Genomic DNA, 115,343 nt, shown 5'->3' with positions numbered 1-115,343 from the left:
GAACTTTGGGAATCGAAGTGGTTTACACTTAATAGTTTTTGACCGAAAATGGAATCAAAATCGGCTCATCAAGGCATTTTTTGAAGAGAATAGCCAAAGCTATTGTTGCAAAAAGTAGCACAGAGGAGGCGTTTTTGAAACATTTTTTAGGAAAAAGAAAAAGTTTAATTCACTTTATCTCTAAAACCAACAACAATAGGCTACTAGTATCATTAAATTTTTTGTACTATGAAGAATTACCTTTTTTCGATCGTTATTGCCCTATGTTTTTCACAAAGTACTTGGGCACAAAGTCAATTTATATTTTTTGATGGCAGCTATGAGCACTTGCGGATGCGGGCTCAGTCTTCTCAAAAACCTTATTTCCTTTATTTCTATGCTAACTATACGACAGTAGCCAAGCGTCTGAACCAACAGACATTTACCGATCCTTCATTGATAGAATATGCAACGAACAACTATTTAGGGATGAAGTTGGATGGCGAGTCCATTATTGACGAAGGGGCCGATCTGGCGGAATCGTATCAAGTACTGTACTTTCCTGCGATTGTGATTTTTACTCCTGAAGGCAAAGAGTTGGAGCGTATTTACGGGTTTATCTCTCCACAAGAGTTAGGGGAAAAACTGGAGCAATATGCCAATGAACGAGGGGCGCCTGATGTCACTCTGGCTGAAAAAGCCGAAATGCAAACGGCAAAAGACAAAAGCCGGCATTTATTTAAACTGGATGTGAAACGCTTGAAAAAACAAGGTTTTGGCGTACAGGTAGGAGTCTTCCAAAATTATCGCAATGCCTTTTTGAAATTACTGGAATACGAGGAAGAAAAATTTCATAGAAACGTTCTGGTACATGTGGATGAGAGCAACCCTCAAGCAGTACAATACAAATTGATCTTTGGGCCTTTTTATTCATATGATCAGGCCGATAATTATAAAAAGTTGATCGGCAACAAGGAAGGGCTGAAAGGGATTGTAGTAGATTTATCAAAACTGGGTGAAGAAGAAAACTAGTTTCAAATCCATGAAACACACAAAAAACAAGGCGCCAGGGAAATTTCCTCTGGCGCTTTTTTATGAACTTCGTTTAATCCTTTGAGCTTGCCTGATAGCTATCTTGCAACTGATACAAGATTTCATGAATGGCCGGACGGATATTGAGTGAATACAATTTCTTGTTTTCGCGGGTAGGATATACCCGGTTCGACAAAAAGATAAAAACTAAATCCTTTGAAGGGTCAGCCCATATCAAGGTCCCGGTAAAGCCTGTATGCCCGAAACTTTGCATAGAAGCACTCACTGCTACCGAGCCCCTTTCTTTATGCTCTAACAATGGCTTGTCAAACCCTAAACCTCTTCGGTTGCCTTCTTCACAGTATTGGCAGCGGGTAAACTCTTTGACAGTTGCTTCCTTCAAATAGCGGGTGCCGGCATAAGTGCCGTTTTGCAACCACATTTGTAAGACTTTCGCCAAATCATTGGCATTGGAAAACAGTCCTGCATTTCCCGATATGCCTCCCATCACCGCTGCGGCCTCATCGTGGACAAACCCATGAATTTGTCCTTTGCGGAATAAGCTGTCATATTCCGTAGGCACGATGCGTTGAGCCGGCAATGTTTCATAAGGGTTGAACGTAAGGTTGCTAGCTCCTAAAGGTTGATAAAATTGTGTCTGTAAAAATTGATCGAAGTTTTGCCCGGTCAGATGCTTGATGATTTCAGGGTATAATAAGAAAGAAAGACCGGAATAGACATATTCTTTCCCTGGGTTCAAGGGCGATTGCCGGATGGCTTTATAGACTTTTTTCCGGAATTTGCGATGCATATACAAGTCTTTGCTTACTCTGGCATTGTATCGCTTGTTGGAATCGGTTTTAAATGTATGGCATTTGAACTTCCCGTTTTTACGGACGGCCTGTTGCCAATAGACAATATAAGGATGTAGGCGGGCGTAATGGGCCAACACCTCCCGGACTGTAAAATTGGCTTTCTCTTTCTTTTTAAAATCCTTCCAATAGGTGCTGAAAGGAGCGTCCAAATCAATCTTCCCCTCTTCTACCATTTTCATCAGTGCCAAGGTGGCGGCTGTGACTTTCGTCACCGAAGCCAAATCGTACACATCATCGTCCTTTACTTTATTTTGATATTGGTAAGTATGGTATCCATAGCTTTTCTGAAAAAAGACCTTTCCGTTTTTTGCCGCAAGCACCTGACAGCCCGGAAACGCCTTTTCTGTCAGGCCCAACCGGACCACCGAGTCGATCCGGTGTGATAGTAAAGCCGAGTGAATATGCAGTTCTTCCGGGAGGGTGTATTTCAAACGAAATCCGCCTTGTGTGACAAGGCCATCGTTGACTTGAAATAAATCATCAATGGCAAATTCCAATTTCCCTTTGGCTCCGATGCCTCCGAAAAGCAATTGCCCGGCTAAATCTCCGGTGGTGGGATCATCCTGATGAGCTAAAAGTAAGGCCTGAGCATTTGCTAAAAATGCATAACGTTTGAGTTCGGCAGCTGGCCGGAAGAAGGCAACAATTACAGTATGTTGCTTCATCAATTGTTTGATAAATTCTTGGGTGGAAGTTCCCAAGGCCGTACTGCTTCCCAAGGGGATAAATTGATGGATGCCAATGATTACGGTCGAAAAGGGTTGAAGCTGTGTCTCGAGTTGGGCTAACTTTGCTGGGCTGTTTTCAAAATCCAGGTTGAAATGAGGGCAAGCAGTATATCGTGTAATGCCTTGTTGAAAAGGGGTAAGGTTTTTCTCTCCTATGGAAACCGTGGCAAGAGCAGGGGTACTTACCTGCCGGATAGGAATAACTTCCCCTTCGTTTTTTAAAAGGGTCAATTGACGTTCGATGTGTTTTCTATGTTTTAATTCTTCCACTTGAGATGTGTTGTCATACGTACCCGGTTCAGTGGTGAGTTGGGGTTGAGCGAGGCTGATCAAAGGTAAGAGAATGGAATATAAACAATAAGAGATCGTGATTTTCATCTTCATAAAAAGGGTTAAACGGTCTTGATTGAATCTATAAAAATACATCATTCCGGAGAGCTTATACGGACTTTTTATGGATTTTTAGCACTTGGTTTCTTATCTCCTTTTCTGTGGTTTTACTCCTCGTTTATATGATAAATTTCCGTATCGGGGTGGAAGGCGTACCAAGCAAACCAATACAAAGTGATGCTGGGGTAAATGTCTCCCTCTGAATTCCGGATGGTAACAGTTTGGGTTTGGCGGTTAAAATGAAGTCTGAGCTTTTGGCCTTGAAACTCATCTTCAATAAGCTTCTGTTTGATTTTTTTTAATTCGGAAAAGGGATAGGCTTTATATTTATCATTCACGCGAATGCCAAGGACTTTTTCTTTGTTGGGAAAAGTCTTATTCGTGTGGGGTACCGGAAACCATAGTTGTTCACTGTCTTTGTAGTTCGTGTAAGGTGAGCTGTTGTAATCCCGTTGATATCCCGTTTGAATAGAAAGTACCAGTGTGTTAGGGTGCTGCTGCTTCCATTCCTTCCAGGTGACTTGCAAGCTGGGTAATAAGGTGAGTTGTTGGCCTGAGGAAGTTCCTGAAATAGCTTCTTCTTTGAGTTGTGACCATAGGGACTGGGTTTCTTGGTCATAAAGCAGTACATCGCTGTTGTACAATAAACCCGAAACCCCAAAGGTACGTTTCTTTTGCCGGATATCGGACGCGAAGACTGCCCCACTTCCACACAAAGGGCAAAAGGTAATGACCACCGCTTTTTCTGCAAAAAAATCATTGACGACTTCATGCCAATTCAAAATCCGGATGGGATACGCCTTGGCAATTCCTTGTATTTCCACACCGATTACATAATCCTCTTCCGTTAAAAAACGAGCCTCGGATGCCTTGACAAACGGAGGGTAGTGAAGAGCTGGGATGCCGTCTTTAGGCGGTCCTCCCCGAAGAATGGAGGTTTGAGGAATACGCAGGTTGCTTAACTCAAATCCGTTCATCTTTTTGATGGGTTTTTGAGCATTCACTGAAAATAAGAATACGAAAAACGTAAACCAGGATAGCAGCAGATACCTCATGAGTTTAGTAGTATATCATTCTCAAAAGGTTTAACATGGAATGTTGAAAGGGAAAAACCGGTGAACCTCCCGTCAAAGTTTAAGATAATTGGATTGTGTTTCACGAACCGTCCGGCTACTGACAATTCATTACTTTGAAAGCACAAAAAAGTAAATGCCCTTTGGTTTTAGGACTTATTTTTTACCTTTACAGGCATTATGAACACTTTATAATCCTTCCCACAAATTGACTGGCTGCCAAAAAGGATTTTGGTAATTCTCTTTCGTTGCAAATCTTCTATTGTTTTTGCAAGCGCTTTTGATATATGGTTTGATTTTTCTGAATCAGTCTCCTTGTATTCAATTCATTTTTTCTAAACATTATATTGTAATTTCCATGACAGGACCTGACCCATCCGTGGTGTATCCACTGGCACATCATGATAAATTGGTGTTTTTAAAAAACTTTATTAATAACCCCAGAATCATTGTGGGAGAATATACATATTATGATGATTTTGAAAACCCGGCCAATTTTGAGAAAAATGTATTGTACCATTTTGAGTTTATCGGTGACCGACTGATTATTGGGAAGTTTTGTGCGATTGCTTCCGGAGTGAAATTTATCATGAATGGAGGTAATCATGAAACCCGGCCCATTTCTACCTATCCTTTTGCAATTTTTGGACATGGTTGGGAAAAAATTCTGGAAGGGGTTGATTTAAATGAAAAATTTCCTTCCAAAGGCGATACCCGCATCGAAAATGATGTGTGGATAGGACATGAGGCGATGATCATGCCGGGAGTTACAGTAGGGAATGGGGCCATTATTGCCAGCAGGTCGGTGGTGACCAAGGATGTGCCCGACTATGCCGTGGTAGGAGGGAATCCGGCCAAAGTTCTTAAAATGCGTTTTGACCCGTCAACGGTCCAGCGTTTGCTTTCCATTGCCTGGTGGGATTGGGATAAAGAAAAAATCTCCCGGAATCTGCACTTGATTAATGCAACGAATATTGATGCTTTGGAACAAGCACTATAATTTTAAGAAATGTGGCAACTCATTCAAGCTTGCCGTGCTTTTCTTGAACAGGCAGGAATTGATGGTCGATGAGTTGAAAGCCCTGTGCGGACTTCCTGCTTGTATCAAAGAGTATGAATGTAGGAGGTACGTCCTTGCCATGGCTAGGGTCGTATCCCATTAAGGGACCGGGGTTGAGAAGAAAACGTCCTTCTTCCTTGAACATATGAAACTGGTGGTTATGTCCGTAACATACCAAGTCATATTTTCCCGAAGCAAATAGGGGTTTGGCAATATTAGGATAGTGATTGACAGCGATTTTCAGGGAATCCAATTCGATTTCAGCCAATTCACTGTGGATAAAGAGCCTGTCTTTGGCTAATTGAAAGGCATTCTGAGTGATGCGGAATTGGTCCGCATCATTATTGCCAAACACCACGTGTATATCTTTTTGAAAGCCTTTACCAAGCATGCTGATGATAAATGGAGAGCAAAGGTCACCGCAACAAAGAAGTACATCGGCTTCACCGGCCTTTTGTTGTAAGAAAGCTTGCAAATTCCATACATGGTCATGAATGTCAGAGATAATGGCGATTTTCATAAGGTTAATCCGTTTTTTTTGCTATTGAACTTTTAAAATCACTTTACCCATATTTTGGTTATTTTCCAAATAGTGATGGGCTTCAGCTACCCGTTCAATTGGCCATATTTGATCAATGACGGGGGAAAGTCGGTTGTTTTCAAAGGCCTGCATAAACTGATCGCTAAAATCTTGGATCAATTCCGCTTTATAAGCAAGGGAACGGGAGCGCAGCGTTGATCCCATGATTTGTACGCGTTTTCCCAGCAACTTTCCGAAATCAAATTCTTCGCTTTTCCGGCCTCCTAATAAAGCCAATACGACCCAACGTCCATCTACGGCTATGGCCTTGAAGTTTTGTTCGTAATAAGAACCTGCGATAAAATCGATGATCAAATTAGCTCCTTTGTGTTGGGTGTAATCCCTTACTTTCTCGGCAAAATTTTCTTGAGTATAATTGATGCCAAAGTCGGCTCCCAGTTTTTTACAAAAATCCAACTTTTGTTGTGTGCCTACAGTCACAATGGATTTACCACCCAATATTTTCACCAATTGAATAGCGGCCGTACCTACTCCGGAAGCTCCGGCATGGACCAAAGCGGTTTCCCCTTTTTGAAACTTTCCCAGCCAACAGATTGCCTGGTAGGCGGTTAAAAATACTTCGGCAATACCGGCAGCTTCCTCAAAGTGAAGTTTATTGGGAATTGGCATAACCAAGGATTCATGCACCGTCACATATTCGGCATATCCTCCCCCGGCCAACAAGGCAAATACCCGGTCGCCAGGTTTCCATTGTTGGGCATTTTCTCCGGTACTTTCAACTATCCCGGCAACTTCCAAACCCATGATCGGGCTTTCGCCCGGAGGAGGGGGGTAAAGCCCTTGTCTTTGTAAAGTATCTGCGCGGTTGACTGAAGTAGCATGTACACGGATTAACACTTGCCCGGGGCCGGGTTCGGGCATTGGGGCTTCCCCCCAATACATATTTTCTACAGGACCGGGTTGGTCAATAATGATTGCTTTCATACAGGTATATTTTGTAAGGTAGTAGGGGCTTTTAAGTAACTTATAGGAAATTGCTTCGAGAGGGGGAAGTTAATCAAAAGAAAGGGAAAGGAGAGAAAAGAAGTCTTGGAAATCCCGGAAATGAAAAAAGCCTTCGGGTTATTTAACCGAAGGCTTTTGCTGAAATTTAACTTCATTTAAGTTTACATGTTGTTGGTAATTACTGTAGTTAGCATAAATTGACTGACCATCTTTTGTGTAATTACTAAAAAATTTTGCAGCATCAGAGATTGGGGTTTTTCTTGAGCTTTTGGGCATTTTGACAATTATGGTTTTTACGGTTAACGAGTGTTTCTCCAATACAAAGGTGAAACCATTTTAGTTCATAAAAACTGATTTTTGTCAACATTCTCCGAAAACTTTATAGATTCTCTTCTTTGTATCCTAAACAGGCTTTAACCGTTAGGAAACCATGGCTGTCGGTTTTGTCGCTTGGGATTTCATTTTCCGGATTTTGATGTTCAGGTAACCGAACAAAATCGTCATAAAAGGACTGATGATATTGAAAAAACAATAGGGCAAATAAGTAATCGTGGCCACCCCTAATACGCCGGCTTGTGTGGCTCCGCAGGTATTCCAAGGGATTAATACGGAAGTGACTGTGCCCGAGTCTTCCAAAGTACGGCTGAGGTTTTCAGGTACTAAGCCCCGCTCTCCGTAGGTTTTGGAAAACATTTTTCCGGGGATGACTATGGCCAGGTATTGATCGGAAGCCGTCAGGTTAAAAAAGATACAGGTACCGGCCGTAGAAGCAATTAATGTCCCGGTAGATTTGGCCTTTTCAATAATCAGTTCGGTAATGCGGTGTAACATCCCGCTGGCTTCCATGATCCCACCGAAAACCATTGCGGAGATAATCAGCCAAATGGTGTTGAGCATTCCGGCCATCCCTCCGGTGGAGAGGAGTTGGTTGACAGCTTCATTTTCGGTAGTGATGGCAATATCCCCAAACATGGATTGCATGATCCCCATATAACAGGCTTTGGCAAAGCTTTCAGTCTCTCCGGATACTTGTACCACAATATCTACTTGAAAGATCAAGGCAAAAATACCCCCTAACAAGGTGCCCGCCAGTAAGGCCGGCAGGGCCGGTACTTTTTTGATAATCATAAACAAAACAATAGCCGGAACCGCAAACAACAAAGGGTTCAGGTTGAAATTGTTCTCTAAGGATTGCATGACATTGCCCACGTTGATCTGGCTGGCTTCACTATCATAAGAAAAACCCATGACCAAAAAGATAATGAGGGTAATTAGGATGGAAGGACCGGTGGTGTAGATCATATAGCGGATATGGGTAAACAGGTCGGTACCCGCTACGGCAGGCGCTAAGTTGGTAGTGTCTGAAAGAGGGGACATTTTATCGCCAAAGTAGGCCCCGGAAATAATGGCTCCGGCTATGACCCCTTCGCTCATGCCTAAGGCCTTGCCTATTCCCAATAAGGCTATACCAATAGTAGCTACGGTAGTCCAAGAGCTGCCGGTGGCCAGGGAGACAATTGCACAGATGGTACAGGCCGCAAATAAAAAGATGACGGGATTCAGAATTTTTAAACCGTAGTAAATCATGGCCGGTACGATCCCGCTAATCAACCAGGTGCCGGCTAAGGACCCGATCAAAAGCAGAATGAGAATAGAGGGCATAGCTGAATTAATACTGTGGACCATTCCTTTGACCATCGCATCAAAGGACATGCCCAGGCGGGAGGCAACCAGGCATGCCACTCCCGTGGATAGAATCAAAACAATCTGGTTGGAACCACTGAGCCCGTCTGAACCGTAGATATAAACATTGATGGAAAGGATGCTAATTAAAAATAGGATAGGAATAAAGGCTTGTAGTAAACTTGGTCTTCTAAGGCTTTCTTTCATGTGTTTTTTTAGTTGGGTGAGTTGTTTACTTCTCTTATTTTGTGTTCGTCCAATTGAGGTGTAAGCGTAATCGGATTTCACAACAAGCTATAAAACTATAAATTTTTCCTTATATCTATAGCATGCCAAGCTCGATTTGATAAATGAACAAAGGGAGAGAACTGAAAAAACGGAAGGGAAGGTATGAGGAGATAAAAACCATCCGGATACCGGAGTACCCGGATGGTTTGACTATTGTTTGGGAGATTTACATCATCGGTTCACCATAAAAGAAGCTAACCGGTTGCATCGATTTAAAGGCCTCACCCAGTTGCTGTACTTCTGCCTTTTTTTCTTCCAATAGGCTGTTAAGTTCTTGGGCAAAACTGTTGTAATCTTTCCGGAGCGTAAAATCGTTTTTGTCTGCAACAATGACTTCGTTGAGCAGAATATTGGCTCGTTCAAATTTGTCAAAATTTTCAGTGTTCTCAGCAAAGTCATTCAAGGCTGCAATCAGTTTTTCGGTGGCATTATCATAACGTTCCATCACCTGTACATCACTGAAGCTTACAGAGTCATATACTTGTTCTTTCAGTGTGTTTTGAGCATTTTTTACCGTCTCTAATTTTTGAGCGTCATAGGGCTTGTTCAATAACTCAATTTCTTCAACAAAAAGCTGAGTAGAGTGCAGCTTGGTCTTTTCCGAAGCCATGGCTTGAGCTTTCAAACTCTGCAAACTGTCGTATAAGACCGTAATTTGTTGTTCAAGGGGCAGGTGCGAGAGTTCATCCCGGTACTGCCATTCGCCTTCGCTCACTTCCTGCGGCTCCGTTTCGGTATTTGTTTGGTCGGTTTTCTTTTTCTCCTCACAAGAAGAAAGAAAAAAAATGCCCATTAACAAAACAAACAAGCCGTTTTTGTAAGAATTGAGTAGAATTTTCATAGTATTGTTTACTTTAGAATTTAGGATTATACAATCATCGGTTAACTGGAAATATATCAGTATAGCAATGGATGAAGCAATGATGTACACTTACACAGACGAACTCGGGACGTCTGTAGAGTTTCAAAATTATTTCAAATATATCCATTAGAGTCGGTTTGAATTTGTAAGATGAAAAATAAAATTCAAACGGCTTCTTCGCTAAATTTTAGGAGGATTTCACTCAAATATTATACTAAGAATGAGTAAAGAACTAGGTAAAATATTGATCATAGATGATAATGAGGATATACTGTTGGCCGCCAAGATGTTGCTGAAGAAACATGCGGATTTTGTGCAAGTGGAAAAAAATCCGGGGAAGATCCCGTTTCTGCTGAACAATGATACCTATGATGTGATTTTACTGGATATGAATTTCAGTAAAGATACCACAAGTGGCAAAGAAGGTTTCCATTGGTTAGACCAGATCCTGGAAATTGATCCCAATGCCGTGGTGGTATTAATTACGGCTTATGGCGATGTGGAGATGGCTGTCAGGGCCTTGAGAGCAGGCGCTACGGATTTTGTTCTGAAGCCCTGGCAAAATGAAAAACTCCTGGCCACTTTGTCTTCGGCCGTTCGCTTGAAAAAATCGTACAAAGAAGTAGAAAACTTGAAGCAAGCTAAAAACCAATTGACTTCGGAGATCAACAAACCCTTCGGAGAAGTCATTGGCAACAGTGATAGCATGCTCCGGGTGTTCAACATCATTAATAAGGTGGCCTCTACGGATGCCAATATTTTGATCTTGGGAGAGAACGGAACCGGTAAGGAAGTAATCGCCCGGGCAATCCACCAACAATCTTTGCGGAAAGACAATGTCTTTATCAATGTGGATATGGGCAGTATCACCGAAAGTCTGTTTGAAAGTGAGCTGTTCGGTCATAAAAAAGGTGCCTTTACCGATGCCAAAGAAGAGCGGGCCGGGCGCTTTGAAATTGCCAACGAAGGCTCTCTGTTTCTGGACGAAATCGGCAACCTTTCCATGTCTCTCCAATCCAAACTGCTGACCGTATTGCAAAGGAGAGAGATTACCCGGGTGGGCTCCAACAAACAAATCCCGATTGATATCCGTCTGATTTGTGCTACCAATATGCCTCTTTACGAAATGGTGGAAAGCAATGAATTCCGGCAAGATCTTTTGTACCGGATTAACACGGTCGAAATCCATTTGCCGCCTTTAAGAGACCGGGCCGAAGATATTCCGCAGTTGGTGGATCACTTTGTCAAAGTATATTGTAAAAAATATAGAAAACCCTTGTTGCGGACAGCTCCCGCAGCAATTAAAAAATTACAAAAATACCATTGGCCAGGCAATGTTCGGGAGTTGCAGCATGCCTTGGAGCGGGCCATTATCATGAGTGATAATGAGCTATTACAGCCTACGGACTTTCAGTTTCTGGTGCATAAAAACGAACAAGGGGAAGTCGATCTTTCCGAATACGACCTGGAAACCGTGGAAAAAATGATGATCCAAAAGGCGATCAGCAGGTATTCAGGTAATATTTCGAAAGCAGCCAAATCGCTGGGACTGACCCGGGCATCATTGTATAGAAGATTGGAAAAGCATGGGCTTTAAAAATTTCAGATTAAATGTATCCATCCGTGCGGTAGGTTTGGTAGTCACCATCTTTGCCATGGTCTACCTCATTGAAAGCTCCGGGTATTTTGCCACTATTGGCTTTGTGGCCGGCTTGGTGGTCTATCAGGTGATTGCTTTGATCAACCTGATGGAGAATACCAATCGCGAGTTGGTGGATTTCTTTAGCTCTATTCGTTACGGAGATTTTAGCCATACCTATAAATTAAAAGGAAGGGGAGGGGCTTTTGATGAACTCGATCAGGAGTTTAATAAAGTTTTGTACCGGTTCAAGCAAATCCGGGCAGAGAAAGAAGCCGAGTACCAATACCTGAAAAATATAATTCACCATATCGGGATCGGGATTCTTTCCTTTGAGCGCAATGGTAATGTTCAGATTATCAATACGGCCGCTAAGCGTTTGTTTAAAATTAACCGCTTGCAAAATATACAGGAGTTGGAGAGCTTCAGCCCGGAACTGATCGATACATTCAAACAACTCCGGACAGGTGCCAAGGCCTTGATCAGGGTAAGAAAAAATGGAGAGTTGGTTCAGCTAGCCGTGTATGCGATTGAATTGTACCTGAAGGGTGAAGAGTTTAAATTGGTGACCATTCAGAACATCCATTCGGAACTGGAAGAACAGGAAATGGATGCCTGGCAAAACCTGATTCGTGTACTTACCCATGAAATTATGAATTCGGTCACGCCTATTTCCTCCCTGGCAACAACGGTGGAAGGAGAGCTGTCGTACCTGATTTCCAACCAAGAACATCAACAAGAATTTCAAAAAGACGACCTGGAAGACCTGCAATTGGCCGTACAAACCATTCAAAGAAGAAGCGATGGCTTGATCCGCTTTGTCAATGAATTCCGCAACCTGACCCATGTCCCGACCCCAAAAATGGCCCATGTAAAAGTGGCGGAGATGTTTGAAAGGATTAAGTTATTGATGAACAACGAGTTTCTCAAACATGAGATTGACTTTGTGATCAAAATGGACCCGCCTTCTTTGATTATCACTGCCGATCCCGAATTGATTGAGCAAGTGTTGATCAACTTATTGAAAAATGCAATTCAGGCTTTTCATGAACATGAACAGACCAACGGACAGGTACACCGGGTGACATTAAGTGCTATGCAGGGCAAAAAGAACCGGCCTGTTATCTCGGTGAAAGACAACGGGCCGGGGATAGAAAAAGAGGCCCTGGACCGGATTTTTATCCCATTTTATACCACAAAAAAGAACGGTTCGGGAATTGGATTAAGCCTTTCCAGGCAAATCATGCGACAACATAAGGGTACGATTACGGCTTGTTCCAATGAACAGGAAGGTACCGAATTTTTGTTGAATTTTTAATAGGTCTGATGTGAGTGAATTCAGCGAGGAGTTGTTTGGCCGAGCTATCTTATAGAAGTGGTTTACACGTATAGTTTTTGACCGAAGATGGAATCAAAATCGGCTCATCAAGGCACTTGTTGAAGAGAATAGCCAAAGCTATTGTTGAAAAAAGTAACACAGAGGAGGTCTTTTTGAAACATTTTTCAGGAAAAAGAAAAAGTTTAATTCACTTCAGTATCAATAATTACTTCTTCCAGGGCGCTGATTGATTTTTGGCAAAGTTTTAATACAGCATATTGCTAAAAGTAAAAATTGCATGATGAAATATACTTTCTTGTGGTGTTTATGTCTATTCTGCCATGCTCCCCTTTTCTGTCAGTCGGGATGGGAAGCTGAAATGTATCAAACCCACAACTATCAAACGTTTTCCCAACTTCCCCAGGCTCAGAAGCCTATTGTATTGAAAGATATAGATTATCCTCTTTTAAATGCAGCCGTATTTTATGAAACCAATCGTATCAGGGCCAAACATAAACTGCCTTTGTGCCAATACAGTCCTACCTTGGAGCAAGTGGCTTGGGAGCATTCAAAGGATATGGTGAAATACAATTTTTATAGTCATAAAAGCAAAGTGAAAGGAAAGCGAACAATGACAGACCGCCTGAATGCCGCTGGGCTGGTCAATACTTTTGCCGCAGAAAATATCGCTTATACCTTTGCCATCCAACTGACTCCTAACCGGGCCGTATACGGGCCTTCGCAAAATGGGGGGTATTTTAGCTATCAATATAAAGGCGCGCCCATTCCCACCCATACGTATTTGAGCTTTGCCAAAAGTATACTGCAAGAATGGATGAACTCTCCGGGGCACAGAGCCAATATTTTGGACAGAAACTACCGGTACCTGGGCTGTGGAACATACCTGGATAAAGTCCGGAAAAAAGACCAGCCTCCCTATTTCAAAACCACTCAAAATTTTTCCAGCGATGACCCTACCGTGGCCCAGTAGTACATGGAGGAGAAAAGTATTTGAGTGAACAGGCCATTGTGTTGATAGATGTAATCATTTTTTAGTAGCTTTATTGGCAAAGGAAAGTAACCGGCAAACACCCGGACTGTTCCTTGTTTTTCATCTCTTCCGGATTTGTTTTTAATTTATTTCTACCCTTGAAAAAGCCCTGCCTTTGAAGGCATTCAAAGGTAACAAACCCTTGAAATCGGAAATTATATGGAGGACGTACATTTGAACGTTAAAGTGCCTTTGTTGGATTTGAAAGCGCAATATCAGCGCATCCGGCCGGAAATTGACCGGGCATTGGCGAAGGTATTTGAAAACGGAATGTTTACCAACGGGCCATTTGTCAGGGAGTTGGAAGCTACTTTTGCAAAATACCTGAATGCCTCCTATTGTAGGGCATGTGCCAACGGTACGGACGCTTTGGAGTTGGCCTTGGAGGCTATGGGTATACAAAGAGGTGATGAAGTGTTGGTGCCTGCTCTTACCTGGATATCTACTGCCAGTGCGGTAAGCCGTGTGGGCGCTAAACCTGTATTCGTAGATATTGATCCGGAGTATTATACCATTGACCCGGAGGATTGTAAGAATAAAATTACTCCGAAAACAAAAGCTATTATCCCCGTACATTTATATGGGAATCCTGCCCCCATGAAGGAACTTATGCAAATAGCCCGAAAGCATCATCTATGGGTAATTGAAGATGCGGCCCAAGCCCATGGTGCCACTTACCAAGGCGCTAAGGTTGGAACCATCGGCGATATTGGTACTTTTAGTTTTTACCCCACCAAAGTATTAGGGACGTATGGGGAAGGTGGTGCCATTGTGACTTCTCATGCCAGGGTTGCGAAGTCTATACGGATTATGTTGAACCAAGGGCAAATCGAGAAAAATATTCATGTGATGGAAGGCCGGAATAGCCGGATGGGAGAAATGCAGGCCGCTATGTTACAGGTAAAATTACCTTATCTGGATACTTGGATAAAGGAGAGCAATCGTGTCGCCCGGTATTATGACGAAAATATAGACAAACGCTTTTACCAGTTACCCAAAAGACAAGCGGAGACCACTCATGTGTATCATCAATATGTGATCCGTACCCGGAAAAGAGAGGCATTGATGTCGTTTTTGGAGAGTAAGGGTATTCAGACAGCCGTGCATTACCCGATTCCTTTACCTTTCCAACCGGCTTATAAACATTACGGTCATTTCCCGGAAGATTTCCCCGTGGCAACACAATTGAAAAATGAAATCCTTTCACTGCCTGTTTTTCCGGAAATGAGTGAAAAACAGGTAGAATGGGTTGTGAAACAATTGGCTACATTTGCTTCACAACATCCATAGTCCTTGTATCACTGTTGTGTTACCTTAGGCTCTTCCGGTTTTAATACCCATACATTTTCCTTCTTGAGACGGTATTTTTGAGCCAATACGGGAATGTTTTGAAATAGCTGAGGCGTAATCCCTTTTGGGTCGATGATAATTTCCGGGTAGCCTTTTTCAAAATTTTCCAAGATGGCAGAGAGTACCTGGTAGTTGTTCAAGTGTGAAAAATGCTTTTCACTTAATTTCCAGTTGAGATAAGGTGTTGCAAGAGAATTTCCCTGATAAGAAGATATTTGATCTCCTAATACCAACATAGTTTTAGGACGGTCGGTGATCAATGCATCATCTTGTTTGACAAATACTTTGGAGAAATTGGGAGAATAGGGGTTGTCTTGTTGATCCAGGTATACGGTGGCATAACTTACCGTCATCAAAGCGGCCGTAATGACCCAAAAACTTAATTCGGCGATTAAGCGGTTCCGGGTGAGCATCACAAAATGGGTGGTGAAAAAGCTTAAGCCCGGAACGAACAGAATCAGTTGATAGGTCGTAAATTGAGGACTTACGAATAAGACCAATCCGGCACTGATCATCCAAACAGCCATAAACTGCTGGCAAATGACCTGAAAGTTAATAAAACCACGCTCTGTACCCAGCTTTCCGATCGCTAATACCGTAAGCACTGCCGGAATAATGGATACCCAAATGATTTCAAACCAAGAGACATAATTGAGCCCTTTAAAAGTAAGAAGTGAGGCAAGGTAGAAATCGATGAAATTTTTCAAGCCGTCCACAAAGAAATAATAGGTGATGACCAAGCTAATAGCAAAGGCAAATCCGAATAGGACCATCATAAAATAGCGGGGTGAGGCCGAGCGAAACAGCATAAATCCGATGATAGTGGAAAGTAGAAATACGACACTGGGAGCAAAAAGCAGGGTGGCTATACCAAGGTAAATGCCGGTTTTAAAAATGTCCTCTTCCACAAACCGCTCATCCAACCGGATGATATTCCGCAGGACCAAGAGCAGAAAGGTCAATGCCAGGAGGGCCGGAGAAAGGGTGAGGAAATCAAAATTCAGGCACATAAACAGGCCGTAAAACAAAGCCGGTAAGTAGTTTTTCTCATTATATACCCCATTCTTGATCAAGAAACGGTTGAAAATAAATGCCTGGATTACCACCAGAATTAACCCGAGAATTTGAAAAACTAATTGACTTTTGCCAAAAAGCCCGACCACGCACCAATAAACTCCGGCCGCCAATGGGCCAAGGTTGTCCCATACATCGGTGTACATATGCCCCCCCTTTGCCAGGCTTTCCCCTACCAGCATCCAATTGAGTTCGGGGATCATCAAGGGAAGGCCTTTAAGGTAAAAAGGCAGCCGTAGCAAGAATACAATGAGTAGTACACCCAAGATGCGAAAGGGATCATTAAGTCGAAAAAATGTCAGCAAGGCTTGTTCAGTGGTTTTTTAAATCAAACAAAGGTACGTTGGATCGTATTTTCTGATCAAAACCCATCCTTTCAATTTGCTATAAGGATGGGTTGGTTCAGGTATAGGTTATTCTTTTTCGTCTTCAGAGGCAGCAGGGGGAATATCCAGGTCTTTAAAAAGGGTTTCCACCTCTGCGGCCACATCTTCCGTATCGTCATAAAAGAAATGTAATACGGGAATAGACCGGACTTGGTTTTTGATACGTTGAGCTAATTCTTGCCGGATGGTTTTGGTGTTGTCTTGAATATGTTCCAATAACTCTTCCTTGTCTTTGGCATTCATAAAGCTCAAATACACTTTTGCTTCCCGCAAATCAGGGGAAATTTTTGCCTGTGTAACGGTGACAAAGGCATTGTGAAACCAAGTGGCGGATTTTTGTAAAAAAATATCGCCCAGGTCTTTTTGTATTAATCTTGAAAATTTCTTTTGTCTTTTACTTTCCATCCTTTCTAAGTTTAGTTCTTACTCAAAGTCGTCTTGATCGAAATCAAAGTGCTCTTGTTCCATCGGAGGTTCAGAAAACTGATCCATCGGGATGTGATTTTCAGGGCCGGATGTAGGCGAGGGAAACTCACCAAGGCCCAGGTCCCGCACGATTCCTAAAATATAATATAATTCATCATAAAAACTTCTTACAAAACGGGCATCAAACAAGGGTTTGTTAATATCCACTTTAAAAACATCTTTGCGTAGGTCCACTGCTACATACACTTTGTGGCCTATCAAAGAGACATATACCGGGCAGTGGCTTTTCTTTTTTAACACTAACAGACTTTCCATTAATTCCTCGGTCAGTAACTCTTTGCCTTCCAATGCATTCTCAGCATACACAACAAAGTTTTTACGAAATTGAATATTCTCCGCTTGAATGTAATGCCCCCGTACTAAATTATTCATTTGTACCAACATTCCCGCATAACCCATTCGTTTATACAAGTTGTCGCTGAGTATGAAGGTCTTGCCGGAGTAGGACTGACTGGTGGTAGCTACCAAAAAGATCCCATGAAACAGTGTGTTCCAGCGAGGTTTTTTTTGCCGCATTCCTTGGGTTTCCAACATCACCTCCAGTTCCGATACTTGTATGCCGACCCCGCCAATGGTTCCGTCAATATAGTCATCCCCTATGTAATGATCGGGTTTTAATAAAAATAACTCACTTTCTTTGAATACTTCGTATTTGATGTAGTTTTCTGCTTGATAGTTCAAAGAGGGATCCACAAAGTGAATCATCTGTTTGACTACGGTCTCTTTGTAATCGTCCGGTATGGAGGTGTCCAGTACGACCCTTTGATAAATGAAATAGGCCACGGCCGGAATCGCCAACAAAGTTGGGATCATGGTGTAAGAGGGAATGATATCCAACGCTACAAAGGTCCAATGTATCAGGAGCAAAGCCCCACCAATAATGCCCAACATATGCCTCCAGTAATGCATGTTGCTTCTACGCTTTTCAATATCTTCAAGCGCTTCCTTGATGGTCATATCAAAGTACTGTTGAAATTCTTCGAAGCTTTTCATGAAAGTTTGCTAGCTTGGGCAATGAGTGTAATCTTTTTGCTCCGGCAGAGCCATCTACTGGACTTCTCTCCTCCGTAGATTAAACAGAAACTTCCGCTTTAATATGTGGATGAGGAGCGTAGTTGATTAACTCAAAATCTTCAAATTTAAAATCAAATAAAGAAGTGACCTCCGGGTTGATGCGCATTTGAGGCAATTCTTTAGGCTCCCGGCTCAATTGTAACCGCGCTTGTTCCAAATGATTCAGATACAAATGAGTGTCTCCGAAGGTGTGGACAAAATCTCCGGGCTTAAGTCCGCATACCTGGGCCATCATCATGGTCAGTAAGGCATAAGAGGCAATGTTAAAGGGTACTCCGAGAAATACGTCTGCACTCCGTTGGTACAATTGGCAGGAAAGCTTTCCCTCTGCTACATAAAATTGAAACATGGTATGACAGGGAGGCAAAGCCATTCTGTCTACATCCGCTACATTCCAGGCGCTGATAAGGAGCCTCCGGGAATTGGGGTTGACTTTGATTTGCTCGATGAGTTGACTGAGTTGGTCAACTTTTCGTCCGTCAGGCGTAGGCCAGGAGCGCCATTGGTAGCCGTACACCGGTCCCAAGTCTCCATGTTCATCAGCCCATTCGTCCCATATCCGTACTTTGTTTTCTTTTAAGTATTTGATATTGGTATCCCCACTGATAAACCACAACAACTCGTGAATGATCGAGCGCAAATGAAGTTTTTTAGTCGTTAGGCAAGGAAAGCCTTTTTCCAGGTCAAAGCGCATTTGATGACCGAATATACTGATGGTACCGGTTCCCGTACGGTCTTCTTTTTTTACGCCTTCCTCTAAAACCCGTTCCAGTAGATCTAAATATTGTTTCATTGTAATTATTGATTATGATACCCCTCTAGGCTATCCCTCTGTCAGAAAGTGAATGGATTGCTTCACATATTTTCAAAAAGATAGCCCATCTTATTATCGCGCAAAATTAAAGATTCGGGGGCTACTATTCGCAAACAAATTGAGTTTAGTTAAATTTGGAAATAGTAATTGGGAAAATAAATAACTGATAAAATTAACCAAGTACCAATCCATTGGGCGAAAAATAAGCGCTATCGCTTAATTACAACCACTAACAACATATTACAAACTCCTTTTACCTTAAAAATTAACCTTTAAAAAACACATAAACAAAATGGGAAAAATTTATCAGGCAAAGCATAAAATCCGGATTGTAACGGCCGCTTCGTTATTTGACGGTCATGATGCGGCCATTAATATCATGCGCAGGATTATGCAGAGCTCGGGGGCTGAGGTGATTCACCTGGGCCACAACCGCTCTGTCAATGAAATTGTAGACTGTGCGGTTCAGGAAGATGTGCAAGCCATTGCTATTACTTCATACCAGGGAGGGCATATCGAGTTTTTTAAATATATGTATGACTTGCTCAATGAGCGGGGTTGCGGGCATATCAAATTGTTTGGTGGAGGGGGAGGTACGATTCTGCCTACGGAAATCGAAGAATTACATCAATATGGCATTACCCGGATTTATTCTCCGGATGATGGCCGGGCTTTGGGGCTTCAAGGAATGATCAACGATATGTTGTCTCAATGTGATTTTCCTACCGGGGCCTCTCTTAACGGAGAAGTAAAAGGGCTGAAAGCCAAAAAAGCTCCGGAATTGGCCAAACTAATTTCAGCGGTGGAAAACCATCCGGAAATGGCCCAGACCATTCTTAAAGCCATTCAGGAAATGCATGTCACCCAACAAGTACCGGTCTTGGGTATTACGGGTACGGGTGGAGCCGGTAAATCCAGTTTGATTGATGAACTGGTGCGGAGGTTTTTGCTGGACTTCGAAGATAAAAAACTCGCCATTGTTTCGGTGGACCCATCTAAACGAAGGACTGGTGGGGCCTTGCTCGGTGACCGTATCCGGATGAATGCCATTGCCAATGACCGGATATATATGCGCTCTTTGGCCACCCGGCAATCCAATTTGGCTTTATCCAAATATATTCAGGATACGTTGGACATTTTAAAAGCGGCTCAGTTTGACCTTATCATCCTGGAAACTTCCGGCATCGGCCAATCGGATACGGAAATCATCGATCATTCCGATGCCTCATTATATGTAATGACTCCGGAATACGGTGCGGCCACTCAATTGGAAAAGATTGATATGCTGGACTATGCCGATATCATTGCGATCAATAAGTTTGACAAGCGTGGAGCGATGGATGCTGTGCGGGATGTACGGAAACAATACGCCAGAAATCATCAACTGTGGGACAGCGAACCGGAAAGCTTGCCGATTTATGGTACCATTGCTTCGCAGTTCAACGATCCGGGGATGAATACCTTGTACCGGGCGATCATCGATCTGTTGAATGAGCGCTTTCAATTAGCTTGGTCTTCGCATTATCATAAAGTGAATGAGGCTTCTCAAAAGCATTATATCATCCCACCTCAACGCACCCGTTACCTGGCCGAAATATCCGAGGCGATTCGCAGGTACGATCAATGGGTGGATCAACAGGCGGACATTGCCGATCATTTGTACGGGCTGCACAAGAGCATGAACTTGTTTAAAAAACCGGAAGACGAGGAACCGGCAAAACTCCTGGAAGCAAAATATGAAGAAACTTTAGAACAACTGGACGGCAGTAACAAGCGCTTGCTTAACCAATGGCCGGAAAAAGTTGAAAATTACAAAAGAGAACAGTATGTGTATACCGTTCGGGGAAAAGAGATTAAAGTTGACACGTATATTGAATCCCTTTCGCATACACAAGTGCCTAAAATTGCCCTGCCAAGATATAAAGGATGGGGGGATATTCTCCGTTGGAGCTTGCAAGAAAATGTGCCGGGAGAGTTCCCTTATTCGGCCGGAGTATTTCCTTTCAAGCGGCAGGGGGAAGACCCCACCCGGATGTTTGCCGGAGAGGGCAATCCCGAGCGGACAAACAAGCGATTTCATTATCTGTCTTTGAATCAACCGGCGGCCCGGCTTTCTACGGCCTTTGACTCAGTAACCTTGTACGGAGAAGACCCCGATTACCGGCCGGATATCTATGGAAAAATCGGAAACTCCGGGGTAAGTGTTTGTTGCCTGGACGATGCGAAAAAACTTTATTCAGGTTTTAACCTGGCCGATCCGAAGACTTCCGTTTCGATGACCATTAATGGCCCGGCGGCAGCCATTACGGCTTTTTTTATGAATGCTGCGATTGACCAGCAATGTGAGCTGTATATCAAGGAGAAGGGCCTGCAAGAAGAAGTGAGGAAGAAAATCAAGAAAATTTTCAAAGACGAAGCAAGCCAACCGAAGTATAATAAAGATCTGCCCGAAAGTCATGACGGGTTGGGATTGATGCTATTAGGAGTCACGGGAGATCAAGTGTTGCCGAAGGAGGTATATGAAAAAATCAAAGCCGACACACTTCGCAAAGTGAGGGGTACGGTACAAGCCGATATTCTGAAGGAAGATCAGGCGCAGAATACGTGCATTTTTTCCACCGAATTTTCTTTGCATTTGATGGGAGATATGCAACAATACTTTATCAATCATCAGGTAAAGAATTTTTACAGTGTATCCATTTCCGGCTATCATATTGCCGAGGCAGGGGCAAATCCGATTACACAATTGGCGCTTACCTTGAGTAATGGTTTCACTTTCGTGGAATACTACCTCAGCCGGGGAATGGACATTAACGATTTTGCGCCCAATTTCTCCTTCTTCTTTTCCAATGGTCTGGATCCCGAGTATGCAGTGATTGGCCGGGTGGCCCGGAGAATATGGGCCAAGGCGATGCGCGAAAAATACGGAGCTAATGAACGTTCGCAAAAGCTCAAATACCATATCCAAACTTCCGGACGCTCTTTACATGCCCAAGAGATTGCTTTTAATGATATTCGTACCACCTTGCAAGCGCTTTATGCCATTTATGACAATTGTAACTCCTTGCATACCAATGCCTATGATGAAGCAATCACCACCCCTACGGAGGAATCGGTGCGCAGGGCGGTAGCCATCCAAATGATCATCAATAAAGAGCTGGGTTTAGCTACCAACGAAAACCCTATTCAAGGGGCATTTATCATTGAAGAGTTAACCGATTTGGTAGAAGAGGCCGTATTGATGGAATTTGACCGGATCAATGAACGGGGAGGGGTGATCGGTGCGATGGAAACGATGTACCAAAGAACCAAAATCCAAGAGGAATCAATTTATTACGAAACCTTGAAACACAACGGGAAACTGCCTATTGTCGGAGTGAACACCTATTTGTCTTCCGAAGGATCTCCTACTGTGATTCCTCAAGAAGTAATTCGCTCTACCGTTGAAGAGAAAAAAGAGCAAATTGATACGTTAGGACATTTGCAAAAGCGAAATCACGACAAAGCCACATTGGCCTTGCAAGAGTTGAAGCAGGCCGCTCTCCGTCATGAAAATACCTTTGCTGCCTTGATGGAAGCAACCAAATATTGCTCATTGGGACAAATTACCCATGCATTATTTGAAGTAGGAGGGCAGTACCGGAGAAGTATGTAGTAGCCTTTTAAGATGATAATGAATGCGTCTTGCCGGTGAATGCCGGCAAGGCGTTTTTTCTCCATAACTTCAATAAATCAACACCCTTTCTGTAAAAGAAGCGGAAGAATGAATGATTTTCAACAAGTAAATCCCCTTGTCCAGTTTTAGGGAAGGGAGGTCTATTTGGAGGTGTGGAGTATTGTTTGGGGAGTATGTTTTTTGAAAGAGTCTCTTACCCGATGAATTAAAGATAAAGACTTGAACCTCTTCTTGGAGTACTGCTACCTCTAACCGGATATTTAAAGAGTTGCCGGATGAGAGAGGGTTCGGAAAAATTTTGGCTTTTAAGGTGGAGGTTTTGTGGTTCACCGCGATAACAGGGGAGACAGAGGTATTTCCATCAAAATCTCTTTGTCTTAACCGGTAATAGTTAATTCCTGGAAGGGGAGCCTGATCAGTAAATGAATAGTGATGCTCTTCATGGCTGGTACCCGCCCCGGCTTGTTTGTGAAGAGCCATGAAATTTAATCCGTCTGGGGAGCGCTCAAGAACAAAGGCGTTATTATTTGTTTCAGAGGCAGTAGTCCAGAAAATATGGACGGTTCCTTGTTTCCGTTTGGCATCAAAAGTTACCAATTCGATAGGCAACAGGTTGTTTAATTCCGTGCAGGTAGATAACAGGATAAATTCATCGTTGACGGTGGAAATGCTGACACTGGATAGGCCACAGTTAAAAATCCCCTGTCCCGTAACTGTTCCCGCTTCCATGGTAAAAATACCCGGGGCGTTTACGATCCCTCCATCCAGTGATAAGGTGCCGCCAAGAGAATTCATTTCCAAACTTGCTTTCAATTCTGACCCATCGTTGATGGAAATATTTCCTATATTGTTCAATGTAGTGCTGGAAACGGAGGAAGCATTATTCAGAAGAATGCTATTGTTGTTTGCCAAAGTTGGTACGGAGAGTTCACCTCCGTTTAAGATAACCTGGCCATTGTTTGTAAAAGTTGGAGGGAATAAAGAGGAAAAACTTAAAGAGCCTGGAGCATGGATGGCGAGGGTACCGGATGGCGACAAGGTAAAACTGGAAGGGTAGCTAATGGTATGATAGATAATGACCTCGCTGTTTTCATCCGGAATTCCCCCATCACAATTTGTCCAAATAGAAGGACTATTCCAGGAGCCGTTTTGTATACTGATACATTGAGCCCATAACAATAAAGGGAAATAACTTAATAAAGCTACTAGGGTAGTGATACGTATTTTCATGGTTTTGAAATCTTGAGTCGTATGAAATGTCGCGTGAAAGAGTGAGTACTTGACCGGCGGCCAAAGTGAAGTGTATTCGTTTGAGCTATTTAAAAAAGAAGGAGTTTATTAAAATAGAGGGTATTGTTTCGCTTATTTTAGGTATGTATTGTAATTCTAATATTTGAAAATACTAAAAACAGTACATATTAAGCAAGAGAGAAAGGCTTGAGAATGGCAAAATCTATTTATCTTTAACAGATATTAACCAGTACTTATCTGCTTGATTTTCAAATATTCATCAATAAACCGGTTTCTACCGGAAACAAAATAATTGCCTCTATGTTAACCAGGATTGTACGTATGTCCTTTACGGAAGAAAAAGTGCCAGCATTTATGGAGCTTTTCGAGAGTGTAAAGCATAAAATCAGGGCCTTTCCGGGCTGTGAATATTTAGAGTTGTTACAGGACATTGACCAGCCGAATGTATTAATGTCCTACAGTAAATGGTGTAATGATGATGCGCTACAACGTTATCGCCAGTCGGATTTTTTCAGAGGTACCTGGAAAGCTACGAAAGTCTTATTTTCAGATGCTCCGGTGGCATATTCGGTGAATTCATTAGAAAAAATAGACAGCACTCTTTAGCCTCCGGTTGGATTTTTTGGGGGAAAGGGTATACTTTGAATTCCTTCCTTAATGGAGAATACGGTAAATTAACTCTTTTAAAATATGACTCTCGGAGGCCAAAGAATTAACACCTTTGGATTGTAAATCAGCTTGGTGCAAATAGTTGACAATCAGTATGGTTTTGTGCAGGGAGTAGTTTTGGCTGGCAGTAATGTACTCTTGAAGAAAGTATGGATTTACATTAATTGCCTTGGCCAGGGCATGCTTGTCCAAACTGCGGTTGTGGTGCACCAACAGGACTTTTGAAAAATAAGCATACAGTAAGGAGATGATGGGAATGATCGGGTTGTTGCGAGGATTTTTTTCAAAATACTTAATGATGCGATTGGCTTTGAACACATCTTTTTTGGCGATAGCCGTTTGCAATTCGAAGATATTGTATTCTTTGCTAATACCTACGTGTTTGGCCACCATCGAATCATCGATTTCTACTTGCCCTTCGTAGTTCAACAGCATTTTATCGATCTCATTGGCCGTCCGGGCCAGATCATTGCCAATGTATTCGGTAAGCATTTTCACTGCTTTTTCAGTGATTTTATGCTTTTTATCCTTGCAGTACTGTTTGATCCAATCCGGTACTTTATTTTCATAGATTTTTTTAGAATCTACTAAAATGGCATATTTATCTAAAGTTTTGGCTAATTCGGTCCGGCCATCCAGTTTTTTGTGTTTATAGGCAAAAACCAACACGGTAGAAGGGACAGGGCTTTTGCAGTAGTTTCCCAAATTGGCTTGTACCTCTTTGCGGTTGATATCCTGAATTTCCTGAGCCTCTTTCACCAGGATCACTTGCCGTTGTGCCATCATCGGAAACCTGCGGGCACTCTCCAGAATGTTGCGCATGTTTACCTCTTTCCCATACATAACTGTCTGGTTAAACCCCCGTTCCGTATCGGTTAAAGCGTGTTGTTCAATGTACTCGGCAATCGCATCAATATAATAGGGTTCCTCCCCATGTAAGAAATACACGGGTGAGTATTGATTATTTTTGAGTGCTTCTAGTACCTTATCTGGGGTTTGCGGCATATGAAAAAATTTTCTTCTCCTTTATCCTGGCCAAATATATAGTCAAATGCTTGTGCAAATAAAAAAAAATGCTTTCAAGAAATAATACAATTATTGAAAATTTGTTTTTACTTACAAAATTCCTTGTGCATTTTTTTATAAATCAGTGCGAAGGTAACACTGTACTTTTTCTGCTCCTAAAAAATATTTTCGAATGAATCATAAATCTTTATGAAACTTTCTTTACGAACAAGTTTTTTGATCCTGGGATGTACCTTAATCAGTAGCTATTGCCAGGTTTTTGCCTCCAATTCCCTGCCCGATTCACCGCTGACCATACAGTGGTGGAATAAATTGGATAAGACTTGGAAAATCATTTTCTCGAAAGCTATCAACGTACATCCGGATAGCATTACAGAGAACCATTTAGAGAAAATCTTTGAATTGAATGCGTTGAATTGTGCCGGTGCACCTATCACTCATGTAAAGCCCCTCAGTCAACTGGATAATCTGGAAAAGCTGAATTTGCTCAAAACACCTGTGACAGACCTGTCCCCTTTGCTTTCTTTGCAGAGCCTGGAAAAGGTGAATTGTATTTATTCCAAAGTGCCTCAAGAAGAAATGGAAGAATTCAGAGCCATGCGGCCGGATGTACAGTTATACCCGGTATTGTCTAAGGAGTGGTGGAAAAGCCTGGACCCAGAGTGGAAAAATATATTCAAGAAAGCTGCCCGTATAGAAGGCGATGAGCCGGGCCTTTTGGTTTTGAATAGAATTTATGAATTGCGCAAGCTGGTATGCTATGGCCAAGACATTAATTCGTATGCATTGTCAACGTTGGAGCCGATCGCCAAGCTCAAAAATTTGGAAATGCTGTATTTGAATTATTCGCATATTTCAGACCTGGGGCCTCTTCGTGACCTGAAAAAGATCAGGGTATTGTATTGTTCGGATACAAAAATCAAGTCCTTAGAACCGGTCAAACATTTGATTCACCTGGAGGATTTGGATTGTTCACTCACTCAAGTGGAAGACCTTAACCCCCTTCAAGATCTCCGAAAACTTAAGAAGCTTACCATTTACGAAACCAAGGCAAGTGACTTGAGTCCTCTGGCCGAACATGCGGAACTCAGGGAGCTTTATTGTTCGGATACGAAGGTGGAAAGCCTGGAGCCTTTACAGGGACTTACGAAACTTAAAGTGTTGCAATGTTCGAATACCCCTGTAAAGTCTCTGGAAGCGATTGCCGCACTGAAAGAATTACGCACCCTTCGAGTGTATAATACCCAAGTGGCAGATACGAACCCTTTGGTGGGCTTAACCCAGCTCCAACATTTGAGCCTGGCCAATACACAAATAAATAATCTGACACCTTTAGAAGGTATGACAAAGTTGGTCGAGCTGATCCTGTCAAACACCCAAGTGTCGGATTTGAGTAGCTTGCATCAGCACCGTTTGTTACAAAACCTGGATATTTCCAATACACAAGTATCCTCTCTGGAACCGATTAGTAATGCTTTGAATATGAAAAAACTATGGTTGAGTAATACGGAAGTGAATACTTTGAAAGAAATAAGTCGCTTAAGAAGGTTGCAAACCATAGATTTCACAGGGAATGAAATCTCAGAGCTGGAAATAAAAGCTTTTAAAAAATTACGACCCAATTGCTTGGTCAATTAGTCAGAATGAAAAGAGAAAACAGCGAATGGTTATTCATTTTCTGTTTCCTCTTTCTTTTGGGACTTTTCTTTATCCGGAAGTTTCTTTTCTTTTTTTACCTCCAATGCTTTTTTTTCCTGGGCTATCTTTTTCTTCTTGCGTTGTTGTCTCAGTTCCTTTCTCTTCTGGCGTTTTTTGCGGTCACCCAAGAAAATTTCGTCAAAGAAGTTAAAGCTCTTGGTATGTAGAATACTGGTGCCCGCTACGGAGTTATTTTCCAATCCTGTATTAAAGGAATTGGCGTTGAGCTTATGGTACATTTTAATCCGCAAACTTCCATCGGGGTTGAGTAGGTATTCGATGGTCCAGTCTCCTACAATACTGGCGGCATTGGCTTTATTATTGGCATGCGTAAAGGCCCCGTCCCGTGTTACCCTCAGCCGGCCGTTAAATAAGGAGTAGGACAAACGCAATTGAAGCGTGTTGAGAGACTCCGCATCCAATCCGTTGAGATCCACGTCAATTTCCAAGTTTTCATCCACTTGTGACACCCAATAGCTCAACTGATTGGTGAAAAGCTCACTTACACTACTACTGGCAGATTGAGAAATACCACTAAAGGTTTTTTCCGGGGAAAGCTTTTTCAAAACAATCAAACTGAAAACCTGCCGGTTCAGCTCTTGTTCATCGGATTTGATTCTTTGTTTAAATGCCGCCACCTCACTTTCCAGGGAGATAGGGATTCCACTGGCCAGTACGGTGTTCGGATAGTTCCGTACATTGATATTGAAGGAAATATCGGGCGACATGAGTTTGCCTTGTAAGTCCAACAATACATCCACCGGGTATTTTCGCTTCACCTCCGGTGCGGTAAGGATAGTACTGTCCGTATAGTCAAGAATCGGTGCCAGGGAGGTAAATTGCGTATAGTTGGCGGTGACGTCCATCTCCGCAGCATACGGATCGCCTTGCCAGGTAATATGCGAACCGGGCAGTATTCCGAAGTTTTTGTTGATAATATTCAACATGGTGAAGTTATATTCCCCCTTTACGATTTCCACATCACCGTACATGTTAAATTCCCCCTGTGTGTCGATGTTCATGGTGAGTTTTCCATTGGCATTTCCCCGGATAATGTCTCCCGCCTGTTTGTCAAAAATAATTTCGCAATAGGCATCCGGAGTGATTTCCAGGTTGAAGTCCATTTTGATACCACTTAAGTCGACCTTTTCTTTGCTGGCCTGTAGGTGAATGGTTGAATCCGAAGCATGGTTAGGGGCAACGAACGTGATATAGTTTTGATCCTCGATGGTTTCTTCGCTTTCTAGTGGAATGTAGATTTTAGTGCCATAGTTTGTTAAAGCATTCACCGTAATCTCTATGTTTTCCAAAGGCCCGAAAAATTCTACGGAACCTGTACCTACGGCAGCACCATAAAACAATTCGTTGTGCTCCTGTTGGGTATCCAATACCTGGAACTGACGCAGTTGGGCAGAGAGCTGGATGACAAAGTTTTTTAGCCCGTTGTGATAAAGGCCCCCGTTTAAGTAGGCATAATGGTCGTTTTTGTCTACTAAGCGCAGGTTTTTAAACCCAATCTGATCTTCGTAAAAATAGATCCGGTCGTTAAAGCCGTAGGTTGTATTCAAATAATTGACCTTAAAGCTACCGTCATGTACTAGGGCATCTCCTTTTAATGTAGGTTCTTCCAAAGATCCTTTGATGGTAATATACCCGATGGCAATTCCTTTAAACTCCGAGGCTTGCTCTTTGAGGAAGGGCTCCACGATTTCCAGAGAGGCCCCGTCCAGGATTAGGTCCAGGTTGAGCTGTTCATATTCGCTTGCTTGGGGATTGTAGCCTCCCAATAATTTGACAATGTTTTTCCCATCGCGTTCCAGGTTTGCCTCAATATCCAGAGAGGAAGAAGCATTGTTCCAAGACGAATTGGCTTTGAGGTTCCCCAAATAAAAACCATCTACTTCGATGCCTTCCACCACACCATTGCTTTCCAGGCGAGTATTCCGGAAGTAATTGGTGAGCCTCCCTTCCATATTTAATTTCCCCTGTAAATCTCTACCCAGATAATTACTGAGCATATTCAAACTGAAGTTTTGAATATCGATCAAGAGAGATTGCGTACTGTCTGAGGATAAGGTACCATGGGCCGAAACTTTTTGATTGCCACTGCTGAAAGATACATCCTGAAACTGATACAATGAATCACTTATGACAATCCGGTTGAGTCCGTCACTGTCCCAATAGTGGTCTAAGAATAGAAAGTCGGATTCGGAAAACTCCAACTCCATACGGTCTTTGAAAAGGTTGATATCGCCTTGCACATGAAAAAAGTCTTCGGAATCCGAATGTTCGATCATTCCATCCAAAAAATAGGTGCTGTCGCTGCGGATGGCGGTGAATTGGAAATTTTCCGTTTTCACTTGGTCCAGCAGTTGATGAGCGGAGTTTACATATACTTCGCTGTAAAAGAGCACACTGTCTTGAGGTTTATAACCGGATATTTTGACTTGATTGCCCATCATTTCCACAGCTTGGTAAATCATGGTATCGGTCTTGAAGTCCAGTTGGAATTGAAGGGAATCCGCTACTGTCATCGCGCCACTCAGGTGGGAGTACTCAGCCAAATAAATATAATCGTTGAACAAGCGGAGTACTTTATTGGCATTGGGCATATCTACTTCAAAGGTCAGGTTATAAGGTGGAATTTCGGGCTTTTTTGCTTTTTCGGCATAATAAGCCCTTGCCACAGAATCATCCAAAGAATGGGCTATCTGAAATTCTCTGTAGAAATTTTGTGCATCCGGAATTAGTTGTGAAAATTCGAAATCGCCAGATAAGTCCACGCTGATGAGTTCAGAATTCACCTGAATGGATCGCGTATTCGGCTTGGCATCCGTAGTGATGGTCAGGCTGTCCAAAAGCAGTTGCTTTCTGCGGTAAAGGACCTCGTTGTTGTAAAGGCTTATGACTCCGTCAATATCTTCAGGATCCAGGCCTGTAAAGTTGGCATGAATCTGCGAGCGGATGAACAAAGGATCGTTTGACAAATTGATTTGATCGAGATGAACGGTATCTAATTGTGCGATGAAATTAAAAGTACTGTCCTTAAAATTCACCTCTCCGTCCATATACATCTGAAGGTTAGGGTCCTTTACACTTAACTCCCCCACAAAAACATTTTTTTGGAAATGACTGCTGTCCAGGGTGATATTTTGGTAATCATACCCCATCAAACCGAAACGCTGTAACCGGGCATTCAATACAAAATTGGCATTGTCCATACGAAAGCCGGAGCCTTGAATTTTGCCGTTCATATCCACTTTCTGGACCATATCAGACATGTCCAGCAACCGGCCCAGGTCAAAACCCCGGGTGGTTAAGGCTCCCTTGTACAAGGACTTTTCTGTTTTAATATTAATATCCGTGATCAAATGCCCCAAGCTGGTATGGAACCTTCCCTTGGTGGCAAAGTCGGTAAGGAAACCAATGAAATCCGATTGGAATTGGACTTTCCCGAATTTGGAAATAATCTGATATTCGTACTCCGGCAAATATTGCTGCAGGTCGCGGGTATCCAGCTTTCCTTGTGTAAAATCCAAATCGTAGAACGTTTCCAAGACATTGGGGAAACCGTTAAATTCCACATTGCCTACCAAATGACTTCCTTGGCCAAATTGCGCATCCAGGTTTCGGACCCTGAAATTAGAAACGCTTCCCTTGACATCTCCCGTAACAGTATAGACATCCTTGATGGGTTTGAACTTTTGATTGAAATGGGCCAGGTCTTCCATATGAATGACCGAACTATCCAAATGGGCGTGCAGGGTTACTTCCGTATTAAAGTTGTTAAGGTTGGAAGGGTGATCGTACGCAAATACCAGTGAGTCGGTGAGGGTACTTTTTCCTACCCTAGCGAACAAGTCGTCAAAGGTCATGGACTTGCGACAATAACGGTAAAAGACATCCAGCTCTTTGACTTCCAGCCCCGTTTTTACCTCCGTTCCCTGAAGGTTATCCATCCGGAATTCAATGGTGTCATAAGCGACCCGGAAACGGGAGGCTTCTCCGTAAATGCTATCGACCGTAAAGTGATTGTAATCAAAAGCTTCGGTTGGTAAATAGGGAGCCGGTGGCTTGTCATAGTGTAAAACGACATTGGCCAGATTGACTTTGTCGATATGAAAAAGGCTTAATTTCTTCTTTTTTTGAGACTTCTTCTTCTTGAAGGCTTCATTCATAGCATGTACAAACTCCAAGAGGTTGAGTTCGTCTCTTCTGACCAGATTGACCTCGGCATCTCCCAACTCTACCTTATCCAGATAAATATCCCCATTTTGAATCAACTCTTTGAAGTAGTAATCCACACTAAGGCTTTCTGCAGTGATGATGGATTCTTTGTTGGAGTTCTGAATGGTGATACCTTCCAGCCGGATCACATCAAACCAGTCGATAGCGACCGACCGGACATGGACGGGGAAACCACTGACTTCGCTTAATTTCCGGGTGGCTACCTCTGCCAGGTACGTCTGTACTCCCGGAAACTGAACGGCCATTAACAACAGCATGGTGAAAGTCAACAACCCGATAGCCAAACGGCTGAGTAGTTGCCTTGCCCGTGCCAGAAAGGCCTTCTTTCGCACGGTTTGCTGTTTATTTGTTAATTTTGTGCCCAATCTGCCCAGAGTATATTCCTTTAATTTTTAAATGTATGGGATGTAGTTTCAAAGGCAAAATAGCCCTTTAGAGGTACCCTGCTTTGAATCTTGTATCTTTGTATGGATCTCGAATACAAATTTATCTCAATCTTGTTTAGTTTAAAGCATGTTTAAAGATAGTTTGAAAAACTATTTTGGTATTTAATAGATAGGAGTGGGTGAAATGTTTTTAAAAATAGTTGTACAAGTTCTATACCTGCTTGTGTGAAAACACACAGCAAATGACAAAGAATTCAATCTTTATGGATATAAAACTTCTGGCCATCGAGTCCTCTTGTGATGAAACTTCGGCTTCGGTGATTATCAATGGTAAAATTATCAATAACATCATTGCTACCCAGGATGTTCACCGGAAATATGGTGGCGTTGTCCCGGAATTGGCCTCCCGTGCCCACCAAAAGAACATCGTACCGGTGGTAGATGAAGCCCTCCGGCAAGCAGGCATTGCTAAGAGCGAACTGTCGGCTATTGCGTTTACCCAAGGGCCGGGCCTGTTGGGAGCTTTATTGGTCGGAGCTTCTTTTGCCAAAGCCATGGCCATGGCTTTGCAAGTTCCTTTGATTGGAGTGAATCATATGCAAGCGCATATTTTGGCGCATTTTATTGAAGAGCCCAAGCCGGAATTTCCGTTTCTGTGCCTTACCGTCAGTGGAGGGCATACACAGATTGTCTTGGTGAAGAGTCCTTTGGAAATGGAAGTATTGGGAGAAACCCAGGACGATGCGGTAGGGGAAGCATTTGACAAAACTGCCAAAATTATCGGATTGCCGTATCCGGGCGGACCCCTGATAGATCAATATGCGCAAAAAGGTAATCCGCTCCGTTTTGAATTTCCGGAAACCAGTACCCCGGGCTTGAACTTTTCTTTTAGTGGCATCAAAACGGCTATTCTATATTTCCTTCAAAGAGAAGTGAAAAAAGATCCGGATTTTGTTAAAAATAACCTGGAAGATATTTGCGCAAGCGTACAACATACATTGATTAAAATGCTGATGCAAAAGCTGAAAAAAGCGGCTCGTCAACATCACATCAAACATATTGGGATTGCCGGGGGAGTATCGGCCAACTCTGGCTTGCGAAGCACTTTGCTACAAGAGGGGGAAAAACGAGGATGGACTACTTTTATCCCTCAGTTTGAATATTGCACGGACAATGCCGCCATGATTGCCATGGCAGCTCATTATAAGTTTTTGGAAAAAGAATTTGTCGGCTTGGATGCTGTGCCCAACCCCCGGATGAAATTCCATGGTACATAGAGCATGGCAAGCGTAACAAAAGAAGAGGTAGTATACCTTTAATGAAGGATACACTACCTCTTGGCTTTTATGTAGTATTGTGATTTGATTTCTAGAGTCCGGCTGGCCTGTGTGGCTAATTCAGTATGAGAAATGCTCAATTGAATGTTTCTGCCAAGTTTTATAGGCGAGAAAAAGACTTCAATGCCTATTGTATAGCTTGAAAGCAAAGCTGTCTTTAAAAAGCAGTAATTCCCGTTTAAAATCACTTTCTTTTACCAAATCATATGCGTTTAATACGGATTCCGGACTTACGGCAATACTGTTTAATTCCAACTCTTGTTGGATATAGGTAATTTGCAGATCCGGGTAAATCTCTTGTGTGTGTTCGGCAATTTCATTGATACTCAAGTTCCGTTCTACCAGGTTGTAAGTGCCGGAAGGAACGTCCATATGTGGGAGCTTGTCCAGTACGGTAGCTACTTTGTCAATATTGATAAAGGCCCGGCTTTGTACGCCACTTCCCTGTACGGTGATATGGTTGAGAAAGTGGGCTTCAAACATGAATTTGTTGATGACGGCATCAAAGCGCATACTTTTGTTGTAGCCATATACATTTCCCAAGCGCAAAACAATTGCCTTCCGTTGCTCCTCAAGCCGGCTAATCATATGCTCTCCCTGAAATTTTGAAATCCCATAGTAGGTTTTTGGCCGGGGGACGGTCGTCTCGTTGATTTCCGTATCAGAAGGGCCGTATACTGACGTACTACTGGTGTAAATTACCGTTTGTACGTCACTATCTTCGATGGCATAACTCAACTCTGCAGTGCCCCAGTGGTTGACTTGCTCGAAAGAGTGCGGGTTTTCATTGGCGAAGGGTGTGGTAACTTTTGCCGCCAGGTGGTAAACTATATCCACACCTTGTAAGACTTGTCTGAGTTTGCGGGAGTCCAGCACGTCTCCTTTTACAAACCGGATAGGTTTATAGGGGTATTTTTCGGCAAGAAAGAGGTTGTAATTTTTTCTGCTCAGGTTATCAAAAATGATAATTTCACTGATTTCGGGATTGGTGACCAATTCAAAAATCAAACTGGTACCAATGTAGCCGGCCCCACCGGTAATCAAGACGCGCATATTGAGTTTAATATTATGGAAATAAAATCTCTGATTGACAAAGATAAGGAGAAAATACTCAATTGAGCCGTGAAACGCTAATCCGGCAACAGTGAAATTAAAGAGTAATGGAGTGAAGGAGGAGCTAAATCTCCTGCAAAAAACAAGAAAAATAATTCTGAAGTGGTTTAAACTTATAGTTTTTGACCGAAAATGGAATCAACATCGGCTCATCAAGGCACTTTTTGAAAAGAATAGCCAAAGCTATTGTTGAGAACAAGTAACACAGAAGAGACGTTTTTGAAACATTTTTTAGGAAAAAGAAAAAGTTTAATTCACTTCTCTATAAAGAAAGCCTTAACTCCTTTATTTGTCAATCCTTTTTGATCAGGTTGGTATGCAAACCGCATTCGGTTTTTTGTTTTCCGGCCCAACGGCCTTCCCGGTTGTCAAAATCTACCGTTCCGCTTACTCTCCGGGTACAAGGTTGGCATCCTATACTCATATATCCCTTTTGTAACAGAGGGTGATGGGGGAGTTTGTTTTGGGCAATGTATCCATGGACCATTCGAGCATCCCATTCGAGCAAGGGGTGGTAACGAAGTACATCAAATTGAGCTTTTTCAATCTCTTGCATGGAAGCCCGTTGTTGGCTTTGTCCTTTCCGGATGCCATTAATCCAGACATCTTTTTCTTGTAAGACAGGCTCCAACGGTTGTACTTTATTCAAATGGCAACAATAATCAGGATCAGAAGTATAGAGCAAATTGCCGTATTCATCCGTTTGTTGACTTTTGGCGATCAAAGGGTGCAGGTCGATCACATTCAATTGAAACAAATCGGCCAGCTGTGTTTTATAAGCCAGTGTTTCCGGAAAATGATAGCCCGTATTCAGAAAGTACACCGGTATGTTTTTGTCAATTTGGCTGATGATATGTAGTAAGGTTGCACTTTGGGGTTGAAAAGAAGAACTGACAAAAAGTGATTTGCAATCTTGTCGGAAGGCTTCAATTTGCCGGGCGATTCTATCAATTTCCTTAGCAAAGTCAATCATGAAGAGAAATGGGTTTATTTGCGGGCTTAAATTTACAGCCCACCGGACAATTATGCAACTTGAGGCCAACAGATGTAAAATAGAAGGGAAAATGCTAAAGCGCTGTTTAAGGCTGTCGGAAAATATGGTTTTTTCCTCTCGAGTAGTGATCTTTGTAGGTATTATCAATTATTGATTACCTTAGCCAAAAGATTAGCTTTTCTAGCTTATAAGCAGATAGACATGACTGATAAAATTAAACTGGATCCTATAGAAGATGCCATTGAGGCAATCAAAAACGGTGAAATTATCATTGTAGTTGATGACGAAGGCCGTGAAAATGAAGGGGATATGATCTGTGCTGCGGAATGTATCACCCCGGAGATCATCAATTTTATGGCCAAAGAGGGAAGAGGGCTGATTTGCTGTTCTCTGACCGAAGAGCGTTGTCAGGAATTGGACTTGGAATTGATGGTAGGTAAAAATACGGCCACGCATAATACGGCATTTACCGTGACTGTGGACTTACTAGGCCATGGTTGTACTACGGGAATTTCGGCCAGTGACCGGGCGAAAACCACCCTGGCTTTGGTAGACCCGGATACAAAACCGGAAGACTTAGGTCGCCCCGGACATGTGTTTCCGCTCAAAGCCAAAGAAGGGGGGGTACTGCGCAGAACCGGACATACCGAAGCCGCCATTGACTTTGCCCGTTTGGCAGGACTGAAACCTGCGGGAGTATTGGTGGAAGTGATGAACGAAGATGGTACCATGGCGCGCTTGCCTGATTTGAAAAAGGTGGCGGATAAATTCAACCTGAAACTGGTCTCTATCGAAGATCTGATTAAATTCCGATTGCAAAAGGAGTCCTTGATTAAGCGGGAGATTGATGTTCAAATGCCCACACAGTTTGGTGAATTTGAACTGACGGCTTTCCGCCAAACCAACACCGGGGACTTGCATTTGGCCCTTACCAAAGGCACCTGGGAAGAAGGGGAACCTGTATTGGCCCGGGTACACTCTTCCTGTGTGACCGGAGATATCTTTGGCTCTTGCCGTTGTGAGTGTGGCGAACAATTGCAAATGGCCATGGAAATGGTGGAGAAAGAGGGCAAAGGAATCATTGTATACATGAATCAAGAAGGCCGGGGGATCGGTCTGATCAATAAATTGAAGGCCTATAAATTACAAGAACAAGGGCTGGATACGGTGGAAGCCAACTTGAAGTTAGGCTTTGGCATGGATGAGCGCGACTATGGCGTAGGTGCTCAGATTCTCCGGGCCATGGGAGTAACTAAAATGCGATTGATGACCAACAACCCTCAAAAACGTGTGGGTTTGGTAGGGTATGGCTTGGAAATCGTTGACCAGGTAGGCATTGAAGTAGTGCCGAATAAACACAACCAAAAATACTTGGAAACCAAACGGGATAAAATGGGGCACTTGATTCTGAAAAAGGGCCATTAATATACAGCCTGCTTGGAACAGGCTGGCATGCAAATGCTCCTGATAAAACCAAGAGTTGGAGACAGGGAGGCAGTGAGAATCCAGAAAAGCTCCCTGCCTCCTTTCTATTACTTTCTGTCTCTGATAACCGACTCTTACAAATGTCTTTACCTTTACATTCTCAAGCTCCTGATTTTGCACTCCCGGCTTCGGATGGCCGGATGATCTCTTTGGAAAAAGATTTTCAAGGCAAACCTGTTATTCTTTATTTCTACCCCAAAGACTTTACTCCGGGATGTACAAAAGAAGCCTGTAGTTTTCGCGACAACTTCCAACAATTTCATGACCTGGAGGTAGATATTCTCGGAATTAGTAAGGATTCCGTTGAACGACATCAACAATTTAAAGCAACGCATACACTTCCTTTTGAACTGCTGGCAGATGTGGACGGAGCGGTATGTGCTAAGTACAAAGCTTTGATTCCTCTGGTAAAACTTCCCAAACGCATTACCTACTTGCTGGACGCTGCGCATAAGATTGTGGGCATTTACAACAATATGTTTAATGCAGCCGAACATGTATCACAAATGCTCAGTGAAACCAAGGCCCGGTTTTCGAAATAGTCTTGTCACTTCATCATAATAAGTTGTCCTTTCAAAGAAGTACAAAAAGTTAATTGTAATAAAATATAGAGTTATGATTTTAGGCATTATCCCATCCCGGTATGCTTCTTCTCGTTTCCCGGCAAAAGCATTGGCGGATATTGATGGGAAAACCATGATACGCAGGGTATACGAACAAGCCAGTAAGGCGAAAAAGTTAGATGAAATTGTAGTGGCTACGGATCACGAAGCCATCGTAGAAGAGGTAAAAAGCTTTGGCGGTAATGTAGTGATGACCTCTGAAAACCACCAAAGTGGTACCGATCGCTGCTATGAAGCCTATCAAAATTTTGAACAAAAAGGGGCTGAGTATGTGGTGAATATCCAAGGGGACGAACCTTATCTCTATCCTGAGCAAATCGATGAGCTTGTGGACGTATTACAAGCCAAAAATGCGGAGATAGCAACGCTGATCAAAAAGATTGAGTCCAACCAAGAGTTACTGAACTTCAGTGAAGTCAAAGTGATTTACAATAATCAAAATGAGGCCATTTACTTTAGCCGTTGGCCGATTCCTTTTTACAGAGGGGTGGAAGAGTCTCAATGGTATCATCATTTGGACTATTATAAGCACATTGGGATTTATGGGTTTCGCACGGATATTTTGGCGAAAATCTGTGAATTACAACCTTCTAAACTGGAAAAGGCTGAGTCTTTGGAGCAGTTGCGTTGGATTGAGAACGGGTTTAAAGTCTCCTTAGGTTTTACAGAGTATGAGAGCTATTGTGTGGATACTCCGGAAGATTTGAAGATTACCTTGGCTAAAATGAAAGGGAAGTAAAATCCCGAATGATATATAAAGGAGGCAGGAAATGGGTTCTTTCATTAACCTGCCTCCTTTTCTTATACCCGACTGACAAACCGGGTAGTGAAGATGAATAAATGTCTTTTATTTCTTCGGTTTTTTATCAATTGCTTTTAACAGCTTCTCACAAGCTTTTTTGATTTGCTTCTCACTGATAATCAACGGAGGTGCAATGCGCATCGATTTATCATTGTACAAAAACCAATCTGTCAGAACTCCCTTCTTTACAGCCTCATCGATGATGGGTTTTAATACTTCAAAGGATTCAAACTCTACGGCCATCATCAAGCCAAGGCTTCTTATTTCCTTGATTTTCGGATGTTTTAAGTATTTTTTGAATAATTCTCCTTTGGCCTTAGCCTGTTTGTAGAGTTTTTCTTTGCGAACGATTTTTAAACAAGCCAATGAGGCTGCGCTGCTCACCGGATGCCCTCCAAAGGTGGTAATATGTCCTAAGAACGGATTTTCCTGGAATACCCTCATAATTTCATGAGAAGAGATAAATGCCCCGATCGGCATTCCGCCTCCCATGCCTTTGGCTGTCAGAAGAATATCAGGCACTACATCAAATTGCTCAAACCCCCAGAAGGTACCCGTGCGTCCAAAGCCGGTTTGTACTTCATCCAAAATCAACAGAGCGCCTACTTCTTCACAGCGTTGTTTTAAGGCTGGTAAATATCCCGGTTCCGGCACTACTACGCCTGCTTCGCCTTGCACGGTTTCGACAATGACCGCTGCCGTACGGGAAGTGATAAATTCCAGATCTTCAAACCGGTTGTAATGAATATGCCGCACATCCGGAAGCAAAGGCCGGTAATTGCGTTTAAAGTATTCCGAACCGTTAATTGACAAAGGCCCGTGAGTAGAACCGTGATAAGAATGGTAGGCTGAGATAATTTCCGAACGTCCGGTATATCGTTTGGCTAATTTGAGGGCGCCTTCCGTGGCTTCGGCACCGGAGTTGACCAGGTATATATTTTTGAGCGGTTCGGGGAGGGTTTTGGCAATTTCATTGGCCAATTGCACTTGCGGGCTGAGTACAAATTCTCCGTACACCATCAAGTGCATATACTGTTCCGCTTGTTTTTGTACTGCTTTTACTACTTTGGGGTGGCAATGCCCTACATTACTGACGCCAATGCCCGAGATCAAATCGATGACTTTCTTCCCGTCTTTCCGAATCATATAAACCCCTTCTGCCCGCTCTACCTCCACGGCCAATGGACTATCGCTGGTTTGTGCTAGATTTTGTAAAAAAAGCTGTCGTAGATTGGTCATTACTAATGTTTTGTGATTGAAAGGAAATGCCATGAGTTTTTGAATTGGAAAGGGTATCATAAATGCCCTTCCCGAAGTTCATAGCACATTCCCGATATGATTATATTTGTGAATCTCTATGAACAATGGTGGCTCCGGCTTGTGCGGTAGGAAAAACACTCATATCCCAGATATTGACATGGGGCGGACGTGTGACGGCAAAAAGAATGATGTCCGCAATATCTTCAGCTACCAAAGGCTGCATATTTTGATAAACTTGATTGGCTTTTTCCTGATCGCCCTTAAAACGTACCGATGAAAATTCGGTATCCACCAATCCGGGGTTTACCGCACCTACCCGGATGCCATGGCCGTTTAAGTCGATCAGCATGGATTTGTTCAACGCATCCACAGCAAATTTCGAAGCGCAATACACATTGCCATTGGGATAAACTTCCTTACCGGCTATGGAACCTATATTGATAATATGTCCGGACTGCCGTTCGATCATTCCCGGAACCACCGCTTTAGAAACATACAATAGCCCTTTTACATTGATGTCAATCATGGCTTCCCAATCATCGATATCTCCATCCTGAAACTTTGACAAGCCGTGTGCATTTCCTGCATTGTTGACCAAAATATCTATGGCCCGAACATTTTCCGGTAGGTTTTCTATTGCCTCTGAGGTTGCCTTGCGGTCGCGAATATCAAAACACAATGTATGTATCGCAACTTTATTTCCCAGTTCACTTTGCAATGCCTCCAATCGTTCTTTTCTGCGTCCGCAAAGAATAAGGTTGATATTATTTTTGGCAAATAAACGGGCGGTGGCTTTACCGATACCGGAAGTTGCACCAGTGATTAATGCTAGTTTATTCATATGTTTTTTGTAGTTATAATGATGGTTGAAGACTCTCTTGGTAGAGAAATACAAAGTATTACCGGCCCTGTTTTTCCGATAGTTGTTTTGCCAGCTCTTCCACCACTTTTGGAAAATATTGATGTTCTAATTGCTGTACTTTCCTGGCGACATCGTCTGGTGTATCTCCGGTTTCTACCGGGCAACTTTTTTGCAAAATGGCCTCTCCCTCATCGTACCGTTCATTGACATAATGGATGGTAATACCCGATTCCTGTTCTCCCGCAGCGACCACCGCTTCGTGTACAAAGTGTCCGTACATTCCCTTTCCTCCGAATTTAGGTAACAGTGCCGGGTGGATATTGATAATCCTACGCGTATACTTTTGTGTAAGGGCTTCCGGCACCAATTGTAAAAAGCCCGCCAACACAATCAGCTGAGCGTTTTTCTCCTCCAAAAATTCCAATACATCCTTTGCCTCTTTAAATGCCTTCCGGCTTACGATCTTAAAAGGGACTTCCAACTGCTTGGCCCGTTCGATGACATAAGCTTGTGCATTATTGGTTAAAATGGAAAACTCCGCTTGCAGACCTTTCTCACGGAAGTACTCAATGATCCGTTGGGCATTAGAACCTGACCCTGAAGCAAATATGGATATATGCATGATGGTATTCTGTGATTTTAATTTAAAGTTATAAAAAAAAGCACTCCGAACCTTTCGGAGAAGGAGCGCTTATGTAAATTGCCGTCTATTTCGAATTGGTTTGCTTTTGAAAAACTGACTTGGCAAAAGATCGGGTTTCATGAATATATGACAATTTTTTGCCGGTATATTCCGAAGGAAACAGGAGGTGGCTATGTTTTTACCTGCTGCTATTATTTACAATAAAGTAATAATCCCGATCCCACTGATCATTACCAGGTTGCAAAAATAGCGTAGCCGTTGGTATTCTTTGCGGGTATCGGCCCAATAAAGTTTAAAAATAAAATAAGCCGTGGGCAAAAGCATACACAAAAAGTAGATGTCAAGAGTAGGGTTGCCAATGAGTAGTAGCAAAGGGACTGTAGTGATGATAAAAGCCAACAGAATTGTATACAGTACGGTTTTGGTTTTGCGTATCCCCCAAACCACCGGAAGCGTTTTCAGACCGAAGTGCATATCGCCCCGGAGTGTTTCCATGTCTTTGATAATTTCTCTGATCAAAGAGATATAAAAAGCAAAAAAACCGAAAATATAAACCAAGTAGTTAGTGCTTTTGAAATAAATCCCTACCACAAATACGACCAGTGCTGTCAGGCTGGCTACGGTAAAGTTGCCGACAAAAGGCATGCGTTTGAGTTGGTTGGAATAAAGCCATAGCCAAAAAATTGCAAACAGGTTGATCGCAGCCAATTTCCAATTGAGCAACAGGGAAATAAAAAAGCCACTCAAGGTAAATAACAGGTGTGCTGCCAACGCTTTTCGTCTGCGTAAACGTTGCCCGATAACTACTTTTTGAGGATCGTTTACAGTGTCAATTTTAATATCATAATAGTCATTGATGATATACCCTCCTGCTACCACACAAGAAACGGAAACCAGATAAGTGAAAAAACGGAGGTCAGTCAAGTGGGAAAGCCATTGTGCGGAAGGGCCTACTAAAAAAATCCGGACCAGGTATTGTGTAAAAAATATAATCAGCAAGTTAGGCCAGCGAACCAGGCGCTGTAACCCAACGATATCTCGAGTCGTTTGATGCATCTGAAAAAATGATGTTTCTGCGGAAACCATAAAAATGGGTTATTTGGTGAAATAGTGTGTGGAAAGCTCCCCGTTACGAATGCTTTCCGGTATCCTTGCTTTTCAAAGGACGACTTTTATGCCAAATGGAAAGGTTTACTTGAATGATATAAATCCTTTCCGTGTTTTTTAGTAGGGGATAAAACCTATTAATTTTCTTTTCAAAAAATGCCTGAAACAAAATTTTAACCGTGATAGTCATCCAATTGTGCCAAAAGGCAAAAACGCAATTGACGGTATCGGCTTTATGGATGTAAAACTACATATTTCCTATTGGGATTAAAATCAATTTTTCGGGCATTTTAGAGAAATTTATTCCCGGGAGTTTTTATGATAGCCGCCCAAGGTATTGCCCTGTGGAAAAGGAAAAATAGACGAGGAATATTTTTCTTGACAATAGACCGGAAGTACTCTCGGATTTGTAATTTTTCACTGTAAACTTTTCTTTTACAAAAAGAAAGTGAGAAATTCGATCTTTGGCCCAGGCTGTCGGATGAGTTGTAAAACTTGTTTTGCATGCGCTGTATTTGATCATAAACAACCCTGAAAGGATGTCTGCGACTTTCGTAATGGATAATTATTCAAGTCCTGTATTGGAAAAAGCGGAGGAGTATATCACTTCTCTATTCAATAATGAACTGCCCAAAGTATATAGTTATCATAATTTGGAGCATACACAAGAAGTAGTAAAAGCTGCTTTGGAAATAGGCGCACACAGCCACTTGGATCCCGGACAATTAGAGGTTTTACTACTTGCCGCTTGGTTTCACGATACCGGTTATCGCTTCCAGGCCGAAGAACATGAAGGCAAAAGTGCGGAAATTGCACAACAGTTTTTGGAAAACCAAGGCTATGCTGCGGAAAAGATCGAGCAAGTCAAAGAAGCGATACTGGCTACTCGGATGCCTCAAAAGCCGAAAAGCCAAGTGGAAAAAATACTATGTGATTCGGATTTGTACCATTTGTCTTCCGGGGAGTTTTTTGACAGATCCAGTTTACTCCGGAAAGAATGGGCCGATGCCTGTGATCGCTCTTATAATGAAGAAGATTGGTATGCTTACAATCTGGATTTTCTGTTGAAACACCAGTATTTTACGGAGTATGCCCAATCCACCATGACTCCTAAAAAGGAAGATAACATTAAAAAACTTCGCAAAAAGCAAAAGAAACTCAGTAAAAAGAAGGACTTATTGCTCATGCAAGAGTTGGGCATCAGTGAGGAAGAACTGAAGCAGCTGAAGAAAAAACTGGAAAAAGTGAAAGGCCGGCCGGAAAGAGGTATTGAAACCATGTTCCGGACTACTTCCCGAAACCATTTGGAGTTGAGTGCTATGGCCGACAGTAAAGCCAATATCATGATTTCTGTCAACTCGATCATCATCACGATTATTTTTAGTGTGCTGATGCGCAAGTTGGACAATAACCCACACTTAATAGTTCCTACTTTTCTTTTGTTGTTTGTCTGTCTGGGCTCAGTAGTGTTTGCTATTTTGGCTACCAGGCCCAATGTTACTCAAGGAACATCTACCAAAGAAGATATTAAAAAGAAACAAGCGAATTTGCTGTTCTTTGGGAATTTTCATAATATGAAATTGAAAGATTTTGAGTGGGGGATGAACCAAATGCTCAACGACAGTAACTTTTTGTACGGCAGCATGATCAAGGATATTTATTATTTGGGAGCCGTGTTGGGTCGGAAATATAGGTTTTTGCGTATCTCTTATACCATTTTCATGTTTGGGTTGATTTTGGCCTCTTTGGCATTTGTCATTGCAAATTTACCTCAATTTATGAAAGAGCCCGCATTTGACCCGGACCCTATTTTTTAAAAAAGGCTTCTTCACAAACCTTATACTTAACTTGTTCCATAGTACTTTTAATGAATCCGCAAAAAGATAACATGGGTATGCAACAATTACACTCTACCGAATTTATATTGACTTCATTGCATCATCAACGACCTATGTTGGTAGATGCATGTTGGCAAGTAGACGCGCCTGCTCCGGTGGTTATTTTTGTACATGGGTTCAAAGGGTTTAAAGATTGGGGGGCTTGGCAATTGGTAGCAGAGCAGTGTGCCGCTCAGGAAGTCAACTTTGTGAAAGTTAACCTTTCTCATAACGGAACGACTCCCGAACAACCGTTGGATTTTGCCGATTTGGAAGCCTTTGGAAATAATAATTTTTGTATAGAACTGGATGACATCCAAGTGCTAATTGATTATCTGTTCGACCACGCGGAACAGTTTCCTACCTTTGATTTGGATAAAATTTATTTGATTGGCCACAGCCGTGGAGGAGGGCTAGTATTGTTAAAAGCCCGTGAGGATTCCCGTATCCGGAAAGTGGCGACCTGGGCATCGATCAGCACGGTAGAGCATATTATTAAAACGGACGAGCTGGCCGGGTGGAAGGAAAAGGGTGTATATTACATTTATAACGGCCGTACAAAACAAAATATGCCGCTGTATTACCAGTTAGCTGAAAATTTCCTGGCTAACCGGGAGCGCCTGTCAATTGAAAATGCCGTACGAGCATTAGAGATTCCTTATTTGATTGTACATGGAACGGCAGACGAATCGGTGCGCATTGATTCGGCAAGACAACTCAAAGATTGGGCTTCCGGTGCTCGGCTATTGGAAGTAACCGGAGCCGGCCACACCTTTGGGGCATACCATCCTTATGATCAGCCACAATTGCCGGCTCATTTACAAGTGGTGGTGGACAAAACTCTCTCGTTTTTTAAAACTTGATTTGCCCTTGCGCAACGCAGTTTGACTTTTTCAACTGATTTTTTTCACAATGAAGAAACATAAGAAAAAACAAAAAAGCTCTATATCTTCTACTCCTAACACTCCCCTTTATTTTTATTTGGACCTTCCTGCCAAACATAACCAATCGAACGCCTCTGAAAAGATTGATGAATGGGCGGAATTATTACAGTATTTGGTGAATAGTCCGGAGCATGTCCGGGCTGTTCTACCCTCTCAATCCTCTAATCTGATTAAGGAACAGTTTCCTGTTGTAATAGAACACCCTGCGAAATTTATAGAATTAGATGATTCGAATGCCTTGGAGGAGCAACTATCCGCTTCAGGTTTTGCAGTAGTATTTCATCAAAATACTTTGAATGGAGTAAAGGCACTGGAGCAATGGTATATGCAACAGGTATCCCTTTCTCAAGATACGGTGTATATAGGCGTTGACGCTGTCAATACCCGGAAGCAGCGTTTGAAAAAGTTGTGTGAGTCCGTTTGGACGCCCAATACCTTGAAGGGAATTGGCAATGGCTTGAACTTGGTTCCTGTTAAATTTTTGGAAAACTACTTGGCTGAAGAATTGCACCGGGAAAGTCCTTGTTTGGCAAGCCAAAGGTTACAAAAAACGGGCTGGAAATGGGAAGAAATGCCTGTATCACTTGATGAAGATACTTCCTTTTTTCGCTTTCAATGGGCAGTATGGAGTTCGCTTTGTAAAAATTTTGTAAAGCAGAACTTCACTAATCCCTGGACAGAAATGCGCAAATCTACAGATGTGTGGAAAGACCTGCAAAATGGAAATTTTGGGCTTTATCGCTTAAGTTTTGTCTTTCTTATCCTCTTTCTACTGTTTTTTATGCCATTTCTCAGTTTTGACTTTGGAAATACCTGGGATGAATGGACTCATGTGGATTATGCTCGTGATATTTTGGATTTTTACCTTTCGTGGGGGGAGAATCAAGCCGTATTTGATTTGAGCAAACATACCCGTTACGCGCATTTACATTATGGTGCTTCTTTTGATACTTTAGCTGAATTTGTATACCGCTACCTTTCTCCTTTTGGCATTTATGAGACAAGGCATTTGTTAAATGCGCTTTTTGGCGTATTGATTATTTGGTTTACCGGAAGGATTGCCAAAGCATATGGTTCCTGGAGAGCTGCCTTGCTTGCCGCTATTTTACTTTTATGTTCTCCCCGGTTTTTGGGTCACTCTATGAATAACCCTAAGGATATTCCTTTTGCATTGGGATATGCCATCGGTTTGTTTTATTTGTTGCGTTTCCTCAAGCAATTACCCCGGCCTACCATCGGCACTGTGTTTTGGCTGAGCTTTGGCATAGCCTTTACCATTAGTAGTAAAATAGGGGGATTGATTTTAGTAGGGTATTTGGGCCTGTTTACAGGAATTGTATGGCTCTATCATACCTATGCTCAGGGGCTGAAAGTAGGAATTTCCCAAGTGCCTCGTTATGGATTTTTAATGCTGGTTGTGATTGCCGTAGGCTACTTTGGAGGCTTGTTATTGTGGCCGCAAGGCTTAAAAGATCCCATTCATAATCCACTACAGTCCTTGCAGGAGTTTACCAATTTCCGTTTTTTGATTGCCTATGAGTTGTTTGAAGGAAAGCGGATTTTGATGGAAAACCCTCCAGGGCATTATACATTTAAGTGGATTTGGATCAGTGTGCCCTTGTTTGTGCATATTGGTTTTTTATTGGGAATTTTACCGGTTCCGCAACGGCTCAAACAGTACAAAGGAGCAATTCTGTTATTTCTTCTGTTTACCTTCCTCTTTCCCATTGGATACACAATTGTTAAAAACTCAACTCTGTATAGTGGGTGGCGGCATATGTTGTTTACGTTCATTCCGATGATTGTGATTGTGGCGGCAGGTTGGGAGTATCTGTTTACCTTGAGTAAAAAGAAAATGATCAACTTCAGCTTGGCGGGTCTACTGCTCGTATTGACGGGTTTACCCGTTTATTGGATGGTAAAAAACCATCCTAATGAGTATGTATATTTTAATGAACTTACAGGAGGAATCAACGGTGCATATACCCATTATGAAACCGAATATTGGAGTCAGTCTTTGCGTCAGGCAGTGGAATGGTTGGTAGAAAACGAACCGGTAAAAGATAAGAAAATCGTCATTGCGACCAATTTTGAAGTGCATTGCGGACAATATTATGCCGAAAAATATTCGGATAAAATCCAAATTGTATGGACGCGGGAAAATGAAAAATACAGACGGCCTTGGGATTATGCCTTTTTCGGCTCCCGGACCATGTCTAAAGAACAAATAGAAAATACCTTTCCTCCCAAAAATACCATTCATACCATCAAGGCGGATACTGTACCCTTGGTGGCCATTGTGAAGCGGCAGAATAATTATTTGCCCAAAGCGTTTGAGGCTCGCTCACAAGGAAAAGCGGCAGAAGCGTTGGAATATGCCCGGAAAGCCATGGAAGCCGACCCTGCCAATGTGGAGGCCTTGCGTATGAATGGAATCCTGTTGATCGGGATGAGGCGGTATGAGGAAGCCTTGCAAATTTTGGAAAATTGCTTGAGGCTAAGCCCGGAGGATTATGTATGTTTGACCTTGATCGGAACCGCTTTGTACAGCCAGGAAGAGTACAATCAAGCTGTGCCGTTTTTGAAACAAGCCATAGAGTGTAAAATTAATAATGTGAGTGCTTATCATAATTTGGGAAGAATTTATATTGCGCAAAAAAACTATCCTGCTGCGCTCAAATATCTTCAGGAGGGCATGAAGTACGACACCAATAAAAACTATGCTCTTTACTTTGATGCGGGGGTAGCTTTGATTCAACAGGGTTTGCGAAATCCGAAAATAAAAATTAATTGTTTCCGGATGGCTATTCAATCTTTGGAAAAATCTCTAAAAATCAATCCGAATTATTCCAGGGCCTACCGCAATTTGGCATATATCTATTCCAACTTGGGAAATCAACAAAAAGCCCAACATTACTTGCAGATGATGAACCAACGGTTGCAAAGGAACTAAAGGTAAAAACGGGAAAAGAAAAAGTTTAAGTCACTTCTTTGTAAAATACTAAGTGACGCATAGGTAAACGAAGAATTCTTTTGAGGAAACAGGAGTGATGAGGAGAGAGTAAAAGCCTTATGTATTTTTCTGAAAATTCCTTAAAAACCTTTTCTATAACCTACTTCGACCCGTCATTCTTAATAATTGTATTATAATGATAAAAGATTCATATTTAACGATAAAATCCCCTTCGGAAGGTTTGTATAAGGAAAAAGGCAGTAAGTTTTTGGCTTATGCATATCCGGTAACCGATGAAGAAAAAATCAAAGAAATTCTCCAATCCCTCAAAAAAGAATATTATGATGCCCGCCACCATTGCTATGCCTTCATGCTGGGCAAAGACAAAAACCGCTACCGGGCCAATGATGACGGAGAACCGGGTAATTCGGCCGGAGTACCTATTTTGAACCAAATCCGCTCTAAAGAAGTGACGGATGTGCTGGTGGTAGTGGTACGTTATTTTGGAGGGACCAAATTGGGGGTAAGCGGGTTGATCAATGCCTACAAAACGGCTGCTGCCGAAGCGTTGGATCAGGCAGAAATCGTTGAAGCTTTCGTAACACAACACTTGACCATTCGATTTGAATATATGGATATGAATGATGTGATGCGGGTAGCGAAAGAATATGACCTGGATTTAAGCCAACAGACTTTTGATGAGAAGTGTAATATCAATTTTGAGATCCGGGAGGGGATTCTGGATGAAGTAAAAGGGAAGTTGGAGAAAGTGCCTTCACTGGAGTTTGCGGAAGAATAAAGTGAAGTAGTATACAGGTTGTGGACAAAGAAGATTTGCAAAAATGAAAAACTACATTCAAAAGCAAGCCATTAGCTTTTCTCATGCCTTCCGGGGCCTGATTTATATGATTAAAGACTATAATTCCCTCATTCACTTACCTGCTGCCATAATTGTTGTTATATTTGCTTTTGTAGTGGGGGTGGAACGAGAAGAATGGTATTGGTTGATTGCTGCGATTGCAGTGGTGTGGATTGCGGAAACTTTCAATACAGCCATTGAGAAACTGGTAGACCTGGCTTGTCCGAAGTACCATCCATTGGCCGGAAAGGTAAAGGATATTTCTGCAGCCGCAGTGTTGTTGGCGAGTATTTTTGCAGTAGTCATCGGCTTGCTAGTTTTTCTTCCTTATTTCTCAGACTGGGTTTACCCTTTATAAGGTAATCCTCTGAGAAGCGAATTTCAGAAAATCAATTTTTCAATTATAATTTATATCACGAATGCAAGCAAAAGATGGCGACAAAGTAAAAGTTCATTATGTGGGGACTTTAAATGACGGTGAAGTATTCGATTCTTCTGTAGCAAGAAATCAGCCGATAGAATTTACATTAGGAGCTGGTCAGATGATCAAGGGCTTTGAAAAAGCGGTGTTGGGTATGCAAGTGAGCGAAAAGAAAACGGTAACCATACCTTGTGATGAAGCTTATGGCCCTTCTAGTGAGGAAAATGTAGTGAATTTTCCAAAAGAAAATTTGCCTGCTGACATGAACCCTAAAGTAGGAGATCAATTGACCATGAATAGCCCGGAAGGACAACAAATCCCGGTAGTAGTAAAAGAGGTTACCGAAGATTTGATCGTGTTAGATGCAAACCACGTATTAGCAGGAAAAGATCTGACTTTTGAAATCGAATTAGTAGAGATTGAAGGCTAATTGTATATTCAATTACAAAGTTAAAACGCCCGGTAGGTTACTACCGGGCGTTTTTCTATACTTCTCTCAACAGATGAATTCAAAATCTCTTCTCATCCGCTGGATTTGAGTTTTTTATTCTTAGAGCCTATTTAAAATTCGTTTTTGACCCAAAGAATGAAATTTAGCCATGCTCTTATTTACTTTCGCCTCTAGGGTATATTTACAGCTCTTTTTGGGGTGTTCAGTTCGATGAATAAGAGTCGAACATATTCACTTTAAACCATTTAACCAATTATATTCTGATGAAACAAAAATCACTTTTTAGTTTAATTGCTTTTGTGTTGGCGGTAGTTGTCTACTATTACGTTGAAAAAAATCCCCAACAAACGACCGGAAAGTCCAACGAAACAATTGAAACCCCCGTTGCAAATCCCACAAAGAACAGTTCCCATCCGGCTCCTGTTCAAAAAGATGCGGAAGTGGATCTTACCGACCTGGAGATTCCTGCCCTCATAAAAGACCATCAAATCATCCGTTATTCCGGGTTTACTGTTTCCTATAATGAAAAACATGAACAAGCCGACTGGGTTGCATATGAACTAACGAGTGAGGAAACCCGGGGAAGTGCCAAACGCACCGATCGTTTTGTGTCTGATCCACAAGTACAAACCGGCTCTGCAACCAAAGACGATTACAAAGGAAGTGGCTATGATCGAGGTCACTTGGCTCCTGCCGGAGATATGAAATGGTCGAAGAAAGCGATGCAAGAATCTTTCTTTTTTACCAATATGAGCCCTCAAAAGCCTGCCTTTAACCGGGGAATTTGGCGGTTGCTTGAAGAGCAAGTGCGGGATTGGGCAAAAGAAAATGAGGCGATTTATGTTATCACGGGTAGCAAATTGGAAGATGGACTCCCTACCATTGGCGAAAATAAAGTGTCAGTCCCAAAATATTATTATAAGGTGATCTTGGACTACAATGGACCGGAAGTGAAAGGGATTGGCTTTATTTTTCCCAACGAAGGTTCCAAAAAGCCTCTTTCAACATTTGCGGTGAGCATCGATAGCGTAGAAGAATTTGTGGGGATGGATTTTTTCCACAAATTACCTGACGCTACCGAAGAAGCACTGGAAAGCCAATTGGACCTTTCTCAATGGGAGTTGTAGTGATAGTTAAAAGGAAGGTTTAAATGCTTAGTATTTTGTTGATGGAAAAAGATTCGCTCTAGATTTCAGAACGAATCTTTTTTACTTTTTGATTGGAGCTAACTCTTTCAAACTTACTTTTTTACGGGTTCTGACCACTAAACTCACTGGCTTGACCCTTTATCCTTAAAATTTGCCATTGCTTTAATAAAATTGGTAAAATACCTTATGGGGTGTAGTTTTGCCCGGCTTTTAAGAAAGTACATTTTTAACCAAAAGTTTTATAGCTATGAAAAAGAACTTATTAGTATTAGCAGGATTGTTATTTTTTGCAATACAAGCTTCTGCACAAATCGGCCCAGGTAAAATATTGTTAGGAGGTAGCCTTGGGTTTAGTTCTAAAGATACTGAAAATGATAATGATTGGATTAATAGCAGAAATGGCACTGAAACAACTTTTGAATTGATGCCAAGAATCGGTTTTGGCCTTTCGGAAAACTGGGTAATTGGTGCTGGAATTGGTTATCAGAGTACTAAATTCGATAGAGATGGAAGTGATTATGAAGAGAAAACCAATATGTTTGTTTTTAGCCCTTATGCTCGTTACTATAAAATGGTAAGTGAGAAGGTAGGCTTTTTTGGAGAAGGGACCTTCGCTTTTGGCACAGGAAAATATAAACCAGAACCAACTGGAAATAAAAAAGATTTATCGTCTTTTGCAGTTGGAGTAACCCCAGGTATTACTTATTTTATTACAGAAAAAATTGCTTTCGAAGCTACAATGGGCTTTTTAGGGTATAGCCAAATAAAAGCAGAAGTAGATGGGACAGATGATCCTGAATCAGAAAAAAGTGAATTCGGTTTAAATGTAGACTTAACCACACTTAATTTCGGAGTTCAGTTTGTGTTGTAATTCCACCGGGATATAACATAACCGTTATACAGAAAATACTTTACCCTTCTTGCAAGTGCTATGGCCTTGCAGGAAGGGTGTTTTTTTATATTAAATTCAAGCTTTGTCGTTGAGCTTACTTTGTATTCGAAGTAAAAAACTTTAATTTGTCCGGAAGTATATCATAGCAATCCGCTTCCTCCAAAAGCGATTATACTCAACATGAATTTACGAAAGCGACTCTCTTTACTGTGGACAAAGTGGCTGCATTATGAATATTGGCCCTTTTGGTTTTTTTATGCACCGATGCTTCCCTATGGGCTGTATTTGGCCTTAAAAGCAAGATCCTTGAGTTATTTTACTACGGTAAATCCCGGGGTGGAATATGGTGGTTTGGTGGAAGCTTCAAAGGTTGATCTTCTGCAACAAATCGCTCCTGAGTATTTACCCAAAATGCTTTTTGTCAGTCAAAATCATTCTTTATCACAAATTATACATCAACTTTCTCATGCCAAATTGTCTTTTCCACTGATTGCAAAACCTAATATGGGTGAACGGGGCTTGGGGGTAGAACTGTTGAAAGATACATCAGCGTTAGGCGCTTATTTAAAACAATCCCCCCGTGACTTTCTATTACAGGAATATATCAGTTTTGAGATTGAATTGGGAGTATTGTATTACCGGTATCCGGAGTCGGGTGAAAGTGGAATTACTTCTGTCGTTCTCAAAGAGTTTTTGAAGGTAGTGGGAGACGGAACCTCTACAGTAAAAGAACTTATGGAGAAAAATCTGCGGGCTACTTTTCGTCAGGAGTATTTGGAAGAAAAATTTGCAGAGCAGTTACATACTGTTTTAGCCAAAGGAGTTTCCTTACAACTGGAACCGATTGGCAATCACTGCCGGGGAACGAAATTTTTGAATGGAAATCACCTGATTAATCCCCACTTGGTTAAAGTGTTTGATTCGATTGCAGCACCTGTCAAAGGCTATTATTACGGGAGGTTTGATTTGAAAGTGAAAAGTATGGAAGAGCTGTACCTAGGAAGGAATCTTAAAATCATGGAGTTGAACGGGGTACAATCGGAACCGGCCCATATCTATGACCCGCATTATTCTTTATTCCAAGCTTACCGTGATGTAGCCAGGCATATGCGCCTCATTTATCAGATCAGCCAGGAAAGTTACCGGAAGGGGGCAAAACGGGATTCCCTGGGTGCTATTCTGGGCGCCATCCGGAAACACTATAAAGAAAGCAAAGCTCCCCATGTACTGTCCCGGCAACAGCGGGTTTCTCCCCCCTTCTCTCTCGGTACCAATCTGTAGGTTGAAATTACAACCTTTGCATCAAAACAGGTAAAATACGATCTTTCCACTGTACAAAATCACCTGCTAAAATATGTTCTCTGGCTTGTTGTACCAGCCATAAGTAAAAGCTAAGGTTTTGTAAGGTGGCAATTTGGGCACCCAATATCTCTTTACTCACTACCAAATGCCGTAAATAAGCTTTGCTATAGTGGGTACTTGCATAACCACCCAACTCTGCATCAATCGGGGTGAAATCGGCTTGCCATTTGGCATTGCGCATATTCAAAATCCCTTGGGTTGTAAAAATCATGCCGTTGCGGGCATTGCGGGTGGGCATCACACAATCAAACATATCAATTCCCAAAGCAATGCATTCCAGAATATTAGCCGGAGTGCCTACACCCATCAAATAACGAGGTTTATCTTTGGGCAAGATATCACAAACCAAGTCTGTTGTGGCATACATTTCCTCTGCCGGCTCCCCTACGGACAGCCCTCCAATCGCATTTCCTTCCCTTTCGAAACTGGCAATGGTTTCGGCTGACTTCTTCCGTAAATCTTTGTAAACACTTCCTTGTACGATAGGAAAGAGGGTTTGGGAGTAGCCGTATTTACCCTCGGTTTGGTCAAAACGATCACAACAACGCTTTAACCAACGGTGGGTCATCTCCATGGAGTTTTTGGCATATTTGTATTCACAAGGGTAGGGGGCGCATTCGTCAAAAGCCATCATGATATCCGCACCGATGGTTCGTTGGATATCCATCACGTTTTCCGGTGTAAACAGATGCTTGGAACCATCAATATGTGACACAAACTGAACGCCTTCTTCTGTGATTTTTCGATTGCCGGACAAGGAATATACCTGATAGCCTCCGCTATCGGTGAGGATGGGCTTGTCCCAACCGTTGAATTTATGTAAACCTCCGGCTTGCTCTATAATGTCCAGTCCGGGACGAAGATAAAGGTGGTAGGTATTGCCCAGGATGATTTCGGCTTGAATATCCTGATGCAGTTCTCGTTGGTGTATCGCTTTTACCGTACCGGCGGTCCCTACCGGCATAAAAATAGGAGTCGCGATGGTGCCATGATCGGTGGTTATTTCACCTACTCTTGCCTTGCTCTGAGGGTCTGTATGTTTTAATGAAAATTTCAATGTTGTATCGGGTTTGTGAAAGGCAAAAGTACAAAATATTGAGAAATAGAAAGGACTTGTATCCTTTGGTAAAGGGCATGGAAAGGGTTGAAGGTAGAAGAAATAGTTTTAAAATTAGGCGATTGATAGGTTTGTTTTGAACAAAAAAGGAGCCCGGTGTATCAACAATGGGCTCCTTTGGAATGCATGACTTGTAAAAAGAAAGAAAGGCTACATTCTTGTATCTTGTATTCCTTTAATCCTTTCTCTCTCCGGATAAGATTTGCACCCATCCTTTGAGGCGTTTTACGGTGCCTTCCGGATTCAGGCTGTAAAACCTCACCTTGGCCTCATAATAATACACGCCGGCACTTAACTGTTGGTCATTTTTATTACGACCGTCCCAGTTGAGGTAAATATCGTCATCGCTTTCGTACACCAATTCTCCCCAGCGGTTAAATACTTTGAATTCAACTTTCTCAACAAATCTGGGGCAAGGGAAAGGAGTGAACGTATCATTGATTCCGTCACCGTTAGGCGTAAAAACATTGGGAAGTTCGTAATAAGGGCAATTGTCATTGCATTCAATATTACTCAGGATACTTTCATTGTCTTTCTTGTCCAAGGCGGTGACGGCATAACAACCTGCGACCGAAATCAAATCTTCGTGAACGAAAAACGTATCCGGTGTATTGACCAATAACTGCCAGGTGCTGGTATCGCTGCTTGGGGTATAATAAAGGTTGTAAGACCTGGGCTTCTCACTGCATTCGGGAGTCTGAGGCATCGTCCAAGTCAGCCGGTTTTCATAAAGGTCTGTTTGGCAATTTTGGATGTTGCCTGGTGACGGATCTGTAAATTGTTCACAATCCAGCGGTTCCAGGGTGAGGATAGGAGCACATGGTGGAACCGTATCCAACAAACTTTCGCAAAGTATTTGGGAGTAATTGAGTAAAGGCTCTACGATTTCGGCCCTTTCGTAGGTCCCTTGGGTCTCGATCCGGTAGCAATAGAGCAAGTCAGAATCTAAGGGTTCATTGTTGTACGTACCTTTGTCCGAATAACGCATCCCCGATTGAGCAACATCCACTTCATCAATCAAGACAAAATCAGCTACAGGTTCATCCTCCAGTTTCCGGTAGACCTTATGTTTATAATTGGGAGATAAATTATTCCAAGGCACCATAGCCGACCAGTCCAGATCAATGGATACGGCAGTTGGAGTAGCCTGTAGGCGCACCGAAGAAGCAGAAGGTGAAGTATCCACTTCGTTTCCTTGGGAGTACAATATGACGCGGTAGTTGTACACTAACTCTTCAGTATTCAATCCGGTATCGGTAAACGTCCGGTCACTTGTAGGGGATGCCGGTAAAACTGCTTCGTTTTGGTTGCCTTCATATCCTTCGGACCGGATTAACTGATAAGTATAAGGGCCTGGAAACTGAACGGGATCTACGTCTATCGGTTCTGTCCATTCCACCTGGATTTCTCCTTCTGTTTGCGAGGTCTTTTCCACACTGACTTTGGTGATATAAGGGGCGAAAGTAGGGATAAACACACATGCTTCATCCGATGCGAGGCTTTCTCCTCCCTTTGGTCCGGCAAAGTCTACGAAGATCCGGTAACAATAATTCTGTCCTCCTTTCAGGCCTGAGTCGATATAAGACGTTTCAGCCACAGGAACTTCGGCAATTTTTTCATAACCGGAAGAGGCCGGTAAACCTGTTTCGCAGTTGTCCGGCACAAAACCGGAACTTCCCACTTTTCTCCAAATGGTCATTTTGGCACCTGGTAAAGCACATTCATAAGTATCCCAGGTCAGTTGAACTTCTTTGGGATTAGCCGTTGCTTGTGCCTGTAAGTTTTGGGGGGGAGGGCCTACCACTTTAATGCGCAATACCTGTATATCGGCCAGTGGGCGACAGAAAGATGGTAAATCATTTGCCTTAAAGATCGCCTGATAAGGTTGCTCCCGGATGTCGTTACAATGGGGCTCCCATTTGAAAGTGCCTTCTGCTCTACCCGGTAAGTTCACGGTGTTTGTAAACGTAGCGCTTTTACTGGGGGAGGGCAAATCAAAGATACCTCCGTTCCCCCCCATATCCGGGTTGGATTTAGGGTCGTTGGAAGCAAATAATTTGATGTCATCACCGTCTTGGTCAGTCGCAATGATGGTTTCTTCCAGGGTTTCCCCCGCAATCACACAAAGCTCTTCCGGTACCTTGACTTTTGGCCGCCGGTTATCGCAATCTTCCACAATGATTTGCATGTCCCGGTTAACTTGAGAGATCAGAACACCATTGCGGTATTCATTGATATAAAAGGCTACATTGTATTCACCTGGCACTCCCGGAGCATCCCATATCAAATCCCCGGTGATGGGGTTTAGGGAGAGGATGGGTGGCGTTTGTCCTTCCTCAGTTGCTGAGCTCCAGTTTGAGTGATTTGGGAAAGTGTAACGGTCCACATAACGAGGTTCACCATTAATTGCCGGTCCTCTTTTACAAATGGTTATTTCATACGCAATGCTATCCCCCTCGGCATCAAAGGCTCCGGGGTTATGGATATATCGTTGGCCGATAGTAGCCTTTTCGATAGGAGGCATTAGCAATGTGGGAGACGCGTTATATCCCAGGGTAGGGCTGATAAGAAAGGAGGACTCTATATAAAAAGGTGTGCTACCAGAGTTGCTCATATTATTGACCCCCTGGTTCCGGTCTCGTTGGTAAAAACTTACCTTATACATACCTGCCGAAGGGAAACTATGCCGGACTTCGTACCGCAATACTTCCGTTTGCCCGTTGTCAATCAAACCTAATGATACAAAATCTACAATAGCCATCTCACTTCCATCACCAAAGCGAATTTCTCCGGGAGAAGGTTCTACTCCTTCGGTATCTCTATAGAGCATCACAGTGAAGATATAGGTTAAGTTATCGCCATCCGGTGCTCTTCGGGCAGTGAGGTCGCCTGCTCGGATATGGCTGGCTTGTAACAGGGTAGGGGTACTGAGTATAAGGAGTATACTTGAAATAAAGAATAATAATTTAAAATTTTTCATAACGGAAAAATTGTAGACAGTAGTGTACTTGTTACGGACACGGCTCATTTACCGAAAGTTGTAAATAGAAAAGATTTACAATTGTCCGGAAAGTTACTGCAAATAAATGAATTGCAAAGGAGGGATTAAAATAATGATGGGAGATGTTGTAAAGGAATAGAACAATATTGAACGGAAGACCTCTTATTTTTGCAAAAAAAAGTGAGAAGATTCCATCGGGTTCCAACCTTTTTTTTAAAGCAGGGGTCAACCAAAAAAGAACCCCGAAAATAATTAAGTATTTAGTACGGCGATTTTTCCTAAAAACATAGAATGCTGAACGAAGACGAACTTGTAAAAGGCTGCATAAAGGGGGAGCGCAAAGCCCAAAAGCAATTGTACGACACATTTTCCAAGAAAATGATGGGGATATGTATGCGCTATTCTAAAAAGAGCGAAGATGCCGAAGACATCCTGCAGGAAGCCTTTATTAAAGTATTCAAGAACATCAAAAAATTCAGAGGGGAGTCTTCTTTATTTTACTGGATTAAACGAATTGTCATAAACACAGCTATCAACTATCACCGGAGCAAGTTATACCTCTATCCGATGGTGGATGTACAGGAATTGCACAGTTTGGCAGACAAGGAATTTACCCTGTCTAACTTCCAGTATAAGGACTTGTTGATCTTCTTGAAAAAATTACCCACGGGCTGTCAAGTAATTTTTAACTTGTATGCCATTGAGGGGTACCAACACAAAGAAATAGCAGAGCAATTGGGCATTAGCGAAGGAACGTCCAAGTCGCAATATGCCCGGGCAAAAAGTTTATTAAGAGACATGATTTCTGAAGCAGAGAGTAATCAATATGAAAAGCTCAGACAAAAAGCATAAAACCAATTTTGAGAATGCCTGGCAAGACGCTTTGGAGGGAGGGGAGTACACCCCTAGTTCCGAAGTGTGGGGGAACATTGAGTCGGCACTAGACGAGCAAAAAGGCTTTGTCGTTTGGAAAAGACCTTTGGCTGCCGCGGCCGCAGCTGTAGCTCTTTTGGTAGTGGGGTATTTGGGGTACCGGACTATAGACCAAGGCGCAGGTCCCAATGAACTGGCCTATGAGTCCATTACCACCATAGGCGATTCGGCCACCAAGCTTTCCCAGGAGATGAGTGCAGAGCAACAACCTTCTCTACATACCAACCCATCCGGTAAAACGATGATGAAAAACCAAAACCCTTCGTTGGCTCGGGAAAATCAAATTGTGGATGCCGAAGAAGCAGGGGGGAGAGCCGTAGCAACTACTCCTACGGTGGAGCCGGTAAGAACAGCACCTGAGCCTGGTTTGGCACAAGTATCCGGGGATGTGGTAAATCCAAAGCCCACAACCTCGGAAAACACAACTATTAACAACGTTCAAAATCACCCCCATGAAGAAAAATCTACGATAAATACTCTTAATACCATCGCAGCAAATATACCCTCAGCTGTAACAGCTCCCTCTACTACGGATACGGAAAATAAAAACATTGCCAATGGTGAGAAAGAGGTATTTGTCAGTTCTGGGAACAATGCTTTGGCTAACACTTCAAAAAAAGAGGAGGAAGTCACCAATACAAGAAGTATCAAGCCCGGTGCGGAAGGATTGGGTTCTGACCCGGTGTATGCCGCATATGATAATTCTTCTGTTGAAAATGAAGTGTTGGATTTATTGGAAAAACCTGAGGGGGTACCTATGGAGGTTGCATTCAACGAACCGGGTTTGATCAACCCTGCGAATGATTGGTATAAAAACCTGCCTGTTGCGAAGAAGAGAAAAGAAGCTTTTGAACCGGAAGTTTTTGCGCAAATTAATTTAGGTGGCGATCGCTTCGATCCTAATTACCATGCTAACGGAAACGTCCAAAATTCATATAGCAAATCGTATGCACCTGGGATCGTAGGTGCAGAACGTTTGCCCGAAGATGCGGCAAATCAGGTGATGAATGAAGTGAACGAACCGGCAGTTTCCCTGACCTATGGAGTCAATGTAGGAATGCGAGTAGCCAAACGTTGGGTGGTGGAAAGCGGGGTGACGTACGGAAATTACAATACCAAAACACAAACTTCCGTATCCGTATCGGATGCACCGCATAATGAAATCATTCCTGTCACGATGTCTTCCAATGCGGCTACCTTAAAATCCAGCAAGTTTGTGAGCGTATCATCTACTTATAAAGTCAATAATTCGTACGAATTTGCCTCTATCCCTTTACGGGCAGGCTATATGATTCTCAATAAAAAAATCAATTGGATCGTAAAAGCCGGTGTGACTTCGGATTTCTTTTTAGGCAATGAAATCAAAAACGAAGGAGAGGGAACGAACATTAAAAGTTACCGGATCAATTCGGGAGACGAGGATTCCCCTTTCCGCTCAATGTTCTTTAACGGTACTGTAGGCAATGAAGTGAGCCTTCGTTTGAATTCCAGTTATAGCCTCTCATTGGAGGCAAACTATAAATTTGCATTGAATTCTTTCACCAAAGATGGGCAACCGTTTACCAGTAATCCTAACTCTTTGGGAGTGGGAATGGTTTTCCGCTATTTCTTTAAATAATCCTTAAAAGGATCTCAACCAATTACGCAATTGGCGTGTCCTTAATAATGAACAATCAAAAAGAGGATGAAGAAGCTAGTGAAGTTTTTGTGGGTTCCCTTGTTGCTATTGGGCGGATGTACGGATCTGTCCGATGGGGTTGGTCCCACAACCAATTACGACTATTTTTCTGTCATATCTTTTAGTGCTGAAGATGAGTTAAATGTGGGGTTTTCGGATTACCGGGTAGATAGTGCAAGCTTTTTTGAGTTGGATTATTCGTATGTACACCTGCCTAGTCGCCACTCCATAGAAGACGATGCCTTAGAAGTACAATACAATAATAAAAACGGAAGGCTTTTTCATTACTTTCTCGCGGAAGTGGAAGGCTTAAATCCGGGCAAGTCGTACAATGTGTTCTTTGATTTGGATATGAAACATCAAATTGAGCAAGATTATACGCAGGAAGATTTGCGGGACAAATCGGTGTATTTTCGCTTTGGAGTTTACAACTATAAACCTTGGGTGGAAAAAATCAACTTAACCGATAGTTTGGGAAATGCCTATGAAGAGTTCAGCCTGCATTTGGATAAAGGGGATAAAGAGGAAGACGGGGAGGATATGCTTTATGTAAACAAGGTAGCATTGGCTTCCAATTACGTATTGAATAAGAGGATATTCCGGATCAATAATCGGCAACATGTATACTATGATGTACAAGCTGACCAGCAGGGAAAACTTTGGGTAGTGTTCGGTGCCGATTCTGAACTCACTATGAGGCAATCTACCTCTTATATAGGGATGACTATTTTTTATGATGAAAAGTAACTACTTGTATAGCCAATAATTATTAATCAACCCAACCAGCTATGAAAAAACCAGCACTTACGTATGTGAGGCTGGTTTTCTTTTTGGGAAGGATTGTGTTTGAAAAACAGTAATTTTTTTAATGCATAGTATCTGTTTACAGTTCAATAGCGAGGGCTTAATCTGCATTTTTGGCAGCTTCCCTGATTTCCTGATAGCCTTTTTCATACAGTTTACAAGCTTTGAGGTAATAAAAAATTACCTCTTCAAACAAGAGTTTGGTGTACTTGTGTTTGTGGACTTCTGCTGCCGGCTCAAAATAGATTTCCTTTAAATATTGGCCTATCCAAAGGATATTGGTCGTCTTGGCTTTTCGCGCGTCAGCGAGTAGGGAAAGTTGGTCAATAGCTTGCTCAAACTGTTGGTTTTTGATTAACAGCTCAGTATTGGCTTTGATAAAATTGATTTCTGCCGAAGTATGTTGGCCGTCTTCAATTTGGCGAATGGCAAGTAAAATTTGATTAAGCTGATTCTTGCTATTGTTGTAAATTTCTTGGAGAATGTCCGAATCAGAATAACTCTCTAGCCCTTGTGCGGCTATTTTTTCGGAGCGAATAATGTCGCCAATGGCTAGGTAACACCGGCTCAGCAATCCAAAAATCTCCGGAGATGGATGGCTGTTTTGCAGCTCTTTTTCCAGCAGTTCAATGGCTTTATGATATTGCTCGCTCTGATAATATGTTTGTGCTTGATCTACCAAAAATTAATGAAGTTTAGTGAGTTCTTGATTGAGTAATTTCCTCAAGGGGGACTTTCCACCCATTTGAATAATAGGAAAAAGATCATACTTACCCTTTCAACAAAGAAGTGAGGCGGATTGTTTAACCCCTTTGGTAAGTGAAAGTTAAAAGGAGATTTGCTAATTGTCAATAGAATGGAATTAAAATTCCGGGATTTATTATAAATGAGGAAAAGATCTTGGACGAGATTCTATGGAGAGAAAGAAATGACTGCCCGAAAGTGGATTCCTACCTTATGTACATAAAAAACGAGGTGAGAGATCTTTCGGGCAGTGAAAAAACGCTTGAAATTATACGTTTTTAGACGATGCCTTTGCGCTATAGTATTCCCGGTTGAGCTTCGCTATATTGGTTAGTGAGATCTCTTTAGGGCACTCTGCCGAGCAAGCTCCGGTATTGGTACAGGCGCCAAAACCTTCTTCATCCATTTGGGCGACCATCGCTTCTACACGGCTGTTGCGCTCTTGTTTCCCTTGTGGTAACATTGCCAACTGTGATACTTTGGCAGACACAAACAACATTGCCGATCCGTTCTTACAAGCAGCTACACAAGCGCCACAACCGATACAAGTTGCCGAGTTGAAAGCCTCATCGGCAATTTCCTTGGCAATCGGAATTTCGTTGGCATCCCGTGCATTACCTGTGTTTACGGAAATATAACCTCCCGCTTGGATGATCCGGTCGAAAGAAGTGCGGTCTACCACCAAGTCTTTGATTACAGGGAAAGGCTTGGCTCTCCAAGGCTCCACAAAGATGGTTTCGCCATCTTTGAAGTTCCGCATATGTAACTGACAAGCAGTGGTACCTTTCAGAGGCCCGTGTGGCTGCCCGTTGATATACATGCTACATGCCCCACAAATACCTTCACGGCAGTCATGATCAAAAGCAATAGGGTCTTCGCCTTTTTCCAGAAGTTGCTCGTTCAAAACATCGAACATCTCCAGAAAAGACATATCCGGCGAAATGTCTTTCACCAGGTAAGTGACTATTTGGCCTTGATCACTGCTATTTTTTTGTCTCCATATTTTTAGCGTGAGGTTCATAATATTTTTAGTTTTTGATTGGCTAAATGAAAAATTAAACTGTATACAGCTTCTCTTTTTAACAGAAGAAGCCCGGGCGCAGGCAAGGGTGCCAGGCCCGGTAGATGGTATTATTTATAACTACGCTGGGTAAGCTTGACATTTTCGAATGTCAATTCTTCCTTGTGTAAAGCTTCCGCCATATCTTTTCCCTTGTATTCCCAAGCGGCTACATAAGCAAACTCTTCATCGTTACGAAGGGCTTCCCCTTCTTCGGTTTGGTATTCGGCTCTGAAGTGTCCTCCGCAAGACTCGGCCCGCAACAGGGCATCGTCTACCATCAGTTCGGCCAATTCCATAAAATCGGCTACACGGTAAGCTTTTTCCAAGGTGATGTTTAATTCTTCATTTGTTCCAATGGTTTTCACATTTTCCCAATACTCTTTGCGCAAGTTTTGGATCAGGGTTTTGGCCTTTTTCAAGCCTTCTTCAGTCCGAGACATACCGCAGTAGTCCCACATGATCAAACCTAATTCCTTATGAAACTGGTCCACCGTTTTGGTTCCGTTCACATTCAGCAAGGTATTGATCTGGTTGCGTACACTTTCTTCAGCTTTCTGGAACTCAGGGTGGTCCGTAGAAACTTTCTCATAAGGTTGTTGAGAAAGGTAATCCCCGATAGTGTAAGGAATGACAAAGTAACCGTCAGCAAGTCCTTGCATCAGGGCACTGGCTCCAAGGCGGTTAGCTCCGTGGTCGGAGAAGTTACATTCGCCCAATGCGTATAATCCCGGAACAGAAGTCATCAGGTTGTAATCTACCCAAAGTCCACCCATGGTGTAGTGAACGGCCGGGTAAATTTTCATCGGAACCTTGTAAGGGTTCTCTCCGGTGATCTTCTCATACATTTCAAAGAGGTTGCCGTATTTGGCACTGATCGCATCTTCCCCCAACCGTTTGATGGCATCGGCAAAATCCAAGTATACGGCTAATTTCGTTTCGCCTACGCCTCTGCCCTCATCACATACCTCTTTGGCATTACGAGAAGCCACATCTCTGGGAACCAGGTTACCAAAGGAAGGATATTTTCTCTCCAAATAATAATCCCTCTCTGATTCCGGAATATCGTTAGGGTGGCGTTTGTCTTCGGCTTGTTTAGGAACCCATACACGCCCGTCATTCCGCAATGACTCTGACATCAAAGTCAATTTGGATTGGTAAGTTCCGTGAACCGGGATACAAGTCGGGTGAATCTGGGTAAAACAAGGGTTGGCAAACAGCGCTCCTTTCTTATGGACTCTCCAAGCCGCAGAACCGTTACATCCCATTGCATTTGTGGACAGGAAGAACACATTGCCATATCCTCCGGTAGCCAGAATCACCGCATGAGCTGAATGTTTTTCGATTTTTCCGGTTACCAAGTCACGAGTGATAATGCCTTGAGCTTTGCCGTCTACCATTACCAGGTCCAGCATTTCCGTACGAGGATATAGCTTTACTTTTCCTGCTGCTACCTGGCGGCTCATCGCACTGTACGCCCCTAACAATAATTGTTGTCCGGTTTGACCACGGGCATAAAAGGTTCGGGAAACTTGTGCTCCTCCGAAAGAACGGTTGTCCAACAATCCTCCGTAATCGCGGGCAAAAGGAACTCCTTGCGCCACACACTGGTCAATGATGTTGACACTGACTTCTGCAAGGCGGTGTACATTGGCTTCTCGGGCTCTGTAGTCTCCTCCCTTTACCGTATCGTAAAACAAACGGAATATACTGTCTCCGTCATTCTGATAGTTTTTGGCGGCATTGATCCCCCCTTGCGCAGCAATACTGTGCGCCCTGCGAGGGCTGTCTTGATAGCAAAAAGCCTTTACATTATATCCTAACTCCCCTAAAGAGGCTGCGGCCGAAGCTCCGGCCAGTCCTGTACCTACTACAATGATTTCGTACTTTCGTTTGTTGGCAGGGTTGACCAGTTTGAGGTTGAATTTATGTTTGGTCCATTTTTCACTAAGCGGACCGGCAGGTATTTTCGAATCAAATTTCATAATTCCTTTGTATTAGGGTTATATGCGATGATAACCTGTTGACTGATTGTAAAATAAAATGGTTAAAGCACCTAGCTCACAAAGGGGTAGGCTACATGTTTTGGAAGTAGATGTAAATGGGTTGAATCGCGAAAAGTACAGGCACAATGATCGCGAAAGCTACTCCTAGGGTTTTGATCAAGCTGTTGTATTTAACATGATTTAAACCCAACGTTTGGAAGGCACTTTGAAAACCATGTACCAAGTGAAAGGCTAAAAAGCCCATACAAACCACATACAGGGCTGCATACCAGGTCTGAGAGAAGGCTGCGACTACTACGGTGTACATGTCTTTTACCTCTTCTCCGTTGTAAACTTTCACCGGCATCTCTCCAAAGTTCATTTCAAACCAAAAGGTTTTCAAGTGAATAACAATGAAAATCAGAGTGATAAACCCTAATATGCCCATGTTCCGGGAGGACCAGGTACTGTTTTTACTGGGCCGGTTGTATGCATACTTCACCGGACGAGCCGACCGGTTCTTTTTGGTAAGTAGGATAGAAACTACTACGTGAGTAATGATAAACAAAAAGTTGAGTTTGGAAACAGTCTGGATTAACGGGTTGGTAGACATCATCTTGGTGTAGATGTTGTAGGCTTCGCCTCCGTCTCCATTGAGTAACTGTAAGTTGCCAGCAACATGAACGACCAGAAAAAGTATCAAAAATAGTCCCGTCAGGGCCATTAACAACTTGCGCCCAATTGTGCTTGTTAATGCATTCGTAAACCAGCTCATTGATTTAATTATTTAGGTTAGTATTTGTGTTTTTTTAATGCATGCCAAAACTACTTTGCAAAGTTTAACTATACAATGAAGGGCATGAATTTTTACTTATTCTAAATTGAATAGACGGTTTTTAACAGGTATTTTTGGATGATTCCAAGAGGCTTTTGGAATGTGTGGATGGTTGGTAAAAGACCTTCGTTGTGATTAGGAAAATTCTATGATTTTGAAAGGTATCCCGATCGTTTAAAGCGGCCTCATGTCTTTCAGGTTTACAAGCAGAGACATTTTGCATTTTGCCGGATCGTTTGCTACACTGTTTTTTAGAAACATCTTCCCCACATTCTTCCACCGGTCTGCCAATAATGGGGCTTCCCCACCTTCTCCCACTTTTGTTCTTCCGGTTTTAAAATAGAAGACAAAAACATAGTGTAAATCCTGCTTTTTGGATAAAAACCGGAGAAGTGAAGATCCTCTCCCACAATCTTCCACTCTGTCCCTTTTCTTGAAGAGGGTTTTGGCGTATCCTTCTGAACGTTTGCCAAGGGGAGTAGTTGGCCGTTTGTCAAAAAGCCAAAGAGTCGTGTCTTTTTACACCACTTTCTCCCACAGGGGTGTATTAACATTTATTAGGAAATAAAATTTATCGAAATCCATAAGAAGTAAAAAAAAAGAAAGGTTCAGGTCGATTGAGGCTTATATGTTAGTTTTGGGGCTTTTAACATCCAAATACACCTGGAAAAGGAATTGGGTGCAGCATTATATTTATTTTAGCTTTCATTTTTTGGAGATTTAGGAACTCTTCCACTTTGCATTCATTTTTTGGCAAAACACTTTGAGTTAGGACTGCGTTGAAAGTACTGAGGGTGAAAGTGGGGTGAAGTGGGTGGCGGTGGTTGAAATTGTCAGAATAATTCTTAGTTTTGTATTCAATATTCATTTTCGGTTCAATGTAGCCCTGAATTAAATGCCAGCATTTTATGGAAAATATGACTGTAAAATTGATGCGAAGGGAAGGTTAACGCTACCAGCCCGGATTAAAAATGTATTGGCAGATTGTGATGGAGAAAAGTTGATGTTGGTAAAAGGATTTGAACCTTGTTTGACAGTATACACGGAAGATATTTGGGTGGATACTTATGAAAAAGTGATGAATTTGAATCCGTTCGATCCACAACAACTTCGATTTCAACGGAGTTTTTTTGCAGGTTGTATGGAAGTGGAGCCAGATAAATCTTCCCGGATTTTGATTCCGAAAGACATGTTGCAATACGCTCAAATGGAATCGGATATTCATTTGATTGGAGTGGGAAACCGCTTGGAATTGTGGAGTGCGGAAATAAGTGGTGCGTTTATCATGCCACCGGATGAAATGGCCTTGTCTTCCAAAGACTATTTGGGATCAAGAGTACAGAAAGAAGAACCGGTGGTGGTGAATATTAATAAAGGAGAAGTACAAACTATAAAAGAACAAAATAGTGGCAAGTGAGTATCATGTGCCGGTGATGTTGAAAGAATGCATTGAAGGGTTGGATATTAAACCAGACGGAGTATATGTGGATGTGACTTTTGGCGGAGGGGGGCATACCCGTGAAATGTTGAAATACTTAGAGCGGGGAAAACTGTTTGCTTTTGATCAAGACCCGGATGCGAAACGAAATACTGAAGGGTTGGGAGAGCAATTTACTTTGATAGAGGCAAATTTCAGGTTTTTGAAAAAGTACCTTCGCTTGCATGGCATTAAAAAAGTAGACGGGATTTTGGCTGATTTGGGAATTTCCTCCCACCAAATCGATGAAGGGGCAAGAGGGTTTTCAATCCGGTTTGACGGAGAGTTGGATATGCGGATGGATCAGGAAGCGGAGAAGTCGGCGAAAGTGGTGGTGAATGAATACAGTGAAGAGGAGTTGGTTCAAGTGTTCCGGCTTTATGGAGAGTTGCGGAATGCCCGGCAAATAGCACAGGAAATTGTGAAGGTGAGGGCTTCGAAAGCGATAGAAACGACTACCGAGCTGGTGGATGTGATCCGGAAATTTGCAAAGCGAAATGCAGAAAATAAATTCCTGGCATTGGTCTTTCAGGCCCTGCGTATTGAGGTGAATGATGAGTTGGAAGTCTTAAAAGACTTGTTGGAACAGTCCTCAGAAGTCTTGAACGAAAACGGGAGGTTGGTAGTAATGTCTTACCATTCTTTGGAAGACCGCTTGGTGAAGAATTATCTCAAATCAGGGAAATTTGAAGGGGAGGTGGAAAAGGATTTTTACGGAAATTTAATCCGGCCTTTTAAACCTCTAAAATCAAAACCACTGGTGGCTTCGATGGATGAAATAGCGCTGAACAATCGCGCCCGGAGTGCCAAGTTAAGAATCGGGATTAAACTATCAACCCAATGAATACTTATAAAAAAACAGAAACGGAAGAAAAAAAACCGCTCCTGGGAGGACTTTCCGGAGCAAAGTTGAATCTGTCTGTAAAAGATGATTTGGCCATAAAAGTGATTCCTTATTTTCTGTTTGTGACGGTGTTGGGAGTGGTTTACATTTCAAATACATTTTATGCAGACCGGAAAGTGAACCGGAAAACCGAATTGTCTAACGAAGTGAAATTGCTCCGGGTGGATTACGGGACATTGAAATTTGATTATATACAGGCGAGTAAACATCAGGAAATGAAGCGGAGAGTAAAACAGTTGGGAATGATAGAGAATGATGAGCCCGTTACAGTAATTAAAATAAAAGATTAACTAAAACAAACGCTTAACGATTAAGCCATTGGGGATCAGGCGTTCCATATTAACAAGAGTCCGCATAGCTTTTGCTTGCGTGGTGATTTATGCCATTATCATTTTTGTCAAAGTCTTTGATATTCAATTTGTCAATGGTGAAAAATGGAGAAGAATTGCCCGTGAGAATGGCTTGCAGTACAGGGAGGTAGAAGCCACCCGGGGAAACATACTCAGTGACAACGGGAGTTTGCTGGCTACCTCTCTTCCTTTCTATGAAGTCGCATTTGATCCAACGGTAGCCCAGGATGAGGTTTTCGACAAAGGAATTGATTCTCTTTCTGTGCTGTTAGCCGGTTTTTTTAAAGAGAAGACTGCAGACGAATATTCCAGAGAACTTCGGGAAGCACGTAATAATAATCGCAAATACAAGGTGCTGAGTGTAGAGCCTGTGAGTTATCAGGAAAAGAAAATCCTCAGTCAATGGCCTATTTTTAAAGAAGGCCGCTCGAAAGGTGGGGTGATTTTTGACTCGAGAGAAAGGCGTTTTATGCCTTTTGATGCTTTGGCGCGCAGAACAATCGGGTTTACCTGGAAAGATACCGCCGGGACAACCAAAGGACGGGGTTTGGAATTTAGCTTTAACAAGGATTTGGCAGGAGTCAACGGTCAAGCTTTATATCAGCGGCTTAGTGGGGGGCGTTGGTCTCCCTTAATCGACCAAGACCATACAAGTTCGGAAAATGGTTATGATATTCAAACGACCTTAGATGTTGAGTTACAGGAGTTCTGTACGAATACCTTAAAGAATTCCTTGTACAGGCATTGGGCTAATTACGGCTCTGTGATTGTGATGGAAGTAGAGACGGGAGAAATCAAAGCAATGGTTAATTTGGGGAAAAACGCGCAGGCAGAGTATGTAGAGAATTATAACTATGCAGTGGGAAGCCAAGGGGTGGCAGAGCCTGGGTCAACCTTTAAGTTGGCTTCCATGATGGCTTTGTTGGAAGAGACAAAAATTTCGGTAAACGATACGGTCGATACCGGAGAAGGTACATATGAATTTTATGAAGACTGTCAAATGAGAGATGCGGCCTTGTATGGATACGGGCGTATTTCCGTACAGTCTGTCTTTGAAAAGTCTTCCAATATTGGGATTTCAAAATTAGTCTTCCAGCATTTTAACGATAAACCTGAAAAATTTCTCCGTTACTTAGAATCCTTTGGGCTTACGGAGTCATTAAACTTTCAGATGAAAGGAGAGGGCCTGCCCTTTATTAGCAAGCCTGGGGGAGAAACCTGGAGTGGTTGCTCTTTGCCTTGGATGTCAATAGGCTATGAGCTGAAAATGTCTCCCTTACAGATTCTTACATTTTTCAATGCGGTGGCTAATCAAGGGATTTTATTGAAACCACGCCTGGTGAAAAAAGTGATTGATGGGAATAAGACCGTAAGGTCTTATGATCGGGAAGTGTTAAATAAAAAAGTATGCTCAGACCGGACCTTGTCTATTTTGCAAAAAATGTTAATAGGGGTGGTAGAAAGAGGAACGGCTAAGGGAATCAAATCTGAGGAATATAAAATTGCAGGGAAAACCGGAACAACACAAAAGTTGAGAAACGGACAGTACACCCAAAGTTATTATACTTCTTTTGCCGGGTATTTTCCCGCTGACAAGCCCAAATACAGTTGTATTGTGGTGATTGACAACCCTACCAATGCAGGGAAATACGGAGGAGAAGTAGCCGCTCCGATTTTTCGACAGATTTCGGATATGCTATATGTGAAGAGGGTGTATAAGGAAATGGAGCATCAACCTGTATTGGCCACGGAAGAACCGGCATTGCCGGTGATTCGCTCCGGGAATTTTTATGACTTGAAAGTTTTGGCAGATAAATTAGGGCTGAAGCATATGCCGATGAATACCAATGCCTGGGTGCATACACAGTTGAAAAACGACACGATTCAATGGGTGGACAACCGGCTCGAAGAGGGTAGCGTGCCGGATGTGAGAGGAATGACCTTGAGAGATGCTATGTACCTTCTTGAAAACAGGGGCTTAAAAGTGAAGGTCTTTGGCAATGGACGGGTCGTGAGGCAATCGCTCAACCCCGGTACCCGGATTAAAAAAGGATATCAAATTTATATCAGCCTGGAAAGCTGACAATTTAAACACAACTTAAACTGATTAACAATACAACTATCAAAACACTCAACACCATAGTAAACAACTGTAAGATAAAACAAGTCATCGGAGCACCCGAAAAGGTGGAGGTGAAACACTTGTTTTTAGATTCGCGGCGGGTGACCCCGGGCAGTCTGTTTTTTGCCGTGCCCGGTGTACTTACGGATGGTCACCAATATATTGAAACAGCCATTGAAAAAGGGGCTGTGGCAATTGTTTGTGAACAATTACCTTCGACAATTCTCCAACATATTACATACATTCAAGTAGAGCACTCTGCCAGTCAGGTGGGGGTGATGGCAGCTAATTTTTACGATCAACCCTCTGAAAAGTTAAAGGTGGTGGCCATTACCGGAACCAACGGTAAGACAACTTGTGCAACGTTACTGTATGAGCTCTTTCGGAGCTTAGGCTATAAAGTAGGCCTGTTGTCAACCATTGAAAACCGTATCGATACACAAATATTGGATGCTCAACTGACAACCCCGGATGCATTGAGTTTACAAAAGCTGATGGCCCAAATGGTGGAACAGGGATGTACTCACTGTTTTATGGAGGCGAGCTCACATGCTATTGTGCAAGAACGGTTGGCCGGCATAGCGCTGAAAGGTGCCGTGTTTACCAATATTACACACGATCATCTGGACTATCACCAAACTTTTAAAAACTATATCTACGCGAAAAAACAGCTCTTTGATAAATTAGGTAAAGAAGCATTTGCCCTGGTCAATTTTGATGACAAACGGGGGCAAGTGATGCAGCAAAATACCAAGGCCAGAAAATTGGGTTTCTCTCTAAAGTCGATGGCTGATTTTAAAGGAAAACTGAAAGCCAATTCATTTGAAGGTTTACAAATGGAGATCAATGGCCGAGAGAGCTGGTTTCGTTTGATTGGCGATTTTAATGCATATAACCTCTTGGCTGTGTATGCCAGTGCCGTGTTACTGGGAGAGAAGGAAGAGCAAGTGCTTACTGCTTTGTCCGGACTTACTCCCGCCAGAGGCCGGTTTGATCAAATCGTTTCCAAAGACAATAGACGCTTTATCATTGATTATGCCCATACACCCGATGCCTTGGAAAATGTTTTGAAAACCATACAAAGTATTCGCCAAAGTAAAGAAGAGCGTATCATTACCTTGGTAGGATGCGGGGGGAACCGGGACAAAGAAAAGCGTCCTAAAATGGCAAAAATTGCTGCCGAATACAGTGACCTGGTGGTATTGACTTCGGACAATCCAAGAGATGAGGAACCCGAAACCATTCTTGAAGACATGAAAAAAGGGTTGCAAAGTGAAGAGTTAACCAAGTCCGTTAGTATTTCGGACCGAAAGGATGCCATTCGGTATGCCATGGAGCAAGCTCAAGGCGGAGATATCGTATTGGTGGCTGGCAAGGGGCACGAAACGTATCAGGAAATTAAAGGAACCAAATATACTTTTGATGACAAACAGGTCATCCGTGATTTACTCGCTTAACAATTAGACCAAACATAACAGGAGGTAATAGGGTGACCGGCCCTATTCCTACCTGTTTTGATGGACATTATTCCGGAAAAGTAAACTCAACAATAGGAAATGCTTTATTACTTATTTAACTATTTAGACCGCGAGTATGATTTTGTAGGGGCAGGGCTTTTTCAGTACATCTCTTTTAGAGCACTGATGACCGCTGCTGTATCACTGTTGATTGGGGCTATTTTCGGAAAACGCTTGATTAACTTTCTGAGAAAACAACAAGTGGGAGAATCTATTCGCGATTTGGGTTTGCAAGGGCAGTTGGAAAAGAAGGGAACCCCCACTATGGGCGGCTTGATTATCATCGGGTCTATTTTGGTGCCGGTGTTGTTGTTTACTCAACTTGACAATATTTATATTATTCTGTTGGTAGTTTCTACAATTTGGATGGGCCTTATTGGCTTTGTAGATGATTATATTAAAGTATTCAGAAAAAATAAAGAAGGACTCAAAGGGACTTTCAAAATTATCGGACAGGTAGGGTTGGGATTGATCGTAGGGCTGACCCTTTATTTTCACCCTTCGGTACGGGTACGGGAGTTTCCGGCCGATGTGAATTCCAGTAATTTGGAAGTCTATATTCAAGAAAAACATTATGAAGATGTGAAATCCACCCGGACAACCATACCGTTTGTCAAAGCCAATGAGTTGGATTATTCCAACTTGGTTCCCGAATCTTTTGAGAAGGTATTGACGCCTATTTTGTATGTGGCCTTGGTGATTTTGATCATTACGGCCGTGTCTAACGGGGCCAACCTCACGGATGGGATTGACGGACTGGCCGCAGGTACCTCTGCGATTATCGGAGTGGCTTTAGCCGTATTGGCCTATGTCTCCGGCAACTTTATTTTCGCAGACTATTTGAATATCATGTACATTCCCAATACCGGGGAAATCGTGATTTTTTGTACGGCCTTTGTCGGAGCTTGTATTGGCTTTTTGTGGTACAATTCCTTTCCCGCCCAGGTTTTTATGGGCGATACGGGAAGTCTTTCTTTGGGGGCATTGATTGCCGTCTTGGCCTTGGTGATCCGGAAAGAATTATTGCTCCCCCTGTTGTGTGGCGTATTTCTGATTGAAAGTTTGTCTGTAATTCTGCAAGTGAGCTATTTTAAATATACCAAGCGGAAGTACGGAGAAGGGAAGCGGATTTTTTTGATGTCACCCTTACATCACCATTATCAAAAGAAAGAAATTCCGGAGGCCAAAATTGTTACCCGGTTCTGGATAGTGGGGGTGTTGATCGCTATCCTGTCGATAGCTACTTTGAAAGTTCGATAGCAAAAAGGAACTTTAAACTTAAATTGCGAATGCAATGAAAAACAGAATAGTCATATTAGGCGCGGGTGAAAGCGGAGTCGGAGCGGCCTTGCTTGCTCAGGCAAAAGGCTATGATGTTTTTGTGTCGGATTTTGGGAAAATTTCTCAAAAGTATAAAAATGAGTTGAACAAACAGGTCATTGCTTTTGAGGAAGAGCAACATACCGAATCGCTGATTCTTAATGCGGATGCCGTCATTAAGAGTCCGGGAATTTCACCCAAAGTGCCAATTGTACAAAAGATAACAGAGGCGGGAATTCCGGTCAGTTCGGAAATCGAATTTGCTTCGCGCTATACCGAAGCCCGGATTATTGCCATTACCGGCACTAACGGAAAGACGACCACTACCTTGTTGACTTATCATTTATTGAAAAAAGCCGGGTGTAAGGTGGAGGTCGCAGGGAATATCGGAGAGAGTTTTGCTCGTAAAGTATTACATGAAGAAGTGGAATACTTTGTGCTGGAAGTGAGTAGTTTCCAGTTGGAAGATATACAAGAGTTTAAACCCAGTGTAGGGGTTTTGCTGAATATAACTCCGGATCATTTGGACCGCTATGAAAACAGCCTGGACAAATATGCGGAAGCAAAATTCAGAATGGTAGAGAATATGAATGGGGGTGGGATGTTTATCTACAATGCCGATGATGAAAATATCGCCAAAGTGATGAACCGGATCAATATTCAGACTTCTACAGAGCCATTTTCCGCTTCTTTTTATGAAGAAGGAAGGCTGACGGTTCCGGCATTGAATTACCCTGGGGTATTCGGAGAGGATTATGTGGAGCAACCGAAATTGGTTTTTGAGGACTTGCCCTTACGGGGAAAGCATAATGCCATGAATATGAGTGCCGCTATCTTAGCGGTTTTGCGGGTAGGCTTAACTTATGAGCAAGTCAAAAAAGGACTTAAGTCTTTTAAAAATGCACCGCATCGCCTGGAGCCGGTGGCCACGGTCAATGGAGTTACCTTTATTAATGATTCCAAGGCCACCAATGTAGATGCAGTAAAATTTGCCCTGGATAGCTTTGAGACTCCGATTATTTGGATGGTAGGAGGGGTGGACAAAGGAAATGATTACAGCGAGTTGGACGAACTGGTGAAGAAAAATGTAAAAGCAATTATTTGCCTGGGCAAAGACAACCGGAAACTGTTGAAGCATTACAATGAAATGGTGAGCTATATTTATGAAACTCAGGATGTTGTAGATGCCGTGATAAGGGCTTATCATTTGGGAGAGAATAGAGATGTCGTATTACTGTCGCCGGCTTGTGCAAGTTTTGATTTATTTAAAAATTATGAAGACCGGGGTTCGCAGTTTAAAAAAGCAGTGAAAAATCATATCCAGAAACTGGATACCAGAACAATAGACTTAAATACATCACACTAAATGACGCAAACGTACTCCATATCGAAGTATCTGAAGGGAGACAAATTTATTTGGGGAGTCGCCATAGTCCTGTCACTCATCAGTATTCTGGTAGTGTATAGTGCTACGGGAACCTTGGCCTACCGGAAAGCCGATGGAAATACGGAATACTATTTATTTAAGCATTCATTTTTGGTGTTTCTGGCATTTATCGCCATGTACTTTTGCCATAAAGTGGATTATAAATATTACTCCCGGATCTCGCGAATGGCTTTGTTGGTGTCGGTGCCTCTGTTACTGATTGCCTGGTATTTTGGAGCTACGCTGAACGAAGCGTCCCGGTGGATTACCATCCCATTTACCAAATATACTTTTCAGCCTTCGGATCTTGCCAAACTGGCATTGATCACCAATATGGCAAGTATGTTATCAAAGCGACAAATGAGCATTCAGCGCTTTCAAAAGGCTTTAACACCTCTGTTGCTCTGGTGTGGGATTATCTGTGGTTTAATCGGATTGAGTGACTGGTCCTCAGCAACACTGTTGTTTATGACCTGTATGCTACTGTTATTTATAGGCCGGGTGCCCGTCAAATACCTTGGAATGCTTGCTTTGATTGGCGTTATGGCCGGTACTTTTGCTTTTGCATTCGGGCAAAGAGGTGGTACGGTTTCCAGCCGTTTGGAATCTTATTTTAGTGAAAGTGCTGTTCCTTACCAAGCCGAACAATCCTATATCGCGGTCGCTACCGGTGGTTTTACAGGCAAAGGAGTAGGTAAAAGTGTACAAAGAAACTTTTTGCCTCACCCGTACTCGGATTTTATCTTTGCCATCATTATTGAAGAATACGGTACCTTGGGCGGAATGGCGATTGTCGCCTTATACTTGATCCTGCTGTACCGGGGAATGGTGATTGTGTCCAGGTCCAAACGGGCCTTTGGAGGATTGTTGGCCGCAGGGCTAGTGTTTATGTTGGTGGTGCAGGCTTTTGTAAATATGAGTGTAGTGGTGGGCTTGGTGCCGGTTACCGGTATGCCTTTGCCATTATTAAGTATGGGAGGAACATCCCTGTTATTTACCGGAATGGCCTTTGGCATTGTACTTAGTGTGAGCAGAACGGAAATCTACGGAAGTGGAAGCCCCTTGTCTGAACCTCTGGGCAACCAGCGAAGGAAAAGAATGCGGCAAATGATGAATTATGTATACAATAAGTAGGGTAGGGGAGAAGCTGAAGACAATGGGAAAAGGTAAGTGAAAGAGAAGAAAAAAAGAGATTTTTTGTTATAAGTTGTTGAAATTGAATTAATAAAACTTGTTTGGCTAAAGTATTGCTTAAAAAAAATAACCATATCAGGATCATCATCAGTGGAGGTGGCACCGGAGGACACGTATATCCGGCTATTGCCATAGCCGATGCACTCAAATCCATCGATGAGTCGATAGAAATCCTCTTTGTAGGGGCTGAAGGAAAAATGGAGATGGAAAAAGTTCCTCAGGCGGGTTACCGGATTATCGGTCTGTGGGTGAGTGGCTTGCAAAGAAAACTGACAGTTAAAAACCTGATGTTTCCATTTAAGCTATTGCATAGCCTTTGGAAAGCCAGGCGTATTGTCAAAGAGTTCAAACCTCAGGCGGTCGTAGGTGTAGGAGGCTATGCCAGTGGGCCGGTGTTGAAAGCTGCTAATGCCAAACAGATTCCCACGGTTTTGCAAGAGCAAAACGGGTATGCAGGCTTAACGAATAAGCTATTGGCACAGAAGGCTCAAAGAGTATGTGTGGCTTATCCCAATATGGAAAAGTACTTTCCTGAGAATAAAATACGGTTTACAGGAAATCCGGTGCGCAATGATATCATGCAATTGGAAGGGTTGCGAGAGAAAGCCTTTGAGTACTTTCGGTTAGACCCTCAAAAAAAGACCTTATTGGTGTTTGGAGGGAGCCTGGGAGCCAAAACTATTAATGATAGCCTGCTTCAGGCAATAGAAGTTTTATTGAAGAAGGGATATCAGATCGTTTGGCAAACCGGTAAATTTTATTATAATCAGCTTCAAGTAGCACTTGAAGGGAAGAAAGGTAATGGCTTGTGGTTAGGGGCTTTTATAGATCGAATGGATTATGCTTATGCAGTAGCCGATTTGGTCGTTTGCAGGGCGGGAGCCTTGTCCATTTCCGAATTATGTTTGGCCGCAAAAGCCACCGTGTTGATTCCTTCGCCCAATGTGGCAGAAGATCATCAAACAAAAAATGCAATGGCTTTGGTCAATGAAAAAGCGGCCATAATGGTCAAGGACAGTGAAGCACGTGAGCAGTTTACGGAAGTAGTGCTTGACTTATTACATGATGATGAAAAGCGGGAGGACTTGAGTAAGAATATTTGCAAACTGGGGAAACCCAATGCAGCGAAAGATATTGCGGAGGAAGTATTAAATCTGGTAAAACAGAAAGTATAAAAAGATTCAAGTAGAATAAGAATAGTTGATGCATACATGAAGGTACGGTTAGACCAAATTGAATATGTATACCTGATCGGAATAGGAGGGATAGGTATGAGCGCCTTGGCTCGCTGGTTTCATCAGCACGGCCGCCAGGTAGCCGGCTATGACCGTACATGCACCGAGTTGACCAAGGCCTTGGAACAGGAAGGGATGCAGGTGCATTATCAGGACGATTGGAGGTTGGTTCCGGAGGAGTTTAAAAGTGATAAGTCTAATGTATTAATCATTTATACCCCGGCAGTTCCGTCCGGACATTCCGAGTTGAAGGCGTTTAAGGCACAAAAGGCCTTGTTGATGAAGAGATCGGAAGTATTGGGATTGCTTTCTGCAAATTATTTCACCATCGGAATTGCAGGTACACACGGAAAAACGACAACTACCACTTTGGTGGCTCATGTACTTCAATGTGCAGCGCTGGACTTTACAGCTTTTTTAGGAGGGATTTCAGCAAATTACAATTCCAATTTACTGATTAACAAGCCAGGCAAAGCAGACCAATATATGGTGGTGGAAGCCGATGAGTTTGACCGCTCTTTTTTGCGGCTTTCTCCTTCCGTTGAAGTCATCACTTCGGTAGAGGCCGATCATTTGGATATTTATGGTGATGAGCAGGCTGTAGTAGATGCTTTCAATGCTTATATTGCCAAGTTGAAAGAGAAGGATGGCAAATTGTTTTTGCAGGAAAAAGTCCGCTTGGAGGCAGCCCGCCAATTAGAGAAAAGTGCTCGGGTAGCCACGTATGGCCTGGAGCAAGGAGATTGTCATGCAGCAAATGTCCGTGTTGAAAACGGAAAGTTCGTTTTTGAAATCTATGTCAAAAATGAACAAGGAAAAGACGAAGTATGGCTGGAAGGAGTGGAGATGCTCGTTCCGGGCTTTCACAATATTGAAAATGCACTGGCAGCCGTATCCGTAGCAAAGGCATTGGGTATTCCGTCCGAAACAGTAAAGTATGCCTTGGAAACATTCAAAGGCGTAAAAAGACGGTTCGAATATATTGTAAAGAACGAGAAGCATATTTATATTGACGACTATGCGCATCATCCAACGGAATTGAAAGTGGTGTTGGAGTCCGTAAAAGCCTTGTATGCTAACAAAAAACTGACGGTGGTTTTTCAACCCCATTTGTTTTCGCGCACCAGGGACTTTGCTAAAGAATTTGCGCAAAGCTTATCAATAGCCGACCAAGTCGTATTGCTACCGGTATACCCGGCCAGAGAACTTCCTATTGAAGGAGTGAATGCAGAGATGGTCTTGGAGCAGGTAAATGCTCCGGACAAGCAACTGTTGCAGGATGAGCAATTGCCCGCTTGGGTTGAACACAATCAACCGGAATTATTGCTAACCGTAGGAGCAGGAAGTATTGATCGCCTGGTCCAGCCCATTAAAGAAGTACTTACTGTTAAAGGCAGGTAACGTATGATGCAGAAATGGAATATAAAACCGGGATGGGTTACATTAATCGCCATTGTAGTACTAATGGCCATAGGAGCAATGGTAGGGTTTAAAGCCATGGAAGAGAACCAAACCAATTTTATTATCAACATTGATGATGAAAGCGGAAGTGAGTTTATCAATGAATGGGAAGTCAAAGAGCTGATTAATAAGCTGGTAAAAGAAGATTCCAGTATCAATCACAAAGAGGAACTGAACTTAAAACAGTTGGAACAGGCACTCAATGCGATTGACTTTGTGAAGGAAGCCCAGGTTTCTCGCGATTTAAGAGACAATGTCATTATTGATGTGTATCAGGAAACTCCTTTGGCAAGGGTAATGGCTTCTTCCGGTAAGGGAGGTTATGTAAGTGTCAACCGCAGGATATTATCTCTTTCGGATAACTATACGGCCAGAGTGATGATGATTACCGGGGCAGGAGCCGATAGTTTGTTAACGGATAATTTCTGGATTTCGGAGCAGGGAAAAGCATTGTTTGAGTTTATTGAATTTGTCAATAAAAGCGAGGAGTGGCGAGCACAAATCTCTCAGATTGACTTGAACAGTAAACTAGAGATAGTTGCCTTTCCGCAAATAGGCCGCCAACGGATTGAATTTGGCCCGTTGGAGAATTATGAGTTGAAATTCAAGAAGTTGAATGTCTTCTATAATGAAATTGTGAAGAAAGAGGGCTGGAATGCCTATGAAGTAGTGAAATTGCAGTACGATGGACAAATTGTATGCAAGTAAGCATGAAAAGAAGAGAACGATAGTGCATGGTGAAGTGCAAAAGCGAAGTACATAAAACGATTACTTGGCGCAACCGTTCGCTTAAACTAATGATTTAAAGATAACCTTATAGATTTTGAATAATAATTTTTTAACGCTCTTAAGTTATGCAAGATGACAGAATCATAGTCGGGCTTGATATTGGTACTACCAAGATCTGTGCGGTAGTTGGTCGTGTCAACGAGTATGGCAACTTAGAAGTCCTGGGATTGGGAAAAGCCGTATCCGATGGGGTGAAAGAAGGGACTGTCAGCAATATCAGTAAAACGATTGCTGCAATCGATAAAGCCATAACTGCCGCAGAAGAGGATACTAAAATTGACATCAATGTGGTCAATGTCGGTATTGCCGGAAAGCACATCCGTAGCTCCATGCATCATGGTAGCATCACACGCAAGTCAGGTGAAGAGGAAATCACCACAGAAGACATTAATCGCCTGACCAGCGACATGTACCGGATTGTGACTGAACCCGGGTCGGAAATTATTCACGTAATGCCTCAGCATTATATTGTGGATTATGAAGAAAACATTAAAGATCCGGTGGGGATGTCTGGTGTGAAACTGGAAGCCAATTTTCATATCATCACAGCTCAAACCAACACGATTCGTAATATTAAAAAGTGCGTTGAACGTTCCGGACTGGAAATTGACCATTTGATCCTGGAACCGATGGCCTCTTGTGTGTCTGTGTTGAGTGAGGAAGAGAAAGAAGCCGGGATTGCTTTGGTGGATATTGGAGGAGGAACCACTGATATTGCGGTCTTTCATGACAATATTGTCAGGCATACGGCAGTGGTTCCATTCGGAGGCAATATTATCACTTCGGATATCAAACAGGGTTGTGCCGTAATGCAAAATCAAGCCGAACTGTTGAAAGTGAAATTTGGCCGCTGCCTGGCCGCTGAGGCTTCCGAAAATGAAGTGATCTCTATTCCCGGCTTACGCAACCGGCCACCAAAAGAAATTTCAGTGAAAAACCTCGCTCATATCATCGAGGCCCGGATGGAGGAGATTATCGAACTGGTAATGGTAGAAATCGAAAAGTCCGGTTACAAAAACCGTTTGGCCGGAGGGATTGTCATTACCGGAGGAGGTTCCCAATTGAAAAATATCAAACAGCTGTTTGAATACAAAACCGGATTGGATGCCCGGATCGGACATCCGAACGAGCACTTGGGAAAATGCAAAAATGACGAAGTGAAAAATCCAAAGTATGCTACTGCGGTAGGTTTGGTGTTGGCCGGATTTAAATCCCTGGACGATCGGGAAGAACAACGACCTGATTCGGCATATACGGCCTCCAAACCAAAGGCTGAAAGCGGAAGCGGTGATTTTATCAGTAACTTCCTCCGGAAAACCAAGGAGTTATTGACAGATGATTTTGACGATCGGACAAATTACTAATCTGAATCATTGTTTCGGGTAAACTGGAAAAAATTACCAAAAATATTTTAATATTGCGCGTTTGGGCATAAGTTTACCAAGCTTTGGCATTTTTTATCCGGCAGGATTAGCAGAGAAGTAGTCCCAACGAAGTTTCGATTTTTATTCAAAAAATACTAATACCATGGAAGGTACAAATTACGAATTTACCAATTTTACCAATGAAGAGCCCCCTATCATCAAGGTGATCGGTGTTGGAGGCGGTGGGGGAAATGCGGTCAACCATATGTACAGCCAAGGCATCCAGGGAGTTGAATTTTATGTGTGTAATACTGATAAACAAGCTTTACATAGCAGCCCTGTAGAGAATGCAATCCAAATCGGAAATGACCTGACCCAAGGATTAGGTGCCGGGGCAAATCCGGAAGTGGGGAAGGCCGCAGCTTTAGAGAGTAAAGATGTTATTAAAGAAATATTGAAAGAAAGCACCAAAATGGTGTTTATCACAGCCGGTATGGGTGGAGGTACCGGTACCGGAGCCGCTCCCATCATCGCTCAAGTAGCCAAAGAACTCGATGTGTTGACGGTAGGGATTGTGACTATGCCTTTTACCTTTGAGGGGCGCCCTAAATCCCGTAGAGCCATGGAAGGTATTGAAGAACTCAAAAAACATTGTGATACCGTTCTGGTCATACTCAACGATAAGTTGAGAGAAGTGTACGGCAAAGCCTCTATGAAACAAGCCTTTGCCCAAGCAGACAATGTACTGACCAAAGGGGCGAAGTCTATTGCGGAAATCATTACGGTGTCAGGGTATATCAACGTGGACTTTGAAGACGTCCGTACAGTAATGAAAGACTCCGGTGCTGCTGTAATGGGTTCGGCTACCGCAGAAGGCGAAGGCCGTGCACTGAAAGCTGCCGAAGGAGCTATCACCTCTCCTTTGTTAAACAACACCAATATCTATGGTGCCAAATACATCTTGCTCAGCATTGTGGTGGGAGATGACGATACTTTCGAAATGGAAGAATTGGAACAAATCACTGAATATGTGCAGGAAAGAGCGGGAGATAATGCGGAAATTATCTTCGGTCAAGCTGTGGACAAAAGCTTAGGGGATGCGATTAGCGTAACCATCATTGCTACGGGCTTCGACAGTGTAGAGGATGAAACGCAAGAAGTGATTGACCTGGAAAGCAATAAGCGCTTCCGGAAGCAAGTCAATGTTCAGGCAAAACAAGACTTTTTTGACCAACAGGAAGAGGAGCAAGCAGAGGAGGAAGAGGAGAAAAAAGTAGTAGCTGAGAAAAAAGAACAGCCTAAGAAACCTCAAAAAATCGTCTTTGAATTAGAAGGAGACTATGAAATCGTAGAGGAGTCCGAAGAAGAAAAAAAAAGACGTAACTTGGAAGAGCAATACCAAATAAGACGTAAGAAGATTGAAAAAATGCGCTCAGTCTCTGAAATGAGTAATGAGGAACTGAAAGAAATCCAGGAAAACCCTGCTTATTTGCGTAAAGGGGTGAAGTTGTCTAACCTCCCCCACTCTTCGGAATCCAATATGTCTCGGTACAATTTGGATGAAGAAAACGGCTTACTTGGGAATAATAAGTTTTTACATGATAATGTAGACTAAGTGTTACATTCGTTATGTGGTGCTTAAAGTGTTTTTAGAAAGATTGTTTTGGCAGTCTGTTTAAATAAAGGTTTTGACTAACTGACAATTAAATCTAAACGCTTTAACATTAAACCAAAATTTTAACTTCATGTATTGAGAAAGTCCCGCATTTCTTTGCGATAACTCAATACGTATCTTCTAAAATTGATTGATACATCCGGGTAAAGTTTTTTCCGGGTATGTATTTCTGACATAACTTGATAGAGTTATATTATTCAAAATCTGGGTTAAGAAAAGGGTCGCCACCGCGACCCTTTTTGTTTTTCAATGCTATCTAATAAAGAAGGATGTATTTTAAAGGCTGGCAAGGGAGTTAGTTCACCGCTAAGCCTTCTTTTATAATTTGTAGCTTTCTCGCCTTTTTGGTCAAAATAATTAAGGCTTTATTCCGGGTACAAGGATATAGAAAATGAGCCTTCATGGCAGCGTAAAATGCTCTGTCAAACGACTGCTGGTTATAAGCCTTCACACCCTGGTTAAAGTATTGCAAACCGGCTAATTCTTTTAAAGTAACTTTTTTAAATGCCGTTTCCGGAAAACGGTAGGCCCCTTGTGAATACACCACCTCCCCTTCTTTCTGATACTGATTCAATCGCTTGGCAATCATATTTGGTTGATGATAGTATCCGTAAAAAGGTTGAGTAGGCTCTAACAATATTTCCCCCTCCGCAAGGTTCACCATCAAATACACATGGTAATTGGCTTCGTATAAAGAATATTGATAACCCAATTTTTGCAAGGTATAGGCCAATAAAACCGTCCCGGAAAGGCAGTTGAATTCACCGTTTTTTAGGGTATGGGCCAATGTACTGTTTTTGATATATTGGTTTAAATAATGACGGGATATTTTGGTGAATACATTTTTGATCACCTTGAAATCGCTGTTTTGGCGATTTTTATACTGGGCCATTTTTTCAATCAATAAGTCCAATTTGTGCAAACTCTTTTGACTGTCCGAAGGTTGAGCTTCTTCATCCAAAGCGAGCATTAAAAGGAACAGGTTTTCATCAGATAATGTACTCTTAATCAATTGAGCTTCCATAGTATTGACAGCTAATGGGCTTTTGGTAGGCTGTGCGATACCCATGTGCATGCTCAAAAAAAATAGGGTATATAAAAAAATGTATCTCATGATAGTATCCTTTGATTTAATATTGAGTTAACATAAAGTTAACATAAAGAAAGGGGAATATGTTATTCATGTTTAGAATAATTAATGTTTTACCCTGTAAATAGTCGAAGCAGGGTGTTTTATACATGTGTTTTCATGGTATGTTAATATTGCGTTCATATATATAACATGGCAGGGTAATTACTTTGCAGTTGGATGTAAGCGGTTTCTCCGGAAATGGGAGAGGGGCTATTGTTTTGAAACTTGTAAAAGAGATTAAAAAGTAACTTTTCTATGAAAAAATATATTGGGGTACTTTGTATAGGATTACTTGCCTTGGGTTGCACCAAACAAGACTTGGTATTGGATGTGAAAGCATTGGCAAATCAATCGAAAAGAGAAGTGCATCATCTTTTGGGGCAACCTGATAGCATTTATATCACTCCGATTTTACATAAAAAGGTATATACGGAACTGTACTTCAGTGAGAAATACCAGGTTGAATTGTTGTATTCTTCCGATACAACCGTGAATGAAATAAAAGTTAATAACCCGGTAGGCTTGCCATTTGCCCCTTCTGCATTGGCTAAGTTTGGACTGCCTTCGGATGTTAAACCCACAAAACAAGAGGAAAACCTGACTATTATTTGGAACGATTTGGAAGGATTCAAACGGGTGAATATTTTTACTCAACGGCTGGATTCAACAGGCAAACCGGAGAAATATACAATTTACTTCCGGGTACAATGATACAGGCCTAAGCACCTCCTTATTCCATTTCCTTTAGATATCTAAATATACAAAGCGCAAACTAGTGATTTTACTTTTCCCTGTTTTCTTGGAGAGCAAGCCTTCCTTTTTTCCTTGTTTTTGACCCACCTATTTTCGTTAATTTATAGTTAAAAGGCTTTTAATTTTTTATTTAATCTTCTCAAGGATAATTTTGTATCAAGAACAGGGCTTATTACAATTGGTTTGAAGATTGTGATTTAGAATCCATAGAAATCTCTTTTCTTTGCAAGAAGCTAAATCAAAGCCATCATGGGGTTGAAAGAACCACTTGTTGAAAGTCTTTGTGTATGCATAATCTATTGATACATTATCATGGCTAACCTATTAGAGGCAGAACAGAACATCAGTACAAAAGGCTATTTGGACTTACCTGTAGCGCCTGAACTGGATCTTATTGAGGAGATTCAGAAATTGAAAAAAGAAAAAAATGCAGTGCTGCTGGCGCATTATTACCAGGATCCGGCTATCCAAGACATTGCCGACCATATTGGTGATAGTTTGAAGCTTTCGCAAATTGCTGAAAAAACGGATGCGGACATGATCGTTTTTGCCGGGGTGTATTTTATGGGAGAGACCGCAAAAATTCTCAGTCCGAATAAAAAAGTAGTGATCCCCGACCTGAATGCCGGCTGTTCTCTGGTGGACTCTTGCCCGCCTGCCGAGTTCCGGAAATTTTTGGAACAATACCCCAATCATACTGTAGTCACCTATATTAACTCTACGGCAGAGATCAAAGCCATGAGTGATATAGTTTGTACTTCTTCTAATGCCAAGGCAATCATCGAAAGTATTCCCGAAGACCAGCCTATCATAGTTGCTCCGGACAAAAACCTGGGGAATTATTTGAAAAATGAAACGGGAAGGGACTTGGTCATCTGGGAAGGGGCTTGTACGGTGCACGAAGTGTTTTCGATGGAGAAAATCCAAAAATTAAAAGAAACACACCCCGAGGCAAAAGTTCTGGTTCATCCGGAATGTGAAAAAGTAGTACAAATGATGGCCGATTTTATCGGATCTACCGGCAAAATATTGGCTTATGCCCGCGAATCGGAAGCCAAGGAGTTTATCGTAGTCACAGAAGCAGGTATCCTCCATCAAATGCAAAAGGATATGCCGGAAAAGACCTTTATTCCGGGGCCTTCTTTTGCAGAAAATACATGTAGCTGTAGCGAATGTGCTTTTATGAAAATGAATACACTGGAAAAGCTGTATTTATGTATGAAATATGAAAGGCCGGAGGTGCATATCGCGCCTGAAATGCGTGAAAAAGCGCTGGCTCCTATTCAGCGTATGCTGGAAATCTCTAAAACTTTGACAAAATAAACCACATTGTCAAAGTTATTTTTCACCAGTACCTTACAAGATGTTAAGTCGTGAAGGCTTTGTTGTAAGGTACCTTGTGAGGATCCTATTAATCATGAACAGTGTTCTTACTTAGTTCGCTACAGGTAACCGGGAGTATATGTCTGTGGGAGAGGCTCAAGGCTATCTCATAGGTTTTGCTAAGGGGGCATCACAGGCTGTTAAAGTGCTTTTTTGAATGAAACAGGTAGATTTTTTGGTAATTGGTTCAGGTTTGGCAGGGCTTACCTTTGCTTTGAAAGTGGCAGAAGCCGAGCCTGATAAACAAGTAATGGTGATTACAAAAGCAGTGGAAAATGAGGCGAATTCTCATTATGCTCAAGGGGGAGTGGCTGCAGTCACCAATTTCCGCTTGGACTCTTTCGAAAAGCATATTGAAGATACCCTGATTGCCGGAAGCTACCTTTGCGATCCTCAAGTAGTGGAACTCGTTGTGAAAGAAGGAGCCCAACGTGTTCAGGACTTGATAAAATTGGGTGTCCCGTTTGACAAAACCCAAGAAGGCGAATTGGACCTGGGCCTGGAGGGAGGTCACTCAGCTCCCCGAATTCTACACTTCAAAGATACCACCGGAGCGGCTATCCTGAGTGTTTTGCTGGAAAAAGCAAAACACCAGCCGAATATTGAGATTCTCACCCACCTTTTTGCACTGGACTTATTAGTTAGTGGTGATCACGATAAAGTATGCCAGGGAGCCTATACCTTGGACACGGCTTCAAAAAGCTTATTGACGATTCAAGCCAGCGTGACGGTATTGGCTACAGGCGGAAGTTGTCAGGTATATTCCAGTACAACCAATCCCTTGGTGGCCACCGGTGATGGCGTGGCAATGGCTTACCGGGCCGGTGCGGATGTAAGGGATATGGAGTTTATTCAGTTCCACCCCACTTCGTTGTACAATCCCGGTAAAAGTCCGGCTTTTTTGATTACCGAAGCGTTAAGAGGGGCTGGTGCCGTGTTACGAAATGCTCGCTATCAAAAAGAGTTTATGTATGATTATGATGAAAGAGGTCCCCTGGCTCCCCGGGATGTAGTGGCCCGCTCAATTCATCATGAAATGAAAAAACACGGAGATGATTTTGTCTATATTGATGCCCGGCATTTGGGTGATCAAAAGCTCAAGGATCATTTTCCAAATATCGTCAGGACCTGTAAGCAATTGGGTTATGACTTGACAACGGATTTATTACCCGTAGTCCCCGCGGCTCATTATTTTTGTGGGGGAATCCATGCGGATACTCAAGGCCGCACATCCATTGCCAATTTATATGCTTGTGGGGAATGTGCCCATACGGGGTTGCATGGAGCTAACCGATTGGCCTCCAATTCCCTCTTGGAAGCTTTGGTGTTTGGTTACCGTGCTGCCGAAGATAGCTTAGAACAGTTTGATCGTATTACAAGCCAAACCGGTCGGTTGGCTGACGTTACACAAGCAGCATCCACGCCGGTCGAAGCTCAGTGGGTAGCCGATCAGACAGGTATTTTAAAAAGCATTATGGGAAAATATGCGGGCATCGTACGAAATGAGAACGAATTATTACAAGCTCAAAAACAGTTATTGGCCATAAGTAGTAAAACGGAGGCCGTATATGTCCGCTCTTATCCTACCCAAAGTTTGTGTGAACTTCGGAATTTGCTCACCGTTGCCCAATTGATTATCCGTGATGCCTTACAACGCAAAGAAAGCGTTGGGCTGCATTATATGGAGTAGTGAGTGGTGACAGGTGGAAGAACTCTAATATCCTACCCATCAAACCGCTGAAAAAATGTCGGAACAAAAACCCATTATTCGAATAGAATATTGTACCCAATGCCGTTGGCTGTTACGGGCCGCCTGGATGGCCCAAGAGCTACTGACCACATTTGTGGAAGAAGTAGGGGAGGTAGCTTTAAAACCGGGCACAGGAGGGATTTATGAAGTGCGTATCAATGGAGAGGTTCTCTTTTCCAGAAAAGAAGCCGGACGTTTTCCGGATATCAAAGAATTGAAACAATTAGTGCGAGATGCCATTGCCCCAGAGAAGGATTTGGGGCATAGTGAGAAGAAATAAAAAAGGCTGCCAACCGGCAGCCTTTCGCGTGTATAGGTAATTTATTAATTGATTTGGTATTTGATTCCCACTGAGAAGCTTCTACCCTTTGTGTATTTTTGGAAGGTGTAATCGGTACCTCCCAGCTCCATTTCCTGTAAGTAATCAGGGTTGAGCAAGTTTCTGGCACGAAGTGTTACTTTCCATTTTTTGTTCAAGGTTTTCGCAACACTGACTCCCAAATCAGGACGAGGTTTCTCATACACAAATGGAAGTTCGGTAGAAACCAAATACAAACGCTCTCCGAATACATTGTAAGTCAGGTTTACATCCCAACCTTTGTCAAAGTTATTGTATTGTAAGAATGCATTTACGATATAAGGAGATTGCATATAAAGCTGACGGGTTTTCTCTTGGTCCGGGTTAAATCTGTTTCTGATGGTATTTAACTCCGCTTCGGTAAGCTCTACTTCCGATTTTACCAAGGTTACATTGGCTCCTAATTTGAAGTTTTTCAAGCCTTCTGCAATAAAGTCCAAGTTTTTACGGGCTTCCAATTCGATACCGTATACAGTGGCTTCCCCTACATTTCTATATTGGTATTCCAGATTGGTCGCGTTTACGTTGATAGTGTTCTCAATAGGGTTGGTGAATCGCTTGTAGAAAGGACTCACGGAGAAGTACTCACCTCTTCTCGGATAATATTCCCAACGCAAGTCAAAGTTATCAATCAAGGTACGCTCCAAGTTCGGGTTACCCAACTGCACGAAGTCTCCTACGAAATCAAAAGTAGCCAAGGGAGCAAACTCTCTAAATGTAGGGCGGGCCAATGTCTTGTTATAGGCTAAACGCAGGTTCATGTCTTTGATCAACTCATAGGTAAAGCTGATAGATGGCAAGATATCCTGCGTTTCGATACTTCCTTGGATATCGTTGAACGTGATCAAGTCTATATTGGTCATTTCCAACCGGGCACCAAACGTAGTTTTCAATTTTTGATTGTTGGTCAAAGGCGTTTCCACCATCAAATATCCCGCAGTTACGGTTTGATCCGCATCATAGTTATTCGGATCTTCGGAGGCATTGTCTAAATAGATCATCCAGTTGCCTTCCGCATCTTTACCCAAATGGTCTTCAGACAAGTAATCGGAAGGGTTACCATTGTGCTCAGGCTTATTGCCTGCTCTGGCATATTCGTAACGGCTTTCGCGGAATTCCCGGTCTTTAAAAGTATAAGCGCCACCGAATTTGATTTTTGACTCTACCTCAGAAAGAATTTTTACAGGTAGGGTGAAATGAATTTTGTTGTCAAAATTGATTTCCTCCATGTTCCGGTAATACCTTGAAGGAGGGTTGAACGGAGTCACCGTTACGGCATATTTCCTAGATCCGTCATCTTGGATTTCGTACGTATCGGTAAAGAAGCGTAAATCCGGCTCATCTTGTTTGGAAAGGGTCATAGAGCTGATCCAATCTACTTTTAAATTACCCAGTCCGCTGAACAGGTGCTCCCCTATAAGTTGTCCGGTAGAAATACTGCGCTCTTTCCACCAAAGGCTTCGGGCTCTGAAGATGTTTTTGTTGTCAAAGGTAGTTCTTTCATAAGGCCCTTCTTGGTAACGGACATTTTTCGTTCCGGCCTGGTTGTGCAAAAGGTTTGCTTTGATTTTGTGGTTGTCGCTGAGCTTTAAGGTTCCGCTGAGCATTCCCCCCCAAGTCACGTCTTCAGTAGATTTATTATCTTCTAATAAGCTGGTAGGCAATAATTCCTGACTGTTGCCACTAGGCTTTTGATACCTTCCGGTAAATCCTTTGGTATATTGGTCCCAGCTACGGGCATAGTTGATCGCAGCAATCCAACCGAATTGTTTTCCAAATAAAGTCGATTGATTTCCCAGGGATAAACTTAATTTATGATCCAGGAAAGAGTTGCCGTTTTTGAAATCAAAATTCGTATTGTCAAACGCCTTCGTGAACTCGATCAACTTCTCATCATCCATATAGATATTGGGGAAGTCATCTTGTGATACGTTTAATTGGGACGGTAACTCTCTGGTACCATCGTCAAAACCCAAGCCATCCAGCTTGCCCCCATCGTAGGTTTTAAAATCTGATTTTAAGTTCGATTGTGTATTATACCCCAATGAAGCAGACACCTGCATGGTGAAAGCATCCGGAAAGTCTTTGGTTTCGATATCGATCAAACCTCCGGCAAAGTCTCCGGGTAGATCAGGAGAGAAAGTCTTATAGATAATTACATTGTCCACCAGGTTGGAAGGAATCATATCCAACTGTACGGAGTTTTTTTCAGGGTCCAATCCGGGAAGGTCCGCACCGTTCATGACGGTTTTGCTGTAGCGATCTCCCAATCCACGGACATATACATATTTTCCACCTTCTACGGATACACCGGTTACTCTCTTTACTGCAGAGGCAATGTCTCTGTCTCCATTTCTTGAAAACTGCTCGGAAGAAATGGCATCCAATACTTTCGGTGATTTTTTCTGTACGGTTAATAAAGCATCTTCACTGTCTTTTAATGCTTTGGCTTCTACGACAATTTCATCCAGTACTTCTGACTCTTCCGCTAGGCGAATATTGAGTAAGGCAACTTCTCCGGCCTTGACCTCAACATTATTAACAATTTGTGTTTGATAGGATATAAAAGAAACGGTGAGCTTATAGGTTCCTACAGGAAGGTTTTCAATTGAGAACCGGCCGTCCAAATCACAAGAGGCACCTCTTTGTGTTCCGTCTACGGCTACGGTTGCCCCGATAAGAGGTTCTCCGTTTGCATCATCTACCACCGTACCTCTGATGGTTCCGTTTTGTCCAAAGGCATATCCGCCCATCAACAGACAAAATAGTAAAATAACTGTTCTCATAGGATAATTTACTGTGAATCTACGATTAGAATAAATAGTAATTATGGATAAATTGATAAATGGTTGCGCGAAGTTAATAGCTAGCTAAGTGATTGAAAATAAGGATATTTCAAATATTTGATTCTTAACTAAAGTTTAATAGAAGGCCAGAGAGATGTAACAATAAGATAACACTGCCGTGTTATTAAGTTTAAATCTTGTTGATAAAGAAAAGAGCTCCCCTTGTGGGTGACACATCAGGAAGCTCTTTGTGATTAGGAGTTAAATTTTAGTTGTCGCTGGAAAGTACTTCGTAAGCCACAGTCCATCCTTTGATCCAAGGCTCTTGTCCCGGAGCAAAAGCACCTTTATAGTTTACATTTTCGAATGCAGCTGGTAAGTCATCACCTAAGTTTTCAACGGCAGCTCCGTCAGCAGCAGGAACTACTTTCATGGCACCGGTTCCGAATTTAGGATCGCCAATGTGGTTGATCGCTCCAAAAGCATTTTGTAATTTGTCTACGTGAGCAGGGTTCGCAGGAGTGTTGTCGCCATAGTCAGGAATAGTGAACAACAATTTAGGATCAGACAAATCTGCTCCTCCTACGTTGTAGAATAAGTTGTTATTCAAGTGTAACGGAGCATTGTTGCTTCCACCTTCTTGTCCGGCTAAGAATCTCTTATAAGAATCTTCGGCAGCATCATCTTCCAAGTCTTCCACAGCAATACCTTTTTGAAAGTTCGCAAATACACTTCGGTAGTAGCTTCCACCGGCATTGTCTCTGAACAAGATCAAGTTTCCTAAACCACCTTTTCCTTCATCGTCGATGTCGCCAATATAAGTAATGTTGGCAAAGCTAGGAGAGCTGAATGGTTGAGCATCATCCGGTTTGTTACCACCGTCATGCTCACCACCTCTTGGGTCGTTACTTTGTAAGCTGTTGTCATTGATCCATACCAAACCGAATTGCGTGGTTCCGTTAAAGCCTTCGTCATAGTCTAAGGCATCATCTCCTTGCCATGATACTACCGCATGCTTTATATTTGCAGTTCCGCCAAACCACTCGATACCGTCATCCTGGTTTGACCAGATTTCTACATAATCAATGTCAGTAGCGTTACCAACGGCACCTAAAGTTAAACCGTTAATTTCGTTGTTTGCTCCAATTTTACTACCACCGTGACGGATAGATACATATTTGATGAAACCGGCATCGTGTGCATCGTTTTTCTCAAAAGTAACTTCTTCACCACTGGTTAAGGTATTACCGTTTTCGTCAGTAGGGTTACCGAAAGCACCGAAGAATTGAGTATCTCCATGCCCCCAAGCACCTCTACCTTCACTGGTAGGAATACCTTCGATGTTGCTTCCAAAATATCCGTCTCCGTTATTTGCATTATTACTGGCATTTCCTAAGATGATCAACCCACCCCAAAGTTGGTTAGCACTGCGAGGAACAGAACCGTTCAAGTCATCGGCAATACCGGTCATGATAATGGGTTTGTCTGCGGTTCCGCTTGCCTCAATTCTACCTCCACGAGCAACAATCAAAGCACTGGCGTTGCTTCCATCTCCTGGCTTACCTTTAATTACAGTTCCTGCTTCGATTTTTAAAGTTTGTCCGTAATTGACAAATACAAAACCATCCAAAACATATTCTTTGTCGGCAGTCATGGTGTAGGTTTTGCTAGCTTCGTCAAATCCTTCAAAGCCTGCCAAACCTTTATAAGAAGATTCCATCACGATGTTGTCTTCTGAGTTGTTCCCACCATCTGGTTTCGGATCATCATCGTCCTTACATCCGTAGAATCCAATCGCTAAAAATGAAATTAAAAGCGCTGAAAGAAAAAATTGTACTCGTTTCATCTGTTACCAATATTGTTTAAAATTCAAAATTGTGCTGGCAAAGCAAGTACAATACGCTCAGAATAAGGAGTTTTGGGGTTTAAGTTATTTTTAATTCAAAAATCTCCTTTTTAATACTTATTTAATATCCAATCTTGGTAAAGTACAATAAATTTGAAGACAATGTTTAATCCTGAAATGGGTAACTACCAGGGTAGATGAAGCGATAAAAGAAGCATTTGTATAGTGGTTTAACTATAATCCATTGTTAATCAATGTGTTGTAAAGTGTGTATTTTGTTATGAGGTTTAGTATGTATTAACTTTTAACATGAATGAATCATTGAGGGAGTGTTATGCAAATGTAATCTTAATGTTAAGAAGTACCTGAATGGTAAGAGTTTGTTTAACATGTGTTCATATAAAATAAAAGGCATGGCCCGAAAGCAATGCCTTTTTGTGTGTGAATCACCAATTCTTACACGGCAACTTCTTTGGCTTTTCTTTCCAATTTGTTCAGCTTTTGGAAAATAAAGTCCATTTTTTTCTTGCGGGGAGTAAAGGTGTTGGAAATAAATTTTGACTTTTTACTTTGAAAATGTTCTTCAAATTCATTCAAAAGCTTTTCCAGACGTTTAATGGCTGTTTCTGTTACGACTATCTCCCGGGAGACATCGTGTTTTTCCAGGATAGTACTCAAGTGGTGGGCTTGAGCAAATTGTACCAAGGCTGCTGCCAATTGATCATAGTGTTTTTGCAACTTCTTATTATGGATCAATAAGTACAACATTGCAGCAGTAAATGGTATGGTTAATACTAAAAAGTATAACATGACCTAATGTTTATTTTTGACGATAATGATTTCTTTTGTTGCTACTTGATCGAAGCTATGGCAAATTTTCCCGATCATTCAAAAACCGGTAGTCTTCCGTGATTGTATTTTAAACATGCTCTTAAGTGAATGATCTTCTGTCATAGTCCTTTATTTTCAATTTTGGAAAGAAATACTTCCATATCAGGCTCTCTCCGAAATAGGCCCGTATGCTTTCATACAGCAGCATTTTACAAAAATAACCTGATAATTCTAAATTTGTTCATTTTCAGGTAATCGTCATTTCATATTTTTCCGTCATCTTAGTTATTTTTTTCATTATCAGAAAGTTACTGATACTTGTTTTTCAAAAAAACAGAAGCGAAAGCCCAGTAATACAAACTCCAAAACTCCCCCCAAGTGTATTTTGAATTTACAGTACAAATCCTTTGCTTTCGAAAAGATCTCTATTGTAATTTTTCATTATTCTTATGCCTTTCCGCATCTCTTTTGGTCTTTTTATCCAGGTTTTTATGCAAGGCTTCTGTCAGGTCGATCCCGGTTTGGTTGGCCAGGCAGATCAACACAAAAAGTACATCGGCCATTTCATCGGCCAGGTCTACCTGTTTGTCTGATTCTTTAAAGGATTGTTCTCCGTATTTACGAGCCATAATCCGGGCTACTTCCCCTACTTCTTCCATCAGAATGGCCGTATTGGTCAGCTCATTGAAATAACGGATTCCGGTGGTATTGATCCATTGGTCTACGATTTCCTGTGCTTCTTTAATAGTCATAAGTATTGGGTTTTTATCTACTGCAAAAGAATAGTATGTTTCGCATTTTTCCTTCGTCTTTAAAAAAATTACCTGTTTTGTCGGGTGTATGCTATTCGCGTAAGTATTTCCTTCAAAAGGAAAAACATGTTACAGAAACGCAGTAAATTAGGCATGCATCGGCAATGGGCTTGTGACTGATGAGGTGGTGGTGTATGAAAGAATGGATACATATTTTTATACTCAAACTGAATGAACCATCACTTTGACAAAGTACACTCACTCATTAGACCCCGGTAGCCTCAATGTAAGTTGTTGAATTGGCCATAGAAAAGAGGCTTCTTGTTTTTAAAGCTTGTAAAAATGTAAACGACTACTACTATGATACGAATATTGTTATTGTGTAATCTATTCTTATGGTTTCAGTTAACAGCCGGCTGTGCGCAAAATTCGAATAAAGAAAAGCATACTTCTACAAATGTAGAACGAAGTGATAAAGTCGAGAAATCGGATGCGGAATGGAAAAAGCTATTGACTGAAGAGGAGTATCACGTAATGCGACAGCAAGGGACAGAACGCGCATTTACAGGTAAGTATTGGGACTACAAGAAGAAGGGTGTTTACCACTGTGCTGCTTGTGATTTGGAATTGTTTGACTCTCAGACGAAATACAAATCGGGAACAGGTTGGCCGAGCTTTTGGCAACCTATCGGGAGTGAAACAGTGGAGGAAGAAGAGGATATGAGTTTGGGAATTTCCCGTACGGAAGTACATTGTGCCCGTTGTGGGGGGCACTTGGGGCATGTATTCAATGACGGGCCAAAGCCCACAGGACTGCGGTATTGTATCAATTCGGTATCCCTTCAATTCAAAGCAAAAGAATAGAGCGGTTTTCCGGGGTGTTTCGGTGAAATAGCCTCCCTTCTGTTTACCGGAAGGGAGCTTTTTTATATCTGTTGTTCCTACACCTTACCTATTTTGTAAAAATCTCTGGCTTCCGGTCCTCTTCCTCCGGATTCCTTTCGTACCTTTGTCCCTGATTTTTTTCAATGAAAAGCTAGATTGAGGTGAAGACAAAATCGCGTAAGCAAGATAAAGTAAATATCGTCACCCTGGGTTGCTCGAAAAACCTGGTGGATTCGGAAGTGATGTTGACCCAATTAAAGGGGAATGACATTGATGCTACACACGAGTCAGAAAAAGATGACTCCAATATCATCATTGTCAATACTTGTGGGTTTATTGATAATGCCAAACAAGAGTCCATCGATACGATATTGCGATATGCGGAAGCCAAACAAGAAGGGGCAATCGAAAAGTTGTATGTGACGGGATGTTTGTCTCAACGCTATAAAGATGATCTGGAAAAAGAAATTCCGGAGGTAGATGCTTTCTTTGGTACAATGGATTTGCCTCTGCTTCTGAAAAAATTCAATGCCGATTATAAGCATGAATTGATCGGAGAGCGGCTTACTACCACTGCCCAGCATTATGCGTATATGAAAATATCAGAGGGTTGCGACCGTCCCTGTTCTTTTTGTGCAATACCCTTGATGCGGGGCAAGCACGTATCCAAGCCTATTGACGAATTGGTGAAAGAAGCACAAAGCCTGGCCGGAAGAGGGGTAAAAGAACTTTTGCTGATTGCCCAGGACTCTACCTTTTACGGGCTGGATTTGTATGGCAAAAGGAACTTATCCGAGCTATTGCAACGCTTGTCGGATGTCAATGGCATTGATTGGATTCGTTTGCACTATGCTTATCCTTCCGGCTTTCCCACCGATATATTAAAGGTAATGGCCGAGCGGGAAAATATTTGTAATTATTTGGATATTCCTTTACAACATGGTTCAAGCCGGATGCTGAAAGTTATGCGGAGAGGGATTGACCGGATCAAAACGGAAAACCTGATTACGCAAATCCGGGAAACCGTGCCCGAAATTGCCCTCCGGACGACATTGATTGCCGGGCATCCCGGTGAAACGGAAGCCGACTTTGAAGAAATGGCAACCTTTGTAGAGAAGATGCGCTTTGAGCGCCTTGGTGTGTTCACTTATTCGCATGAAGAAAATACCCATGCCGGAACCATGCAAGACGATGTGCCGGAAGAAGTAAAACAAGACCGGGCTGATGCTATCATGGAAATCCAACAGCAAATTTCCTTAGAGCGAAACCAATCACTTTTGGGTAAAACTATCAAAGTGTTGTTTGACCGGAAAGAAGGAGGATACTTTGTCGGCCGTTCCGAAGCGGACTCACCGGAAGTGGACAACGAAGTGTTGGTGAGTGCAGAAGATAATTACGTTCGTTTAGGGGATTTTGCTCAGGTAAAAGTGGAAGATGTATCGGAATTTGACCTGTACGGAAGTATTGTAAAAGAATAAAAGTAGCATCCTTATAAAATCAAAAAAGCGTTGGAAACCTCGATTTCCAACGCTTTTCTTTTTTACCGTACCTATTTATTTTTTCAGAATATAAAAAATTCGCGAATACCCTGTACTGGTTTGATAAGTAACGGTGTGCATCTCTGAAAAATGGCAGACTTTGAAATACTCTTCAACCTCTTCTTCATCCGTATAATAGGCATCTATTTTCCCCCAATCCGTTACAAATTCCAAGTGCTTTCCATGGATCTTTTGTCCCACTTTATGGATTTGTTTGTAAGGTGTTTCCAAAATTAACAGGCCGTCTTTCCTGAGCAAGGCATGGAATCGCTTGATACTTTCCAATTGCTCGCTTTTAGAAAGTTCCAGTACTCCCGACCATAGCCACAAGATGGCATCCGGCTGACAGGTAAGCTGTAATTGCTTTAAGTCTTGATGGAGGATTTCGGCCTGTTGGGCAAATTTCCCATTAAGAAGTTTGAGCAGTTTTTGAGAGCGTTCCACGCCTATAAGGTGGCCCGCATAGCCTTTTTGCAAGAGAAACTTCAAGGCCCGGCCATAACCGGATCCCAACTCCACGACTGTATCCAGGTCTTTAATAAAGGGGTAAATGATATCTATATCGGCACCTTGCTCCAAGCCAATCAGCCGGGCTAAGTGCTTGAAGTTTTGAAGGTCTATCTTTTCATAGAAATCGATATTATTATCGTTCACATAGTCAATTAATTGTTGAGTAAGGGAGTTTCCTGAGACCATTGGTTATACTGATTTTGAAATTCCAGGATTATTAAAGTTACTAGTGCAATTGATTTGGCGCATAGAGCTGTCAGATAAATAAACTAACTATGCCTTTATTCAAAAAGTAGTTTAAGTGAAAGTATAGATAAAATAAATGATAGGGAAATTTTCTAAAAACGCTTGATCAAGTCTCTTCTTTCAACTGTAAATGAGCACTATTCCTTGACGCATAGAATGTTAGAAAATTCCGAGTAAGAAAAACTACCAAACAATAATTGATTGGTCCTCAAAAAGTAAATTACGTTCACTTAAACTTATAACTAAAATGTAAAAAAAAATTATGAATTCAAATGGAAATCCTTGTAAAAATATAAGTAACTCCCTGAAAAGTACTATTCAATGAGATAAGTCATCTTGTACCTTTTTGGGGAGAATCTAAAGAAAATAAAAATTCACTTTCAGACACAATATTCCGGCCTTTTCGAGTGGTTGGTCGAGCTAGATCCAGAAGGGTTTTCGCGTACGCAAAAGTTCTCCGAAGATAAAATTCTTAAATACTTTCACTAAGTGAAAGGCAAAGCGTGTCCAGCCGATGGGAGAGCTAGAAGTGATGACCCATTTGATTACTTTGGCCGTAAACAACATTGAAAACTCCATGGCCTTTACATACGATTGGCAATTTTCGACATGCTTGCGTAACAAGTGCGGAGAGCTGTGTTCCGGCACAATCAAGGTTGCATCAAAATCAAAGTCAAAATCGGTAATGACTCCTTGGTTGCCATTGGGGTGAGGGGTATACACCATCCGCTTGCCAAATAAAAAGCCCAAGCCCCGGCCAAACATACGAATGGCTTCTCGAATTTCACGGAAGAGAACCTTTACCATATTTTTGAGAATATTCAGCGTTTGTTTTACTTTTTGTGCCAGCCAGCGGAAGACGTTTTTAATCATTCTTCCCAAAGTTCTGAATAGACTTTTGGCTCCCTGGTAGATTCTTCGGATCAGGTTTTTCTTTGAAGACAACTCCTGCCGGGCTTCGTCATTTACCGCTTGCCATACCTCATTCATATTCCGTTGAATGTTATGTTTGGCCTGTACACTATGGTTTTCCATTAAGGAGTTGAACTGATGGTAGAAGTCCTCTGTGTCGAACTTTTCAAAAAATTCCGGGGAAAGGATATCCTCAAACAGATAGTGAATGTTTAACACCCAATACCCTTGAGCAAGGTGCATCATAAAATGTCCGGCTTGTAAGTCCACATTTCCGGCTTCTACTTCGGTCCGGTGAAATTCTAAAAGGGACTCGAAAGTCACATCTCCCATTTCGTTGTCAAGCAGGCCCCGGTAATGTCCCCGCATCCATTGATGAACTTGTAGAAGCCGGAGTAACAAACGGTTACTGTCTTGTTCTACTTGTTCTTGTAAAAAATCAAAATCCATTTTCTTTTCATTGCGAAAAGCAAATTTTTTGAAATCCTTAAACGTAGTGCTTTGCCGGTCAAGCTGTTGCTTCAGGCGCCTTCTGAATTCCCTTCTGAACTCGGGCGCATGTTCAAAGGAAAAAAGTTTTTGATGACGAGGGTTGTGATGGCGGAAATAAACGATTCTGTCTTTGTATTCGGGTTGGGAAAGAATATACTGTGTGAGTTTGGGTACATCGCCCAATAATTGGAATACTTGCTGTGGGTGAGTCAACTTGAGCCATTGTTTCAATTGAGAAATCGCCTTTTGTGTCTCACTGTTAAATGCCTGGCCGATGGCTTGTGTATACAGGCCCAGTACGTCCAGGCGGTAGTGTAATACCCGGGTGAAAAGTGACTGATCTCCGATGTTGTATTGGGTGGGTAGTTGGAAGCTCCCTTCCAGGTCGGTAAGCCGCAGTAAAAGCTGCAATTCAAATTCCGAAAATTGCCCGGGACCCTCTATGCGTTGGATTTCACGGATTTCGGTCCGGAAGCCGGTAGGAATTAGCCGGGCTCGCAAGTAGTCTTTTCGAAATTGTCGGATGCCATCCAACAAATCATCCGTAAAAGTTTGCTGGGAGGAATTCAGGTTCGGAGATAAATAACCGAGTTCGATCAGGGCCTGTTTGGCTTCGGATTCACGACCCTGATCGAGCACTTCCAATTGACCTTCCGGCAGGTACGCTTCCAGCCCAAAGAGCGATTGCATAGGATTAAGCCAGTTCTTTGATAAATTTAAGGAATGCCATACGGGCTTCTTGAGAGGCAGCTACCATAGAGCGGTGCGCTTCCATCAAGGTTTGTTGTTCGGGTGTGAGATTTTCTTTGACAAAGACCACGGCATCGCTGTCTACGTCCAGGTAGGTAAAACCGACTAACTTGAAATCCATATTGGCATTGGCCCCGTCACTCAATGACTCTATCAGTGCCTTGGTGTTGAAGCCGGTGATCTTATTGCCGCTTTTGGTCCGTTTCAGGATTTTATCGGCTTTCATTGTCAGGTTTCCTGTATATGTGGTGACTGAAAGGGTAGCCAAGTCTTCAATGGCCCTTGCTATATCATTTTTAAGTCTTCCGAATCCTTGGGTAATTTCTTGATCCATGTTGGTTTAAGTTTTATCTGTGTTGAAGTAAACATTGTGTATCCATCGGCATTCGCAATGCCTGCATGCAGACAAAGGCCCTGCCCATCTTTGCGCCTCAATATAAGAAGAGTGAAATTTACTGCCAAATTCCTAAGAAAAATTGCGGAATGCCGCTCGAACGACCGACAACATGAAACAGAACTTCCATGCCCTATTGTTTGGAAGGAGGCTTCCGGTAAGTACATTCAAAAACAATGTGTTAAGGTATGACTATTATTTGTTCAGGCTGTTTTTTGATCGCTATTCATCACCAAAGGTTCCGCACATTGATCAAGTTCCACAATGAAGGTGGCTCCTTGTCCCTCTTCACTTTCGCACCATACCCTGCCGTGCATAGCTTCCGTATATTTCTTCACAATAGAAAGACCTAAGCCGATGGATTGCTCGCCTGAAGTGGGCTTGGCAGATAGTTTTTGAAATTTTCCGAACAGCTTTGCCATATCTTTTTCGTTGATACCGGGACCGTGATCACAAAATTCCGCTCTGAGTTTTCCCGTATTTTCTTTCAGCCTTACTTCTATGGCAGATTCCGGTTGGGAAAACTTGATGGCATTGGACAGCAGGTTTTCGAATACTTGGTACAGGTAGTGCTCATCGGCCAAGGCATATGTCTCTTGGACTTCCCATTGGCAATACAGGCGGATCTTTTTTTCTTCCAGAGCTTCAGCAAATTGCTTACACACTTGTTGTATCAAAGAAGTCAGGTCGGTTTTGCTGAGTGTAATATTCAGCTTTTGAGATTCAATGGCCCGCACATCCAAAATTTTCGCAATCATTTCATTCATTCTGCTTAAAGAGCGCTGAATCAAGTGAATACTCTTGATTTGTTCTAATGAAAAATTTTTCGATTGGTGATGTAAAAAATTGAGCAAGCTGATCGATATCGCCAGAGGGTTTCGCAAGTCATGCGCCAGGATACTGATCAGGTGGTTTTTCTCCTGGTTCAGTTCCACCAATTCATGATGTTTTTTTTCTATGACTCTTTTTTGCTTGGCGAGCTTGATATTTGCTTTCTTCGACAGGTTATAATTGTATAGGGCCAGTATCAGAATGATCGTGATAAATAAGATGATGCCTATAAAGGCGTAGCGCTGTGTACGGGCCCTGTTCAGTTCCAATTGGTTTTTCGTGAATTCCAATTCCCTGATTTCTTTTTCTTTCTTGAGCAACTCTATGGTTCTCAAGCGCTCCTGTTTTTCCAATTGGATTTGTTTCAGAGCCAGGTCTTGGAGCTGTTTGTTTTTTTGGAGTGAGTAGAGCTCCCGTTCTCTTTTTTCAGCTTCCAAGGCTTGTTGAGCCAGGGTTAGTTGCTGTTGGGCTTTTTCCTTTTGCAGTTGTTCATTTTGTAAGGCATACTGTTGTAAGGTTTTTTCTCTTTGTAAGATGGCCAATTCTTTCTCATAGCTCTCCGATTCCAGTTGCAGTTTTTTCAGAATCAAGCCTTTCATTTCCTCATCCAAAATCATCTGCTCCCTTTTATTGCTAATGAATTGCTTCTGGTTGGTGGTAGTTTCCCTTCGCAAGGCTTCTCTTTTTTCTTCCAACTCTTTGTTTAGCAAGCTGTCTTTGAGTTGAGAGTGGAGCGTATAGTAATCCAGGGCTTTTTTAAACTCGAATTTATCCTGGTACATTTCTGCCATATGAATGTATCCGAGACTCAAAATGTCTTGGTCTCCGTATTTTTTGGCGATGTGTAAGGCATTGTTTCCGTAAATTTCTGCAGATTGGTAGTTTTTTAATTTGTAATAGATGCTGGAGATGTAATAGTAAATCTCCGCCAGTTCTTTCTTTCGTTGACCTTTTTCACAGTGCTTACTCGCCATCCCCAAAAAGGACAGTGCCCGGATAAAATAGTCGGTTTTGCGTTTGTTTTTTTCTCCCAGGTCTTTATGTAAGATCCCCACACTGACCAGTCCGTCAATCAACTTGTTGAGGTAGGGATAAGGACCTTGGGTATTTTCATAGCGGGTCACAAAGGCAAAATATTGAGAAAAGTAGGTAATGGATTTTTCTAACTCCCCATTGTCTTTGTACAGATAAGCCAAATCGAGTAAGGAATTGGTAAGCTGCAGGGTATCACTCTGTTGCATGTTGATTTCCAAAATCTGATGGTTATATCCTATGGCGGTGGGATAGTCTTCCAGCTTGGCATAGGCATCCCGGATTCTTGTCAATACTTGTTGCGCCTTTTGCCATTGTTGTTGGTTACTGTACAGGTCGTGGAGGATCAGATCGTAGTGAATCGCACTTTCGTAAATATTGACTTTCCGGCATAAGTAGGATATGGTTTGTAGAAGGGCGATGGTTTGAGGCTGTTCCTGTGTTTCCGGTCGGATTTGATAGGCCAGTACATGATAGTCCAACGCTTTTTTGAGCAGGTCCCATTCCTGATACAAATTGCCCAACTCATTGTAAGTTTGATACAGCGAGAGGGAGTCTTTTAGTAACTCGGCCTCTTTCAAGCTCCGAAGGTAAAACTTCAAGGCAGAGCCCAGCAGCTTTTTTTGTTGGTAAGCCCTGGCAGTGATTAAAAAACTTTTGGCCCGTAATTTCTGAAAAGAAAATTGATGAATGCCCTTTCTGGCTTGTTCGGAGTATTGAAGGGCCCTATCATAGTCGGCCTGCCGGAAAGCTTCTTCCGCCATATGCAAAAGCTCTGTTGCCTTTGCACTTGTCATAAGTGAATCCTGGGCTGCACTTGCTGGCTCTTGGGCATATAAAGTCAAAGTAACGAAGTGTAAGATAATACAAACCCAAAGTGCTTTGCCCCATTTATTTGTTAGCGTATTCATAACAATGTCAGGACTTTGCCAATTTTACTACCCATAAAGATAGGGAATTTTTATAGTAACCACCTACACGAAGGCGAACAGCCGGACTTCAATAGAGGGGCATTACCATAAAAAATGTAGGGAAAGAAAGCGTAGGAGTTTGCTATGAGAGCCTGTTGACAGGTGGTAAAAAAAGACCCTTTAGGAAAGCCTAAAGGGTGAAATGAAATTTATGCTTTTTTATTTCAAGTCTTAATGTGGGAGTTTACTGCGAAGTAGCCCGTACACAAAGGTGCCGGCCAAAGCACTGGCGATAATGACAAGAAAAACACCGATTCCCCGGCCTACCAGAATAAACATGGGGCCCGGACATGCTCCGGTAAGTGCCCAGCCACAGCCAAAAATTATTCCTCCGAATAGGTAACGGGCAATACTCTTGGCCTTGGGATTGAAGGTGATCTGTTGGCCTTCTATCCCTCGTAATTGTGTTTTTTTGATGATTTGTACGGCTATAATGCCTAAGATTACGGCCGAGCCGATGACGCCATACATATGAAATGACTGAAACTTGAACATTTCATAAATCCTGTACCAGGAAATTACCTCTGCTTTGCTCAATACGATTCCGAAGAGTACACCAAGCACTAAAAATTTTAAATACTTCATAATTTTATTGGAAAGAAAGGCATCTTTGAGCCTTCTTATTTTTCAAATCTAATCTTATAACAAATAGGGAAGTACCAGGTAGGTAACGGCTAAACCTCCTATAAAAAAACCGATGACTGCAATAAGCGAAGGCAATTGCAAATCGCTCAATCCACTGATGGCATGACCGGAAGTACAGCCACCTGCATACCGGGTACCAAAGCCCACCAAAAAACCTCCGACTACCATCATGATAAAACCTTTTACCGAAAAGAGATTTTCCCAATTGAATAACTCAAGAGGCAAGTAAGCGGCTCCGGGTTGGGCAATACCTAACGCTTGCAGCTCTGTTACAACTGCCGGGCTCAATTGCACGGATTGATCAGGGGTAAGGTAGTGACTGGCGATAAACCCTCCGATCACCGTGCCTAATACGAAGATGAGGTTCCAGATTTGGCTACGCCAATCGAATCTGAAAAAATCACTGAACTTACCGGCACCGGATATGCTACACATCGTCCGGAGATTAGAGGAGATCCCAAAGGTTTTGTTAAAATATAACAGTAAAAACATTACCAAGGTAATTGCAGGGCCTGCAACATACCATGGCCAAGGTTGATAAATCAATTCCATGTTGCTTTGTATTGTTTACTTGTACGATGAGTAAGTAAGGTCAGTGGCCTTTCCCACCGACCTCCAGTTCCCTATTTGCTCTTGGAAGGGCAAACGTAATCGGTTGTAGGTAAAGTAGTTTTTTTGATTGCGGCAAACCCTCCGGCTATGTCCACGACATTGTTAAATCCTCTCGATTTTAGGATAGAGGCGGCAATCATCGAACGGTACCCTCCGGCACAGTGGATATGGTATTGTGTGGCCGGATCTAATTGGCTCATGTTTTTATTGATATAATCCAACGGATAGTTTTCCACATTCTCCACATGCTCCGCAGCATACTCAGTAGGCTTTCTCACATCTATTACATGCAGGGAAGAAGATTCGTATTGTTTGGCGAACTCTTCCGCAGAGATTGAGAGAATACTGTCGATTTCTTTGCCGGCTGCTTTCCACGATTCCAAACCTCCTTTCAGGAAACCCATACAGTTGTCGTAACCCACTCGGGACAAACGGGTGACCACTTCTTCTTCCCGACCTTCTTCTACTATAAAGATGATGGCTTGTTGCAAATCAGTGATCAAAGCGCCTACCCAAGGGGCAAAGCTGCCATCCAAACCGATAAAGATAGCATTGGGAATATGCTCTTTGGCAAATTCCTGAGGTTTCCGGGTATCCAATACCAAAGCTCTTTCGTGGTTGGCCATTGCTTCAAACTCCTCCGGGCTAAGGGGTACGATACCTTGTGCCAATACCTTGTCCAGGCTTTCGTAACCGGTTTTGTTGATCATGGCATTTTTAGAGAAATATTGTGGCGGAGGCAAAATGCCGGAAGTAACTTCCTCGATGAATTCTGCTTTGCCCATGTCAGCTCTCAAGGCATAGTTGACCTCTTTTTGATGGCCTAAGGTATCGTAGGTTTCTTTACTCATGTTTTTCCCGCAAGCCGATCCTGCTCCGTGTGCCGGGTATACAATTACTTCGTCCGGCAAAGACATAATTTTATTCCGGAGGCTATCAAATAAGTGTCCGGCCAGGTCTTCCCGGCTAACCTCCGAGGATACGGCCAGGTCCGGTCTTCCTACATCGCCGATAAACAACGTATCTCCTGTAAAGATTGCTTTTTCGTTTCCTTCCTCATCCAGCAACAGATACGTGGTGGACTCCATCGTATGTCCTGGTGTGTGTAAGGCTTTGATGCGGATTTTTCCCAATGGAAATTCTTCTCCGTCAGTTGCGATATGGCTTTCAAAAGCGGTTTGGGCCGTAGGGCCATAGATAATCGTTGCTCCGGTTTTTTCTGCCAGATCTACATGCCCGGAGACAAAGTCTGCATGGAAGTGTGTCTCGAAAATATATTTGATACGGGCACCTTCTTCTTGAGCTTTGCTCAGGTAAGGGGCGGTTTCGCGAAGAGGGTCGATGATAGCCGCTTCCCCGTCAGATTCGATATAATAGGCTGCTTCCGCTAAGCACCCCGTATAAATTTGTTCTATTTTCATCTTTTGTTAAGTTTTATTCTGGATCTGATACAAAAGTAACCAGCCCAAGTGAGCAATACAGTAACTTTTGTTACAAATAACCCAATAGGCCTTAGAACAAGAAAATGACCGGTGAGCTTTTCAGGAATAGAGGGGTAAGGCAAGAGTGGCACTCTTGCCTTTGGGAGGTGTTTTTAAATCCCCGCTTTTAAAATCCGTTGAATGCCCCGGATAGGCACATATACCGAAGTTGGGTTTTTCTTGGCCATTTTGCCCAATTCATGTATGGATTTTTCTAACAAGAAAATTTTAAGCAGCAAGTTAAAATCTTCCGGATCATCGGGAAACAATGCAGCATTCTCCAAGTGCTTTTTATAAGAAAGGATAAAATAACCGGAGGCAAAATCGGCCCAGAATTGTCCGAAGTCAAATTTGCGGTCGTGACTGGCAAACTCTTTTTTAGCAACATAATGAATGGAAGAGATCATACTGGCTAAGTCGCGCAACGGTGATTTTTTCAAACGCCTTTCACTTAAGGTAAAAGAAGCATCTCCTTCAAAGTCTGTAAATACAAAGTCTCTTCCGTTAAAGAGGGTCGTTCCCAGATGGAAATTGCCATGCACCCTGATTTTGTAAGTGTTTTGTTTTTTTGCATAAATCTTTCTCAACTCCTGAAGGATAAGGTCATGCTGTTCCAGAAATTCCTGGACTTCCGTTTGCATGTTGGCCGGCATGTTAGGCATATTTTTCTTCAGGATCTGAAAGGTCGTCCGCACAGAGGATTTCCAAGAGGCAAACAAAGAGCGTTGATAATGCAGGGAAAATTCTTCTCTGCCGAAATTTGGATCTTCCGGTTTGGAGAACAACGCCCGGTGCATTTCCGCAGTCCGGATGCCCAAGAGCCGCAGGTGTTCCAAATACGCTCCGCCAAGCAAATCCTGGAATTCGTAATCCAACTCTTCAAAGCTTTGAGGCTGGGAGAGAGGCAGTGAGAACATCGGGAACTGGTAGTCCAAGGGACGGGAAGCTGCATGCTCCAGGCAGCGCTCAAATGCATCGGCAAAATGACTCCAGGCGGTTTCATATTTCGGAACAAACTCCTGAAAAATGCCTAAGGTAACCGGTGGAGCGTCTTTTTTTTGATGTACCAGTGAACCTAAGTATTTGGGTACATGGGTAAAACCGGCACTTTGTGAGAGAAAACGGCTGATTTCGACATTGCGGGTTGAGCCAAAGTCCAGATTGCGATAGACTTTGATGACAAATTTGCGGTCGTATTTGATGACAGAGCGGCTTTTATACGAATGGGAAACGGAGGTACCCAAGCTCCCGTTATCTTTGAGCAATTGTTTGTACTCCGGCAATACTTCACTGGTAATTTGTTCGGGGCCTGTCTTTCTCTTTTTTAGCGTTTCACTCGCTAAGTATTGACGGAACTTGGGGTTCTGAATGGCATCGTACAAGACGGCAGACTGTTTCCGGATTTCTACCAAAGATAAAATACTTTCCCTGAAATTTTCCTGGACATGCTTTTCAGTTTCTCCGAGCGCCAGGCTCATCGGAAGAAAGTAGTATTCAGGCAAACCTTCCGTATAACTGACTTCTACTTCCATATACACAGTATGCGTACAGCGAGGGTGCAAATCTTCTACAAAAACCGTATTCACATAGTCTATTTTCTTTTCGTTACCTCTGAACCAAGGCTGATTGCTAAGGTAATTGGGCAATACCTTTGTTTCCAGCTCATTCAAGGATTTGTTATCCATCAAGCTCTCCCAACGGCTTAACCGCAATACATGTAAGGGGACCGGATTGGCTGGTTGTAACAGGGCTTTCTTTTCTTTCTTTAAAATAAACCAATGATACCCGTAAGGCCCCATGGTAAATAAGTAAGGTTGCTTTTCGATTTTCGGAAATTCGTTATGACTAAATACCTCCAAGGGAATATAATCCAAATAGGCAGACAAATCGAGCTGTGCCGGCTGCGAAAACCGGGAAAGGTTGATGATCGTAAGGATGACTTCTTCTTCATAAGAGCGGATAAAGGCCAGGATTTTGGGATTGTCCGGGGCCAGAAAGTTTAGGTCTCCCCGGCTAAAAGCTTTGTACTGTTTCCGGGTTTTTAAAATGCGTTTCATCCACCATAGCAGGGAGTTGGGGTTGCGTTGTTGGTTTTCTACATTGATATTTTCGCATTTGTAATCGGGGTCCATGATCAAGGGTAAATAGAGCTTCTGAGGATTGGCATCCGAAAAACCCGCATTTCTTCCCGGGTCCCATTGCATAGGAGTACGTACTCCGTCCCGGTCTCCCAAGTAGTAGTTGTCGCCCATCCCGATTTCATCTCCATAATAAAGGACCGGAGTGCCGGGCAGCGAAAAGAGCAACATGTTCATCAACTCTATCTTTTGACGGTTATTTTCCAATAAAGGAGCCAGGCGTTTCCGGATGCCCAAATTAATCCGTGCTTGAGGGTCTTTGGTATATACTTTATACATATAATCCCGTTCCTCATCGGTGACCATTTCCAGGGTGAGTTCATCGTGGTTGCGCAGAAAGGTAGCCCATTGGCAGTTTTCCGGAATGCTGGGGGTTTGGTCGTAAATATCGATGATCGGGTAGCGGTCTTCCATATTCACCGCCATGAATAAACGGGGCATTAATGGGAATTGATAATTCATCTGACATTCATCCCCCTGCCCGAAATAGGCTACGGAATCCTCCGGCCACATATTTGCCTCTGCCAAGAGCAATACATTCTCGTACTTGCTGTCTACATGGGCCCGTAGTTGTTTTAAATATTGATGTGTCTCCGGTAAGTTTTCACAATTGGTTCCCTCCCGTTCAAACAAGTAGGGAATGGCATCCAAGCGGAACCCGTCCACCCCCATGTCCAGCCAGTAGTCAATGATTTTAAAAATTTCCTTTTGCACCCGGGGGTTATCGTAATTCAGGTCGGGTTGATGGTGAAAAAAACGATGCCAGAAGTAGGCTTGTGCCTCATGGTCCCAAGTCCAGTTAGAAGCTTCATAATCGGTGAAAATAATCCGGGTGTCTTTGTATTTTGACTGAGAGTCTGACCAAACATAGTAATCCCGGTAAATGGAGCCCGGTTTTGCCCTGCGTGCTCTTTGAAACCATTCGTGCTGATCGGAAGTGTGATTAATGACCAACTCCGTAAGTACTTTGAGGTTGCGTTTGTGGGCTTCTCTCAAAAAGCGTTTGAAGGTTTTGATGTCTCCGTAAGCCGGGTTGATATTGTAATAATCCGAGATGTCGTACCCATCATCTTTGGAGGGAGAAGGGTAAAAGGGAAGGAGCCAGATGCAAGTCACTCCCAAATCTTCCAGGTAGTCAAGTTTGCTTAACAGCCCTTCAAAGTCTCCGATTCCATCATTGTCTCCGTCCATAAAAGCCTTGATGTGGAGTTCATAAATGATTGCATCTTTATACCACAAAGGTTCTCGGTTCAGTACTTGTAATTTCTTTTTTTTCATAGGTTCAAGAGCGTTCGGTCGATTTCAGTTGGAACCAGGTTCCGAAAGAGTTAGATGTGCGGAAGTAAAATGTTATCTGTCCGAAATAGCGGATCAAAATTAATTTGGCCCTTTGATGGGTATGTACAGTCCTGAGTGGCGGATAATGCATGTAACGGTGTTTGTCAAAAAAAGCACATATACATGCATGATGTTTGAACTGTAAATTCATCCGCATTAGATCGCAAGCCAAACCGCTTTTGCGGTTTTACTATTGAAAATATAGATCATCTTTTGGCTATGCAAATTATTGGCAGAATAGTCGCTGAAATACTGCTTTAAAGATGGAGGAAAAAACACTTGGGGGTTGAATAATGGAAGAAGGCATGCAATTGCCTTCTTCCTGACCGGTCAAGCCGGAGGGTGGATATTCTGGTTGAAACGGAATATATTCTGCGGGTCATATTGCTTTTTGAGTTGTACCAAGCGCTTCCAGGTGCTTTCTGTATAAGCATCTTTCACGCGCTCTTCTCCTTCTTCACTCAAAAAATTCACATATACACCTTTCGCAAAAGGCTTGGTTTTTTCATAAAAATCCCGGGCCCATTGAATGCACTTTTGATCATCATGTGCGGCATCCCAGCGGGTATGTACGTTCATCAGGAAAGGTGTACTCCGGTGGGCAAAAGCGGTTGATTCACTGGGAACCGTACTGGGTTTTCCTTCCATATGCGGAATAAAGACTTCGCAGTGAGGAGTTGGGAAGTGCCGGGCAAAATGCAGGATCTGAGCAATGCATTCGTCCGAAAGGTCTTTTAAATGATGTGACTTCCAATAGTTCCGCATTCCGTGGGCATTGAGTCCGTCAAATGCCGATTGCCAGGCAGTCCAAGGGTGCATGGCCAGCATTTCCCCATGGGGAGAGCAAAAATCTCTTAAGGGTTTTAACAGATCCTCTCCTTTTTGGGCCTTACCCAAATAAGCAAAGGCAGTGACAACTACCAATTTCCCATGGATGTCAGCAGGAAGAAAAGGTAAAGGCGGGGCATTCCGGAGCACAATCCAGGCACTCATTTCATCGGGAAGCTGGCGGGCATAGTCACGATAAAAACGCAGGTAAGGCTCTGCTTGAGCAAAAGGGGTGACAAGCAATCCGGAGTATACTTCGGTGCCGATATCCACACATTGGAATTTGAAAGAAGTGACAATGCCGAAATTTCCTCCGCCACCGCGTATGCCCCAGAAAAGGTCTGTATGCTCGTCTTTACTGACATGGCGAACCTGACCATCGGCAGTGACCATGACTACGGATAATAAATTGTCAATGGAGAAGCCGTGTTTCCGGCTGATCCAGCCAAATCCTCCTCCTAAAGTAATTCCTCCTATACCGGTGTGAGAAACGATGCCGGAGGGCACAGCCAGTCCGTAAATTTGTGTCGCATGGTCCACATCGCTTAACAGGCATCCGCCATCTGCCCGGACGGTTTTGTTTTTTTTGTCAACATACACAGAACGCATTACTGATAAATCTACCATCACCCCTCCGTTACAAGCAGCATTGCCGGCTACATTATGCCCTCCGCTCTTTACGGCAACCGGCAAGTTGTTTTCCCGGGCAAAATTTACGGCTTGTACCACATCATAAGTGCCGATACAGCGCACGATCAGGGCTGGTCTCCGGTCAATCATGCCATTCCACAATTGGCGGACTTTTTCATAATTTATGTCTTCTGGCAACAGTAGTTCTCCTTGTATCTGAGAACGCAAATTCTCTAATGCCGCCTCATCAAGTGAAGTATGAGTCCCGGTCAGGGTGGTAGCTTCTAAAACTTCCATAGAATTGGTTTTGAGGTGATTAGGAAAATGTTAGTTGTGATAAATAATTATTGGAATATAACTAAAACTGGGTGAAGCCAATACATATGTTGTGAAGAAGGTTGGTTGAAGTGAGTGTCGCAATGTATAAAGGGGTTGCGGGATGGATTAGATGGAGGAGCTTATTTAAAGATAAGTAAATTTAGCGTATTTGTAAAGACAAAAATTAACAGCTGTTTTCTTGTGAAAGGCGTGCTTTCAGTTGTATTGCTTACAGAGATATGATTCACCTGTAAAGTTACCCTGGCTTCTATTTTACAGAAGAGGGTTGATACAGAAAGGCAGAGTCCGTCAATGTGTGTAAAAATGCTATCAAAGCGGTTTGTTCTGTAGAACTCAACGACAGCCCGGGCTTTTGAGGGTCTTGTAACAAAGCCGGGTCAAGTGAAGGAACCGGGAGTACTTTTTCCCGGTAGTGATTCAATACGTGTTGTAAAGTGGGATAGCGGCCATCGTGCATATAAGGCGCTGTAGCGGTTACATTGCGTAGGGTAGGGGTTCGGAATTTGCCCATGTCCGTACTATCCCTGGTAATCCGGAATCTGCCCTGAAGGATTCCTAATGCCCCTTCTTGATATACACTGTCCAAGCCAATATGGTGGTAATCATCATCTGTAAAGAAAGGGGGAGGATGGCAGCCACTGCAATTTTTTGTAAACAATTCCAAGCCTTTTAATTCTAATTCCGAAAAACCTGCGGCATCTTTTATAAAACGGTCATATTTGGAATTGCCGGAGATCAAGGTGCGTTGGTATTGGGCCAAAGCCCGGGCGATCATGGCATTGGTAATGCTATCGGAGCCGAACACGGTTTTAAAACGCAGCCGGTACTCTTTCCGTTGACGGAGTTCTTGGGGGAGTTCTTTCAGGTTTTGTGCCATTTCATCCGGATGTAATAAAGGAGCAAAAGCTACCGATTCCAAGTTTTTGACCCCTCCGTCCCAAAAGAGTTCTTTTCGCCAGGCAAGGTTGATTAAGGGCAACGTATGCCTGGAAAGCGCTTGCTGACTGCTTCCCAAGGTACTTAAGGTTTGTCCGTCTGCATAGCCTAACGGTTGAACATGACAAGTGGCACAGGAGATCGAGTTATTCCCCGATAGTGCAGGATCGTGAAATAAAAGTTTGCCTAAGGCAACCCCTTCGCGACTTATGGGGTTATGAGCCGGAGATGGCAGGCTGTCAGCCAAGGTCACAGGTACTGATACGACCGGCTCTTGAGGAGAGGGCTTTTGGCAAGCACTTAAAAAACAAAGCAGCCCTATACTATATATATATAGTGTATAGTTCGCTTTGAATTTACTCAAAAGAAAATAGAGTATGTTTATCAGGCTGGGGGTCACTCCTTCTTTTTTTACGGTTATCGGACTTCAACAGATACCACCTTCAACATCCCTTGAGTGTAATTTTCTACAACCTTCTGGCTGACTTCACCCATCATCACCACATTGTTGTCTGCGAAATTCATAACATTGGGAGCCTCGAACATTTGAGAAAGTTCTACTTCTATTCTAACCGTAGCAGAGGTACTTGCTTCCGAAAAGAGGGGGGCGTTTTGGGAAGAATGCTGCAGAGCCAGTGTCACTTCTTTATAATTTTCATCGGTACCTATATGGTAGATCAACCCCCTGGCTTCGCTGTCTGGAGGAAAAAACTTTCCTTCCAGCAGCACAAACTTATACCCGGTATTCCAGTCCCAAGCCATGTTGTTGGAGGGATCTAAATCTCCGGTATTATCCAGCGAATGGTTTTTTGTGGGATCTACTCCTATACCGAATTCCAAATGCGTATAATTTTCCTTAGGAACATTTTTCACCGTAAAGGAAAACTGGTTGCTGTCGGCTCCCCGGTTGATCAAGTGATAGCTCTCAGCCTCTTCAAATAGCGCCTCGTTAGCTTTTAGCTTTAAATTACTAAGGTAAAACTTAAACTCGTTGACTTGGAAAATATCGCCGTTGGCATTGGTGTAGTTTTTTGTGTTTAATTCCAAAGGCTCCCCATTCATTAAAAAATCAAAAATAAATTTCACCTCTCCTTTAGGAGTAACCTGAGGATCATCCTTTCCGCAGGATACAATGAGTAAGCTGATTAAAAGTAATGAAATAAAAGCCTTCATAGTTTTACTTTGTTAGCGTTTTTTATTTTGTAAAAGGGTTCGAAAAGCGTTCATCGTTGATAAACTCATGGTCCGTCAACATCTGTAAGAATGCCAGGATTGCTTTCTTTTCTTTTTCCGTTAAAAAAAGCTTGACCGGTTCCCCCGGGTGGATGGGTTCATTGCTGGCTTCCAATATCAGAGGGTCCAAGGTTTCGCTTTTTATAATATGCTCATCGTAATGCTCCAGCACGTCTTCTAATGATTGGAAACGTCCATCGTGCATATAGGGAGCCGTTAATGCAATGTTTCGAAGTGAGGGAGCTTTGAACTTACCCCGGTCATAGGTTTGTTGGGTAACGGTCATCAGCCCGGGGGCCAAGTCCGTTTCCCCGTCCAGGCCATTATTATGAAATCCCTGAAAGTCGTTGATGTCTCCACTGGTAAGCGCTCCTAAATGGCAATCTCCGCAATTTCCTCCTCTCAATCCGATTTCCGGGATGGGATGGGTAAAAAACAAGTTGATCCCCAATAGTTCTTCCTCGGTAGGTTTGTACGTACCCTTTAGGTATTGGTCGTATTTTGAATTATGCGAAATCAGTGTTCTTTCAAATTGGGCCAAGGCTTTTGCAATATTTTCGGCCGTGATGGTTTCGCTTCCGAAGGCCTCTTTAAATTTAGCGGGGTATAATTCGGTTCCTTGTAATTTATTGATGGCCCCCTCCAGGCTTTGATGCATTTCTATAGGGTCTTGAATCGGAATAAGAGCTTGTTCTTCCAAACTATTGGCCCTGCCGTTCCAAAAGAACTTGCGCTGCCAAAGTAAATTCACGATGGACATGGCATTTTTGGAGCCTTTGATTCCATCGATTCCCGTACTGAACTGCTTTCCATCGGTAAATGCCTGTTTTTGTTGGTGGCAACTGGCACAACTCATACTATTATCTCCCGAAAGCTTCTTTTCATAAAAGAGCATTCTTCCCAATTCCACCCGCGATAGGTCCGTAGGGTTGTCTTCCGGAATGAGAAAGGAATTGCCAAAGTACTCAGGGTAATCCAGCAGGGGCTTTGGGTTGGGTGTCTCTTTTTCAGAATCAGAAGAAGAGCATTGGTAGAAGCTGATGCCAACCAGGCTGGTCAATAGGGTGATGAAATATATTTTTGTTTGCATGGGCTGTATGTTCCTTTTCTTAGGACACCTCTGTTTCGAAAATCGTTGAAACCGGTTTATTCATTTATGAAATAAACAGGCTAGGAAGTCTTCTGTGATCCATTTTGTTTAAAATTACACCATCACGAAGAAAAATGCTCAAGGGTAATTGACTTTGTATTGCTTAGGCTTCTTTGGTTTCACTCCATATCTTTGTCTTGAATGGGTAAAACAACTAACGAATGAGGATGGCTCCTCTCTTAACTTTTAATTTAAGTTGACCGGGTGTCGGTTGCTAATTTTTTTGATACTTATGATTAAAATTGACCAAACACTGTTAGACGAAGTTTGCAGACAAGCTGAAGGTTCTGCCCGCAAACGCAAAAACTATAATTTCCATACCGAAGCCGAAGATACTCTTCAAAGGATGTTGAATGCTTTGCAACCGGATACATACATTACGCCACATAAGCACGCCAACCCTCCCAAAAGAGAAGCCTTTCTCGTTTTGCAAGGCAAATTGCTGATTGTGGAATTTACAGAGGAAGGGCAAATAGCCGATCATACGGTATTGTCCCAGGCAGAGGGGGGCTTTGGCGTAGAAATTCCGGAAGGAACCTATCATTCTTTAATTGTCTTGGAACCGGATACGGTTATTTATGAAGTGAAAGATGGGCCTTATGATCCTAACAGTGATAAAGGGTTTGCTCCTTGGGCTCCTACAGAGGAGGATCCGGATGCTTTGGCGTTCAATGCTAGAATTTTGAAAGAACTAGGCTTTACTGTTTAGGGCTTACTTAAACTTTGTATCCTAAAAAATTAGGATGCCTGTTCAAAGGGGCATATTCTTTTTGAATAGGGAGTTGAATAAAGTTCTTCCTGGCTCTTGAAGCAAAGGAGCAACTCTTTCTACTATAATATATGAGCGTTTGTCAATAGTCGGGGAGATAGAACCTGTTTTATATAAGAAGGCGAAAGATCAGGAAATGGATAGATGGACTGTTTTGTTTTTAAACTATACCATATATCCTAAGATCCTACCGGAGGACTCAGTCTCTTTTCACATCATACACCCATCGTTGGAATATTGAACATCGGTGGCCTAAACTAAATTTAAAAACTATAGATTAACTGTTTTATTTATCATGGAAGAACCTATTGTAAACCGCGTAGCCAAAAGTGGCCTTATTACCTTAGACTTGGCCGAGTACTATCCACAAGGCGAGCGGGTATTGTTGGATATTAAAGAGCAGCTTTTTCAGGGCCTGCTTCTCAGGGAAAAAGACTTTCGGGACTATATTAAAAACACGGACTGGAGCCAATATCAAGGGCAGTTTGTTGCGGTCATTTGTTCAAGTGATGCGATTATCCCACAGTGGGCGTATATGTTATTAAGTGTAAAGCTTACTCCTCATGCACAAAAAGTGGTGTTTGGGACTTTGGAGGAATTAGAGGACCGGTTGTTCATAGAGGCATTACAGCAAATCAAAGCGGAAGATTATCAGGACAAGATGGTTGTGATCAAAGGCTGTGGAGACATCCCGGTGCCTTCCTCTGCCTATGTGGAAATTGCCAGCAAACTCCAGCCTTTTGTCAAATCTATTATGTACGGAGAGCCTTGTAGCACTGTACCAGTGTATAAGAAACCCAGAAAATGATTTTTTTCTGAGTATTTTTTTAGAAAGCAGTTCTTTTTATCTGAGAATTTTATTAACTTGATTAGTCCATTCCCTTGCTAAATAAACCAAGCTCAAAGATCATCTCAAAAAAAGTTTTGTATATAAAGTTTTTGTATTCAGTATGTTAGGTGATGGGTTAAAAAAAAGATGGGATAGGGGTTTGGAAAGTTGGTTGGGATTGCTACTTTTGCAACCGCTTTCAGAGGGAAAGCAGCGAGAAAAACTAAGGGAAGACGGAGGATGTAAAATGAGAGGGGTTAAAAAAAAACTTAAAAAAGTTTTGGTGATTTGAAAGATGTTTTTTACCTTTGCACTCGCAATTACAGAAAATAAGAGCAAAAGAGAGGGGAAAGTGATTGAGTATGAGGGTGTTAGCTTCGAAAAAGATCGAAAAAAACTTTCAGAAAAATTTGGAGAAAAGAAAAAGATTAACGAATTTTGCTCACCCTTTCGAAACGACGACAGGGGAAATTAAAA

88 protein-coding genes are annotated in these 115,343 nt (G+C 42.5%); 46 read left to right on the top strand and 42 right to left on the bottom strand.

Going from position 1 to position 115,343, the window contains the following annotated elements; genetic code table 11:
- The first annotated feature begins 228 nt into the window (after positions 1-228).
- Complete coding sequence (locus AAG747_RS13490; RefSeq protein ID WP_346821706.1) at positions 229-1,011, top strand: thioredoxin fold domain-containing protein; 783 nt, start codon at positions 229-231, stop codon at positions 1,009-1,011.
- A gap of 73 nt (positions 1,012-1,084) precedes the next feature.
- Here the strand turns inward: AAG747_RS13490 and AAG747_RS13485 are convergent, their stop codons facing one another.
- The gene (locus AAG747_RS13485; RefSeq protein ID WP_346821705.1) at positions 1,085-2,992 is read right to left on the bottom strand and encodes a serine hydrolase domain-containing protein; all 1,908 of its coding nucleotides are present in this window, start codon (positions 2,990-2,992) and stop codon (positions 1,085-1,087) included.
- A gap of 119 nt (positions 2,993-3,111) precedes the next feature.
- The gene (locus AAG747_RS13480) at positions 3,112-4,059 is read right to left on the bottom strand and encodes a DUF3179 domain-containing protein (RefSeq protein ID WP_346821704.1); all 948 of its coding nucleotides are present in this window, start codon (positions 4,057-4,059) and stop codon (positions 3,112-3,114) included.
- A 376-nt stretch (positions 4,060-4,435) separates the two neighbouring features.
- Between AAG747_RS13480 and AAG747_RS13475 the strand changes: the two genes are divergently transcribed.
- Complete coding sequence (locus AAG747_RS13475) at positions 4,436-5,077, top strand: CatB-related O-acetyltransferase (protein WP_346821703.1); 642 nt, start codon at positions 4,436-4,438, stop codon at positions 5,075-5,077.
- A gap of 19 nt (positions 5,078-5,096) precedes the next feature.
- Here AAG747_RS13475 and AAG747_RS13470 read toward each other — a convergent pair whose 3' ends face one another.
- From AAG747_RS13470 to AAG747_RS13455, 4 genes are all read right to left on the bottom strand, one after another.
- Positions 5,097-5,657 carry a metallophosphoesterase family protein gene (locus AAG747_RS13470; protein ID WP_346821702.1) on the bottom strand — a complete coding sequence of 187 codons (561 nt, stop codon included), beginning with the start codon at positions 5,655-5,657 and terminating at the stop codon, positions 5,097-5,099.
- A gap of 21 nt (positions 5,658-5,678) precedes the next feature.
- Complete coding sequence (locus AAG747_RS13465) at positions 5,679-6,662, bottom strand: NAD(P)H-quinone oxidoreductase (RefSeq protein WP_346821701.1); 984 nt, start codon at positions 6,660-6,662, stop codon at positions 5,679-5,681.
- 441 nt (positions 6,663-7,103) lie between these two features.
- Positions 7,104-8,573 carry a Na+/H+ antiporter NhaC gene (gene nhaC, locus AAG747_RS13460; protein WP_346821700.1) on the bottom strand — a complete coding sequence of 490 codons (1,470 nt, stop codon included), beginning with the start codon at positions 8,571-8,573 and terminating at the stop codon, positions 7,104-7,106.
- Between the two features lie 247 nt (positions 8,574-8,820).
- Complete coding sequence (locus tag AAG747_RS13455; RefSeq protein WP_346821699.1) at positions 8,821-9,495, bottom strand: hypothetical protein; 675 nt, start codon at positions 9,493-9,495, stop codon at positions 8,821-8,823.
- 241 nt (positions 9,496-9,736) lie between these two features.
- Here AAG747_RS13455 and AAG747_RS13450 point away from each other — a divergent pair, with 241 nt between their 5' ends.
- The 4 genes from AAG747_RS13450 to AAG747_RS13435 all read left to right on the top strand — a co-directional run bounded on the left by AAG747_RS13450 (position 9,737) and on the right by AAG747_RS13435 (position 14,814).
- Positions 9,737-11,113 (top strand): sigma-54-dependent transcriptional regulator, encoded by a 1,377-nt coding sequence (locus tag AAG747_RS13450; protein WP_346821698.1) that lies wholly within the window; start codon positions 9,737-9,739, stop codon positions 11,111-11,113.
- Complete coding sequence (locus AAG747_RS13445) at positions 11,103-12,473, top strand: sensor histidine kinase (RefSeq protein ID WP_346821697.1); 1,371 nt, start codon at positions 11,103-11,105, stop codon at positions 12,471-12,473. Before AAG747_RS13450 ends, AAG747_RS13445 begins: the two co-directional genes overlap by 11 nt.
- Positions 12,474-12,771: 298 nt before the next feature.
- A complete protein-coding gene (locus AAG747_RS13440; RefSeq protein ID WP_346821696.1) occupies positions 12,772-13,464 on the top strand; it encodes a CAP domain-containing protein in 693 nt (230 codons plus the stop codon).
- A gap of 219 nt (positions 13,465-13,683) precedes the next feature.
- Positions 13,684-14,814, top strand: a complete 1,131-nt coding sequence (locus AAG747_RS13435; protein WP_346821695.1) for a DegT/DnrJ/EryC1/StrS family aminotransferase — start codon at positions 13,684-13,686, stop codon at positions 14,812-14,814.
- 8 nt (positions 14,815-14,822) lie between these two features.
- Here the strand turns inward: AAG747_RS13435 and AAG747_RS13430 are convergent, their stop codons facing one another.
- The 4 genes from AAG747_RS13430 to AAG747_RS13415 all read right to left on the bottom strand — a co-directional run bounded on the left by AAG747_RS13430 (position 14,823) and on the right by AAG747_RS13415 (position 18,687).
- Positions 14,823-16,253 carry a hypothetical protein gene (locus AAG747_RS13430; protein ID WP_346821694.1) on the bottom strand — a complete coding sequence of 477 codons (1,431 nt, stop codon included), beginning with the start codon at positions 16,251-16,253 and terminating at the stop codon, positions 14,823-14,825.
- A gap of 108 nt (positions 16,254-16,361) precedes the next feature.
- Positions 16,362-16,739 (bottom strand): 30S ribosome-binding factor RbfA, encoded by a 378-nt coding sequence (rbfA, locus tag AAG747_RS13425; RefSeq protein WP_346821693.1) that lies wholly within the window; start codon positions 16,737-16,739, stop codon positions 16,362-16,364.
- Positions 16,740-16,757: 18 nt separating this feature from the next.
- On the bottom strand, positions 16,758-17,813 hold the full coding sequence (locus AAG747_RS13420) for a DUF3137 domain-containing protein (RefSeq protein WP_346821692.1): 1,056 nt from the start codon (positions 17,811-17,813) through the stop codon (positions 16,758-16,760).
- 79 nt (positions 17,814-17,892) lie between these two features.
- The gene (locus AAG747_RS13415) at positions 17,893-18,687 is read right to left on the bottom strand and encodes a thymidylate synthase (RefSeq protein WP_346821691.1); all 795 of its coding nucleotides are present in this window, start codon (positions 18,685-18,687) and stop codon (positions 17,893-17,895) included.
- Positions 18,688-19,000: 313 nt separating this feature from the next.
- Here AAG747_RS13415 and AAG747_RS13410 point away from each other — a divergent pair, with 313 nt between their 5' ends.
- Positions 19,001-22,363 carry a methylmalonyl-CoA mutase family protein gene (locus tag AAG747_RS13410; RefSeq protein ID WP_346821690.1) on the top strand — a complete coding sequence of 1,121 codons (3,363 nt, stop codon included), beginning with the start codon at positions 19,001-19,003 and terminating at the stop codon, positions 22,361-22,363.
- A gap of 69 nt (positions 22,364-22,432) precedes the next feature.
- On the opposite strand, the gene AAG747_RS13405 is transcribed toward AAG747_RS13410, so the two are convergent.
- A complete protein-coding gene (locus AAG747_RS13405) occupies positions 22,433-23,614 on the bottom strand; it encodes a T9SS type A sorting domain-containing protein (RefSeq protein WP_346821689.1) in 1,182 nt (393 codons plus the stop codon).
- A 321-nt stretch (positions 23,615-23,935) separates the two neighbouring features.
- Between AAG747_RS13405 and AAG747_RS13400 the strand changes: the two genes are divergently transcribed.
- Positions 23,936-24,241 carry a putative quinol monooxygenase gene (locus AAG747_RS13400; RefSeq protein ID WP_346821688.1) on the top strand — a complete coding sequence of 102 codons (306 nt, stop codon included), beginning with the start codon at positions 23,936-23,938 and terminating at the stop codon, positions 24,239-24,241.
- 48 nt (positions 24,242-24,289) lie between these two features.
- Here AAG747_RS13400 and holA read toward each other — a convergent pair whose 3' ends face one another.
- On the bottom strand, positions 24,290-25,309 hold the full coding sequence (holA, locus tag AAG747_RS13395; protein ID WP_346821687.1) for a DNA polymerase III subunit delta: 1,020 nt from the start codon (positions 25,307-25,309) through the stop codon (positions 24,290-24,292).
- A 210-nt stretch (positions 25,310-25,519) separates the two neighbouring features.
- Between holA and AAG747_RS13390 the strand changes: the two genes are divergently transcribed.
- The gene (locus tag AAG747_RS13390) at positions 25,520-26,968 is read left to right on the top strand and encodes a leucine-rich repeat domain-containing protein (protein WP_346821686.1); all 1,449 of its coding nucleotides are present in this window, start codon (positions 25,520-25,522) and stop codon (positions 26,966-26,968) included.
- A gap of 29 nt (positions 26,969-26,997) precedes the next feature.
- Here AAG747_RS13390 and AAG747_RS13385 read toward each other — a convergent pair whose 3' ends face one another.
- Positions 26,998-31,608, bottom strand: coding sequence for a translocation/assembly module TamB domain-containing protein (locus AAG747_RS13385; protein ID WP_346821685.1), 4,611 nt, complete (start codon positions 31,606-31,608; stop codon positions 26,998-27,000).
- A 317-nt stretch (positions 31,609-31,925) separates the two neighbouring features.
- Here AAG747_RS13385 and tsaD point away from each other — a divergent pair, with 317 nt between their 5' ends.
- Positions 31,926-32,939 carry a tRNA (adenosine(37)-N6)-threonylcarbamoyltransferase complex transferase subunit TsaD gene (tsaD, locus tag AAG747_RS13380; RefSeq protein ID WP_346821955.1) on the top strand — a complete coding sequence of 338 codons (1,014 nt, stop codon included), beginning with the start codon at positions 31,926-31,928 and terminating at the stop codon, positions 32,937-32,939.
- A gap of 180 nt (positions 32,940-33,119) precedes the next feature.
- Here the strand turns inward: tsaD and AAG747_RS13375 are convergent, their stop codons facing one another.
- Entirely contained in the window at positions 33,120-34,052 is a 933-nt protein-coding gene (locus tag AAG747_RS13375; protein WP_346821684.1) for an NAD-dependent epimerase/dehydratase family protein, read from the bottom strand.
- 352 nt (positions 34,053-34,404) lie between these two features.
- Positions 34,405-35,085 (bottom strand): phosphoadenylyl-sulfate reductase, encoded by a 681-nt coding sequence (locus tag AAG747_RS13370; protein ID WP_346821683.1) that lies wholly within the window; start codon positions 35,083-35,085, stop codon positions 34,405-34,407.
- 222 nt (positions 35,086-35,307) lie between these two features.
- Here AAG747_RS13370 and AAG747_RS13365 point away from each other — a divergent pair, with 222 nt between their 5' ends.
- The 3 genes from AAG747_RS13365 to kdsB all read left to right on the top strand — a co-directional run bounded on the left by AAG747_RS13365 (position 35,308) and on the right by kdsB (position 37,953).
- On the top strand, positions 35,308-36,531 hold the full coding sequence (locus AAG747_RS13365; protein WP_346821682.1) for a bifunctional 3,4-dihydroxy-2-butanone-4-phosphate synthase/GTP cyclohydrolase II: 1,224 nt from the start codon (positions 35,308-35,310) through the stop codon (positions 36,529-36,531).
- A gap of 140 nt (positions 36,532-36,671) precedes the next feature.
- Positions 36,672-37,133 carry a peroxiredoxin gene (locus AAG747_RS13360; protein ID WP_346821681.1) on the top strand — a complete coding sequence of 154 codons (462 nt, stop codon included), beginning with the start codon at positions 36,672-36,674 and terminating at the stop codon, positions 37,131-37,133.
- 73 nt (positions 37,134-37,206) lie between these two features.
- Positions 37,207-37,953: a 3-deoxy-manno-octulosonate cytidylyltransferase gene (gene kdsB / locus AAG747_RS13355; RefSeq protein ID WP_346821680.1), complete on the top strand. Its 747-nt coding sequence runs from the start codon at positions 37,207-37,209 to the stop codon at positions 37,951-37,953.
- A gap of 108 nt (positions 37,954-38,061) precedes the next feature.
- Here kdsB and AAG747_RS13350 read toward each other — a convergent pair whose 3' ends face one another.
- From AAG747_RS13350 to AAG747_RS13335, 4 genes are all read right to left on the bottom strand, one after another.
- Complete coding sequence (locus AAG747_RS13350; RefSeq protein WP_346821679.1) at positions 38,062-39,255, bottom strand: aspartate aminotransferase family protein; 1,194 nt, start codon at positions 39,253-39,255, stop codon at positions 38,062-38,064.
- Between the two features lie 100 nt (positions 39,256-39,355).
- On the bottom strand, positions 39,356-40,117 hold the full coding sequence (locus tag AAG747_RS13345; protein ID WP_346821678.1) for an SDR family NAD(P)-dependent oxidoreductase: 762 nt from the start codon (positions 40,115-40,117) through the stop codon (positions 39,356-39,358).
- Between the two features lie 58 nt (positions 40,118-40,175).
- Positions 40,176-40,760, bottom strand: coding sequence for a phosphoribosylglycinamide formyltransferase (purN, locus tag AAG747_RS13340; RefSeq protein ID WP_346821677.1), 585 nt, complete (start codon positions 40,758-40,760; stop codon positions 40,176-40,178).
- 216 nt (positions 40,761-40,976) lie between these two features.
- Entirely contained in the window at positions 40,977-41,837 is an 861-nt protein-coding gene (locus AAG747_RS13335) for a geranylgeranylglycerol-phosphate geranylgeranyltransferase (protein ID WP_346821676.1), read from the bottom strand.
- A 590-nt stretch (positions 41,838-42,427) separates the two neighbouring features.
- On the opposite strand from AAG747_RS13335, the gene AAG747_RS13330 reads away from it, so the two are divergent.
- From AAG747_RS13330 to AAG747_RS13290, 9 genes are all read left to right on the top strand, one after another.
- The gene (locus AAG747_RS13330) at positions 42,428-43,705 is read left to right on the top strand and encodes a Pycsar system effector family protein (protein ID WP_346821675.1); all 1,278 of its coding nucleotides are present in this window, start codon (positions 42,428-42,430) and stop codon (positions 43,703-43,705) included.
- Between the two features lie 77 nt (positions 43,706-43,782).
- A complete protein-coding gene (locus tag AAG747_RS13325) occupies positions 43,783-44,628 on the top strand; it encodes an alpha/beta hydrolase family protein (RefSeq protein WP_346821674.1) in 846 nt (281 codons plus the stop codon).
- A gap of 49 nt (positions 44,629-44,677) precedes the next feature.
- Entirely contained in the window at positions 44,678-47,662 is a 2,985-nt protein-coding gene (locus AAG747_RS13320; protein WP_346821673.1) for a tetratricopeptide repeat protein, read from the top strand.
- 196 nt (positions 47,663-47,858) lie between these two features.
- Positions 47,859-48,461 (top strand): IMPACT family protein, encoded by a 603-nt coding sequence (locus AAG747_RS13315; protein WP_430300611.1) that lies wholly within the window; start codon positions 47,859-47,861, stop codon positions 48,459-48,461.
- Between the two features lie 43 nt (positions 48,462-48,504).
- Positions 48,505-48,879, top strand: coding sequence for a diacylglycerol kinase family protein (locus tag AAG747_RS13310; protein WP_346821672.1), 375 nt, complete (start codon positions 48,505-48,507; stop codon positions 48,877-48,879).
- A 61-nt stretch (positions 48,880-48,940) separates the two neighbouring features.
- On the top strand, positions 48,941-49,372 hold the full coding sequence (locus AAG747_RS13305) for an FKBP-type peptidyl-prolyl cis-trans isomerase (protein WP_346821671.1): 432 nt from the start codon (positions 48,941-48,943) through the stop codon (positions 49,370-49,372).
- 284 nt (positions 49,373-49,656) lie between these two features.
- Positions 49,657-50,520 carry a DNA/RNA non-specific endonuclease gene (locus AAG747_RS13300; protein ID WP_346821670.1) on the top strand — a complete coding sequence of 288 codons (864 nt, stop codon included), beginning with the start codon at positions 49,657-49,659 and terminating at the stop codon, positions 50,518-50,520.
- Between the two features lie 268 nt (positions 50,521-50,788).
- Entirely contained in the window at positions 50,789-51,412 is a 624-nt protein-coding gene (locus tag AAG747_RS13295; protein WP_346821669.1) for an outer membrane beta-barrel protein, read from the top strand.
- A gap of 201 nt (positions 51,413-51,613) precedes the next feature.
- Positions 51,614-52,714: an ATP-grasp domain-containing protein gene (locus AAG747_RS13290; RefSeq protein ID WP_346821668.1), complete on the top strand. Its 1,101-nt coding sequence runs from the start codon at positions 51,614-51,616 to the stop codon at positions 52,712-52,714.
- Between the two features lie 7 nt (positions 52,715-52,721).
- Here the strand turns inward: AAG747_RS13290 and tgt are convergent, their stop codons facing one another.
- Together tgt and AAG747_RS13280 are read right to left on the bottom strand one after the other, a co-directional pair.
- Positions 52,722-53,852, bottom strand: a complete 1,131-nt coding sequence (tgt, locus tag AAG747_RS13285) for a tRNA guanosine(34) transglycosylase Tgt (protein ID WP_346821667.1) — start codon at positions 53,850-53,852, stop codon at positions 52,722-52,724.
- Positions 53,853-54,087: 235 nt separating this feature from the next.
- Positions 54,088-56,892, bottom strand: a complete 2,805-nt coding sequence (locus tag AAG747_RS13280) for a T9SS type B sorting domain-containing protein (protein ID WP_346821666.1) — start codon at positions 56,890-56,892, stop codon at positions 54,088-54,090.
- Positions 56,893-57,204: 312 nt separating this feature from the next.
- On the opposite strand from AAG747_RS13280, the gene AAG747_RS13275 reads away from it, so the two are divergent.
- The 3 genes from AAG747_RS13275 to AAG747_RS13265 all read left to right on the top strand — a co-directional run bounded on the left by AAG747_RS13275 (position 57,205) and on the right by AAG747_RS13265 (position 60,271).
- Positions 57,205-57,765, top strand: coding sequence for an RNA polymerase sigma factor (locus tag AAG747_RS13275; RefSeq protein WP_346821665.1), 561 nt, complete (start codon positions 57,205-57,207; stop codon positions 57,763-57,765).
- Positions 57,740-59,464, top strand: coding sequence for an outer membrane beta-barrel protein (locus AAG747_RS13270; protein ID WP_346821664.1), 1,725 nt, complete (start codon positions 57,740-57,742; stop codon positions 59,462-59,464). Before AAG747_RS13275 ends, AAG747_RS13270 begins: the two co-directional genes overlap by 26 nt.
- Before the next feature lie 66 nt (positions 59,465-59,530).
- Complete coding sequence (locus tag AAG747_RS13265; RefSeq protein ID WP_346821663.1) at positions 59,531-60,271, top strand: hypothetical protein; 741 nt, start codon at positions 59,531-59,533, stop codon at positions 60,269-60,271.
- A 157-nt stretch (positions 60,272-60,428) separates the two neighbouring features.
- Here the strand turns inward: AAG747_RS13265 and AAG747_RS13260 are convergent, their stop codons facing one another.
- The 4 genes from AAG747_RS13260 to AAG747_RS13245 form a co-directional block, all read right to left on the bottom strand.
- Positions 60,429-61,010, bottom strand: a complete 582-nt coding sequence (locus AAG747_RS13260; protein ID WP_346821662.1) for a hypothetical protein — start codon at positions 61,008-61,010, stop codon at positions 60,429-60,431.
- A gap of 330 nt (positions 61,011-61,340) precedes the next feature.
- Positions 61,341-62,093: a succinate dehydrogenase/fumarate reductase iron-sulfur subunit gene (locus AAG747_RS13255; RefSeq protein WP_346821661.1), complete on the bottom strand. Its 753-nt coding sequence runs from the start codon at positions 62,091-62,093 to the stop codon at positions 61,341-61,343.
- A gap of 110 nt (positions 62,094-62,203) precedes the next feature.
- Positions 62,204-64,117, bottom strand: coding sequence for a fumarate reductase/succinate dehydrogenase flavoprotein subunit (locus AAG747_RS13250; RefSeq protein ID WP_346821660.1), 1,914 nt, complete (start codon positions 64,115-64,117; stop codon positions 62,204-62,206).
- A 91-nt stretch (positions 64,118-64,208) separates the two neighbouring features.
- Complete coding sequence (locus AAG747_RS13245) at positions 64,209-64,892, bottom strand: succinate dehydrogenase cytochrome b subunit (protein WP_346821659.1); 684 nt, start codon at positions 64,890-64,892, stop codon at positions 64,209-64,211.
- 955 nt (positions 64,893-65,847) lie between these two features.
- Here AAG747_RS13245 and mraZ point away from each other — a divergent pair.
- From mraZ to ftsZ, 13 genes are all read left to right on the top strand, one after another.
- Positions 65,848-66,369: a division/cell wall cluster transcriptional repressor MraZ gene (mraZ, locus tag AAG747_RS13240; RefSeq protein ID WP_346821658.1), complete on the top strand. Its 522-nt coding sequence runs from the start codon at positions 65,848-65,850 to the stop codon at positions 66,367-66,369.
- Positions 66,356-67,273: a 16S rRNA (cytosine(1402)-N(4))-methyltransferase RsmH gene (rsmH, locus tag AAG747_RS13235; protein ID WP_346821953.1), complete on the top strand. Its 918-nt coding sequence runs from the start codon at positions 66,356-66,358 to the stop codon at positions 67,271-67,273. The genes mraZ and rsmH overlap by 14 nt, the downstream gene beginning before the upstream one ends.
- The gene (locus AAG747_RS13230) at positions 67,270-67,623 is read left to right on the top strand and encodes an FtsL-like putative cell division protein (protein WP_346821657.1); all 354 of its coding nucleotides are present in this window, start codon (positions 67,270-67,272) and stop codon (positions 67,621-67,623) included. The genes rsmH and AAG747_RS13230 overlap by 4 nt, the downstream gene beginning before the upstream one ends.
- 28 nt (positions 67,624-67,651) lie before the next feature.
- Positions 67,652-69,766, top strand: coding sequence for a penicillin-binding protein (locus AAG747_RS13225; RefSeq protein WP_346821656.1), 2,115 nt, complete (start codon positions 67,652-67,654; stop codon positions 69,764-69,766).
- Positions 69,767-69,804: 38 nt separating this feature from the next.
- Positions 69,805-71,262, top strand: coding sequence for a UDP-N-acetylmuramoyl-L-alanyl-D-glutamate--2,6-diaminopimelate ligase (locus tag AAG747_RS13220; RefSeq protein WP_430300629.1), 1,458 nt, complete (start codon positions 69,805-69,807; stop codon positions 71,260-71,262).
- 99 nt (positions 71,263-71,361) lie between these two features.
- Entirely contained in the window at positions 71,362-72,582 is a 1,221-nt protein-coding gene (gene mraY / locus AAG747_RS13215) for a phospho-N-acetylmuramoyl-pentapeptide-transferase (RefSeq protein ID WP_346821655.1), read from the top strand.
- A 34-nt stretch (positions 72,583-72,616) separates the two neighbouring features.
- On the top strand, positions 72,617-74,008 hold the full coding sequence (gene murD, locus AAG747_RS13210) for a UDP-N-acetylmuramoyl-L-alanine--D-glutamate ligase (RefSeq protein WP_346821654.1): 1,392 nt from the start codon (positions 72,617-72,619) through the stop codon (positions 74,006-74,008).
- On the top strand, positions 74,009-75,202 hold the full coding sequence (locus AAG747_RS13205; RefSeq protein ID WP_346821653.1) for an FtsW/RodA/SpoVE family cell cycle protein: 1,194 nt from the start codon (positions 74,009-74,011) through the stop codon (positions 75,200-75,202).
- A gap of 101 nt (positions 75,203-75,303) precedes the next feature.
- Complete coding sequence (gene murG / locus AAG747_RS13200; protein WP_346821652.1) at positions 75,304-76,437, top strand: undecaprenyldiphospho-muramoylpentapeptide beta-N-acetylglucosaminyltransferase; 1,134 nt, start codon at positions 75,304-75,306, stop codon at positions 76,435-76,437.
- A gap of 36 nt (positions 76,438-76,473) precedes the next feature.
- Positions 76,474-77,898 carry a UDP-N-acetylmuramate--L-alanine ligase gene (gene murC / locus AAG747_RS13195; RefSeq protein ID WP_346821651.1) on the top strand — a complete coding sequence of 475 codons (1,425 nt, stop codon included), beginning with the start codon at positions 76,474-76,476 and terminating at the stop codon, positions 77,896-77,898.
- A gap of 3 nt (positions 77,899-77,901) precedes the next feature.
- On the top strand, positions 77,902-78,666 hold the full coding sequence (locus AAG747_RS13190) for a cell division protein FtsQ/DivIB (protein ID WP_346821650.1): 765 nt from the start codon (positions 77,902-77,904) through the stop codon (positions 78,664-78,666).
- A gap of 146 nt (positions 78,667-78,812) precedes the next feature.
- Complete coding sequence (gene ftsA, locus AAG747_RS13185; RefSeq protein WP_346821649.1) at positions 78,813-80,111, top strand: cell division protein FtsA; 1,299 nt, start codon at positions 78,813-78,815, stop codon at positions 80,109-80,111.
- 163 nt (positions 80,112-80,274) lie between these two features.
- Positions 80,275-81,726 carry a cell division protein FtsZ gene (gene ftsZ, locus AAG747_RS13180; RefSeq protein ID WP_346821648.1) on the top strand — a complete coding sequence of 484 codons (1,452 nt, stop codon included), beginning with the start codon at positions 80,275-80,277 and terminating at the stop codon, positions 81,724-81,726.
- Between the two features lie 355 nt (positions 81,727-82,081).
- On the opposite strand, the gene AAG747_RS13175 is transcribed toward ftsZ, so the two are convergent.
- Positions 82,082-82,900: a hypothetical protein gene (locus tag AAG747_RS13175; protein WP_346821647.1), complete on the bottom strand. Its 819-nt coding sequence runs from the start codon at positions 82,898-82,900 to the stop codon at positions 82,082-82,084.
- A gap of 273 nt (positions 82,901-83,173) precedes the next feature.
- Between AAG747_RS13175 and AAG747_RS13170 the strand changes: the two genes are divergently transcribed.
- The 4 genes from AAG747_RS13170 (at position 83,174) to AAG747_RS13155 (ending at position 87,084) form a co-directional block, all read left to right on the top strand.
- A complete protein-coding gene (locus AAG747_RS13170; RefSeq protein ID WP_346821646.1) occupies positions 83,174-83,629 on the top strand; it encodes a hypothetical protein in 456 nt (151 codons plus the stop codon).
- Between the two features lie 354 nt (positions 83,630-83,983).
- Positions 83,984-84,994 carry a quinolinate synthase NadA gene (gene nadA, locus AAG747_RS13165; protein ID WP_346821645.1) on the top strand — a complete coding sequence of 337 codons (1,011 nt, stop codon included), beginning with the start codon at positions 83,984-83,986 and terminating at the stop codon, positions 84,992-84,994.
- A 217-nt stretch (positions 84,995-85,211) separates the two neighbouring features.
- Entirely contained in the window at positions 85,212-86,744 is a 1,533-nt protein-coding gene (nadB, locus tag AAG747_RS13160; protein ID WP_346821644.1) for an L-aspartate oxidase, read from the top strand.
- Between the two features lie 55 nt (positions 86,745-86,799).
- A complete protein-coding gene (locus AAG747_RS13155) occupies positions 86,800-87,084 on the top strand; it encodes an Rdx family protein (protein ID WP_346821643.1) in 285 nt (94 codons plus the stop codon).
- A gap of 44 nt (positions 87,085-87,128) precedes the next feature.
- Here AAG747_RS13155 and AAG747_RS13150 read toward each other — a convergent pair whose 3' ends face one another.
- From AAG747_RS13150 to AAG747_RS13135, 4 genes are all read right to left on the bottom strand, one after another.
- Positions 87,129-89,948 (bottom strand): TonB-dependent receptor, encoded by a 2,820-nt coding sequence (locus tag AAG747_RS13150; protein WP_346821642.1) that lies wholly within the window; start codon positions 89,946-89,948, stop codon positions 87,129-87,131.
- Positions 89,949-90,216: 268 nt separating this feature from the next.
- Positions 90,217-91,794: a hypothetical protein gene (locus AAG747_RS13145; protein ID WP_346821641.1), complete on the bottom strand. Its 1,578-nt coding sequence runs from the start codon at positions 91,792-91,794 to the stop codon at positions 90,217-90,219.
- Between the two features lie 456 nt (positions 91,795-92,250).
- The gene (locus tag AAG747_RS13140; RefSeq protein ID WP_346821640.1) at positions 92,251-92,604 is read right to left on the bottom strand and encodes a hypothetical protein; all 354 of its coding nucleotides are present in this window, start codon (positions 92,602-92,604) and stop codon (positions 92,251-92,253) included.
- A 446-nt stretch (positions 92,605-93,050) separates the two neighbouring features.
- Positions 93,051-93,377 carry a nucleotide pyrophosphohydrolase gene (locus tag AAG747_RS13135; protein ID WP_346821639.1) on the bottom strand — a complete coding sequence of 109 codons (327 nt, stop codon included), beginning with the start codon at positions 93,375-93,377 and terminating at the stop codon, positions 93,051-93,053.
- 360 nt (positions 93,378-93,737) lie between these two features.
- Between AAG747_RS13135 and msrB the strand changes: the two genes are divergently transcribed.
- Together msrB and rimO are read left to right on the top strand one after the other, a co-directional pair.
- On the top strand, positions 93,738-94,241 hold the full coding sequence (gene msrB / locus AAG747_RS13130; protein WP_346821638.1) for a peptide-methionine (R)-S-oxide reductase MsrB: 504 nt from the start codon (positions 93,738-93,740) through the stop codon (positions 94,239-94,241).
- Between the two features lie 182 nt (positions 94,242-94,423).
- Positions 94,424-95,740 carry a 30S ribosomal protein S12 methylthiotransferase RimO gene (rimO, locus tag AAG747_RS13125; protein ID WP_346821637.1) on the top strand — a complete coding sequence of 439 codons (1,317 nt, stop codon included), beginning with the start codon at positions 94,424-94,426 and terminating at the stop codon, positions 95,738-95,740.
- A gap of 75 nt (positions 95,741-95,815) precedes the next feature.
- On the opposite strand, the gene AAG747_RS13120 is transcribed toward rimO, so the two are convergent.
- The 12 genes from AAG747_RS13120 to AAG747_RS13065 all read right to left on the bottom strand — a co-directional run bounded on the left by AAG747_RS13120 (position 95,816) and on the right by AAG747_RS13065 (position 113,208).
- Positions 95,816-96,496 (bottom strand): class I SAM-dependent methyltransferase, encoded by a 681-nt coding sequence (locus AAG747_RS13120; protein ID WP_346821636.1) that lies wholly within the window; start codon positions 96,494-96,496, stop codon positions 95,816-95,818.
- A gap of 480 nt (positions 96,497-96,976) precedes the next feature.
- Positions 96,977-98,650 (bottom strand): hypothetical protein, encoded by a 1,674-nt coding sequence (locus tag AAG747_RS13115; RefSeq protein WP_346821635.1) that lies wholly within the window; start codon positions 98,648-98,650, stop codon positions 96,977-96,979.
- Between the two features lie 4 nt (positions 98,651-98,654).
- A complete protein-coding gene (locus AAG747_RS13110) occupies positions 98,655-99,044 on the bottom strand; it encodes a hypothetical protein (protein WP_346821634.1) in 390 nt (129 codons plus the stop codon).
- 263 nt (positions 99,045-99,307) lie between these two features.
- Positions 99,308-101,878, bottom strand: coding sequence for an ATP-binding protein (locus AAG747_RS13105; RefSeq protein ID WP_346821633.1), 2,571 nt, complete (start codon positions 101,876-101,878; stop codon positions 99,308-99,310).
- 231 nt (positions 101,879-102,109) lie between these two features.
- Complete coding sequence (locus AAG747_RS13100) at positions 102,110-102,523, bottom strand: DUF6691 family protein (protein ID WP_346821632.1); 414 nt, start codon at positions 102,521-102,523, stop codon at positions 102,110-102,112.
- Positions 102,524-102,577: 54 nt separating this feature from the next.
- The gene (locus AAG747_RS13095) at positions 102,578-103,135 is read right to left on the bottom strand and encodes a YeeE/YedE family protein (RefSeq protein ID WP_346821631.1); all 558 of its coding nucleotides are present in this window, start codon (positions 103,133-103,135) and stop codon (positions 102,578-102,580) included.
- Between the two features lie 71 nt (positions 103,136-103,206).
- On the bottom strand, positions 103,207-104,616 hold the full coding sequence (locus AAG747_RS13090) for an MBL fold metallo-hydrolase (protein ID WP_346821630.1): 1,410 nt from the start codon (positions 104,614-104,616) through the stop codon (positions 103,207-103,209).
- Positions 104,617-104,789: 173 nt separating this feature from the next.
- Complete coding sequence (gene treS / locus AAG747_RS13085) at positions 104,790-108,092, bottom strand: maltose alpha-D-glucosyltransferase (protein ID WP_346821629.1); 3,303 nt, start codon at positions 108,090-108,092, stop codon at positions 104,790-104,792.
- A gap of 390 nt (positions 108,093-108,482) precedes the next feature.
- Entirely contained in the window at positions 108,483-109,907 is a 1,425-nt protein-coding gene (locus AAG747_RS13080; RefSeq protein WP_346821628.1) for an FAD-binding oxidoreductase, read from the bottom strand.
- Positions 109,908-110,196: 289 nt separating this feature from the next.
- Positions 110,197-111,249 (bottom strand): cytochrome-c peroxidase, encoded by a 1,053-nt coding sequence (locus AAG747_RS13075; protein ID WP_346821627.1) that lies wholly within the window; start codon positions 111,247-111,249, stop codon positions 110,197-110,199.
- Between the two features lie 53 nt (positions 111,250-111,302).
- Complete coding sequence (locus tag AAG747_RS13070) at positions 111,303-112,058, bottom strand: MbnP family protein (RefSeq protein WP_346821626.1); 756 nt, start codon at positions 112,056-112,058, stop codon at positions 111,303-111,305.
- Between the two features lie 22 nt (positions 112,059-112,080).
- A complete protein-coding gene (locus AAG747_RS13065; protein WP_346821625.1) occupies positions 112,081-113,208 on the bottom strand; it encodes a cytochrome-c peroxidase in 1,128 nt (375 codons plus the stop codon).
- Positions 113,209-113,500: 292 nt separating this feature from the next.
- Here AAG747_RS13065 and AAG747_RS13060 point away from each other — a divergent pair, with 292 nt between their 5' ends.
- Together AAG747_RS13060 and AAG747_RS13055 are read left to right on the top strand one after the other, a co-directional pair.
- Complete coding sequence (locus tag AAG747_RS13060; protein WP_346821624.1) at positions 113,501-113,977, top strand: WbuC family cupin fold metalloprotein; 477 nt, start codon at positions 113,501-113,503, stop codon at positions 113,975-113,977.
- A 355-nt stretch (positions 113,978-114,332) separates the two neighbouring features.
- Complete coding sequence (locus tag AAG747_RS13055) at positions 114,333-114,845, top strand: DUF2480 family protein (protein ID WP_346821623.1); 513 nt, start codon at positions 114,333-114,335, stop codon at positions 114,843-114,845.
- The last annotated feature ends 498 nt before the right edge of the window (positions 114,846-115,343 follow it).

Origin of the sequence: Rapidithrix thailandica (assembly GCF_039710355.1) — a bacterium.
In the GTDB taxonomy this organism is placed as follows: domain Bacteria; phylum Bacteroidota; class Bacteroidia; order Cytophagales; family Flammeovirgaceae; genus Rapidithrix; species Rapidithrix thailandica.
This window is presented reverse-complemented; position numbering and strand designations above follow the sequence as displayed.

What these genes read in the sequence shown, in the direction of transcription:
- AAG747_RS13490 (WP_346821706.1), top strand. Translation starts at nt 229, where the DNA reads ATGAAGAATTACCTTTTTTCGATCGTTATTGCCCTATGTTTTTCACAA.
- AAG747_RS13485 (WP_346821705.1), bottom strand. Translation starts at nt 2,992, where the DNA reads ATGAAAATCACGATCTCTTATTGTTTATATTCCATTCTCTTACCTTTG.
- AAG747_RS13480 (WP_346821704.1), bottom strand. Translation starts at nt 4,059, where the DNA reads ATGAGGTATCTGCTGCTATCCTGGTTTACGTTTTTCGTATTCTTATTT.
- AAG747_RS13475 (WP_346821703.1), top strand. Translation starts at nt 4,436, where the DNA reads ATGACAGGACCTGACCCATCCGTGGTGTATCCACTGGCACATCATGAT.
- AAG747_RS13470 (WP_346821702.1), bottom strand. Translation starts at nt 5,657, where the DNA reads ATGAAAATCGCCATTATCTCTGACATTCATGACCATGTATGGAATTTG.
- AAG747_RS13465 (WP_346821701.1), bottom strand. Translation starts at nt 6,662, where the DNA reads ATGAAAGCAATCATTATTGACCAACCCGGTCCTGTAGAAAATATGTAT.
- nhaC (WP_346821700.1), bottom strand. Translation starts at nt 8,573, where the DNA reads ATGAAAGAAAGCCTTAGAAGACCAAGTTTACTACAAGCCTTTATTCCT.
- AAG747_RS13455 (WP_346821699.1), bottom strand. Translation starts at nt 9,495, where the DNA reads ATGAAAATTCTACTCAATTCTTACAAAAACGGCTTGTTTGTTTTGTTA.
- AAG747_RS13450 (WP_346821698.1), top strand. Translation starts at nt 9,737, where the DNA reads ATGAGTAAAGAACTAGGTAAAATATTGATCATAGATGATAATGAGGAT.
- AAG747_RS13445 (WP_346821697.1), top strand. Translation starts at nt 11,103, where the DNA reads ATGGGCTTTAAAAATTTCAGATTAAATGTATCCATCCGTGCGGTAGGT.
- AAG747_RS13440 (WP_346821696.1), top strand. Translation starts at nt 12,772, where the DNA reads ATGATGAAATATACTTTCTTGTGGTGTTTATGTCTATTCTGCCATGCT.
- AAG747_RS13435 (WP_346821695.1), top strand. Translation starts at nt 13,684, where the DNA reads ATGGAGGACGTACATTTGAACGTTAAAGTGCCTTTGTTGGATTTGAAA.
- rbfA (WP_346821693.1), bottom strand. Translation starts at nt 16,739, where the DNA reads ATGGAAAGTAAAAGACAAAAGAAATTTTCAAGATTAATACAAAAAGAC.
- AAG747_RS13420 (WP_346821692.1), bottom strand. Translation starts at nt 17,813, where the DNA reads ATGAAAAGCTTCGAAGAATTTCAACAGTACTTTGATATGACCATCAAG.
- AAG747_RS13415 (WP_346821691.1), bottom strand. Translation starts at nt 18,687, where the DNA reads ATGAAACAATATTTAGATCTACTGGAACGGGTTTTAGAGGAAGGCGTA.
- AAG747_RS13410 (WP_346821690.1), top strand. Translation starts at nt 19,001, where the DNA reads ATGGGAAAAATTTATCAGGCAAAGCATAAAATCCGGATTGTAACGGCC.
- AAG747_RS13405 (WP_346821689.1), bottom strand. Translation starts at nt 23,614, where the DNA reads ATGAAAATACGTATCACTACCCTAGTAGCTTTATTAAGTTATTTCCCT.
- AAG747_RS13400 (WP_346821688.1), top strand. Translation starts at nt 23,936, where the DNA reads ATGTTAACCAGGATTGTACGTATGTCCTTTACGGAAGAAAAAGTGCCA.
- holA (WP_346821687.1), bottom strand. Translation starts at nt 25,309, where the DNA reads ATGCCGCAAACCCCAGATAAGGTACTAGAAGCACTCAAAAATAATCAA.
- AAG747_RS13390 (WP_346821686.1), top strand. Translation starts at nt 25,520, where the DNA reads ATGAAACTTTCTTTACGAACAAGTTTTTTGATCCTGGGATGTACCTTA.
- tsaD (WP_346821955.1), top strand. Translation starts at nt 31,926, where the DNA reads ATGGATATAAAACTTCTGGCCATCGAGTCCTCTTGTGATGAAACTTCG.
- AAG747_RS13375 (WP_346821684.1), bottom strand. Translation starts at nt 34,052, where the DNA reads ATGCGCGTCTTGATTACCGGTGGGGCCGGCTACATTGGTACCAGTTTG.
- AAG747_RS13370 (WP_346821683.1), bottom strand. Translation starts at nt 35,085, where the DNA reads ATGATTGACTTTGCTAAGGAAATTGATAGAATCGCCCGGCAAATTGAA.
- AAG747_RS13365 (WP_346821682.1), top strand. Translation starts at nt 35,308, where the DNA reads ATGACTGATAAAATTAAACTGGATCCTATAGAAGATGCCATTGAGGCA.
- AAG747_RS13360 (WP_346821681.1), top strand. Translation starts at nt 36,672, where the DNA reads ATGTCTTTACCTTTACATTCTCAAGCTCCTGATTTTGCACTCCCGGCT.
- kdsB (WP_346821680.1), top strand. Translation starts at nt 37,207, where the DNA reads ATGATTTTAGGCATTATCCCATCCCGGTATGCTTCTTCTCGTTTCCCG.
- AAG747_RS13350 (WP_346821679.1), bottom strand. Translation starts at nt 39,255, where the DNA reads ATGACCAATCTACGACAGCTTTTTTTACAAAATCTAGCACAAACCAGC.
- AAG747_RS13345 (WP_346821678.1), bottom strand. Translation starts at nt 40,117, where the DNA reads ATGAATAAACTAGCATTAATCACTGGTGCAACTTCCGGTATCGGTAAA.
- purN (WP_346821677.1), bottom strand. Translation starts at nt 40,760, where the DNA reads ATGCATATATCCATATTTGCTTCAGGGTCAGGTTCTAATGCCCAACGG.
- AAG747_RS13335 (WP_346821676.1), bottom strand. Translation starts at nt 41,837, where the DNA reads ATGCATCAAACGACTCGAGATATCGTTGGGTTACAGCGCCTGGTTCGC.
- AAG747_RS13330 (WP_346821675.1), top strand. Translation starts at nt 42,428, where the DNA reads ATGTCTGCGACTTTCGTAATGGATAATTATTCAAGTCCTGTATTGGAA.
- AAG747_RS13325 (WP_346821674.1), top strand. Translation starts at nt 43,783, where the DNA reads ATGCAACAATTACACTCTACCGAATTTATATTGACTTCATTGCATCAT.
- AAG747_RS13320 (WP_346821673.1), top strand. Translation starts at nt 44,678, where the DNA reads ATGAAGAAACATAAGAAAAAACAAAAAAGCTCTATATCTTCTACTCCT.
- AAG747_RS13315 (WP_430300611.1), top strand. Translation starts at nt 47,859, where the DNA reads ATGATAAAAGATTCATATTTAACGATAAAATCCCCTTCGGAAGGTTTG.
- AAG747_RS13310 (WP_346821672.1), top strand. Translation starts at nt 48,505, where the DNA reads ATGAAAAACTACATTCAAAAGCAAGCCATTAGCTTTTCTCATGCCTTC.
- AAG747_RS13305 (WP_346821671.1), top strand. Translation starts at nt 48,941, where the DNA reads ATGCAAGCAAAAGATGGCGACAAAGTAAAAGTTCATTATGTGGGGACT.
- AAG747_RS13300 (WP_346821670.1), top strand. Translation starts at nt 49,657, where the DNA reads ATGAAACAAAAATCACTTTTTAGTTTAATTGCTTTTGTGTTGGCGGTA.
- AAG747_RS13295 (WP_346821669.1), top strand. Translation starts at nt 50,789, where the DNA reads ATGAAAAAGAACTTATTAGTATTAGCAGGATTGTTATTTTTTGCAATA.
- AAG747_RS13290 (WP_346821668.1), top strand. Translation starts at nt 51,614, where the DNA reads ATGAATTTACGAAAGCGACTCTCTTTACTGTGGACAAAGTGGCTGCAT.
- AAG747_RS13280 (WP_346821666.1), bottom strand. Translation starts at nt 56,892, where the DNA reads ATGAAAAATTTTAAATTATTATTCTTTATTTCAAGTATACTCCTTATA.
- AAG747_RS13275 (WP_346821665.1), top strand. Translation starts at nt 57,205, where the DNA reads ATGCTGAACGAAGACGAACTTGTAAAAGGCTGCATAAAGGGGGAGCGC.
- AAG747_RS13270 (WP_346821664.1), top strand. Translation starts at nt 57,740, where the DNA reads ATGAAAAGCTCAGACAAAAAGCATAAAACCAATTTTGAGAATGCCTGG.
- AAG747_RS13265 (WP_346821663.1), top strand. Translation starts at nt 59,531, where the DNA reads ATGAAGAAGCTAGTGAAGTTTTTGTGGGTTCCCTTGTTGCTATTGGGC.
- AAG747_RS13255 (WP_346821661.1), bottom strand. Translation starts at nt 62,093, where the DNA reads ATGAACCTCACGCTAAAAATATGGAGACAAAAAAATAGCAGTGATCAA.
- AAG747_RS13250 (WP_346821660.1), bottom strand. Translation starts at nt 64,117, where the DNA reads ATGAAATTTGATTCGAAAATACCTGCCGGTCCGCTTAGTGAAAAATGG.
- AAG747_RS13245 (WP_346821659.1), bottom strand. Translation starts at nt 64,892, where the DNA reads ATGAGCTGGTTTACGAATGCATTAACAAGCACAATTGGGCGCAAGTTG.
- mraZ (WP_346821658.1), top strand. Translation starts at nt 65,848, where the DNA reads ATGCCAGCATTTTATGGAAAATATGACTGTAAAATTGATGCGAAGGGA.
- AAG747_RS13230 (WP_346821657.1), top strand. Translation starts at nt 67,270, where the DNA reads ATGAATACTTATAAAAAAACAGAAACGGAAGAAAAAAAACCGCTCCTG.
- mraY (WP_346821655.1), top strand. Translation starts at nt 71,362, where the DNA reads ATGCTTTATTACTTATTTAACTATTTAGACCGCGAGTATGATTTTGTA.
- murD (WP_346821654.1), top strand. Translation starts at nt 72,617, where the DNA reads ATGAAAAACAGAATAGTCATATTAGGCGCGGGTGAAAGCGGAGTCGGA.
- AAG747_RS13205 (WP_346821653.1), top strand. Translation starts at nt 74,009, where the DNA reads ATGACGCAAACGTACTCCATATCGAAGTATCTGAAGGGAGACAAATTT.
- murC (WP_346821651.1), top strand. Translation starts at nt 76,474, where the DNA reads ATGAAGGTACGGTTAGACCAAATTGAATATGTATACCTGATCGGAATA.
- AAG747_RS13190 (WP_346821650.1), top strand. Translation starts at nt 77,902, where the DNA reads ATGATGCAGAAATGGAATATAAAACCGGGATGGGTTACATTAATCGCC.
- ftsA (WP_346821649.1), top strand. Translation starts at nt 78,813, where the DNA reads ATGCAAGATGACAGAATCATAGTCGGGCTTGATATTGGTACTACCAAG.
- ftsZ (WP_346821648.1), top strand. Translation starts at nt 80,275, where the DNA reads ATGGAAGGTACAAATTACGAATTTACCAATTTTACCAATGAAGAGCCC.
- AAG747_RS13175 (WP_346821647.1), bottom strand. Translation starts at nt 82,900, where the DNA reads ATGAGATACATTTTTTTATATACCCTATTTTTTTTGAGCATGCACATG.
- AAG747_RS13170 (WP_346821646.1), top strand. Translation starts at nt 83,174, where the DNA reads ATGAAAAAATATATTGGGGTACTTTGTATAGGATTACTTGCCTTGGGT.
- nadA (WP_346821645.1), top strand. Translation starts at nt 83,984, where the DNA reads ATGGCTAACCTATTAGAGGCAGAACAGAACATCAGTACAAAAGGCTAT.
- nadB (WP_346821644.1), top strand. Translation starts at nt 85,212, where the DNA reads ATGAAACAGGTAGATTTTTTGGTAATTGGTTCAGGTTTGGCAGGGCTT.
- AAG747_RS13155 (WP_346821643.1), top strand. Translation starts at nt 86,800, where the DNA reads ATGTCGGAACAAAAACCCATTATTCGAATAGAATATTGTACCCAATGC.
- AAG747_RS13150 (WP_346821642.1), bottom strand. Translation starts at nt 89,948, where the DNA reads ATGAGAACAGTTATTTTACTATTTTGTCTGTTGATGGGCGGATATGCC.
- AAG747_RS13145 (WP_346821641.1), bottom strand. Translation starts at nt 91,794, where the DNA reads ATGAAACGAGTACAATTTTTTCTTTCAGCGCTTTTAATTTCATTTTTA.
- AAG747_RS13140 (WP_346821640.1), bottom strand. Translation starts at nt 92,604, where the DNA reads ATGTTATACTTTTTAGTATTAACCATACCATTTACTGCTGCAATGTTG.
- AAG747_RS13135 (WP_346821639.1), bottom strand. Translation starts at nt 93,377, where the DNA reads ATGACTATTAAAGAAGCACAGGAAATCGTAGACCAATGGATCAATACC.
- msrB (WP_346821638.1), top strand. Translation starts at nt 93,738, where the DNA reads ATGATACGAATATTGTTATTGTGTAATCTATTCTTATGGTTTCAGTTA.
- AAG747_RS13120 (WP_346821636.1), bottom strand. Translation starts at nt 96,496, where the DNA reads ATGGTCTCAGGAAACTCCCTTACTCAACAATTAATTGACTATGTGAAC.
- AAG747_RS13115 (WP_346821635.1), bottom strand. Translation starts at nt 98,650, where the DNA reads ATGCAATCGCTCTTTGGGCTGGAAGCGTACCTGCCGGAAGGTCAATTG.
- AAG747_RS13110 (WP_346821634.1), bottom strand. Translation starts at nt 99,044, where the DNA reads ATGGATCAAGAAATTACCCAAGGATTCGGAAGACTTAAAAATGATATA.
- AAG747_RS13105 (WP_346821633.1), bottom strand. Translation starts at nt 101,878, where the DNA reads ATGAATACGCTAACAAATAAATGGGGCAAAGCACTTTGGGTTTGTATT.
- AAG747_RS13100 (WP_346821632.1), bottom strand. Translation starts at nt 102,523, where the DNA reads ATGAAGTATTTAAAATTTTTAGTGCTTGGTGTACTCTTCGGAATCGTA.
- AAG747_RS13095 (WP_346821631.1), bottom strand. Translation starts at nt 103,135, where the DNA reads ATGGAATTGATTTATCAACCTTGGCCATGGTATGTTGCAGGCCCTGCA.
- AAG747_RS13090 (WP_346821630.1), bottom strand. Translation starts at nt 104,616, where the DNA reads ATGAAAATAGAACAAATTTATACGGGGTGCTTAGCGGAAGCAGCCTAT.
- treS (WP_346821629.1), bottom strand. Translation starts at nt 108,092, where the DNA reads ATGAAAAAAAAGAAATTACAAGTACTGAACCGAGAACCTTTGTGGTAT.
- AAG747_RS13080 (WP_346821628.1), bottom strand. Translation starts at nt 109,907, where the DNA reads ATGGAAGTTTTAGAAGCTACCACCCTGACCGGGACTCATACTTCACTT.
- AAG747_RS13070 (WP_346821626.1), bottom strand. Translation starts at nt 112,058, where the DNA reads ATGAAGGCTTTTATTTCATTACTTTTAATCAGCTTACTCATTGTATCC.
- AAG747_RS13065 (WP_346821625.1), bottom strand. Translation starts at nt 113,208, where the DNA reads ATGCAAACAAAAATATATTTCATCACCCTATTGACCAGCCTGGTTGGC.
- AAG747_RS13060 (WP_346821624.1), top strand. Translation starts at nt 113,501, where the DNA reads ATGATTAAAATTGACCAAACACTGTTAGACGAAGTTTGCAGACAAGCT.
- AAG747_RS13055 (WP_346821623.1), top strand. Translation starts at nt 114,333, where the DNA reads ATGGAAGAACCTATTGTAAACCGCGTAGCCAAAAGTGGCCTTATTACC.